Here is a 112907-nt window from a genome sequence, read left to right as displayed (position 1 = left end):
TCGAGACCACGGGCACGCCGAGCCTCTTGCCGATCACCTCGGCAATCAGCTTGAACGGCACGCCTTCCTCGGCGATGGCGTGATAGCGACGCGCGGATGCGCCTTGCTCGAGCGCAAGGCGGTAGACGCGCGCGGCATCGATGCGATGCGCGGCCGGCCAGCGGTTGTTGCCCTCGCCGATATAGGCGGCCACGCCTTTCTCGCGCGCGATCGCGATCAAGCGAGGGACGAAACCGTGGTCGCCTTCGCCATGGGTGGTGGGCGGCAGCCGGACGATGCCGGCGCGCACGCCTTGCTTCATCAGGTCCTCGGCAGTTGCTTCCGAGACGCGCGGAAAGTGGCGAGCTGCTGCATCGTCCTCGGTCGCGAGCCGCCCGGGTGCGAGCAGCGCAACGCCTGAGGTGACGATGAGCGGGCGCTCGGAGCCCTTGAGCTCTTCGCCGAGCGCCAGAATGGCGCGGCGGTCGAGCTCGCAATTCTCGGCGAATTTGGAGAAGTCGTGGTTGAAGCCGAGGTGCAGCACGCCGTCTGAGGCGGCCGCGCCGCTGCGCAAGGACGCGAGGTCCTCCAACGAGCCGCGACGGACCTTGGCACCCATTGCAGTGAGGGCGGCGGCGCCCGCGTCGGAGCGGGCGAGGCCAGTGACGCTGTGACCGGCCGCGATCAGGTCGGCAGCGACGGCGGAGCCTACGAAGCCGGTGGCGCCAGTGACGAATACATGCATGAGCAGGTCTCCAGTTGGTTGGAGCCAGCATCTGCGTTAGGATTATCCGGGTAAAGTAGTGATGTTATCAGGGTATAATAGCTAACGGGATGAGCGAGACCACCAGCGACAATCTGCTCGGGACCTATCTGAAGGACCGCCGTATCAGGCTCGACGCGGCCGCTTTCGGCTTTGGCGGCAGCCGAAGGCGTACCCCGGGGCTGCGGCGCGAGGAGGTGGCGCTGCGGGCCAATATCAGCCCGACCTGGTACACCTGGCTGGAGCAGGGCCGGGGCGGCGCGCCGTCAGCCGATGTGCTCGACCGGATCGCGCGTGCGCTGATGCTGACCGACGTCGAGCGCGAGCACCTGTTCCTGATCGGGCTCGGCCACCCGCCAGAGGTGCGCTACCAGGCAAGCGAAGGCGTCTCGCCACGTCTCCAGCGCGTGCTCGATGCGCTGGAGACGAGCCCCGCCATCATCAGGACGATGATCTGGGACGTCGTCGCCTGGAATCGCGCGGCGACCATCGTGCTGACCGACTATTCCTCGCTGTTGCCCAAACAGCGCAACATCCTGCGCCTGATCTTCTGCGAGCCGCGGGTGCGCGCTGCCCAATATGATTGGGACAAGGTCGCGCGCTTCGTGGTCGCTGCGTTCCGCGCGGATGCGGCGCGCGCAGGCGCGGTCTCGCATGTCGCCGAATTCGTCGACGAGATGTGCCGCGAGAGCCCCGAATTCGCAAAGCTATGGGCCGACAATGACGTCCGCTCTCATGGCGAGGGCGTCAAGCATCTGCGCCATCCCGTGCTCGGCCCGATCGCGTTCGAATATTCGGCTTTTGCGGTCGACGGCCGGCCCGATCTCGGCATGGTGGTTTACAACCCGGCGACGCCGGAAGACACCCGGCGCATCAAGGCCGTTTTGGCCGCGAGGTCGGACGGCTAGAACCGCTCCGGCCGGTACGGCGTCGGATCGATCGACGGCGTCTCGCCGTTCATCATCTCCGCGAGCAGGCGTCCGGTGGCGGGTCCCAGCGTAAAGCCCTGGTGGCCGTGGCCAAAATTCATCCAGAGGCCGGGATGTCGCGGGGCGCGCCCGAGCACCGGCACCATGTCAGGCGTGCAGGGGCGGGTGCCGAACCACGGCTCCGGTTCGGCGCGCTTGCCGACATCGATCAGCTCGCGCGCGGAGGCTTCGGCACTGGCAAGCTGCACCGGCGTTGCCTGCGCATCCGGGCCCGTCAGTTCCGCGCCTGTGGTGATGCGGATGCCCTTGGCCATCGGTCCCATGGCGTAGCCCTGGCCCTTGTCGACCAGCGGCAGATCGAGCGTGGCGCCGCCGGTGTAGTGCATGTGATAGCCGCGCTTGCGCACCAGCGGAATCCGGTAGCCGAACTTGTGCAAGAGATCCGGCGACCATGGCCCGAGCGTGACGACGGCGTTGGCGGCATCGATGCGGCCATTGTCGGTGTTGACGGACCATCCGGTCGCGGTCTGCTGAAGCGACTGCGCATCGCCGAGCACGATTTGACCGCCAAGGCGCTCGAACAGCTCGGCATAGGCGGTCACCAGGGCGCCGGGATCGGACACGGTCCAGGTATCGAGCCAGTGGATCGCGCCGGGAAGATCGTTGCGCAGGATCGGCTCGGCTTTTGTCAATTCGCTGCCCGAGAGCACGCGAAAATTGACACCGAACTCGCGGTGGTCTGCTTCCGCCTCCTTGATCGAGTGGTCGAGCGCCGCGGCATCGCGGAACACTGCGCGATACCCGGCGCGGCGGATCAGATTATCGGCATGGGCCTCGCGGATGAGGACATCGTGCTCGGGTGTCGCATAGGCGATCAGGCGAGCCCAGGCCGCGATCGCTTCGCGATGCCGCTTCGGCGCCGAATGCCACCAATAGCGAAGCAGCGGCTCGACGTGACGATGCAGCGAGGAAAGGCTGTAGCGCACGTCGTTGGTGCGGCCGGTCGCGATGTTCAGCAGTGACGCGAGGTCGCGCGGCATTGGATAGGGCCGCACGGCTTCGGCCTGGATCATGCCAGCATTGCCGTAGCTGGTTTCGCGGCCGGGCTCCCTGCGGTCAACCAGCGTAACCGTCCAGCCGCGCTGGCGCAGATGCACGGCAGCACCGACCCCCACCATGCCGCCGCCGAGAATGATTGCGCTTTGCATCGGCAAACTCCTGTCAGGCCGGCTTCGGCGTGAATTTGGGCTGCGCCGTGTTGATGGTCGCGGCGACGACGACCGACATCGCCGTCATCGCGACCAGGAAGCCGAAGGCCGCGTCGAATGATCCGGTGCCCGTCACGATGAAGCCCATGATGGCGGGGGCAACGAAGCCCGCGCTCTGGCCGCCGAGATTGACCATGCCGATGCCCGATCCGATCTGGTCGTCACGCAGCAGCTTGGTCGGAAGCGCAATCACGGAGGCCAGGACGAAGGATTTGAAGAAATAGACCACCGATTGATAGACGATCAAGGCGGTGATCGTCTCCGCCTTGTACATGGCGTAGAGGAAGATGCCTGTTAACGCGGAGCTGCCGATCAAGAGATATTTTTCGCGCTCGGCGAAGAACGTGGTCATCACCCAGCCGCCGATTGCGGTCGCGAATGTCGCCATCACGAACGGGATCGGCGCCACGACGCCGACGGTCTTGAGGTCGAGCCCGCGCTGCTGGAGCAGATAGAGCGGCATCCAGGAATCCAGGCCCTTGTTGACGCAGCTCAGGCCGAACCACACCACCATGAGCTGCCACAGCAGCGGATTCGCCATGAGCTCGCGCATCGGTGCGCGGGGCTTTGCCGTCACCGGTCCGACGCCGATAGCGCAAGGTGCGGAACGAAGACGAAATAGATCACCGCGAAGACGATGCCGGCGATGCCGATCGTATTGAAGGCGTGACGCCAGCCCAGCCAGACGATCAGCGGCGCCATGATCAGCGGTGCGACCATGCTGCCGGCATAATTCGACGACAGCAGCAGCGCCGACATTTTGGGCCGGCTGTCCTTCTTGAACAGCTCCGCGATGGCGCGGATGCTCGCCGGCGGAAAGCCGCCCTCGGCGATGCCGAAGATGAAGCGGATCGCGATCAGCGAGGTCAGCGACCAGGCAAGGCTCGTGAACGACGTGAACAGCGACCACATGACGATGGTGACAATGACGACGTATTTCGAGCCGAAGCGGTCGGAGAGCCATCCGCCGGGCACCTGCATCGCCGCGTAACCCAAGAAGAACGCGCTGATGACAATACCGAGATCGGCAGCCTGGAGATTGAAGTCCTTGCCGATCTGCGCCAGCGCCAGCGAAATCGCGGCGCGGTCGATGTAGGAGATGCAATAAGCGAGATAGAGCAGGACGAAGGCGACGATGCCGGTCTTGCGGTTCGACAATTCGTCCATGCTGATCTCCGAGATGCCGGCGAGCCGGCGTTGATGCCTGCTTGTTTGATCTATTCCCGGGCTATTCCCAGGTGAGGAAGCCGGGCGCGGCCGATAGCGGCGGCGCTGCGGCGAGCCGTGCGAGGTCGGGCAGGGGCCGGCACATTTGCGGATCGTTCGCGAATGCTGCCTCGATGCTGGCGGCGACCGAAAGCACGACGGCGTCGCCGCCGCGCGGACCGACGATCTGGAGGCCGAACGGCAGGCCGGCTTCATCAAGGCCGAGTGGAATGCTGATCGCGGGGTGGCCGGGGAGTGTCACGGCGTAGGCGAGCGCGAGCCAGTGGAAGTAGGACTTCGTCGCCACGCCGTCGATCTCGGCGGGATAGAGCTCCGACCATGGCCGCGGACTGAGGGTGATGGTCGGGCTGATCAGCACGTCGCAGGTTTCGAAGAAGCTTTGATAGGCGCGATAGATCCGCGTCTGGGTCGTCGCGGCGCGCCCGTGGTCCTCGAGCGTGTAGCCCAGGCCTTCCTCGACATTGGCGCGGACATTCGGGCCGAGCATCTCGGGCCGCTCTTTGTAGTTATTGCCATGCATCGCCAGGAACAGGCCGGCGCGCAGCACCGCGAAGGCATCGTCGGCGCCGGTGCAGTCGGGCGTCGCCTCGCGGCTCCCGGCGAACAACGGCGCGAGCTTGCTGACGCGATCGCGGAAGACGCGGCGGATGGCTTGCTCGGTCGGCGCAAAGCCGAAATCCTCGGTGAAGGCGAGACGCAGCTTGCCGAGTTCTGCAGGGCGCAGCGCGGCCCAGCGCTCAGCGCGTCCGCGCACGCGTTCGCCAGGCAGCGTGTAGGCGAGCGGATCACGTGAGTCGTCGCTCGCCATCACCGACAGCATCAGCGCGGTATCGGCGACATTGCGCGCCATCGGTCCGTCGGTCGACAGGTTGGACCAGCCGAAGGCGCGCTTCTCGCTTGCCACGAGACCGTAGGAGGGGCGCATCCCGACAACGCCGGAGAAGCCGGCCGGATTGCGCAAGGAGCCGCCAGTGTCGGAGCCCGAGGCAAGGGGTGCCATGCCGCAGGCGAGTGCGACCGCCGAGCCGCCGGAGGAGCCGGCCGCTGAGCGCATCGGATCGAACGGATTGCCGGTCGCGCCGAACACGGGATTGCGGGTGTTGCCGCCCGCGGCCCATTCCGGTGTGTTGGTCTTACCGAAGATGATGGCGCCGGCGGCACGCAAGCGCGCGACAGAGCCCTGGTCGGCGGCCGGCACGTTGTCGCGGAGCAGCGGGCTGCCGTAGGTCGAGCGCATCCCGGCGGTGTCTTGCGTGTCTTTGATCAGGACGGGGAGCCCGTGCATGGCGCCACGATCCTCGCCGCGCAGGATGGCCGCCTCGGCTTCCTTTGCCGCTGCGCGTGCGCCCGGCTCGTCCAGTGTGACAACGGCGTTGACGGCGGGATTGACGGCGGCGATGCGCGACAGACAGGCGTCGAGCAATTCGACAGGCGAGATCGCCTTCGCGGCCAGCAGGCGGCACAACTCAACGGCGCTGGTATCGCACAGGTCAGGCAAGGCCAATCCCTTTCAGATTATGAAAACGATTTAGCATATCGGAAAGTGGCGTCAGCGCACCAATATTCGTCAAATCCAGGTATTTAATGCACAAATCCTGGCCCGACTGCCCGGATGGTCGCCAAGGCTGTACGGGAGGAGTGTTTTGGCCGAAAAGATTAGGCGGATAGGTCAACAATTTCTCTCGCGCCGTGATAGGCTTGTTGCATGAGCGAGATCACGACATCAGAAGGCGCGAACTCCCAGCTCGGCCATTGTCTCAAGGCCGCCCGTCAGGCGCGCGGCCTGACCCTCAAGCAAGTGGCGGAGCGGACGGGCATGGCGCTCTCGACCCTTTCAAAGGTCGAGAACGGCCTGATGTCGCTGACCTACGACAAGCTGCTTCAGTTGACCTCGGGTCTGAAGATGGAGATCGCGGAGCTGTTCAATCCCGCGGTCGCGGCGCCCGCGCCGGGCCGGCCGGTCACCGCGCGCCGAAGCATCAGCCGGGCCGGGCAGGGCCAGCTGATCAACACGAAATTCTACACTTACACCTATCAATGCACCGACCTGATCGGCAAACGCATGGTGCCGATCGTCGCCGAAGTCCGCGCACGCTCGCTGGACGAATTCGGTCCGCTGCTTCGTCACGCCGGCGAAGAGTATTTCCTGGTGACGAGCGGACGCGTCGCCGTCCACACCGAGTTCTACGCGCCGGAGATCCTGGGCGAGGGCGACGGCATCTATCTCGACAGCACCATGGGCCACGCCTACCTCAACGCCGGCGAGGCAGAATCTGCCAAAGGCGTCTGCCTCTGCACCAGCGAGGCGCCCGATCTCTACGACCAGCTTCGCCAGATCGCATCGCGTGACGTGGCCTCGCTCGGCGATGACGAGCTGCCGCCGTAGCGAATTGACGAGGCATGAAAACGAAAACGCCCGGCTTTTTGGCCGGGCGTTTTGCATTAGGTGTTCGGCCTACTCGCCGCCGCCGAAACGGCGCGACCACCAGCCGGCGCGGCGCGGGGCCGCCGGCGTCTCGGCAGCCGCTTCCGGTGCGGGCTCCGGGACAGGCGCGGGCGGAGCAACCGGCTCCGGCGCTGAATCAACCGGGGTTGCCTGCTCGCTGCCCGACGACAGGAAGCTCACCTTCTCGCGGACTGTCGAGCGGCGACGTGCCGCCTTCTCATCGACGACGGGCTCTTCCTCGGCGACAGCAGCAGCGGGTGCGGCATGAGCCGACCCTTGGACCGGCGCTTCAACCGGCGCCTGGTGGAATTGAGGTTCGGGCTGAGACGTCTCGTGCTCGACCGGGGCGATCGGTTCCGAATGCGCAATCGGCGGAGCGGTCTCGCTGCCGGCGCTGTCGAAATCGGCCACCGCGTCGGCTGCCTCCGACGGAGGATTGCCGCCGAGCTCGTCCCCGATCGATCCGGCGAGACCGTCCTCGTTGCCGCCGCGCCGGCGGCGTCCACCCCGACGGCCACGCCGGCGACGGCGCTCGCCACTGCCCTGCTGCTCGCCGCGCGCGGCCTGCTCCTCGCCGTCCTCGCCATCCTGCTCGGACTCGCCATCCTCTTCGCCTTCGCCGGCGGCCAGAGCCGGCTCCGGAAGCGTCGTCGGGCTGTCCTCGCGAAGCTCACCGTCGCGCTGACCGCCGCGACCGCGCCGACGGCGGCGGCGCTTGCGGCGCTGGCCGTCCCCATCGGCCGCGGCTTCACCTGACGCCTGTTCCTCGCTGAGACCTTCAGTCTCGTCGGTCTCGACCTCGGATTCGGTCTCAAGGTCGAAACCGTCCTCCTCGTCATAGGCCTCTTCAGCCAGCGGCGGCGGGCTTGCGGCCGCCTGTGTGGCCAGCAGCGCCTTGGCGGCTTCCAGCGTATGCACCTGCTCGCCGCGGTCGATCACATAGGCTTGCGGGCCGCTGACGCTGGGATCGGCGATCACGGACAGCGTGACCTTGAAGCCGTTCTCGAGGTCGCGCAGATGGCCACGCTTGTGATTGAGCACATAGAGCGCGACGTCGGTGCGGGTGCGGACCACGAGATTGTGGGTCGCGCCCTTCATCAGGATCTCTTCGAGGCCGCGCAAGAGCTGCAGCGCCACCGAGGACACCGAACGCACGTGGCCGGTGCCGCCGCAATGCGGGCAGGGATCGGTCGAGCTCTCGAGCACGCTGGCGCGAATGCGCTGGCGCGACATCTCGAGCAGGCCGAAATGCGAGATGCGTCCGACCTGGATGCGCGCGCGGTCCTGCCGCAGGCAATCGGACAGCTTGCGCTCGACCGCACGGTTGTTGCGCTTCTCGTCCATGTCGATGAAGTCGATGACGATCAGGCCGGCGAGATCGCGCAGGCGAAGCTGGCGGGCGACCTCTTCGGCCGCTTCCAGATTGGTCTTGAGCGCGGTGTCCTCGATATGGTGCTCGCGCGTCGATCGTCCGGAATTGACGTCGATCGAGACCAGCGCCTCAGTCTGGTTGATCACGATGTAACCGCCCGAGCGCAGCTGCACCGTCGGCGAGAACATCGCATCGAGCTGGCTCTCGACGCCCATGCGCGAAAACAGCGGCTGGCCGTCGCGATATTGCCTGACCGCGCTGACATTGGCGGGCATCAGCATCTTCATGAAGTCGCGCGCTTCGCGATAGCCGGATTCCCCGGCGACCTGAATCTCGTCGATCTCCTTGTTGTAGAGATCGCGCAGCGAGCGCTTGATCAGCGAGCCTTCCTCGTAGACCAGGGTCGGGGCCTGCGACTTCAGCGTCAGGTCGCGCACCGTCTCCCACATCCGGATCAGGTACTCGAAGTCGCGCTTGATCTCGGGCTTGGTGCGCGCGGCACCTGCGGTGCGGAGGATGATGCCCATGCCCTCGGGCACGTCGAGATCCTGCACCACTTCCTTCAGGCGAGAACGATCCTGCGCACTGGTGATCTTGCGGCTGATGCCGCCGCCGCGCGCGGTGTTCGGCATCAAGACGGCATAGCGGCCGGCGAGCGAGAGGTAGGTCGTCAGCGCTGCGCCCTTGTTGCCGCGCTCTTCCTTGACCACCTGCACCAGCATCACCTGGCGGCGCTTGATGACTTCCTGGATCTTGTACTGGCGGCGCGGACGGAAGGTGCGCTCCGGAACCTCCTCGAGCACGTCGTCACCGCCGACCGACTCGACGTGTTCCTCTTCGGCTTCCTCGCCGTCTTCATCGTCCTCGTCGTCGTCTTCGCTAGCGTCCGCAGCCTCGGCATGCGGCGCCTCGACCGCTTCGCCGGCGGCGTAAACGGCATCGGCCGGCTCGGTGACCGAGGTCACGATCTCGGCAAACGCTTCGCCATGTCCTTCGACGGCGCGAGCTTCGTGAGACTCGGCAACGGTCTCGGCCGCAACGACGGGCTCGGCACCAACAGCCGCGACAGGCGCGGGCGTCTCGTCGGCGTGATGATCGTGCTCGTGATGATCATGCTCGTGGTCATGACCATGGTCGTCATCGTGCGCGTGCGCATGATCATGGTGGCCGTGATCATCGTGCTCATGATCGTCATGCCCGTGATCGTCGTGATCATGGTCATGATGGTCGTGGTCGTGACCCTCGTGGTACTCGCCGTGATGCTCGGCATCGGCGTGCAGGTGCTCGCCCTCATGCGCCGTGCCTTCGGCGTGCTCCTGATGGGGCTGGCCCTCGACCGGCTGGGCGGCGGGATCGCTACCTGCGTCGAGACCCTCGACAATGTCGCTGCGGACGCGCTCGCCGTGACCGCGGCGGCGGGCATTGCGGTGGCGCGAGCGGCGACGGCCGTGGGAGCGGTTCTCGCTCTCTTCCTCGGCTTCGCGATGGGCCTGCTCTTCGGCCTCGATCAGCGCCTGCCGGTCGGCGACCGGGATCTGGTAGTAGTCGGGATGGATTTCGCTGAAGGCGAGGAAGCCGTGGCGGTTGCCGCCATATTCGACGAAGGCGGCCTGGAGCGAGGGTTCGACCCTGGTGACCTTGGCGAGGTAAATGTTCCCGCGCAGTTGCTTGCGTTGCGCGGTCTCGAAGTCAAACTCTTCGACGCGATTGCCGCGGACCACGACGACCCGGGTCTCTTCCGGGTGGGTGGCATCGATCAACATCTTGTTGGGCATGTCTTAACTCTTGGCGGCGGCGGGCGCGGTTCACCGTGGGCGCGATCTGCGCTGCCGGGTGACGCGACGGTCCACCTGATTCGGGGGTGAGGGGAAGGCCGAAACGCCGTCTCTCGCGCCTTGCCGAATCGGAAGCCTCAGAACCGAAGCGGCGCGCGGGATTTTCACTCCGCAGCGTCGCGAAAGGTCCTTCAGAATTCGTCGGCACAGTCTGGCGCATCAAGCGTCGGCCCGTATGAAACGTTGGGCGGCGGGGCCGCCCCTAATCAGTTGCTGCTGGCCAGGCATGGCGCGTGCGCGCTCGCCCTGGATCAAGAACCGCCTCCTCTGGATTAAGGAGGTGGGTAACTGGCCGCGTCGCTGTCAAAACTGCCCCGGAAACAGTGTGGTAACCGGAAACCGTTCGCCGCCGGAGCTTGCCCTGGTCCGCCTCGCTGCCGCGCACCGCGCTGGTCGTTGAGGGGAACAGAAAAACGCTGGAATTCCCGAACCTTGGGAGCTCCGGCGCTGCACCGGGAGGCTGAATGCGACACAACCGGAAATCATTGGCCGTCAGCATTCCGTACATACGAGGAATGAGCCATCCGTGCAAGGGAGCGTCGCACGCCGGTCACAGTCCGGGAGTTTTGCGTTTCTGTCATTAAGGACTGATTAACCCTGTGGTTCTATTGCGTTAAAGAGGGCTGCTCGGAGGCACGGATTCGGTGGCGAGCCGCACAAATCAACGGGTTTTGCTAGGATTTGCGCTTCTATGCGCCTCAGCATTGCCATGCGCCGATTCCTCGCGCCTGAGCGCGGCGGAGGGCCCGTCGCAACCCTCTGCTGCGGCAGCAAATTTTCCTGTCGCCACAGCCGCGCGCCTAGCCGGTGACGGCAAGCAGACCCGCTTCATTCTCGACCTCGACCAGACCGTTACCTTCCGCACCACGACGCTTGCCGATCCTTATCGGGTGGTGGTCGACGTTCCCCAGGTCAATTTTCAGCTGGCTCCCGGAACAGGAGCCGGGCGAGGGCTGGTCAAGGCCTTTCGGTACGGGCTGGTCATGCCCGGCGGCTCCCGAATCGTGTTCGACCTGACCGGCCCCGCCAAGATCGCCAATTCCTACGTGCTCGACGCGGCCAACGGCCAGCCGGCCCGACTGGTGCTGGAGCTCGAGGAGGTGGATCGTGCGGCCTTCGTGCAGACTCCCCCTCCGGAGAATCATCCCGAGCTGCGACCGACAATTGCCGCCGTTCCGCCCACGACCGTTCCCGCCGCGCCAGAACCGGCGCAGCAGAAGCCGGCAGCGCCTTCAGATGGCCGCCCGGTGGTCGTGATCGATCCCGGCCATGGCGGCATCGACAACGGCACCCAGTCGAGCGGGGAGAGCGAGAAGAATCTGGTGCTGGCCTTTGGCCTCGCGCTACGCGACCGGTTGGAGAAATCAGGCAAGTACCGGGTGGTCATGACGCGGGACGACGACACCTTCATCCCGCTCAACGACCGGCCCAAGGTCGCCCGCAATCTGAACGCCGCGCTGTTCGTCTCGATCCACGCCGATGCGCTGCCGAAGGCCGAAGGCGATGCCCAGGGTGCCACCATTTACACTCTGTCGGACAAGGCCTCCGACGCCGAAGCGCAGCGGCTGGCCGATGCTGAAAATCGCGCTGACGCGATCGCCGGCTTCAACCTGGCGGAAGAGCCGACCGATGTCGCCGACATCCTGATCGACCTGACGCAGCGGGAAACCCGTACCTTTTCAAGCCGTTTTGCTCATCTGCTGATGGGCGAAATGAAGTCGACCATGCGGATGCACAAGCATCCCCTGAAGTCGGCCGGCTTCCGAGTGTTGAAGGCGCCCGACGTGCCCTCGGTGCTGGTCGAGATCGGCTATGTCTCCAACAAGGGCGATCTTGAGCACCTCGTCTCCGAGGGGTGGCGGTCCAAGGCTGCCGGCTCGATGGCCCAGGCGATCGACACGTTCCTGGCCAAGCGGATGGCGACCGCGGGGGCCGGGAATTAAGAAGGGAATGCCTGTTCCGTTGTTAAGCCCTAGTTTGGCCACAGCGGACGCCTTATAAAAACAACGCAGGGGGTTCCGGAATCGACGAGAATCCCGTTCGGCAAGCGTCTTTCGGTCCGGCATCAATGGTATTCAGTAGGCCGGTGAATTCGCGACGTGAGGACGGCGCCCGTTTGGGGTGCTTTGGGCTGATCCTGGGATTGAACGGATAAACACATAATGCGCTTGCTTGTGCGGTTCATGGGCTTCCTGTTTGCCGCGGGAACGGTGGTGTTCCTTGTCGGTGTCGGTGCCGTGGCAGGCCTGATCTGGCATTTCTCCAAGGACTTGCCCGACTACTCTCAGCTGCAGGATTACGAGCCGCCGGTGATGACCCGCGTCCACGCGGTCGACGGCTCGCTGCTCGGCGAATACGCCAAGGAGCGGCGCCTGTACCTGCCGATCCAGGCGGTGCCGAAGCTCGTGATCAACGCGTTCCTCGCCGCCGAAGACAAGAATTTCTACGAGCATGGCGGCATCGACTACACCGGCATGGCGCGCGCAGGCGTGCTGTACCTGCAGAATTTCGGCTCCAACCGCCGTCCGCAGGGTGCCTCCACGATCACCCAGCAGGTCGCCAAGAATTTCCTGCTGACCAACGAGGTCTCCTTCTCGCGCAAGATCAAGGAAGCCTTGCTCGCGATGCGCATCGAGAAGACCTATTCGAAGGACAAGATCCTCGAGCTGTATCTGAACGAAATCTATCTCGGCCTCGGCGCCTACGGCATCGCCGCCGCCTCGCTGGTGTATTTCGACAAGTCGGTGAATGAGCTCACCGTGGCGGAAGCTTCCTACCTCGCAGCGCTGCCGAAGATGCCGGCGACGCTGCATCCGGTTCGCAACCGCGATCGCGCCATCGAGCGTCGCAATTACGTGATCGACCGTCTCCAGGAGAACGGCTGGATCAAGCAGGCTGACGCCGACAAGGCGCGCAAGGAGCCGCTGGTCGTCACCAACCGTTCCAACGGTGCCCACACCTTCGCCGGCGAATATTTCGCCGAGGAGGTTCGTCGCGACATCTTCGAGCGCTACGGCGAGAAGAAGCTGTATGAGGGTGGCCTGTCGGTCCGCACCACGCTCGATCCGAAGATCCAGGTCATGGCGCGCAAGACCATGGTCGCCGGCCTCGTGAACTATGACGAGCAACAGGGCTATCGGGGCGCCATCAGCAAGCTCGATATTTCGGGCGATTGGGGCGTGAAGCTCGCGGAGATCAAGTCGCTCTCCGACATCTCGCCGTGGCGCATGGCGGTGGTGCTGGAAACCAGCGACCAGTCGGCGCGCATCGGCTTCCAGCCGAACCGCGAGCTCGGCGGCGCCGTCAGCAAGCAACGCGAGACCGGCCTCGTCACGCTTGACGGCGTGCGGTGGGCGAGGGCGACCCAGGGCAACTTCAAGGGCAAGACGCCGACATCAGTGGCGCAGGTGCTTCAGCCCGGCGACGTGATCTATGCAGATCCGCTCTACAGCAAGGAAGGACAACCGGTCGAAGGCCAGTATCGCCTGCGCCAGATTCCCGAAGTTTCGGGCGCGATGGTGGTGATGGACCCCTGGACCGGACGCGTCCTCGCGATGGTCGGCGGCTTCTCGTTCGACCAGAGTCAGTTCAACCGCGCCACGCAGGCCTACCGGCAGCCGGGTTCGTCGTTCAAGCCGATCGTCTATTCGGCAGCGCTCGACAACGGCTATACGCCTTCGACCGTCGTGCTCGACGCGCCGATCGAAATCGACCAGGGGCAGGGCGCAGGCGTATGGCGGCCTGAAAACTTCTCGGCGAACAAATATCAGGGACCTGTGACGTTGCGGAACGCGCTGCGGCAATCGCTCAACACGGTGACCGTGCGGCTCGCGCAGGACATCGGCATGCCCCTGATCGGCGAATATGCGCGCCGCTTCGGCGTCTATGACGAGCTGCCGAACTATCTCTCCTACGCACTCGGCGCCGGCGAGACCACGGCGATGCGCATGGTCACGGCCTATTCGATGATCGCCAATGGCGGGCGCCGCGTGAAGCCGACCTTGATCGACCGTATCCAGGACCGCTACGGCCACACCATCTTCAAGCACGACCAGCGCGAATGCCGAGGCTGCGATGCGCCGGGCGGCTGGAAGAACCAGCCCGAGCCGCAGCTGATCGACCGCCGCGAGCAGGTGCTCGATTCCATGACGGCCTATCAGATCACCGAGCTGATGGAAGGCGTGGTGCAGGCCGGCACCGCAACCGTCGTGAGGGAAGTCGGCAAGCCGATCGCCGGCAAGACCGGTACGACCAACGAGGCCAAGGACGCCTGGTTCGTCGGCTTCTCGCCTGACGTCGCGGTCGCCATCTACATGGGCTACGACAAGCCGCGTCCGCTCGGCAAAGGCAATGCCGCGACCGGCGGCCATCTCGCCGCGCCGATTGCGCGCGACTTCCTTAAGCTCGCGCTCGCTGACAAGCCCGCGGTTCCGTTCAAGGTGCCGGCCGGCATCAAGCTGATCCGTGTCGTCGCCAAGACCGGCATGCGCGCCGGTCCCGGCGAGAGCGGCGGAACCATCCTCGAGGCCTTCAAGCCCGGTACGGCGCCGCCGGACAATTACTCGGTCATCGGCGTTGCCGACGCCGACGGGCGCGGTGGCGTGCCGCCGCCGCAGCAGGCGCCGGATTCCGGCTTCTTCATGCGGCCGGGCACCGGCGGGCTGTACTAGGGCCCTGGGATAACAGCACTGAGTTGAAGCTCCGGCGGTTGCGCTTTGCAGCCGCCGCCGCTACATCCCCTTCAGCGCGATGAGTTATCGCGCTCTATTTCTTGTTTGCGCATGATCTTTTCGGGAAACCGCTGCACACTTTCCCGGATCATGCGCTAGCACGCGGGATTCCGCGAAATCAGAGAACGATATGCGCGCCGAAATCGAACGGTTGGTAGAAGAGATCAAGCAGTCAGTCGGGCTGCTGAGGAGGCATCTTTGACGTCGAGAAATCGACGGCGCGCCTCGCTGAGCTGAACAAGCTCGCAGAAGATCCCAACCTCTGGAACGATCCCCAGAAAGCACAGAAGCTGATGCAGGAGCGTACCTCGCTGGAGGACTCGCTCTCGGGCATCGGCAAGGTCGAGCAGGAGCTCGAAGACGATATCGGGATGATCGAGCTCGGCGAGGCCGAGGGCGATGACGGCGTCGTGGCCGAAGCTGAAGCTGCGCTCAAGAACCTGAAGAAGGAAGTGGCGCGACGCGAGCTCGAGGCGTTGCTCTCGGGCGAGGCCGACCGCTTCGATTCCTATCTCGAAGTCCATGCCGGCGCCGGCGGCACCGAGAGCCAGGACTGGGCGCAGATGCTTTTGCGCATGTACACGCGCTGGGCCGAGACGCACGGATTCAAGGTCGAATACCTCGAAGAGTCCGAAGGCGAAGAAGCCGGCATCAAGTCCGCGACCATCCAGGTCTCCGGTCACAATGCTTATGGCTGGCTGAAGACCGAAGCAGGTGTGCACCGCCTGGTGCGCATCTCGCCGTTCGACTCCAATGCGCGGCGCCACACCTCGTTCTCGAGCGTGCAGGTGTTTCCTGTCATCGACGACAGCATCAAGATCGACATCAAGGAATCCGACGTTCGTACCGACACCATGCGGTCGGGCGGCGCCGGTGGTCAGCACGTCAACAAGACCGAATCCGCGGTGCGCCTGACGCACATTCCGACCGGCGTCGCGGTGGTCTGCCAGGCGGGCCGCTCCCAGCACAAGAACCGGGCGCAGGCCTGGGACATGCTGCGTGCGCGCCTCTACGAGATCGAGCTGAAGAAGCGCGAGGAGAAGGCCGCCGCCGACCAGGCCGCCAAGACCGATATCGGCTGGGGCCACCAGATCCGCTCCTACGTGCTGCAGCCCTATCAGATGGTGAAGGATTTGCGCACCGGCGTGCAGACGTCCGACACGTCGGGCGTGCTCAACGGTGAGCTCGACGAGTTCATGGCCGCGACGCTCGCGCAGCGCGCCTTCGGCACCCCCGGCGCTGACATCGAGGACGTGGACTGATCATGACCCGCGTGGCCTTCATCGGGCTTGGACGGATGGGCCACGGCATGGCTGGCCGTTATCTCGATGCCGGTTTTACGGTGACGCTGTGGAATCGCAGCAAGTCAAAAGCCGAAGACCTGATCGCGCGCGGCGCAAAGTGGGCGACCTCGCCTGAGGATGCCGCGATCGACGCAGACGCCGTGGTGACCATGGTCGCCGACGACGAAGCCTCGCGCTCGGTCTGGCTCGGGCCCAACGGCGCCGCCAAGACCGCGAAGGCCGGCACCATCGCGATCGAGTGCTCCACCGTCTCCTATGACCATGCGCGCGAGATGGGGCGCGAGCTGAGCGCGCGTGGCCTGATCTACATCGATTGCCCCGTGACGGGATTGCCGGATGCGGCAGCGGCCGGAAAGCTGACACTGCTGGTTGGCGCCGAGGCGGCCGACCTCGGGCGCGCGCAGCCTTTCCTTGAACCGATCGGCTCGACCATCAGGCATTTCGGGGCGGTCGGCTCCGGCACGGTCTACAAGCTGATCAACAACCTCATGGGCGCAATCCAGATCGCCGGCCTTGCCGAGGGCCTCGCGATCGCGGAGCAGGCTGGGCTCGACATGAAGCTGGTGCTGGAGTCGATCCAGGCTGGCGTCGCCGCAAGCCCGCAAGTTCAGCGCCATTCCAAGCGCATGGTGGCCCGTGATTTCAGCGGCGCGACGTTCACGGCTGCGCTGCGGCACAAGGATGCCGCCTATGCCGTGAAGCTCGCCGAGAGCCTGCTGGCCGACAAGCCGCTGGTCTCGCGCGCCGCCGTCGAGTCTTACGCGCAGGCAAAGGCCGTGATGCCCGACGACGACGAAGGCAAGATGATTGAGCTGGTGTCGCGGCCGAAAAAGTCATCTTAACTGGAATTCGACTTAGCTGGAATTCGACATGGGGCAGGCTCGGTCGGAACGCGGTCTCGGCATTGCCCTCGTCGCTGCGGCGGCGATTGCCTGGAGCACGGCGCCGTTCTTCACGCGGCTGCTGCCGTTCGATCCCTGGACCATCTTGTTCTGGCGCGGCTTGTTCGGCGGCAGCCTGATCACCGTGCTTCTCGTCCCGATGCAGGGACCGGCTGCGCTCCGGCAATTGGTGGTGCCGGGACGCGGCGGCTTGCTCGTCGCGGCATTGTCCGCCACCGGCATGATCTCGTTCATTCCTGCGCTGCAGATGACCAACGTCATGAATGTCGCGGTGCTGATCGCGACGCAGCCGTTCGTCGCCGCCGCGCTGGCATGGCTGTGGCTGGGCGAAGCCGCAACCTGGCGTACCCTGATCGCGAGCCTCGTCGCCTTTGCCGGCGTGGTCATCACCGTCGGCGGCATCAGATCTGACGCCGATATCAGCGGTGTGGCCCTAAGCTGCTTGATGGTGCTCGCCATCTCGGCCATGACAGTCGTCGTGCGACGCCACAGGGAGACCTCGATGGTGGCGGCAGCAGCACTCTCGAATTTCATCGGCAGCCTCGTCAGCCTGCCGCTCGCCCATGACATCGCCCATATCGGCGGCCATAACCTGGCGATCCTCGCGATGTTCGGCTGCCTCCAGGTCGCGCTCGGCCTGACCTTCTATATGCTGGGCTCGCGCTTGCTGCCGTCGGGGCAGGCGTCATTGATCGCGACACTGGAAACGCCGTTAATGGCCTTCTGGATCTGGGTGGAATTTGGTGAGGTGCCGGCCGCACATGCGCTGATCGGCGGCGCACTGGTGATCGGGGCGGTGGTCGCCGATATCGCGGGGACCACGCGAAGGTGAGGAAGGGGCCCAGGCGCGAACTCCGTTACGCAGCGATGACGGTTATACGCTCGGAGGGCTGACTGCTTTCCGAGCGGTCACCTGTTGAATGAGAGCCTGCGTCTTAGTGGAGTACGTCTTAAGTTCTTGTTCTGTAAATTCTTTAGAGCTCAGGTAGTCATAGTGGTATCCCAATAGCATCTTAAGATTGTCGGTCCAGACGTCCTCTGTCTGCTTGAGCTCAAGCAACTCTTCGGTGGACCAAAGAAGATAGCCAACCAACCATTTATATCGCTCCAACTCATTGCCCTTGAGAGTTCCGTCGTTGCCTTGGGCTAGTTCGGGGTATTGAACTGCCAGCCTGAGATACTCTCGGAAGGTCGATTTTGCCGTTGTTTCTCTTTGGTTTTGCCGATTGAGTACCAGTTGTCGCCACGCGATCAGAAATGCGCTTAGCGCCACAAGCAGTGTGAAATCAGGGACGATTTGCGCCCAGTCTTTCGCAAATTCCCACATCTCTTTCCCAGCCTGAGAAAATACGACTTTTGCCGTCCAAGATGGTGCACGCGATAAATCGATGTTAGCTCAATCTATAGGGGTGTTCGCAAGGTGCATTCTTCGGAAATCGGGTGGTGATGAGCGCCACGTCGTACTAGCGACAACGTGGGTCATCGATAATGAGTTGCCATGTCCGCCAGTGATAGCCGGATCGACGCGCGAGACTGGTCGCTGCTTGCCGTGCTATCGATTCTCTGGGGTGGCTCGTTCTTTTTCAACGGCGCCGCGCTCCGCGAATTGCCGCCGCTGACGCTGGTGTTCCTGCGTGTCGTTCTCGGCGCGACCATGCTGGTGCCGTTTCTGCGAATGCAGGGGATCGGCTTTCCCAAAGGCGTCGCCGGCTGGACACCGTTCTTCGTCATTGGGCTGTTCAACAATGTCCTTCCGTTCTCGCTGATCGTGATTGGCCAGACCTTCATTCCAAGCGGACTGGCGTCGATCCTTAACGCCACCACCCCGCTGTTCACCGTGATGGTGATGGCCGCAGTGGGCGAAGAGGCGTTGCAGGCGCGGCGGGTGGCTGGCGTCGCGCTGGGACTCCTGGGCGTGATCATCCTGCGCGGCTGGGGGATCGAGACGCGGACCGGGCAGGGGCTCGGCATCCTGCTCTGCCTTGGCGGCGCGCTCAGCTACGGCTTTGCGGCGCTCGCCGCGCGGCGGCTCCTGAAGGACTCACCCCCGCTCGGCACCGCGACGTTTCAACTGATGGCGTCGACGGTGATGATGGCGATTGTTGCTGGTGCGGCGGAACAGCCATGGCGTCTGCCCGTGCCGGATGTGACGACCTGGCTCGCTGTGCTTGGCCTCGCTGCGCTATCGACCGCGCTCGCCTATATCATCTTCTTCCAGATTATTCGACGCTCGGGAGCGACCAATGTGATGTTGGTGACGTTGCTCATTCCGGTGACCGCGATCCTGCTGGGATGGCTGGTGCTGGGTGAGCCGATATCCATGCGTGAGATCGCCGGCGCGATCGTCATCGGCAGCGCTTTGCTCGTGATCGACGGACGGGTGCTGACAATGTTGCAGCGCGCTCGATAAGTTCCCAAGCGGCGTTTCACTTCACGGAAAATCCTGTCGCTTGCCAGCGGCCTGTCGCCTTGCGACACTCTCTTAAAACAAGAACGATAAGATGCAGGGAGAGACCAATGCCGGGTCGTCGCGAACACCTTACTGCCCTCGCGGTGCTTGCTGCCGCCGTGCTCGCCACCACCCCGGCCTCGGCGCAAAAGCAATACGACCCCGGCGCCAGCGATACCGAAATCAAGATCGGCAACATCATGCCCTACAGCGGGCCGGCGTCGTCCTATGGCGTGATCGGCAGGACCGAGGCGGCGTTCTTCAAGATGATCAACGATCAGGGCGGCATCAATGGCCGCAAGATCAATTTCATCAGCTATGACGATGCCTATTCGCCGCCGAAGGCGATCGAGCAGGCGCGCAAGCTGGTCGAGAGTGACGAGGTGCTGCTGATCTTCCAGGCGCTCGGTACGCCCTCGAACTCGGCGATCATGAAGTACATGAACGCCAAACGAGTGCCGCAGCTCTTCGTTGCCTCCGGCGGCACCAAGTTCGGCGATCCCAAGAACTTTCCGTGGACGATGGGTTTTCAGCCCAACTACCAGAGCGAGGGGCGGATCTACGCAAAATACATCCTCGACAAATTCCCGACCGGCAAGATTGCGGTGTTCTGGCAGAACGACGACGCCGGCAAGGACCAGTTCAAGGGCCTGAAGGACGGCCTTGGCGACAAGGCCAACATGATCATCGCCGACAAGTCCTACGAGGTCAGCGATCCCTCGATCGACTCGCAGATTGTCGCCCTGCACGATTCCGGCGCCGACATCTTCTTCTCATGGGCGGCGCCGAAGGGCTCGGCGCAGGCGATCCGCAAGGTGGGTGAGCTCGGCTGGAAACCCAAATTCTTCCTGGCCAATACAGCAACCTCCATCGCCTCGGTGCTCAAGCCCGCCGGGCTCGAATATTCCAAGGACATCATCTCGACCGCCTATCTGAAGGACCCGACCGATCCGACCTGGGACAAGGATCCGGCGGTGATCGCGTGGCGGGCGTTCATGGACAAGTATTATCCTGATGGCGACAAGGCCAACGCCAACAACCTCTATGGCTACGTGCAGGCCGAGGCGATGGCGCAGGTCCTGAAGCAGTGCGGCGACAATCTCACGCGCGACAACGTCATGAAGCAAGCGGCCAGCCTGAAGAATTTTCACACCGACCTGATGCTGCCCGGCATCGTGGTCAACACCTCGCCCGATGACTATTTCCCGATCGAGCAGATGCAGCTGATGCGCTTCAACGGGCAGGCCTGGGAGCTGTTCGGTGACGTCATCACCGGCGAGGTCGGTCACGAGCACAGCCAGTAATCAGGCCGGCCGGCGGATGCCACTAAGGGCCGACGCGCGGCACTTAGCCCGCGCTCAGCCGTACGCCGGCGCGCAAGAACTTCTGCGGGTCGACGGCTTCGCCGTCGATGCGGGTCTCGTAGTGCAGGTGCGGGCCGGTTGAACGACCGGTCGAGCCGACAAGGCCGATGACCTGGCCGATCCTCACGGTCTCGCCGACCTTGACGTTGATCTCGGAGAGATGGCCGTAGCGGGTCGACAGCCCGTTGCCGTGATCGACCTCGACCATGCGACCGTAACCACCGGACCAGCCGGCCGAGACCACCTTGCCGTTGGCGGTGACGCGCGCGGGATCGCCGGTCGCGGCGCGGAAGTCGAGACCGGTGTGCATCGCGGGCCGGCCGAGGAAGGGATCGCTGCGCACGCCGAAGCCGGAGGTAAACTCGACTTCGCCGACGACCGGTTTGCGATAGGGCACCTGCGCCAGCGTACGAGTGAGCCGGTCCATTTCGGCGCGCGTGACATTGATGCGATAGAGCTGCTTCTCGAAGGGGCCAGCGTTTGCCGTGAGCTTCACCGGCACGAAGGGGCCGCCCATCGGAGCGCGCGGCACCGCGGCCTCAAGGCTGGAAAGGTTCAGGCCGAGGTCGCTGACGACGCCGCGCATCCGCCGCATCCGCGAATCCATACCTTCCTCGACGGCGCTGAGCGCCGCGACCTGGCGGCGCTCCACCTGATCGAGCGAGTTCGTGAGCCGGACCAGGACATTGTCAAAGCCCTGGTTCTTGGCGAATTGATTGACCGGCGGGGCGATCACGGCGGGGGCGCGCGATTCCAGCCGCGCCTCACGGTCGGGCGGCGCCACGAAGATCACGGTATCGCTGATCGGCGACGGTTTTGGCGTGCCCTGGGTCGTCTGGTTCGCCTCGCCGCGCTGCGGCGCCGCGCGTGGGATCGATCCGGTCACGTCCGGCATGGCGCCAAGCGCCGTGGCCCGGGACTCCAGCGCCGTCTGGCGCTTCATGATCTGGTCGAGCTTCTGGTCGAACTGTTCCTGGTCGAGCAGTTGCCGGCTGGTGGTGCGGTCGACCTTGGCGCGCAGCTCGGCGATGCGGTCTTCATAGGCGTATTGCATCTCGGCCTGGCGGGCGATCAGCCGGGTCAGGACGTCGTCGCGAAAAGCGAAATAAGTGGCGGTCGCCGCCGACCAGAGCCCGAGCAGAACGACGGTGCCGACCACGATCCAGAACACCACGGGCCCAAGCCGGACCTGCTTGCCGTGATGCACGATGGTGTAGGCGTCGTCGGCCGCGGGCAGGGGAATCGCTGCAGCTACAGCGGCCGCAGGCCGGCGGTGGAAGGACCGTCCGTGGTCGTGCGAATGATGCTGGGGGTACTGCGAATATTGGGCAGAACTTTTCGACATCGGCACTCCCGCGCCGGTCGGAACGGTTCCTTGCGGCTTAATTGCCGCAGCAATCTGGGCTGGTCATGGTTAATTTTCCGGAAACGGGAACGCTCGATTTTAACGGGCTGGTTAAAGACTTCTTGCCGCAGCCAGCACATCGTCAGCATGGCCGTCGACCCGGACATTGCGCCAGATCCTGGCTACCTTGCCATCGGCGCCGATCAGCACCGTGGTACGAAGAATCCCGAGGAAGGTCTTGCCATACATGGATTTTTCGCCCCAGGCGCCATAGGCCGCCAGCATCTCATGCTGCTCGTCCGAGATCAGGGGGATGCCAAGGCCGTGCTTGTCGCGGAATTTCTCCTGGGCCTTTAACGGGTCGGCCGAAATCCCCAGCACCGTAGTGCCGGCGGCCGTGAAGTCGCTCTTGAGGCGGGTGAAGTCGATCGCCTCACGGGTGCAGCCCGGCGTGTCGGCGCGGGGGTAGAAGAACAGGACCAGCTTCTGGCCGGCATAGTCCGAGAGAGTGACCACATCGCCGCCGTCGCGGGGCAGGCGGAACGCGGGGGCCTTCTGGCCTTCGGCCAGAGCCGATTTGGCTCCCGACGTCGCAGCCGCAGGCCTGGAGGCCTTTTCAGAAGATTTTAACCGTTTCGATGCGGCCTTATGCGATGCTGGTTTTGCGCCTGTCTTGGTTGATTTGCCTGCCGATGCCGGCTGTGTTTTCGCGCTACGCGTTTGAGTCGTTGCCCGCGCTTTCACGGGCTTCTTTTTAGCGGTCAAACTGCCGGAGGGCGTTTTGGACGATTTCTTTCGGGATTTCTTGGACATACGCCTTCCTTTCGTCGCTTTCGGCGGGTCAACCAAAGCGGTATTGCAGCTCTCGTCCGGTGTGCCGGATTCGCGCCCTCGGCTGGGCAATTTTGGCGGCGACGGAGTATGGTTACAAGGAATTCCACGCACCACCCCACTGCTCGTTGAACGCGCTCCCGGGGCGAGATGACGAACAGCAGGAACATTAGAGGTATGGCGGCAATGCCGGGGCGGGGAGTGTCCATTCCCGTCGATGGCTGCGGTCCCGGCGGCGCTCAGTCCTATGATGGGCGCCTGTATCGAGAGGCAATGGCAAGGAATACGTCGCCCCAAGATCACACCCAGGATCACAATCGGGACTTCGATCGACACGCCGGCCGTCACGAGCAGCCGGAATGGGACGAGGCCGATTGGGATCGGGACCAGGAAGAGGAGGCGGGCCACCGCGCACGCCGCCTGTTGTCGCGTTCCAACTCGCGCTTTCGCGTCGGTGGCGATTTCTCGGCGTTGCGGCGAGCGCTGCCAAGCGGCCGCTGGCTGCGGCGGATGGCTATCCTTGTCGGCACCCTGATCGTCATCTTCGTCGGTTGCTTTGGTGCGCTGTGGTGGCGGCTTGGCGCAGGTCCGATCAATCTCGACATGGCGACGCCTTGGCTCGCCGCCGCCATCGAGGACAATATCGGCCACGGCAACACCGTGGAGGTTGGCGGCACCCAGATCGAGCGTGCGGGGCGGATCCGGATCGCCGTGCGCATCCGAGACATCATCGTTCGTGACCATGACCATGCCATCGTCGCCAGTGCGCCGAAGGCCGAGGTGAGACTGTCGGGAGCCGCTCTTCTCACCGGTCGCCTGCGCGCCGAAAGCCTGAACCTGGTCGATGCCGAACTTGCAATCCGGATCGCGCCCGATGGCACCGTCACGGTCTCTGCCGGCGACACGGCGAAGCCGCTGGCAACCGGCGTCGCGTCCAAGAAGGAAGCAGGGCTGCCGCCGACATTCCCGCGTAACGGCGTGCCGCCGCCGCCTTTCGGGATGGCACCCGCAACGCCGGACGCAACCCAGGCCGCGCCTCAACCGGCCGCGCAGAGCGGCATTCTTCAGGGCCTCGACTGGCTCGATAGCCTGAGCATGACCGGCCTCGACGGCCAGAACCTCAACGAGATCGGTCTCAAGAACGGCAATCTGATTGTCGACGACCAGCAGCGCGGCAGCAAATGGACGTTTGAGAACATCACGCTCAGCCTGCGCCGGCCAAGCCAGGGCGGTGTGGCGCTCAGCCTCGGCGAGGAGGGCGCGCACCCGTGGTCGCTGCGCGCCACGATCGGACCCAGCGAGAATGGAGTGCGGTCGGTCGACATTCGCGCCGACAAGGTCTCGACCTCGAACATCCTGCTCGCGTTGCGCGTCAAGGACCTGACCTATACGGCCGATTTGCCGCTGACCGGCGAGCTGAAAGGCGAGCTCGGCCGCGACGGCGTGCCGACATTCTTCCGCGGCAAGGTCACCATCGGCGCGGGCAACATCATCGACACCGACACGCCCGATTATCCGATGGCGATCGACTCGGCCGAGATCAATATCGAATGGGATGCCAATCGACGAGTGCTGGTCGCGCCGTTCAAGATCATTTCGGGCGCGAACCGTCTGACGCTGCTGGCCCATCTCGAGCCGCCCAACGGCACCGTGAACGACTGGCAGCTCGGCTTCAGCGGCGGTTCGATCCTGCTCGGCGGCATCGACAACGAGCCGCCGCTCGTCTTCAACCGCATCGCGATCGGCTTCCGCTTCGACACCGACCACAAGCGCATGCTGCTGACGCAGGCCGATATCTCCAACGGCGAGATTGGCGTCGCCGGCACCGGTGCGATCGACTATTCCGGGGAGCCACGCCTGACGCTCGGCTTTGCGGGAACGCCGATGTCGGCCTCCGCCTTGAAGCGGATGTGGCCGACGCTTGTGGTGCCGGAGTTACGGCAATGGGTGATCGAGCGGATCGAGCGCGGCACGCTCCAGCGCATTGAGGTCGGCGTCAACTCGCCGACGCGTAACCTTCCGCGCAAGGGGCCGCCGATTCCCGATGATGGCTTGTCGGTCAACATCGTGGCGAGCGGCGTTGCGGTTCGCCCCGTCGACGGCATGCCTGTCGTGCACGACGCCGATCTCAAGGCGCACGTGACCGGACGCACGGCCACGGTGAATATCGCCCAGGGCATTGCCGACACGCCCGCAGGCCGCAAGATCACGATTTCCGACTTCACCTTCGAAGTGCCTGATATGGCGCCAAAGCCGTCGCCGTCGCGGACGCGTTTCCGTGTCGAAGGTCCGGTGCCGGCGGCAGCCGAAATGCTGTCCAATGATCGGCTGAGCGATCTGTCGTCGACCGTCGTCGATCCCAACACCAGCAAGGGCACGTTCACGGCGAACATCCAGCTCGGCCTGCCGGTGAAGGGCGAGCTGACCAAGGCGGACACCGTCTACGCCGTCACCGCCGATCTCAACGGCTTCAGCGCCGAAAAGCTGGTGATGAACCAGAAGCTCGAGGCCAACAATCTCAAGGTCGTCGCCAACAACGGGGGTTACCAGGTCAAGGGCGACGTCAAGATCAACGGGCAGGCGGCCTCGCTGGACTATCGCAAGGCGACCGATGGCGATGCCGACGTCAAGCTGCAGACGACGCTGGATGATGCCAGCCGCGCCCGCCTGGGCTTTGACCTCAGTCCGGCCGTCAGCGGCTCGGTGCCGGTCAAGGTGTCGGGCAAGATTGCCGGCGGTCCGGACGCAACGACCAAGCTCGGCATCGAGGCCGACCTGACGTCGGTCAAGCTCGACAACATTCTTCCAGGCTGGGTCAAGCTGCCGGGCAAGGCGAGCAAGGCGACGTTCAAGGTGGTACCGACGGCGCAATCGACACGGCTCGAGGACATCGTCATCGAGGGCGGCGGCGCCTCGATCAAGGGCTCGCTCGAAGTCGATCCGAACGGCGACCTCATGAATGCGAACTTCCCGGTCTACTCGCCGTCAGACGGCGACAAGACGTCGCTCAAGGTGGAGCGCGGTCAGGACGGCGTGGTGCGTGGCACGATGCGCGGCGATGTGTTCGACGGCCGCGGCTTCCTGAAGTCGGCGATCTCAGGCAATTCCAAGGACGACAGCAAGAGCAAGCTCAAGAACGTCGACTTCGACATCGATGTGAAGCTTGGCACGGTCGCCGGATTCAACGGCGAGACGATGCGCAGCGTCGATGCCAAGATGTCGAAGCGCAGCGGGGCGATCAAGGCGTTCACGCTGAGCGGCAGGATCGGCCAAAACACCCCGGTGGCGGCGGACTTGCGCGGCGGGCGCGCGCAAGGCAGCCGCGAGGTGATCTATCTTCAGACCAATGATGCCGGATCGCTGCTGAAGTTCACCGACACGACCAACAAGGTCTTCGGCGGCCAGATGGTGGTTGCCATGGAGCCGCCGACGTCAGAGCCTACGGCCAGGGAAGGCCTGATCAATGTGCGCGACTTCGCGGTCAGGGGAATGGATCAGCTTGATCGCGTCGCGGCGGGTGCCCCTAATGGCGCGCAGAATGGCGTGACCTTCACGGCGCTGCGCGCGGAGTTCACGCGGCAGAGCGGCGCGCTCACGATCCGCGATGGCGTGGTCAAGGGACCGATGATCGGCGCCACCATCGAAGGCTCGGTCGACTTTCCCGGCAACCAGGTCTGCATGAGCGGCACCTTTGTGCCGATGTACGGCGTGAACAACATCTTCGGCCAGATTCCGTTGTTCGGCCTCTTCCTGGGTAACGGCGACAAAGAGGGATTGATTGGCGTGACCTACGAGGTTGTCGGTACGCCGGCGGCGCCGGTGATGCGCGTCAATCCGATCTCGGCGATGGCGCCGGGCCTGTTCCGCAAGATCTTCGAGTTCAACACCGGCAAGCAGAACTCGCCGATCGACGAGCTACCGTCGGCGCAGTCCGGCGACACGGGATCGGCAAGGCCGTTATCGAGCGGTTGCAGCCTGGCGCGGCAGCGCTAATCAGGCCGCGTGCCGGGACGTTCGCTTCGGAAAATCGACATTGGGGTATGGACGCCCGTGCCGGACCTGCAATGAACCGATTAGTTCACCGCCTCATCATGTCCGCGCTGCTTGCTGCGGCCCTCGTCCTGATCTGGAACGTGCTGGGCTCGCGTTGAACCGGCACCGGCGGAACGCCGGCGCCGGTCTGGTTGCGCGCGCGTCAGCGCCGCGCGAAAGCGCCGCCTGTTGCTTCGCTCTCCTTGCCCAACAGCGCATCGACGCTGACCACACCGCCGCCGGCGGCAGCGAGGTAGAGGCAAGCGAAGCAGAACAGGATCGCCGCGGTACCGCCGTTGAGCAGCGGCAGGAACACCGCCGGGCCCTCCTTCGAGATGTGAAAGACGTGACCGAGGAAATAGGCGAAGGCCATTTCACCGGAGAGGACGAAGGCCGAGAGGCGGGTGAACAGTCCGATCATCAATGCTGCGCCAAGCACGAGCTCAATCAGGCCGGCCGTCCAGATCAGCGGTGGCGGATTGGCGAACACGGCCACCTGCGGAATGTGGAAGAGCTTGGTCATGCCGTACTGGAACAACAGCAGTCCAGCGATGAAGCGAAACAGGCTCAAGAGAACCGGTTGATAGCGAGAGAGATAAGGAAAGTTCATTGGTTTGTGCCCTCCATCCAATGCTGCGACTAGGATCGCATTCGGTTCCGCCCTGCAAGCTGCGCCAGGTCAATTCGCGCTGACATTTTTGTCATGTCGGACAAAACACCGCAGGCTGTGGTTTCAGCCGCGAGTTGTCTGCATTTTTTAAGCGTCTACGCGCGGTGCCCGCCCGTAGTTCCCCGGTGACACGTAAGGGTGCAGGTTACCTCCGGGAGACCTAGCGCCGCAAGGCGGGCACAATCAGAAATGGAATCATCCCGAGGACAACGCTCGCAAGTGCGAAGACGAGCAGCGCATTGTAGCCGTGCGTGGCGTCGTGGATCAGACCGCCGCTCCAGGAGCCGAATGCCGAGCCGAGGCCGCTGCCGATCGAGATGGTGCCATAGATGGTGCCCACGCGCTTGCCCTGAAAGATCCGCATCGCGGTGGCGCTGATCAGGGGGCCACGCGAGCCCATCATGCTGCCGAAGCAGACGACGAAGCCGGTGAGCAGGAAGATGTTCGGCGAGTATTGCAATAGCCAGAGCAGGACGATGCCGAGGATCGAGATCGCGTAGCTCAAGAGCACCGAGGGCCGGCGCCCGATCAGGCCGTCGAGCGCGGAGACACCCAGCATGCCGAACACCAGCACGACGCCGGAGAAGCCCCAGGCGGTCGCGGCCTGCAGCGGCGGGAAGCCGGCGTCGATCAGATAGGCCACGATCTGGGCCGCGATCGCGTACATGCCGACGGCAGTGAAGAAGAAGGTCGAGAACAGCGCCCAGAAAGCGTGGTGGCGCATTGCGCCGAGGAGTGTCCAGCCGTTGTCGACGAAATCAGGGTCGGTCTTCTTGGTGACGTAAGGCGAGCCCGCCGCGAACAGCCGCCACGGCAACAGCAGCAGCGGCACCAACAGCCCCAATGCTGCAAAGCCGAACAGCTGGTACGTGTCGCGCCAGCCGATGTGATCGATCAGGAGCTGCGAGGCCGGCAACAGCGCCAGCACGCCGCCGCCCATCGCCGAATACACCACGGACATCGCGGTCGGCAGCCGTGGTCCAAACCAGCGGCCGAGCAGGATCGAGTTCGGCACGATGCCGATGAAGGCAACGCCAATGCCGACGCAGAGGCCGATCGAGACCTGGAACTGCCAGAGATGCTGGGCGTGCGCCGCGATCAGGAACGCCGCGCCGAGCAGCAACAGGCCGAGCGCATAGACGATGCGTGGTCCCGAATGATCGAACAGCCGTCCGACGAAGGGGGCGGTGAGGCCGCTGGCAAGCCAGGTGAGCGAATAGACCGAAACGATCTGTGCGCGATCCCAGCCAAAACTCTCCGAGATCGGCTTGAGGAATACCGTAAAACTGTCGCCGAGCCCGCGGCCGAGAACGGCCAGCGTGAAGCAGAGCGCGAGCACGGTGAGTGCGATGCGCACGGCGCCTTCCGGCATCGCCGCGGCGCCGTCCTTGCTCGCCTTCGCCGACGTTTCCTTGGGCGTGTTCTGATCCATTGCCCATCAGGGAGCGCGCATCCGCGCGCCCTGACAAGCATCAAAAGCTCATACGCCTATGCAGGCCTGATGAGGACGTGCTTCTTCTTGCCGAAGGACAGCTTGATCACGCCTTCAGGCGTCAGGTTGCCTGCCGACAGCGCCATCTTCTCGTCGGCGACTGCGACGTCGTTGACCCGCAGGCCACCACCCTTGATCTGGCGCCGTGCCTCGCCATTGGAGGCAACGAGGCCTGCCTTGACGAAGGCGTTGAGCACGCCGAGGCCGGCTTCCAATTCGCCGCGCGGAATTTCCACCGTCGGCAGGCTCTCGGCGAGTGCGCCTTCCTCAAAAGTGCGGCGCGCGGTTTCGGCCGCTTCGTTGGCGGCATCGCGTCCGTGCAGCAGCGCGGTCGCCTCCGTTGCGAGCACCTTCTTGGCCTCGTTGATCTCGGAGCCACCGAGCGCTTCGAGCTTTTTGATCTCGCTCATCGGCAGCGTCGTGAACAGCTTCAGGAATTTGCCGACGTCGGCATCCTCGGTGTTGCGCCAGTACTGCCAGAAATCATAGGGGCTGAACTGGTCGGCGTTGAGCCACACCGCGCCTTGCGCAGTCTTGCCCATCTTGGCGCCCGACGCAGTCGTCAGCAGCGGCGTCGTCAGCGCGAACAGTTGATGCGTGCCCATGCGGCGGCCGAGATCGACGCCCATGATGATGTTGCCCCACTGGTCCGAGCCGCCCATCTGCAGATGACAGCCGGTGCGCTTGGCGAGCTCGACGAAGTCGTAGGCCTGGCAGACCATGTAGTTGAACTCGATGAAGCTCATCTCGTGCTCGCGCTCGAGGCGCAGGCGCACGGAGTCCATCGTCAGCATGCGGTTGACCGAGAAGTGACGGCCGACGTCGCGCAGCATCTCGATCCAGTTCAGCTTGGTCAGCCACTCGGCGTTGTCGAGCATGATGGCGTCGCTTTTGCCATCGCCGTATTTCAGCACCTTCGCGAACACGCCACGGATCGATTCCTTGTTGGCCTCGATCTCGGCAACGGTGCGGATCGCGCGCGTCTCGTCCTTGCCGGAGGGATCGCCGACCATGGTGGTGCCGCCGCCCATCAGCGTGATCGGCTTGTTGCCGGACTCTTGGAGCCAGTGCAGCATCATCATGGTCAGGTAGTTGCCGATGTGCAGCGAGCGGGCGGTGCAATCGTAGCCGACATAGGCGGTCGCCTCGCCCTTGGCGGCGAGCGCGTCCAGCCCCTCGAAATCGGAGCATTGGTGGATGAATCCACGTTCCTGAAGCGTGTTGAGGAAATCCGATTTAAATGCAGTCATCTGTCGGCGTGCCTGACAATTCTTGGTTTACTGTTTTGGGAGCAATTTAAGGGTCTTCCGCTGGAACTCGATTGCTGCCCGCCACTTGGCGCTGTGGCATTATAAGATGTGTCCCTCTGGCACAAGATCGGCATGCCGGAGGGGATGTTTGAGGACGCTGATCCCATGATGTTGACGGCACTCGGTTTGATGAGCGGCACCTCGCTGGACGGGGTGGACGTCGCGCTGATCGAAACCGATGGAAAGCGGGTGCAGGCGTTCGGGCCCTCTGGCTACCGGCCCTACAACCAGGCGGAGCGCAATTTGCTGCGCCAAGCGCTGAGCGAGGCGGTGAACCTGGCGCAACGCGATGCCCGGCCGGGTATTCTGGGCCAGGCCGAGCGGGTGGTGACTCGCGCCCATGCAGAGGCTGTCGCCGCCTTCGTCGCCCAGAACCGGATGCGGCCTGAGGACATCGACATCGTCGGCTTCCACGGCCAGACCGTGCTGCACCGGCCGGAGCGACGGCTAACGGTCCAGATCGGCGATGCGCCGGCGCTGGCCAAGGCCATCCATATCCCTGTGATGTATGATTTCCGCGCCGCCGATGTCGAGGCCGGGGGGCAGGGCGCGCCGTTCGTGCCGGTCTACCACCGGGCGCTGGCGCAAGCGCTGGAGCGCGAGGGGCCGATCGTCGTGGTCAATATCGGCGGCGTCTCCAACATCACCTATATCGACGGCAACGACACGCTGATCGCCTGCGATACCGGGCCTGGCAACGCGCTGCTGGACGATTTCATGTACCGCATCATGAACCAGGCGTTCGATGCGGAAGGCAAGTTCGCAGCGCTCGGCAAGGCGGATGAAGACTGGATCGCGCGAGCGCTGGAGCTGCCGTTCTTCGCAAGTCCGCCGCCGAAATCGCTCGACCGCAACGATTTCGCGGCGTTGAAGCTCGGCGATGTGCTGCCTGCCGATGGCGCCGCGACACTCACCGCCTTCACCGCGGCCGCGATCGCGCGCGTCATTCCGCTGCTGCCGCGGCGGCCACGAAGCTGGATCGTCTGCGGCGGCGGCGCGCGCAACCTCACCATGCTGCGCATGTTGCGGGAGCGAGTGGGGACGGCCACCGTCGAGGCCGCCGAGGCGCTGGGCTGGGCCTCTGATGCGATCGAGGCGCAGGCCTTCGGCTTCCTCGCCGCGCGCGGCCTGAAGGGTCTGCCATTGTCGTATCCGGCTACCACGGGCGTACCGATGCCGATGACGGGCGGGGTGATCGCGCGGCCTTGAGATCACGGGTGATTGATGCAAACGCATCGATCTTGACGTGTTCATGCAAATGCATCTATATTGGATGCAGTTGCATCGAACTATTGGGATCACACCATGACGGCCTCACTGAAACTGATCAGCCACAAGCTTTGTCCCTATGTGCAGCGCGCGGTGATCGCGCTGAAGGAGAAGGGCGTGCCGTTCGACCGGATCAACATCGATCTCGCCGACAAGCCCGACTGGTTTCTGAAGATGTCGCCACTCGGCAAGGTGCCGGTGCTGGTGGTGACGACCGACAAGGGCGAGGTCGCGCTGTTCGAGAGCAACGTGATCTGCGAGTACATCGAGGAGACGCAAGGCGGTGCGAAGCTGCATCCGGTTGATCCGTTGAAGCGAGCCGAGCACCGCGCCTGGATGGAGTTCGGTTCAGCGATCCTCGGCGATCTCTGGGGGCTGGAGACCACGACAGATCCCGCCACATTCGAAAGCAAGCGCCAAGCGCTGTCGGCGAAATTTGCGCGCGTCGAGGCTGCGCTCGGCACGGGCCCATTCTTCGCCGGCGAGACGTTCAGCCTGGTCGACGCGGTGTTCGCGCCGATCTTCCGCTATTTCGATCTGTTCGACGAACTGACCGAGCACGGTATCTTCCGCGATGTGCCGAAGGCCCGGGCCTGGCGCACCGAGCTCGCGCAGCGCCCGAGCGTGCGAGCTGCCGTCAGTGCGGACTATCCGCAATTGCTGCGCGCCTTCCTCGTTCGCCACGACGCGCATCTGCTCAAGCTTGCGGCCTGAGCGCGGATCGTGCTGGTCCTGACGGGGATTGCCGCGCTGAAGCTGGCCTAGAGCTCCGCGGCCATCTTCGCCAGGGTGGCGATGGTGTTCATGTTGCGCGCGGTGCCGGTCTTGGCGGCGGGGATCACGAGTTTCGACGTTCCCATGCCGTCGCCGTAATGCACGTAGATCTCGCGGCGGCCGAGCTTGACCTCTTCGTCCTTCTGGCCGCGAATTCCGGCAAGTGTGTCCGCGGGCGGCGCCTTGTCGAGGAAGATCGCGACCGTGCGGTTGGGCGCCATTTTGGGAAACGGATTGGCGGCCAGAACCTCTGCCATCTCGGCAGCGCCGCGCACGAGCACGCCGACCGGCGCGCCGGCGTAGGCGTGCAAGCGTTTTTCCAGCGCTGACTTGACGGCGGATTCCGATTTGCGGCTGGTGAAAACCACATTGCCGCTGGCGATGTAGGTGCGCACGGCACCGAAGCCGAGCTCTTCGCACATCGCCTTGAGCTCGGTCATCGGCAGCTTGCCGGTGCCGCCGACATTGACCGCGCGCAGCAGGGCTACAAACGCGGTCATGTCATTCTTACTCTTACCGCACGTTGGCGAGGCGCATGTCGAGATAGGCCGTGATGGTCTCCATCAGCGGCTCGAGCTTGGCGTCGAAGAAGTGGTTGGCGCCGGGGATGACCTGCTGGTCGATCACGATGCCTTTCTGCGTCTTCAGCTTCTCGACCAGCGTATTGACGTCCTTCGGCGGCACTACCGCATCCTTCTCGCCATGCACGATCAGGCCCGACGACGGGCAGGGTGCAAGGAACGAGAAGTCGTAGAGATTGGCCGGCGGCGCGATCGAGATGAAGCCCTCGACCTCGGGACGGCGCATCAAAAGCTGCATGCCGATCCAGGCGCCGAAGGAGAAGCCGGCGACCCAGCAGGCGCGCGCCTCAGGATTGATGGTCTGCGCCCAGTCGAGCGCGGCCGCCGCATCCGACAATTCGCCGGTGCCGTGATCGAACGAGCCCTGGCTGCGGCCGACGCCGCGGAAGTTGAAGCGCAGCACGGAGAAGCCGCGATGAGCAAAGGCGTAGTAGCACTGGTACACGATCTGATGGTTCATCGTGCCGTGAAACTGCGGATGCGGATGCAGGATCATCGCGATCGGCGCGTTCTTCTGCTTGGCCGGGTGATAGCGGCCTTCGAGACGGCCAGCGGGGCCGGCAAAAATGACTTCAGGCATCGAGGATCTCTGGATTGACTTGCTGGAGACGTGACCCTTGGCAATCAACCGATTGTAGCCTCATCGGCAGATGCCGACGAAAGCGCGAATGGAAGGATGAGAAGGCGTGCGCCTCGCGGTGATGCGCAGACGGCGCGCGGTGACTTGACGGTGCGCGTTCTAACATAGGCTGCGGGGCAAAAAGCAAGCATCTTCGACATCTGCCAATCTGCTCAAGACCTTAGCGGGTCATGGCAGTACGACGTTCGGCATGGCCGGGATCGAGCAGAGGCTGGCGTTGAGGCGGCAACCGGTTGGAATCACGATCGTTTATCGGTTACCGGGCGATCCGGATGGTGATTCACTCAGGCGCGCCGCGGCCTCCGAGCGAGGCGACGACGGGCCGATAGCGGCGGCTGCCGCCGAGCGTCTTGCCGTTGTCGAAGGTGAGCTCGAAATCCCCTGACGGCTTGAAGTCCACGCCGCTGACACGGTCGAGATTGGCAAGCCGGGTGCGGTGAACGCGCACGATGGCGAAGCGGGCCAGCTCGCTTTCGGTCGCGGCAAGCGTCCCCCGGATCAGGTGCTGAGTGCCGTTGGCAAGGCTGTACTCGATGTAATTGCCGGCGGAGGCGACCCACAGGATGTCGCGCGGCGCGACACGAATCCGGCTGGTGCCGTCCCGGAGCCAGATCAGATTCGGGGACGGTTGCTCCAGCGAAGCGGCCGGATTGGATTGGGCTTCCCGCGCGGCCTTGCGCAGCTCACGGCGGCTGTCCATCAGCCAGAGCGTCGCCCCAATCAGCAATACGGTCACGGCGTCCTTGCGGAACTCGTAGAGGATTGATGCCAGCGAGAAATGGAAATCGTAGGTGCTGCCCGCGAGCCAGAGCATGAGCTTTCGTAAGCTGACCATGCCGGTGATGTGGAGGGCCGAGAAACCGAGCAGGGCGATCGCTGCGATTCCGATCCGCGTCGCCAGGGACGCGGTTCCCCGCATGCGCTGGACGGAGAGCATCAGGATCGGCACCAGCGCCAGAATGACAATGATGCTCGACATCTCCCAGAACAGGCGACGGCCGATATCGGCGCTGTCGCCGCGCCAGGCGGCGTCCTGTGCGCCGGAGAGCGCATTGACGATGCCGATGGCGAGGGCAATGGCGGCGATCGCAGCGAACGTCGTCCAGTCGCCGCTGATCCCGCGGCGCCAACCGCTCGTCCCTGGGGACGACGCCTCGTCCCCTCGCGTTCGGTTCTGATCCCAAAGCGCCTCGACGCGCTCCGTTTCCGGCGCATTTTGGCCGTCAGCCATGGCCCCAAATCCGCTGATATCGAGAGCCTAGGGAGCAGAGATCCATGTCAACACTACAGCAAGCATCAGGTTCGGAACGACGCATCGATCTGGACTGGGTGCGGATTTTAGCCTTCGGGCTTCTAATCTTCTACCACGTCGGCATGCTCTACGTGTCCTGGGGATTTCACATCAAGAGCGAGCACCGGCTGACCTTCCTCGAGCCGGCGATGCTGGTACTCAATCCCTGGCGGTTGTCGCTCTTGTTCCTCGTCTCCGGGGTCGCCAGCCGCTTCATGCTGGGCAAGCTCCGGCTCGTAGCGTTCGCCGGGGCGCGGTCGGTGCGGCTGCTGATCCCGCTGGTCTTCGGAATGCTCGTGATCGTGCCGCCGCAATCCTACCTGCAGATCGTCGAGGCGCTCGGATATCCCGCTGGTTTTGCCAACTACTATCTCTACCACTATCTGGCGTTCAGCGCGCAGTTCTGTCCGAACCCCTGCATCGTGCAGCCGACCTGGAACCACCTCTGGTTCGTGGTCTATCTCTGGGTCTACACGATGGCTCTGGCTGGCGTGCTGGCGCTGTGGCCGGCCGCCGCGGATTGGATCGGCGAGAAACTGGCGGCCGCGCTTGCTGGTCCGTGGCTGCTGGTGTTGCCGTGCCTGCTGTTTGTGGCCTGGCGGCTATTCTTGTCGCCAATCTTCCCCTCGACGCATGCCCTGTTCGGTGACTGGTACAACCACGCCGACTACGCGACCTCGTTCCTGATCGGCTTCCTGCTCGCGCGCGAGGGCGGCATCTGGCACGACATCGAGCGGCAACGGTGGACGGCGCTGGTGCTCGCAGCCGTCTGCTTCGCCGTCTTTGTTTTCGCTTACGCCGGCTTGTTTCCGCGATCGTCGATGCTCCGGTGGAGCGCCGGATCGGCCTATGGTTGCTACCAATGGGTTGCGATGGTCGCCGTGCTCGGCTTTGCGCGCCGCCATTTGACGGCCGATGGAGCCGCGCGCCGCTATCTGACGGACGCGATCTTTCCCTATTACATCGTCCATCAAACCGCGATCATCATGATCGCGCACGCGCTGCAAGGCAGCGGGCTGTCTGCGGCAAGCGAGGCCACCATCGTAATATCAGGCACCGCGCTCACCTGTGCGGTGACCTACGAGGTCGCGCGGCGGATCTTCTGGCTGCGTCCGTTGTTCGGTCTGCGCATGGAGCCGCGCTCTGTCGCCGGGATCGCGCAACAACTGCCGGCCTGATGCGCGGCAGCGCCCGATTGGCGAGCGGACAAAAGGTGCTAAGAGGGCGCCATGCCAAGCCGTGTCTATCTCGACTGGAATGCGACCACTCCGCTGCGTGCCGAAGCGCGCGCACCGATGCTGGCCGCTTACGAGCTGATCGGCAACCCGTCCTCGGTTCATGCCGAGGGGCGGGAGGCGCGGCGACTGGTCGAGGAGGCCCGGGCCGCGCTGGCCGGGGCCGTGGGCGCGCTGCCGCGGAATATCGTTTTCACCTCCGCTGGTACCGAGGCTAATGTGCTGGCGCTGTCGCCCGGCTTGCGGGGCCGATCGGGCCAGCCGGTGCGGCGGCTGCTGGTCTCTGCGGTGGAGCACGCCTCGGTGCTGGCAGGCGGGCGGTTTCCGGCAGAGAGCGTCAGCCAGATTAGGGTCACGCGCTCCGGCGTGGTCGATCTCGACCATCTCCGTGGACTGCTCGCCGACGGCCCGACGGCACTGGTCTCGATCATGGCAGCCAACAACGAGACCGGGGCGCTCCAGCCGGTGGCCGAGGCGGCAGGGCTGGTCCACGAGGCCGGCGGCCTCCTGCATGTCGATGCAATCCAGGCGCTCGGCAAAATTGCGTTCAATATTAACGCGGTAGGCGCGGACCTTGCGACCTTTTCTGCGCACAAGATCGGCGGCCCCAAGGGCGTCGGCGCGCTTGTCGTGGCCGAGGGGCTTGCCGGTTTGGAACCGGTGCTACGCGGCGGTGGGCAGGAACTCGGTCGGCGGGCGGGAACCGAGAACGTCGCGGGGATCGCTGGCTTCGGCGCGGCGGTGAAAGCTGCCCTTCAGGCTCTGCCTGAGGATGCGGAGCGCATGGCAAGCCTCAGGGATCGCTTGGAAAATGGCCTTCGCGGGATTGCCGGAGCGACTGTCTTCTCTGAAGATGTGATGAGGTTGCCAAATACCGTATTGTTCACCGCGCCCGGGCTGAAGGCCGAGACCGCCGTGATTGGATTCGACCTCGAAGGCATCGCCGTGTCCTCGGGGTCAGCCTGTTCCTCCGGCAAGGTCCAGCCGTCCCACGTGCTCTCGGCGATGGGGTACGATGCCACCGTAGCCCAGGGAGCGGTGCGCCTCAGTCTGGGCTGGTCCACGGAACCTGAGGACATCAATAGGGCGTTAGAGGCTTGGCGAAAGCTCGGTAATACCCTACTTAGAGCCTAAGCGACGAAACACGGCTCGAACGGTTCTAAGCCCGTGCTTTCGGCCAAAAAACATCGTAATACTCGTCCGAGTTTGATCCACCGCGGTCCTTGAAACCGCGAGCGGAGGATAGAATGCCAGCCGTCCAAGAGACGGTCGAGCGCGTCAAGCGCATCGACGTCGACCAGTATCGTTATGGGTTTGAGACCCAGATCGAGTCCGACAAGGCCCCCAAGGGGCTGTCAGAAGACACCGTCCGGTTCATCTCCGAGAAGAAGAACGAGCCCGCCTGGATGCTCCAGTGGCGGCTTGAGGCTTACAGGCGCTGGCTGACCATGACCGAGCCGACCTGGGCGCGCGTCGACTATCCCAAGATCGACTTTCAGGACCTTTATTACTATTCGGCGCCGAAGCCGAAGAAGTCGATCACCTCGCTCGACGAGATCGACCCGGAGATTCTGAAAACCTACGAGAAGCTCGGCATTCCCTTGCGGGAAGTCGCCATGCTCGAAGGCGTCGAGCCCAAGGTGGGCGAGGAAGACCCGGCCAAGCGCAAGATCGCGGTCGATGCGGTGTTCGATTCGGTCTCGGTCGCAACCACCTTCAAGGCGGAGCTGAAAAAGGCCGGCGTGATCTTCATGCCGATCTCGGAGGCGATCCGCGAGCATCCTGAATTGGTGCAGAAATATCTCGGCTCGGTGGTTCCGACCTCAGACAATTTCTATGCGACGCTGAACTCGGCGGTGTTCTCCGACGGCTCGTTCGTCTACGTGCCGCCGGGCGTGCGCTGCCCGATGGAACTGTCGACCTATTTCCGCATCAACGAGCGCAACACCGGCCAGTTCGAACGCACGCTGATCATCGCGGACAAGGGCTCCTACGTCTCCTATCTCGAAGGCTGCACCGCGCCGCAGCGCGATGAGAACCAGCTGCACGCGGCTGTCGTCGAACTCGTCGCGCACGACGACGCCGAGATCAAATATTCGACGGTGCAGAACTGGTATCCCGGCAATTCGGAAGGCAAGGGCGGCATCTACAATTTCGTCACCAAGCGTGGCGACTGTCGTGGCAACCGGTCCAAGATTTCCTGGACCCAGGTCGAGACCGGCTCCGCCATCACCTGGAAGTATCCGAGCTGCATTCTGCGCGGTGATAATTCCAGCGGCGAGTTCTACTCGATCGCGATCTCGAACGGCTTCCAGCAGGTCGATTCGGGCACCAAGATGATCCATCTCGGCAAGAACACGTCGAGCCGCATCATCTCGAAGGGCATCGCCGCCGGCAAATCGCAGAACACTTATCGTGGTCTTGTTACGGCTCACCGGAAAGCCACCGGTGCGCGCAACTTCACCGCGTGCGATTCGCTGCTGATCGGCGACAAATGCGGCGCGCACACCGTGCCGTACATCGAGGCCAAGAACTCGTCGGCAACGTTCGAGCACGAAGCGACGACCTCGAAGATCTCCGAGGACGTGCTGTTCTACTGCATCCAGCGCGGCCTTTCGCAGGAAGAGGCGGTCGGCCTCGTCGTCAACGGCTTCGTCAAGGACGTGCTGCAGCAGCTGCCGATGGAATTCGCGGTAGAAGCGCAGAAGCTGATCTCGATCTCGCTTGAAGGGTCGGTCGGCTAATTGCCGACCCTCGCGGCGCGCTTAGGCGCTCCAACATCATCTGATTAAACTGGATACCAAGATGGCTTTGCTTGAAGTGAAAGACCTCAAGGTTCGTGTCGAGGAACGTGAGATCCTCCACGGGCTGACGCTGACCGTGAACGAGGGCGAGGTGCACGCGATCATGGGGCCGAACGGCTCCGGCAAGTCGACGCTCTCGCACGTCATCGCCGGCAAGCCCGGCTACGAGGTCACCGACGGCCAGATCCTGTTCAAGGGCGAGGATCTCTTGGAGATGTCGCCGGACGAGCGCGCCGCCAAGGGCGTGTTCCTGGCGTTCCAGTATCCGGTAGAGATCCCGGGCGTCGCCACCATGACCTTCCTGCGCACCGCGCTGAACGCGCAGCGCAAGGCCCGTGGCGAGAGCGAGTATTCGACGCCGGACTTCCTGAAGAAAGTCCGCGAAGTCTCGAAGTCGCTGAACATCCCGCAGGACATGCTCAAGCGGGGCGTCAATGTCGGCTTCTCCGGCGGCGAGAAGAAGCGCAACGAGGTGCTGCAGATGGCGTTGTTCGAGCCGAGCCTCTGCATCCTCGACGAGATGGATTCGGGCCTCGATATCGACGCGCTGCGCATCGCAGCCGACGGTGTCAACGCGCTGCGTTCGCCGAAGCGCGCGATGGTCGTCATCACCCACTATCAGCGGCTACTCAACTACATCGTGCCCGACGTGGTGCACGTGATGTCGAAGGGTCGTGTCGTGAAGAGCGGCGGCAAGGAATTGGCGCTGGAGCTGGAAGCGTCCGGCTACGCCCAGTTCGAGGACGCCGCGTAAGGAATTTTGCGATGAACGTTGCTGTGGCAAAGACCGGGAACGGCCGCGCGGTGAGCGATCTCTTCGCCAGCGCCGAAGGCCGCTTGCCGGGTTCGCCCGATGTGATCGCGGTGCGCCGCGAGGCCTTCGAGACCTATGAACGTCTCGGCCTTCCGCACCGCCGGATCGAGGAATGGAAATATACCGACCTGCGCGCGCTGGTCGGCGAGGTGCTGCCGCTGGCAGCCGCGCCCGATGCCGCCGCGCTGAAGCGTGCCGCTGAGGCTGTGAAGGCCCATGCGATCGAAGGCGCCCGCAAGCTGGTGCTGGTCGATGGCGTGTTTGCGGCTGACCTGTCCGACTCCAAGGCGCTCACTGCTGAGGTGGGGTTCAGGACGCTCCGGGAGGCGCTGGAGAAGGATTCTGGTCTCCTGAAGACTTCATCCACTGATGCTGTGATCGCGCTCAACGCGGCGATGGCGACCGATGGCGTGGTCCTGTCGATCGCGGACGGCGCACAGCTCTCCGCACCGATCCAGATCCTCCACATCGCGACCGCCGCGTCCGCATCTAGTTTCACCCGTTCGCAGGTCGCGATCGGGAAGGGCGCCCGGGCCACCATCGTCGAGAGCTTCGTTTCGGCGGGCGCAAAGGCCTACCATGTCAATGACGCCGTGATTGTCGCGGTGGGTGACGGTGCCGACGTCGCGCATATCCGTCTGATGGACGACGCGGCCGATGCAGCGAACGTCTCCTCACACTTCGTCACCGTCGGCGCCAACGTCAAATTCAACTTCTTCAACATGACCACTGGTGCGGCCGTCAGCCGCCTGCAGGGTTTCATCACCCTGGCGGGCGAGGGCAGCGAGCTCTCGGCCAACGGCGTGAACCTGTTGCAGAAGACCGAGCACGGCGACACCACGCTGGTGGTCGACCATGCCGTCCCGAACTGCGTCAGCCGCGAGGTGTTCCGCGCCGTGCTCGACGATCGCGCCCATTCGGTGTTCCAGGGTCGCATCATCGTTCGTCCCGATGCGCAGAAGACCGACGGCAAGATGATGACCCGCGCGCTGCTGCTCTCGGACGAAGCCGAGGCCGACAACAAGCCTGAGCTCGAGATCTTTGCCGACGACGTTTCCTGCGGCCACGGCGCCACCGCCGGCGCGCTGGACGACAGTCTCTTGTTCTACCTGAAGGCCCGCGGCCTGCCCGAGAAGCAGGCCCAGGCGCTGCTGATCCAGGCGTTCGTCGGCGAGGCGATCGAGCAGATCGCCGACGATGTCTTGCGCGAGCACGTGATCGGCATCGCCGAGCGCTGGCTGGAGCGCCGGTCATGAGCACGCATCCCGCAGTCAAGAACGGCGCCTATGACGTCGCGCGCGTGCGGCAGGATTTTCCGGCGCTCGCCATGCAGGTCTACGGCAAGAAGCTGGTCTATCTCGACAACGCGGCGTCCGCGCAGAAGCCGAGCGCCGTGCTCGATCGCATGACGCAGGCTTATCAGTCCGAATATGCCAACGTTCATCGCGGGCTGCACTATCTCGCCAATGCCGCGACCGAAGCCTATGAGGGCGGTCGCACCAAGGTGGCGCAGTTCATCAACGCGCCGCGAACAGAAGAGGTGATCTTCACCCGCAACGCGACGGAAGCGATCAATCTGGTCGCCTCGTCCTGGGGCGGGCCGAACATCGGAGAAGGCGACGAGATCGTCATCTCGATCATGGAGCACCACTCCAACATTGTTCCCTGGCATTTCCTCAGGGAGCGCCAGGGTGCCGTGATCAAATGGGCGCCTGTTGACGACGAGGGCAATTTCCTCATCGACGAATTCGAGAAGCTTCTGACGCCCAAGACCAAGCTCGTCGCGATCACGCAGATGTCGAATGCGCTCGGCACCATCGTGCCGGTCAAGGACGTCGTGAAGATCGCGCACGCCCGCGGCATCCCGGTGCTGGTCGACGGCAGCCAGGGCGCGGTGCATCTGCCGGTCGACGTCCAGGACATCGGCTGCGATTTCTACGTCTTCACCGGCCACAAGGTGTATGGCCCGACCGGCATCGGCGTGCTCTGGGCCAAGTACGACCACCTCGTCGCGATGCGTCCCTTTAACGGCGGCGGCGAGATGATCCGCGAGGTCTCGCGCGAGATCGTCACCTATGGCGATCCCCCACACAAGTTCGAGGCAGGCACGCCGGCGATCGTCGAGGCCGTGGGCCTTGGCGCGGCCATCGACTATGTCAATTCGATCGGCAAGGAGCGCATCGCCGCGCACGAGACCGACCTCACCGCCTATGCCCAGGAGCGCTTGCGCGAGATCAACTCGCTGCGGCTGATCGGCACGGCGCGGGGCAAGGGCCCGGTGATTTCCTTCGAGCTCAAGGGCGCACATGCCCACGACGTCGCCACCGTGATCGACCGTCAGGGCATCGCGGTGCGCGCCGGCACCCATTGCGTCATGCCGCTTTTAGAGCGGTTCAACGTGACGGCCACCTGCCGGGCCTCGTTCGGCATGTACAATACGCGGGAAGAAGTCGATCATCTGGCACAGGCGCTGCTCAAGGCGCGGGATTTGTTCGCATGAGTGACACGGCCGAAATCAAAGCCAACCCGATGGAGACGCATTCGGCGCTGCCGCCGGAGGAGACCGAGCGTCTCACCCGCGAGATCATCGCCGGCCTCAAGACGGTGTTCGACCCGGAAATTCCGGCCGACATCTATGAGCTCGGCCTGATCTACAAAGTCGAGATCAAGGACGATCGCTCCGTCGACGTGCAGATGACGCTGACGACGCCGAACTGCCCGGCCGCGGGCGAACTGCCGACCATGGTCGAGAACGCGGTCGCCAGCGTTCCCGGTGTCGGCGTGGTCGACGTCAAGGTGGTCTGGGAGCCGGCCTGGACGCCGGAACGCATGAGCGACGAAGCCCGCCTCGTGCTCAACATGTGGTGACGCGTACTCTCGACATTGAATTTGCACTCCAAGGGACCACATCTCTGACATGACACAGGTCACACCAGCATCCACTCCGAAGCCGCGGCGCCCGCGCCCGCAGGTGATGCGGCTGACGGACACGGCTGCCCAGCGCATCACCGAGCTGACCCAGCGCGCCGACTCCGAGATCGTGGGTCTGCGCGTTGGCGTGAAGAACGGCGGCTGCGCCGGCCAGTCCTACACGGTCGAATACGCCCACGAGATCCGCCCGACCGACGAGGTCGTCGAGGACAAGGGCGTCAAGATCCTGGTCGATCCCAAGGCCGTGCTGTTCCTGCTCGGCACCGAGATGGACTACAGGGCCGACAAGATGCAGGCCCAGTTCGTCTTCAACAACCCCAACCAGATCTCCGCCTGCGGCTGCGGTGAGTCGGTCGAACTGCGCCCGGCCAAGATCGACGGGTAAGCCCTTCCCAATGCTCTGTGCCGGCCGCGCTGCCGCGCCCTTGCGCTGCTGCGTAGAGCCGGGACCCACGCTATAGTCACCGGTGCAATGTGACTGGGCCCCGGCTCGGCAGCGCCATAGCGCGTCGAAGACGCGCGTAAACGCGCTTATGGCACGCTGCGCTGCGTCCGGGGCACGAGGGTGGCGCCATGGACCGTGAATTCCTGATCGACCTGTTCGCCGATTTCGGTCCTGTCACCATCCGAAAAATGTTTTCCGGCCACGGCATCTCCGTCGATGGCGTCAACTTCGCGCTCGCCTTGCGCGCTGGCCTGTTCTTCCGCGCAGACGAGGTGACCATCCCGGACTTTGAGGCGGAAGGCTCAAAACCATTCCAGTACTCCACCCGCGCAAAGACCGTGCTGGTGAACTCCTACTGGGAGCTGCCGGCACGGCTGTTCGACGATTCCGAGGAGCTGGCGCAATGGGCGAGGGCGGCGCTTGCGGCCGCCCAGCGCGCGAAGGTGAAGAAGCGGCCGAAGAAGAAAGCGGCGGCGAAGAAGACGGCAAGCAAGCCGGCAAAGAAGACCGCGCCGAAGAAGAGATCGACCAAGAAGGTAACCAAGAGAGCGGTGCGGTAGTGTGGGCAAAGCGACTTGTCCGCCGCAGCTCGAAGAGCGAAGGCGGAAGCGTGCCCACGTTAGGATTATGACCGCGTGAGATCGTGGGCACGGCGCAAGAGCGCCTTTGCCCACCCTGCGAGACCTCAATCCGCGGCCTTGGTCAGCCCGACCCGCATATCCTTGGCCACGAACACGCAGGTGCCATCGGCGATCACACGCCCATCCGCAATTCCGAGCACCAGCTTGCCGCGGCGGACCATGCGCATGGCGACCTCGTAGCGCACCGATCGCGCCGCCGGTGTGATCTCGCCCGTGGCCTCGACCTCGCCGACGCCGATGGCGCGGCCCTTGCCCGGTGAACCCGACCAGCCGAGCCAGTAGCCGATCATCTGCCACATGGCGTCGAGCCCGAGCGTGGGCGGCATGATCGCATCGCCGCGATAGTGGCAGTCGAAGAACCAGTGGTCCGGCACAATGTCGAGCTCGCTGACGATATGGCCCTTGCCGTATTCGCCCCCATCCAGGCTGATCTCGGTGATGCGGTCCATCATCAGCATCGGCGGGGCCGGCAATTGCGCGTTGCCCGGGCCGAAGTAACCGCCTTCGCTCGATCTCAGCAACTCGTCCTTGGTGTAGGACGGTTGCGGCGTGTGAAAATCATGAGGATTGGGCAAGTGACAAGTCCTCGCGGTCGACTGCATTGAGGTCGCGAGGAAGATGTCGTTCGTCAGGTTGGAATGTCAAGCGGAGCCGGATCTCGCCGCCCGCTGACCTTCTCATGCCACCCGGTTGTGCGTCTCGACCGCGAATTCCGGATCGACTTCGCAGATCACGCGATTGCGGCCGTTGCGCTTGGCGGCGTAAAGGCAGGCGTCCGCGCGCTCGATCAGCGCATCGGTGTCGTCGCCCTGCTTCAGCAGGGAGACGCCGACTGAAATGGTCACGCGGCCGAGGATTTCGCCGGTCGACTTCTTCTTCAATTCCTTCGCCATCACGGCGCGGCGGATATGATCGGCGACCGTAAGCGCCTGGCGCAGTGCCGTGTTGGGCAGCACCACCGCAAATTCCTCGCCGCCGTAGCGCGCGGTGATATCCTGGCCCTTGATCGTCTGCTTCAACGACAGGCCGACCAGCCGGAGCACCTGGTCGCCGGTGAGATGGCCGTAGGAATCGTTGAACGATTTGAAGTGGTCGATGTCGAACAGCAGCAGCGACAGCGGCTCGCCGCTCGCAAGTGCGCTCTGCACCGCCATGCCGATCATGCGGTCGAAATATTTGCGGTTGCCGAGACCCGTCAGCGGATCGGTGAGGCTTTCGGCGCGGATCGCTTCCAGGCTCTGTTGGAGATTGCTGATCTCGTTCTTGGAAAGCGTCAGCCGGTCTTCCAGCGCCTTGTTGGTCTCGCGCATTTCGCCGGTCGAACGCAGCAGCGTTTCGACGATCGTCTTGATCTGCTCGCGGCTGTTGGCCGAGGATAGTTGCGCCGTCGCGCCCGTCAGGCTGGCGTCGTAGGAGCCGGTCATGCCGAGCGCGTCGCTCAGCACCGTCATCACGTCGTCGATCTCGCCGATGACGCGCGCCCCGACCTTGTCGATGCGGTCGGTCGTTTTGATGTGGGAGAGATAAGTGTCGTAGATTTGCTCGAGATCGATTTCGGTCAGCTTGCCGTTGCGGGCCAGCGTCTCGTTGATGATCTTGTTGAGCGGCGCGTTATAGCCGGTCGCGTAGACGTACCAGATCTCGTAATTGCGGGGAATTGCAGTCTGCTTCAGCGATCGGATCTGACCGAGCGCCACCTCGGCGAACGCCATCGTGCGTTCGTGTTCATCGAGCACTTTGACCACAGAACATACCCCACAGCGGTCGGTGCGCCCATCGACCGCAGCAATGCTTAAATTATGTTCGTAGGCTAACGGACGATGATGAACGGTCGGTAAACGTTCGGCCGTTCAACTCACGCGTGTATCGCGGTGTCAGGCTCCGGCGGGAGAGCGGACCGGCCGCAGCAGGAATGCCGGGAGATGCGAGTGATCGCCGGGCTCGGTGTCGGCTTCCCGCTGCCGACGGGGCTCGGGGCGGCCGATCGACGGCACGTGGGAATTGTTGGCCTGTTGGCGCGAGCCGTGGCGGGCCTCGGACGATGGACGCGCTTCGCGCTGTGGCCTTGCCTCGCGAGCAGGCCGCGCTTCGCGCGCGGGCCGAGCTTCGGCACCAGGTCTTGTATCCGACGAAGGCGTCGCCTCGGAGGACTGTCGCGCCTCGCGCGGCTCGTGGCTGCGCTCACGGTCGCGACCGCGCTGCGGCTTGCCGCGTCCGCCGCGGGAACGTTCACGATCACGTCCGCGCGCTTCGCGCGGACGGTCGCTCTTCTCACCCGAATCCGCATGCACCTCATAGTCGCCTTCGGCGCGGGGAATGCTCTGGCCGATCAGCTTTTCGATCGCAACCATCGACTTCTGGTCGAGCGGGGTCACGATCGAGATCGCGGTGCCGGTGCGGCCGGCACGGCCGGTGCGGCCGACGCGATGGACGTAATCGTCGGGATGGTGGGGGACGTCGAAATTGAAGACGTGGCTGACCTCGGGAATGTCGAGGCCGCGGGCGGCGACGTCGGAGGCGACCAGCAGCGGCAGTTCACCCTTGCGGAACTGTTCAAGCGCCGCCATGCGGGCCGGCTGATCCATGTCGCCATGCAGGGCGCCGACGCTGAAGCCGTGCTTCTGAAGCGATTTGTGAACGACCGCGACTTCCCGCTTGCGATTGCAGAAGATGATCGCGTTCTTGAGATCCTTGGCCTCGCGCAACAGGCGGCGAAGCAATTCGCGTTTCTCATGCGCCTCGCGCCCGGCCGGTACCTGGGACTGCGTGACCGTGACAGCGGTGGTGGCCGGCTTGGAAACTTCGACCTTCTGCGGATTGTGCAGGAAGGTTTCGGTGATGCGCCGGATTTCCGGCGGCATGGTCGCGGTGAAGAACAGGGTCTGCCGCGTGAAGGGGACCAGCTTGCAGATGCGCTCGATGTCAGGGATGAAGCCCATGTCCAGCATGCGGTCGGCTTCGTCGATCACGAGCAGCTCGACGCCGGTGAGCAGCAGGCCGCCCCGCTCGGTATGGTCGAGCAGGCGGCCCGGGGTGGCGATCAGCACGTCGACGCCGCGCGTCAGCTTGGCATCCTGGTCGCCGAAGGAGACGCCGCCAATCAGGAGGGCGACGTTGAGTTTCTGGCCGGCGCCGTAGCGGTCGAAGTTTTCCTTCACCTGCGCCGCGAGCTCGCGGGTCGGCTCCAGGATCAGCGTGCGCGGCATGCGCGCGCGGGCGCGGCCCTTTTCGAGGATGGTGAGCATCGGCAGCACGAAGGCCGCGGTCTTGCCGGTGCCGGTCTGGGCGATGCCGAGCACGTCCTTGCGTGCAAGGACGTGGGGGATCGCCTGTTCCTGGATGGGGGTCGGGGTGGTGTAACCGGTGGCCGCCACTGCGGCGAGGACTTTTTCGGAGAGTCCGAGATTTGAAAAGGACATTGAGCCTCTGGTCGAAACCGCCGTTCGGAATCGAGGGTAATAAGGCTGGTCGCGTTCCACCCCGAAACGGCGCGCTCTCAAAGAAGCTGGGGGTGCTGACTCACGCGAACAAAGCGCCAAGCTCAGGAATCGGTTTTCGATCTGAGCCGCGTCGCTCCGGAACATAGGGCGGAATCGGCCAAAGTCAATGGAGCAGGCGCGGGAAGGTCCTAAAAACCCTGAGGTTTTTGCCCAAATCACGGGCGGGGCTCGGCTTTTCGGCTGCAGTGGCCACGCGGGTGGTTAACGCCCCCCTGCGACCTGGGCACGAAAATCACCGGGCGCCATGCCATAGGCGGCGTTGAAGACCCGGTAATAGGTCGCAAGGCTCTCGAAACCGCAGGCGGTGGCGATGTCGGCGATCAGCCGCTGCGGCGCTTCGCTTATCAGGTGGCGGCTTCTCTTGAGCCGCTCCTCCGTGACGGTCTGGGAGAAGCTGCGCTCGGCAACCTCGAACAGCATGTGCAGATGGCGCACGGAGACGCCGAGCAGGTCGGCCACCCGTGCCGGCGCCAGATCCGGGTCCTGCAAATGGCGCGCGATCAGACGCCGCGCCAGCGACAGGCGGGCGGTCCGCAGCGCAGCCTGTCCGCGCCGGCTGCCCGGCCTGACGATGCCGCGCTCGATCAGCGCCAGATGCCCGAGCGCCTGCACCAGTGGGACGGCGCCCGGCGAGCCTTCGGTCGCGGCCGCCTCGCCGAGATCGGCAAAGCAGGCGTCGAGCAGGGGCGCCAGCGTGGCATCGTTGAACGTCTTGGGCGCAAGCTCGCGCATGCGCCTGTCCTGTGTCGCAAGGCCGCTGACCGGGATCTTCAGGATGCGCAGATGAAAGCCGGCTTCGCCCAGCGGCCGCGTGCGGTAGGGCAGGTCGGTATGGCTGGTGGCAAAGCTGCCATTGCCAATGGCGAAATCGCTCGAGCGCATGCCGCCGAACCAGCCGCCGCCGCCCAGCTGCTGGTAGACGCAGATGCTGTCACCCGGCGCGTAGCTGATGTCGGATGGGCTCCGTTCGACCGCATAGGGGGAGGCCTTCAGCTCGACCAGGCCGCCAGTGCCGACCTGGGTCAGCGAGAACGCCCCGTAAAACCCTGTGCGCTGTTCGCGCTCGAGCTCAGCGGTGACCCCGAACAGTCCCTTGGCGCGGACCTCGCGCCAATAGTCGAAACGGTCATGAGGTTCGACTTCGTCGGTACACCAGCGATACACGGCAGCCCCTCGCTTGCGCGCAATTGCCCTAGAAAAAGCAGATTCCAGCGGAATCTGCCATAGGCCAGATGATGGAACCACGGGGACCATCAGGTTGAACCGGCATTGCGGCTGGACCGACTATCACATCAACGGCGTAAGGTTTCCGCAGGGAGCCAATGGGAAGCCGTTTTGCAACGGGATATCACGATGACGCGTCGGGTCTTCAGAATTCTGGCCGCGCTGGGCCTGGCAGCGAGCCTCAGCGGCATCGCAAGCGTTGCGCATGCCGAAAAGCGCGTCGCGCTCGTGATCGGCAACAACGACTACAAGAACGTGCCGAAGCTCGTGAAGGCCGTCAATGACGCCCGCACCATGGGCGACACGCTGAAGCAGCTCGGCTTCCAGGTGATGGTCGCTGAAAACCAGAACCGTCAGCAATTCACGGAGACGCTGCTTGCCTTCGACCGGGTGATCGAGCCCGGCGATACCGCGTTCTTCTTCTATGCCGGCCATGGCTTCGAGATCGCGGGCCAGAACTATCTGCTGCCGACCGACGTGCCGGCGGCGACTGAAGGCCAGGAAGAGCTGGTGCGCGATGCCTCCATTCTGGCCGATCGTGTCGTCGAGCGTCTCCAGAACAAGAAGGCGCGCACCTCGATCCTGGTGTTCGACGCCTGCCGCAACAATCCGTTCGAACGTTCAGGCACGCGTGCGGTCGCCGGCGGTGGTGGCCTCGCGCCGATGACCCAGCTTCCCGAAGGTGTGTTCTCGGTGTTCTCAGCGGGTCCGCGCCAGACCGCGCTCGATCGTCTCTCCAACGACGATGCCAATCCCAATTCGGTGTTCACGCGCACGTTCGCCAAGGAGTTGCTCCAGCCTGGCGAGAATCTCGTGCAGGTCGCACAGCACACGCGCCGTCTGGTCAGCGAGATGGCCGATACCGTCAGGCACAAGCAGGTGCCCGTCTATTTCGACCAGATGGTCGATGACGTCTTCCTCAGTGGCGCCGTGAAGGATGCGGCCGCCGCAGCGGCTCGGCCCGCCGATCCGCCGCAGCAAAAGGTCGCCGCGTTGCCGCCGGTGTCTGTGCCGCGCGTGCCGAAGGAGGAAAGCACCAATGCGCCGATCGCGAGCTTCTCGCGCCACAATGGCGGCTGGAGCGTGACGTTCTCCTTCGCAGATCCCACGATCGGAATTTCATGGCGCATGGCCGGCAAGGGCGATTTCCGTGAGACCGGCTTCATGGACACGCTTGATCCGCGCACCCGCAAGCGGATGCCGAACCCCTCGATCGAGCTGCCGGTGGATGCCCAGGCCGGCACCATCGAGGTCCGCTACGTCGACGCCTCCGGCGACATGCAGGGCCCGTTTCCGATCAAGTTCGATCCGGAAGCAGCTCTGATCCGCGACCAGCGCAAGATCCTCGACATGACCGCCACAAGTTGGCTGTCATTCCGCCAGTTCAACGGGCTGCTGGTCTATTATTCCCATCTGGTCTCGTATCGCTGCGCGATCCGCGAGGCGCGCATCGGCATCGACACGGCGGTGCCGGATAAGGTGCTGAAACTGCCGGCTTGCGATCTCCGCGATCCCTCTGCGATCACGGCCGGCATGCTGCTCTATGAGAAGCTGCCGCCAGCAACGCAGTTCATGTCGGTCGAATTGACCTATCGTGACGGCAGCGTGTCGGAGGTCAAGACTTTCCGGACGGCGAACCGCAGCAATAATTGAGCTGATTCCTGCGATCAAATTGAGCCTTTCGCATGGGCGGGCGTTACAATCCCGTTGTGGATCGCAGCGCCGGGAGTCCGCACGATGGACGCAAGTACGCCCCAACAATTTCCTTCTCGCTCCATGAAGGTCCGCTGCTGCATCGTCGGCGGCGGTCCTGCGGGCATGATGCTCGGCTATCTGCTGGGACGCGCCGGCATCGATGTCGTGGTGCTGGAGAAGCATGCTGATTTCTTCCGCGACTTTCGCGGCGACACCGTGCATCCCTCGACGCTTCAGGTGATGGACGAGCTCGGCCTCATCGACGGCTTTCTCAAGCTGCCGCATCAGCGCTTGCAAAAGATGGACGGCCTGTTCGGCGGCACCAAGGTGCGGATCGCCGATCTCAGCCGGCTGAAAACGAAATACCCTTTCATCGCCTTCATGCCGCAATGGGATTTTCTCAATTTCCTGCGCGAGGCCGGCAAGCGTTTCTCCTCGCTCGACGTGCTGATGAGCACGGAGGCGGTCGACCTGATCCGCCGCGGCGATACCATCGCGGGCGTGCGCGCGAGCACGCCCGACGGCACCCTCGACATCGAGGCCGATCTCACCATCGCCTGCGACGGCCGCCACTCGACGGTGCGCGAGCGCGCAGGCCTTGCCGTCGAGGAGATCGGTGCGCCGATGGACGTGCTCTGGTTCCGCGCGGGCCGCAGGCCGGACGAGACCGAGAACCTGTTTGCGCGCATCGAGCCCGGCAAGATGATGGTCACCTTCGACCGCGGCGATTACTGGCAATGCGCCTATGTCATCGCCAAGGGACAATATGATGCGGTGAAGGCGAGGGGACTACAGGCGCTGCTCGACGATGTCGCGCGCATGGCGCCGGTGCTCAAGCACGGCATCGCCGACGTCAAGAGTTTCGACGACGTGAAGTTGCTGACGGTCGCGATCAACCGTCTGAGCCACTGGACGCGACCCGGACTGCTTTGTATCGGCGACGCCGCGCATGCGATGTCGCCGGTCGGCGGCGTCGGCGTCAATTTGGCCGTGCAGGATGCGGTCGCGACCGCGAACCTGCTGGCCGAGAAGCTGATGCGCGGCTGTCCATCCGAAGATGAGCTCGATGCCGTGAGGCATCGCCGCGAATTCCCGGTGAAGATGACCCAGGCGATGCAGGTGGTCGTGCAGAACAACATCGTCAGCAGCGCGCTGAAAGGCGGCAATCAACCGTTCAAGGTGCCGCTGATCCTGCGCCTGATCTCCGCTTTGCCCTGGCTCCAGGGCATTCCCGCGCGTTTCATCGCCATCGGCGTGCGGCCCGAGCACGTGCATTCGCCGGCATCCTGACGCAGTGATTTGGTAGGGATAACGCCGCGTTAAATTGCGGCGCCCGCGTTGCGCGCCTGCAACAGCGCCCGGGGATTCAAAGACTGCCAAATGCCAATCCGGCGCCTTAACTTTGTTGATTCAAATTTGAGTAAGAACTGCGTGTGAGCGTGCGCCCATCAAAGGACACGGGGTGTACCATGCGTAACAAATTGATTGCTGCCTTCGCCTGCACGACTGCTCTGGTTTCGACCGGCGCTGCTTCCGCCGCCGATCTCGCCGCGCGTCCTTACACCAAGGCACCTGCCTACATCGAGCCGCTGTTCAACTGGACCGGCTTCTACGTCGGTGGCCACATCGGTGGCGCCTGGACCAACGAGCAGTTCATCAACAACGGGACCGGCGCGCCGTTCGGCGATCTGACGCCGGGCCAGGGCTATCGTCAGCGCGGCGCCGGCATCATGGGCGGCGCCCAGATCGGCTACAACTGGCAGGCCAACAACTACGTGTTCGGCATGGAGGGCACGATCTCCGGTCTCGACAACAAGGGCACCGTCGTGAACAACGCGTTCGGTGCGGGCGATGACGTCTTCACCTGGCGTACGAACGTTCTCGCGACCGTCGTCGGCCGTGCCGGCTTCGCCGTTCAGAACAACCTTTTCTACGTCAAGGGCGGCTATGCCGGCGTGAACAACCGTCTCAACGTCAGCGACACCGTCGGCGTGGCGCAAGGCTCGGGCGGGCAGACCCACTGGGCCAACGGCTGGACCGTCGGCGCCGGCTGGGAATACGGCATCACCCGCAACTGGATCGTCGGCCTCGAGTACAATTATGCGGCCTTCGGCAGCCAGACCTATCAGCTCGGCGGCCTGTCCGGAAACTACACCTTCGACGCCAAGCCGCGCGACATCCAGTGGGCGGTCGTCCGCGCCAGCTACAAGTTCGACGCGCCTGTGATTGCGCGCTACTGAGCAACAAACGACCAATCAAAGAAAAGATCACGACGAAATTAAAAGCCCCGGCTTCGACCGGGGCTTCTTTTTTGCGTGCAGCCGCGACGGCGCCTCAGGCCATGACCGAGAAGCCACCGTCGACGGGGATCGCTGTGCCCGTGACGAAGTTCGATGCCGGCGAGGCGAGGAACACGGCGATGCCGGCGAAGTCGTCGATGTCACCCCAGCGCCCTGCAGGGGTGCGTGCCAGGACGCGCTCGTGCAGGCCCGAGACCTGCTTGCGCGCGCCGCGGGTGAGATCGGTGTCGATCCAGCCCGGCAGGATCGCATTGACCTGGATGTTGTCGGGCGCCCACGCGTTGGCGCACGCGCGCGTGTACTGCACGATGCCGCCTTTGCTCGCCGCATAGGCCGTCGCGAAGCTGGCGCCGAAGATCGACATCATCGAGCCGATATTGATCACCTTGCCGTTGCCCGATGCCTTCAGCGCCGGATAGGCGAGCTTCGAGCAGACGAAGGCGCTGGTGAGGTTGGTGCCGATCACCTTGTTCCACTCGTCGAGCTCGAGTTCGTGCGGCGGCTTGCGGATGCTCATTCCGGCATTGTTGATCAGGATGTCGATGCGGCCGAGCTCCCTGGCGACGCGGTCGATCATCGCCGCGACCGCGTCCTTGTCGGTGACATCGGTGGTGACTGAGATCGCCTTCACGCCGCGCGCTTTGAGATCGGCGACGGCCGCGGCCGATTTGGCTTCGTTGCGTCCGACCACGGCGATATCGGCGCCGGCGTCGGCGAGCCCATGGGCAAGGCCGAGCCCAATGCCGCCATTGCCTCCTGTGACGATCGCGACCTTGCCGCGAAGATCGAACCGGTTGGCTGTCATGCTTTCACTTCCTGGTTTCTTTTATTGGTTGCTCTGCCAGATCAGGACCAGCCCAAATCCGGCCATGGCAGCGCCATAGCCGGCCCATTGCAACTGGTTGATCATGAAGCTCGATCGCGGCCAGGCGACGGTGCCCGTGCCCTGTCCAATCCAGAGCAGCCCGACGGCGAGAGCAAACAGGCCTGCTACAAGCAGAAATCTGCGCATGCATTCCTCCCCATCGGCCTGATTCTGTCGTGACCCGCGGCAGGAACGATCACCGCTGGTCACGAAAACTTCCCGCCAGACTAGCCGTAGCTTCAGTTCAGATACAATGGCTGCGGAGGCAAGGCCGCAGAGGAGAATGCATGTCCGTGCGCAAGCTGATCTCCAGACGCAAGGTGATCTTGGGTGCAGCTGCTGCGGCCATGCTTGTCGCGGCTTATGTGGGTATTCCGCGCCAAGCGGATCTCCGGGCGTTCGATCCGGGCGAGATGGCACGGCTCGAGACTGCGATGTGGCGCGACTATTACGACAAGCGTTATGCCGCGCTGTTTTACCATCTCTATGCCTCGACGCGGACGCAGTTCGGCTTTTCCCCGTTCAGGAGCCTGCATATTGCGTTCAGTGCCGCCGAGGCAGCCAAGGCGTTCCAGCCGACGCACTCTCGGCAGGAGGCTGATAAGGCCCTGCCGGCCCTCGTGGGCTACTATCGCGATTTCGCAGCGGCCGCGCCCGTGGCGTTTGACGTCGAAGAGGCGGCTCGTCTCGAGCTCGACTGGTGGCAGGCGCGCCGCGAGGCGGTCGGCCCGCAGGACTATGGTTTGACGATCGCACGTGTGGCAGCGCTGACCTATGGCAAGAGCGCCGACGACGCAGGGATCAGGCAGTTCGGGATCGTTCGGGCGGAAGCGATGGCGTTCCGTGATGCCAAGGCCGAGGCCATCACCGAGGCCGATTGGGCCACCGTCGAAACCAAGCTTGCCGGCGCCTACCAGTCGCTGAAGGCGAGCGTTGCGCGTTAGAAGGGCCTCATAACGAAAAAGCCCCGGCGAAGCCGGGGCTTTGACGTCTAAACTTTCGTTCAGCTCAGTACTTTTAAGCTCAGTACGTTCTAAGCTCAGTACTTGGCGACGACCGGACCGGTCCAGTTGAAGCGATAGACCAGCGAGGTCGAGATCGTCTGGTTCCAGCTGTTGGCGCGGATGCTGTTCACGCCGGTCGGCAGGTTGGTTGCGTCGACGATTTCATCGCGGGTCTTGGCATCGTAGAAGGCCGAGCGGTATTCGGTCTTCATGAACCAGCCGGGCGAGGAGATGCCGAAGATGTTCAGGCTGTTCTCAACGCCGCCGCCGACGAACCAGCCGTTACGGTTGTAGCCGTTGAGGTGGAGGCCGGTCGGGCCGCCAGCCAGGTTGGTGAAGCTGGTGCTGCCGAAGTGGGCGCCCGAGTAACCGCCGTTGACGTAGGACAGAACGTTCGGAGCGACCAGCCAGCCGAGGCGCACGCCGGCGGCCCAGGAGTCTTCCAGCTTCTGCTTGCCGGTGAGGCCGAGGAGCGGATCCTGCACGGTGCCGCTGATGCTGCCGAACTGACCGTCAGCGAACACGCCAGCGACCCAGGTGCTGTTGAACTGCCAGTCGTAGCCGAGACCGACGGTGCCGAACCAGCCCGAACCACCCTGACGCTGGGTGATCGTGAGCGGAGTGCCGGTCGTGGTCGAGACGATGCTCTGGTCGGAGTTCGAGAGGCCGCCGCCGCCGCCGCCGAAGATGTAGAAGCCGGTCCAGTTGGCAACCGGAGCAACCATCGGGGCCTTCACGTAGGGACGGGCAACCAGGTCGGCAGCTGAAGCCGAACCGGTCATTGCCGCAATCGCGGTCAGAGCGAGTGCAATCTTCTTCATGATGAAATCCCCAACCTTGGTTCGTAGCAGGCGCGAGCGCACTGAAGTCCGTGTGATCTGATGCCCGGACTATAGACGGTTCTCGCCGAAATGCTGTTGCAGCGCAGGCACAGTCGCCGGAAAACGCCCCGCGCCCCCGGTTCCAAGGCGTCCTTGCAGGAATCTAAAAAGCTAAGTGAATTCATTATGTTGTAGGGATCTCCGGCTTTTCCTTTTTGGAAAGTTTTCGTTAGGAATTCGCCTTTGTCCGAAATGGAGGCAATTCTGCCTCGGCCGTGGGGAGGCTTGGGCCCCGTGAGTCGCTGGCCGAGTCGCACGCCTGAGAGGCGGATCGCCATGGAATCAATCACCGGGAAGGCCAAGTGTACTGCCCCGAAAATGAAAAGCCCCGGCCTTCGGCCGGGGCTTTTGAACGGGAATCGCAGGATCAGACGTCGAGCAGCTCGTCGCTGGCGAACTCGGCCTTGTCGGAGATGAAGGCAAAGCGCGCTTCGGCCTTGGTCCCCATCAGGCGCTCCACCGAATCTGCCGTGGTGTCGCGGTCGTCGGGCAGCAGGACCACCTTGAGCAACGTCCGCTTGCTCGGATCCATGGTGGTTTCCTTGAGCTGCGCCGGCATCATCTCGCCCAGGCCTTTGAAGCGATTCACCTCGACCTTGGCGTTGGCGTTGAACGTGCTCTTGATCAGCTCGTCCTTGTGCTTGTCGTCGCGCGCGTAGACCGACTTGGTGCCGTGGGTGAGCTTGTAAAGCGGCGGCACCGCGAGGAAGAGGTGCCCTTCGTCGATCAGCTTCGGCATCTGCCTGTAGAAGAAGGTGATCAGCAGCGAGGCGATGTGGGCGCCGTCGACGTCGGCGTCGGTCATGATGATGATGCGCTGATAGCGCAGATCCTCTTCCCGATAGTGCAGAAGTTGTCCGCAGCCGATCGCTTGCACGAGATCGGAGAGCTGGGCGTTCGCGGTGAGCTTGTCCTTGCCGGCGGAAGCCACGTTGAGGATTTTTCCGCGCAAGGGCAGTACGGCTTGCGTCTTTCGGTCGCGCGCCTGCTTGGCGCTGCCGCCGGCCGAGTCGCCCTCGACGATAAAGAGCTCGGAGCCATCGGTGCCCGCGTCGGTGCAGTCGGCGAGCTTGCCGGGCAGGCGCAGCTTCTTGCCGGCCGTCTTGCGCGCCGTTTCCTTTTCCTGGCGGCGGCGCAGCCGCTCCTCGGCGCGGTCGATCACGAAGTCGAGCAGCCGGTTGGCCATGTTCGGATTGCCCGACAGCCAATGGTCGAACGGATCCTTCATCGCCTGTTCGACGATGCGCTGCGCTTCGGCGGTGGCGAGACGATCCTTGGTCTGGCCTTGGAATTCAGGCTCGCGCACGAACACCGAGAGCATCACGGCGGCGCCCACCATCACATCTTCCGAGGTGATGGACGAGGCGCGCTTGCCCTGGCCGACGCGTTCGGCGTGGTCCTTCAGTCCGCGCAGCAGCGCTGAGCGTAAGCCCGATTCATGCGTGCCGCCATCGGGCGTCGGCACTGTGTTGGTGTAGGACGACAGGAAGCCGTCGGCATCCGCGGTCCAGGCCACGGCCCATTCGCAGGCGCCATGCGCGCCGTTGCGGCCCGACTTGCCCGAGAAGATATCCGGGTGCACCAGCGTGTCGGCGTGGATCGCCGCCGCCAGATAATCCTTGAGACCTCCGGGGAAATGGAAGGTTGCTTCCGCCGGCACGTCCTCGACGCCCTTGAGCAACTCGGGCGCGCAGTTCCAGCGGATCTCGACACCCCCGAACAGATAGGCCTTCGAGCGCGTCATCTTGAACAGGCGCTGCGGCTTGAACGCGGCCTTGGCGCCGAAGATGTCGGTATCCGGCTTGAAGCGAACGCGCGTGCCGCGGCGGTTGTTGACCTTGCCGAGATCCTCGAGCTTGCCCTTGGGATGGCCGCGCTCGAACGACATGCGATAGAGCTTCTGGCTGCGTGCGACCTCGACCTCGAGGCGCGAGGAGAGGGCATTCACCACGGAGATGCCGACGCCATGCAGACCGCCCGAGGTCTCGTAGACCTTGCTGTCGAACTTGCCGCCCGAATGCAGCGTGCACATGATGACTTCGAGCGCCGACTTCTTCGGGAACTTCGGATGCGGATCGATCGGAATGCCGCGGCCGTTGTCGGTGACGGTGAGGAACCCGTCAGCGGAGAGCTCGACGCCGATGAAGGTTGCGTGCCCCGCCAGCGCCTCGTCCATTGAGTTGTCGATGACCTCGGCGAACAAATGATGCAGCGCCTTTTCGTCGGTGCCGCCGATATACATGCCTGGCCGGCGCCGCACCGGCTCCAGGCCCTCGAGCACCTCGATGTCGGCGGCCGTGTAATCGGCCTCACCGCCGCTCGCGCGCGGAGCGGCCTTCGCGGCGCTTGCGCGCCCCTTCGGCTCATTACCCTCGAACAAATCGTCTTTATCTTTCGTTTTCAACTGCTTGGACATATATCTTGATGCGTTCTGAGGGCCGCGCAGGCGGCGAATCGGTTAAGGGCGACTATGCCACTTCTGGGATCGAAAGGTTACCACGGGGGCGTGTGGGCGCTGTGGGTGGGAGCTAATGCCGGCGAATTTACGCCGCAAGCTAACCAAGTCCCGGCAATTTGACGGCCTGGCCGGCCTGGGCCCGGCTTTGTGACTTGATGTCACACAAGCCCTTGGCTTACCAGTCTTTTCCATCTGGCAGGACGAGGCGGGGCGGGAAGGCTAATCTGGAATGGAGCAGTTTGCGCACGCACTGGCCGATTTCGTGCGCCTTCATCAGGCCTGGGCTGCTCCGATCGTGTTCCTGCTGGCGTTCGGGGAATCGCTGGCTTTCATCTCGCTTCTGATCCCGGCCTGGGGGGCGCTGGTCGCCATCGGTGCGTTGATCGGGGCGAGCGGCATCAGCTTCTATCCGATCTGGATTGCCGGCGCGTTCGGCGCGGCGCTCGGCGACTGGGTCTCCTACTGGTTCGGCTATCGCTACAAGGAACACGTCGCGCAGATGTGGCCGCTCTCGCGCTATCCGGACATCCTGCCGAGGGGCGAGGCTTTCGTACGCAGCTGGGGCGTTCCCAGCATCTTCATCGGCCGCTTCTTCGGGCCCTTGCGCGCCTCCGTGCCGCTCGCGGCGGGCATTTTCGAAATGCCGTACTGGAGTTTCCAGGCGGCCAATTTCGTCTCGGCTCTGGTCTGGGCCGCGGCGCTGCTGTTGTTCGGCGATGTCATCGCCAGGATCATGGAATGGATCTGGCGCGTCATCTGACGCCGTGAACCTTGACGGGAACTGCATCTGGCCTTATAGCCGCGCGCCATGATCAACGCCGCGACCATCCTGTTCGCCCGTCGCCGCCGCCGCAGCTTTGCGGTTTGGGCGGTCGATCGCGTTTGAGATCATCGTCTTTGCCGCTGGACCCGATCCGCGGCATTCTCTCTCCTGTCAGCGCGATCTGATCCGGCGGCCCCCGAGGAGGCCCAGCAGGAGACCACGATGTACACGCCACCCTTTTTCAAGCCGGATCGCACCGCAAGCCTGAAATTTGCAGGCGAGCGCGGTTTCGGCACGATGTGCGCCTTCGATGGCCACAAACCGATCGCCTCGCCGCTGCCGTTCTATTTGACCTATGCGGCCGACGGCACGCCGCAGGCCGCCTTTCATGTCGCCCGTCACAATCCGCTGGTAAAGCTTGCGGACGGCGCGACGTCGTGGCTGCTCGCGATCAATGGTCCGGATGCCTATGTCTCGCCGGATTGGTACGTCTCGCCGGATCAGGTGCCGACCTGGCTCTACCAGTCGGTTCATCTGAGCGGTCCGGTGCGATTGCTGTTGGATGGTGAGCTCTCGGTTCAAATCGATACGCTCAGCGAAAAGTTCGAGAACTGGCTGTTACCGAAGAAGCCGTGGACCTCGGGCAAGATGACGGCAGGTCGGCTCGAGGCGATGAAGAAGGGGATCGTGGGTTTGGTCATGACGGTTGAGGAGGTCGAAGGCAGCTTCAAGCTCAACCAGCACAAATCGGACGCCGACTATGTGGCGATCGCCAATGCGCTTGGCGCGCAAGCCCACGCCGACGCGAGAGAGATCGCGCAACTGATGCAGGACGCAAGGCCCGAGGCTTTCGCGAACGAAACCAAAATGCTCGAAAGGACCGCACCATGAGCCTCACGGATACCACCAAAGCTCCGATCTCTGGCGCGGCCAAGAAGCCTGCCACCATCTTCGTCGACGGCGGCTCCGGCACCACCGGGCTCGGCATCAATGAGCGGCTGAAGCTCCAGGACGATGTCGTGGTGAAGACGATCGCCGACGACAAGCGCAAGGACCCTGCGGCCAAGAAGGCGCTGATGGAGGAGGTGGATCTCGTCATCCTCTGCCTGCCTGACGATGCCGCCAGGGAGACGGTCGCTCTGATCGACAGCATGGGCGGCTCGGGGCCGAAGGTACTGGACGCCTCGACCGCGTACCGGGTCGCGCCTGACTGGGCTTACGGTTTTCCGGAGCTGGCGCCGGACCAAGCCGGCAAGATCAAGGCTGCGAAGAAAGTCTCCAATCCCGGCTGCTATCCGACCGGCGGCATCGCGCTGCTGCGGCCGATCGTCGATGCCGGCCTGTTGCCGCCTGACTATCCCATCAGCGTCAACGCCGTGAGCGGCTATTCCGGCGGCGGCAAGTCGATGATCGCGAGCTTCGAAGACGGCAGCGCGCCGTCCTTCGAGCTCTACGGCCTCGGATTCGAGCACAAGCATCTGCCGGAGCTGCAGCGCTATTCGAACCTGACGCGGCGGCCGATCTTCATTCCCTCGGTCGGCAATTACCGGCAGGGCATGCTGGTCTCGATCCCGCTGCAGCTCGATACGCTGCCGGGCAAGCCCAGCGGTGCCGACCTGCAGGCCGCGCTCGCGAAGCGCTATGCCGGCTCGAAATACGTCAAGGCGATGCCGCTCCAGAACGAGGCGAGCAAGGGCGGCCGGCTCGAGCCGGAGGCTCTCAATGAGACAAACATGCTCGAGCTCTACGTCTTCGCCAGCGACAAGTACCACCAGGCGGTGCTGGTCGCGCGGCTGGACAATCTCGGCAAGGGCGCCTCGGGTGCTGCCGTGCAGAACATGCGGCTGATGCTGGGCCTGCCGGAGGAGTAGGGGCGCCTGCCCCGGATGCAGCGCAGCGCTTCTTGGCCTTGCGCTGCAGAGCCGGAGTTCCGACGCTCACTGCAAGACGATGTCAGCCGGAATTGGTTGGATGGCGTCGGCGTCCAGCGAACCGCGACGCTGCTCGCTCAGAACACCTTGAAGATCGCCAGCGCGAGCACGGCCTGTGCCAGGAAGCCGACGGTGAAGGCGAGGGTGCGGAACACTGGAATGCCCAGCGCGTAGACGATCAGATGCGCAACGCGCGCCCAGAAATAGACGACGCAGGCGAGCACCGTCCATTTCGAGGAATAGTCAATCGCGTTCAGGATCAGCACCAGCGGCGCGAACAGCACGAGGTTCTCGACCGCATTGTCGTGCGCGAACATCAAGCGGTTGGCCCATTCGGCTTGCGGCTTGTCGCCGCGTGCGGGGTTGGCCATGGCGCCGCTGAGCCCGCGAACCTGGCAGCGGTTGATGGTGTAGGGAATCCAGAGGATCCCGGTCAGGATCACCGTACAGGTCAGCCAGAACAATTCACGCGTCATAACCCGGTCCCCTCCAAATTCGATGCCGCGAGCTTATACGAAAACGCGCGGCCCTGCGCTATGCGCGAACCCTGACATAGCTGCCGGGCGCATCCTCGATCGGCGGCAGCGCTTCGCTTCCGACGCTGCGCGCCGGCACTTCCTCCGGATCGAGCCCGCCCAGCCATTCGCGCCAATCCGGCCACCACGAGCCCTTGTGCTCCACCGCGCCCTTCATCCACTCGGCGACGCTGACGTTCTTGATGTTGTCGTTGGTCCAGTACTGGTACTTGTTCGAGGCTGGCGGATTGACAACGCCGGCGATGTGGCCCGAGCCTGATAGTACGTACTTCACGGGCCCGCCAAAGAATTGCGAGCCATACAGCACCGATTCCGCCGGCGCGATGTGGTCCTCGCGCGTGGCGAGGTTGTAGACCGGCACCTTGACCTTGGAGAGATCGAGCAGGGTGTTGTCGAGCACCATGGTGCCGGTCGACAACCGGTTCTCCAGATAGCAGTTGCGCAGATAGTAGGAATGGTTGGCCTGCGTCATCCGCGTTGCGTCGGAATTCCAGTGCAACAGGTCGAACGCGCTCGGCTGCTGGCCCTTGAGGTAGTTGCTGACGACGTAGGACCAGATCAGGTCGTTGGAGCGCAGCATGTTGAAGGCCATCGCCATCTTGGAGCCTTCGAGCACACCGGAGGCCTTCATGTCCTGCTCGAGCGCCGCGATCTGGTCTTCGTCCACGAACACGAGCAAATCGCCGGCATGGGTGAAGTCGACCTGGGCCGCGAAAAACGTCGCCGAGGTCACGCGCTGGCGCCGCTTCTCGGCAAGCCAGGCCAGCGTGGTCGCGAGCATGGTGCCGCCGACGCAATAGCCGGCCGTGTGCACCTTCATCTCGCCGGTGACCTTCTCGATCACGTCCATTGCCGTGAGCGGGCCTTCCTTCATGTAATCTTCCCAGCTCTTGGCGCCGAGCTTCTTGTCGGGATTGACCCATGAGATCACGAACACGGTGATGCCCTGATCGACGCACCACTTGATGTAGGATTTCTCCGGCTTGAGATCGAGAATGTAGAACTTGTTGATCCAGGGCGGCACGATCAGCAGCGGCGTGCGCAGCACCTTCTCCGTGGTCGGCGCATACTGGATCAGCTGCATCATCTCGTTCTGGTAGATCACCTTGCCCGGAGTCGTCGCCATGTTGACGCCGACGACGAGGTTGTCCGGGTTGGACTGGCGGATCTTCAGCATGCCCTTGCCGGCGGCGATGTCTTCCGCCAGCATGGTCAGGCCGCGCGCGAGGTTCTCGCCGCTGCTGGCGACGGTCTCGCGCAGCACCTCCGGATTGGTCAGCACGAAGTTCGACGGCGAGATCGCGTTGGTGACCTGCTGCACGTAGAACTCGGCCTTGCGGCGGGTCGCCGGATCAAGCTCGGCATCGCGTACCAGCTCCTGGGCAAATTTGCTGGTGAGCAGATAGAGCTGCATGACGAAATCGAAGAACTGGTTCGATTTCCATTCCGGATCGGCGAAGCGCTTGTCGCGCGGCGAGGGCGCGATCGCGGCCTGTGCCTCCTGGCCGGCCATCCGCCGCGCCGCCGAGCCCCAGAGATCGAGATAGTCCTTGGCGAGCTTGGTCTGGAGGTCGGACGCACGCGACTGGTCCGACAGCCAGTATTCGGCGACCGATGTGAAGGTCTTGACGACCTCAGCGAGCTCGGCCGGCGGACGGTCCTGCACCTCGCCGCTCTCGCGCGGCTTGAGATACGCGGCGAGCGCCTTGCCGCCGCTCTCCATCGCCCGCGCGACATTCATCGCGAAGGCTTCCGCATCAAACTTCGTTTCAGACTTTGTCCCGGATTTGGGCGTGTCGGTTGTGGCGATACTCATAAGGACGACAGTAACGATTCATTCCGTATTCGTCACCGCGAAGCTCGCTGGTTTCGCGCGAAACAGGCGCGAAGATGTGCTGCACTGCGACAGGGCTTCTTGCTTTTGTCACAATCGCAGTGCACGTTTTGTGCCGTGGGCCTTGGATGATTTCTCGCTCGTACCATTTGTGGGCAGCAATGGTTTGAGCTTGAGCGGATTGTTGGTTAAGTTGCCGGCAGCCGTGCGTTGGGACGTGTAGGGGAATTCCCAAGTGTTGGCGTTATGGGACCTGCAAAAGTCGCGGCTTGTAGGCTGCGCGCTGCTCATGGCAGCGTTCGCCCTGGGCGGTTGTTCGAGCCAGCTCGCGGACATGTCCGCGGCCGACACGGCTGCTCACCCCAAGGAGCCCGGCGCCTATTTGCCGGTGCACGATTTGCCACCTGACCGTGATCAGGCAATCATCCCGCCGGACCAACGCGCCAAGATCGAGGCCGAGCTTGCAGCTGCGCGCGACCGCCAGGCCGTCGCCGCCAAGGATGCCAAATAGGGCTACGAAAATAGCGGCAGCCAAGTCAGCGGCGCAAAACAAAGTCAGGGCCGGCGAACGGGAGCGGGACGGCCATCGCGCGGCGCAACGTAATCTCTGGCGCCTCCGCCACTCCGTGCTAAAAGACTTCAATTCAGCCGAGAGTCAGGGCGAAGGAGTTCAGTCCTTGTCGCCGAGAATTGCTCCAAGTGTTTGATTTTGAGTGATTTTCGAGTGTCGGGCGATGTCTCCTCGAAGGGACGGACATTGCCCCTCGATTCTGTCCTGACCGGTTGCCCGGAGCCCCAAGAACCTATGTCTGGACCCATGGAAGAGTTTTACCGCATCCGCCGCCTACCGCCCTACGTGTTCGAGCAGGTCAACCGGGCCAAGGCGGCCGCGCGGAATGCCGGCGCCGACATCATCGATCTCGGCATGGGCAATCCGGATCTGCCGGCCCCGCCACACGTGCTGGAGAAGCTCAAGGAGACGCTGGGCAAGCCGCGCACCGACCGCTACTCGGCCTCCCGCGGCATCCCCGGCCTGCGCCGGGCCCAGGCTGCGTATTACGAGCGCCGCTTCGGCGTGAAGCTTAATCCCGACACCCAGGTGGTGGCGACGCTAGGCTCCAAGGAAGGCTTTGCCAACGTGGCGCAGGCCATCACTGCGCCCGGCGACGTCATCCTCTGCCCGAACCCGAGCTATCCGATTCATGCCTTCGGCTTTTTGATGGCGGGCGGCGTGATCCGCTCGGTGCCCTCGGAGCCGACGCCGCAATTCTTCGAGGCGGTGGAGCGCGCGATCGTGCATTCGATTCCGAAGCCGCTCGCGCTCGTGGTCTGCTATCCCTCGAACCCGACCGCCTATGTCGCGAGCCTCGATTTCTACAAGGACCTCGTGGCGTTTGCGAAGAAGCACGAGATCCTGATCCTGTCGGATCTCGCTTACGCCGAGGTCTATTTCGACGAGAGCAATCCGCCGCCCTCGGTGCTCCAGGTGCCCGGCGCGATCGACGTCACCGTCGAGTTCACCTCGATGTCGAAGACCTATTCGATGGCTGGCTGGCGCATGGGCTTTGCGGTCGGCAATGACCGCGTCATCGCAGCGCTCGCCCGCGTCAAATCCTATCTCGACTACGGCGCCTTCACGCCCGTGCAGGTCGCCGCAACCGCGGCGCTGAACGGTCCTGATGATTGCATCAAGGAGATGCGCGACACCTATCGCAAGCGCCGCGACGCGCTGGTGGAATCATTCGGCCGGGCGGGGTGGGAAATTCCGCCGCCGGAAGCTTCGATGTTCGCCTGGGTGCCGCTTCCGGAGGCTTTCCGCAGCGTCGGCAGCATGCAGTTCGCAACCCTGATGGTGGAGAAATCAGGCGTCGCGGTCTCGCCCGGCGTCGGCTTCGGCGAGCATGGTGAAGGATATGTCCGCATCGCCATGGTGGAAAACGAGCAACGGATCAGGCAGGCCGCGCGCGGAGTGCGCCGCTTCCTTGAAAGCGGCATCGAAACGTTGCACAACGTCGTTCCACTCGCCACCAGGCGCTAATTCTCTTCTGCAGGTTCACCGAAGCATCATGGTTGCACCCCTGAAAGTGGGCATAGCGGGGCTCGGCACCGTGGGTGCCGAAGTTGTCCGTTTGATCGAAACGCAGGCGCGCGTGCTTGCGGGCCGCAGCGGCCGCGGCATTCGCGTCGTCGCCGTCACCGCGCGCTCGAAGGCCAAGAAGCGCGGCATTGACCTGCGCGGCGTCGAATGGGTGAAGGATCCGCTTGCCCTCGCCACGCATCCGGAGGTCGACTGCTTCGTCGAGCTGATGGGTGGCGCCGGCGATCCCGCGCTCTCGGCGGTCGAAGCCGCGCTGAGCGCCGGCAAATCTGTTGTCACGGCGAACAAGGCGCTGCTCGCCAAGCACGGGATCAAGCTGGCAAAGGCCGCTGAAAAGCATGGCGGTGCGCTGAACTACGAGGCAGCGGTCGGCGCGGCGATCCCCGTCATCAAGACATTACGTGAAGGTCTTGCCGGAACCGGCATCAACCGCGTCTACGGCATCCTCAACGGCACCTGCAATTACATCCTGACGCGGATGGAGCAGGAGGGCCTGTCGTTCGCCGAGTGCCTCAAGGATGCGCAGCGGCTCGGCTATGCCGAAGCCAACCCGTCCTTCGACGTCGATGGCCACGACACCGCGCAGAAGCTTGCGATCCTCGCCAGCCTCGCTTTCGGCACGAAAGTTGCTCAAAGCGCGGTGTATGTCGAAGGTATCTCCTCCATCGCACCGGAAGATCTTCGCGCGGCCGCTGATCTCGGCTACCGCGTCAAGCTGCTCGGCGTTGCCGTTCGCACCGCCAAGGGCATCGAGCAGCGCGTGCATCCGACCATGGTTCCCAAGACATCCTCGATCGCGCAGGTGATGGGTGTCACCAATGCGGTCACGATCGATGGCGAGGGTATTCCGCCGATCACGCTGGTCGGCCCCGGTGCAGGCGGTGCTGCGACCGCATCCGCTGTCGTTGCCGATATCGCCGACGTCGCGCGCGGCATTCGCGCCAACCCGTTCGGCCGGCCGATCGCGCAGCTTCGCGACACCAAGAAGGCGCCGATGGAGCGGCACGAAGGCGGCTACTACATCCGCCTGCTGGCGCGCGATTTTCCGGGCACCGCGGCTGCAATCGCGACCCGGCTCGCAGAGCAGAAGATTTCGATCGAGTCGATCGTGCAGCGTCATCCCAATGGCGGCGCTGCGCCGGCCGACGGCAAGGCGGTCCCCGTGCCCGTCATTCTGATCACCTACGCCACGCATGAGGACGCCGTGCGCCGCGCGCTTTCCGCCGTGCAGAAGGACAAGGTGATCAGCGGGCGGCCGCAGGTCATACGGATAGAGAAGAACTGACACGGTTCGAACGAACTGTGGGTGTTACGAGTTGATGCGGACGGAGATTTCCGTCTCAAACGTTTCGAAGGAGTTAGCCGATGTCGACCCATATTTCAGTGCCGCCGCAAGCATTGCTCGAGCGCATTCTCACGCTGGAGATCGTGCGCGTGACGGAGCGGGCGGCGGTGTCGTCGGCGCGGCTGCGCGGGCACGGGCAGGAGAAGGCCGCCGATCAGGCCGCCGTCGACGCGATGCGCCGCGAGCTCAACAAGCTGCCGATCCAGGGCACCATCGTGATCGGCGAGGGCGAGCGCGACGAAGCGCCGATGCTCTTCATCGGCGAGAAGGTCGGCGTGAATGCCGGCCCCGAGGTCGATATCGCGGTCGACCCGCTCGAAGGCACCACGCTGTGCGCCAAGAACATGCCGGGCTCGATCGCCACCATGGCGATGGCCGACGGCGGCACGCTGCTGCACGCGCCCGACGTCTACATGCAGAAGCTCGCGATCGGTCCGGGCTACGACAAGGGTGTCGTCGAGCTCGACGCATCGCCGGCCGAAAACGTCCGCCGTCTCGCCAAGGCCAAGGGCGTCAAGCCTGAGGGCATCACTGTGCTCGTGCTCGACCGTCCCCGTCATGCCAGCATCATCGAGAGCGTGCGCTCGACCGGCGCTGCCGTCCGCCTCATCACCGACGGCGACGTTGCCGGCGTGATCCACACCGCCGACCCTGACAACACCGGCGTCGACATGTATCTCGGCACTGGCGGCGCGCCGGAAGGCGTGCTCGCGGCCGTGGCGCTACGCTGCATCGGTGGCCAGATGCAGTGCCGGCTGATCCTCGATTCCGGTGAGAAGATCGAGCGCGCCGCCAAGATGGGCGTCAACGATCCCAAGATGATCTACGGCATCGAGGACATGGCGCGCGGCGACTGCTTGTTCGCCGCCACCGGCGTCACGACCGGTTCACTGCTGTCGGGCGTCAAATTCCGCAAGGACGGCGTAATCGAGACCGAGACGGTGGTGATGCGCTCCGTCACGGGCACCGTGCGCTACATCAAGGCCGAACACCGCGAGCTCGCGAAGTTCCATTTGGACTAGGTGCCTCCGTCATTCCGGGGCGACGGGACCGCGCGAAGCGCGCGGCCCGGAGAACCCGGAATCTCGCGCCACAACTTCTGGATTCCGGGTTCGCGCTCTGCGCGCCCCGGAACGACAACAAGAATAATCAGGGGAAGCGCCCATGTCCGATCTCTCCGCCGTCAAAGCCCTGATCTTCGACGTGTTCGGTACCGTCGTGGACTGGCGCACCAGCCTGATCACCGACTTCATGTGGTGGGGGAAGGGCCGCGGCATCAACGCCGACTGGACCGCGCTCGTCGATGGCTGGCGCGGCATGTATGTCGCCTCGATGCAGGACGTACGTGAGCATCCCGAGCGCGGTTATGTCATGCTCGACGATCTGCATCGCCGCTCGCTGGAAAAGCTGGTCGAGAAGTTCGCGATCAAGGGCCTCACCGATACCGATCTCGATCATCTCACCAAGGGCTGGCACCGCCTCAATCCCTGGCCCGACAGCGTCGCCGGCCTGACACGGCTGAAGACCAAATTCGTGATCGCGCCGCTGTCGAACGGCAACGTCGCATTGCTCACCAACATGGCGAAGTTCGCAGGCCTGCCCTGGGACCTCATCATGTCGGCCGAGCTGTTCGAGCACTACAAGCCCGATCCCGAAACCTATCTCGGCGCCGCAAAGCTTCTCGGCCTCAAGCCCGAGCAGGTGATGATGGTCGCCGCCCACAATGGCGATCTCGCCGCTGCGCAGAAGTACGGTCTCAAGACCGCGTTCGTCGCGCGGCCGACTGAGTACGGGCCGTTGCAGAAGGTCGATTTCGACGCGACTGGCAATTGGGACATCATCGCGAAGGATTTTGGCGGCATCGCCGACAAGCTCGGCTGCTAACGAGCGCTCAAATTCTCCCGAACGCCACCGTTGCCTTGTCGTAGCTGCCGTCCCCCATCGTACCGTCCTTGAAGATCCCGTGCTTCTCGATCCAGTCGAACGACTGCTCGTAGATTTCGCGCGTATAGGGTTCGAACACGATGCGCTCGCCCGGGCCCCAGCGCCTGGTGTCCATGGCTGCGTGGAAGCGGTCCGGGAATTCATTCTTGTAGTAGTGCGTGAACAGCTCAGGACGCAGGTCGATGTCGCGCTGAGCCTTCCTCAGCGCGCGGAAGTAGCGCTTGATGTCTTCGGGCGCCGGATCGCCATTGATCATGGACGCGATCATGAACGTCGTATCGATGATCTTGCGATAGCCGAGCTGCTCCGCGAAATAATAGGGGCCGTTGAATAAAGAGGCTGCCTCGCTCTTGCCTTCGAACAGCAGCTCCATCCGCCGGAAGAGCATGCCGTCCTCGAAGGTGAGATTGATCTGGCCGGGCGCAAGATACGGCTCGAGCGCCTGGATCGTCGAATAATGGCTGCCTGACTGGAAGCCGACCGAGATCGGTACACCGGCGAGATCGGCGGGTGTGCGGATCGTCGAATCCGCGGGAACGAAGATGCCTGAAGGTGCGACCGAATAGACGTCGGCGTAGAGCTTGGCGTGACCGTTCGAGGCGGCGACGTTGACGGTCCAGTGGCAGGCGCAGCTGACGTCGGCCTTGCGGCCCTTCTCGATGCTCTGGAAGGCACCTTCATTGACCTTGTTGTGGTGCTGGCCCTCGGTCGAGCGGATCAGCTCGCGGAACTCGTAATCGAGCCCTTCATCGCGGAAGTAGCCCTTCTCCTCGGCCACCCATTCCTGCAGGCGGAAGTGAGACTCGATCACGAATTTGGTCATGGCGTCCTCCGTGTCGGCTGCGGTCTTTCGACCGTTCGATTGACGACAGGATAGCAAAGCGCGAAGCTCAATCCATGGCCGCCAGGGAATGTTTCACATGCCAACAATGGAATCTTCCGGGATCGACTTCCGCGACTTGCGCGTGCTCGACGCCTTGATCCGCGAGGGCAGCATCACGCGCGCGGCCGTGAGCCTCGAGACGACGCAGCCCGCGATCAGCAAGCTGCTGGCGCGCCTGCGGCTGCGTTTCGACGATCCCCTGTTCGTGCGGCGCGGCAGCGGCGTGCAGCCGACGGCACGTACCGTCGAGATGGCTGAGCAAATCCGCGCCCTGCTCGAGATGGCGGATCGGCTCTGGCAGGAGCGGCTGCCGTTCGATCCCGCGAAATCCGAGAAGACCTTCAGTCTGCTTCTGACCGACGTCGGCATGGTGCGGTTCCTGCCGCCTTTGGTCGCGCGTCTTTCCGAACTCGCGCCGCATGTCCAGGTGCGCGCAATCCCGCTCGATTCCCGGCACTTTGCCGTCAAGCTGGCGTCGGGAGAGGCGGACCTTGCTCTCGGCGCCTTGCCGCGCGCGGCCGGGCATCTTCGCTCGCAGCGGCTCTATTCCGACGGCTACGCAAGCGTCGTGCGGCGCGGCCATCCGAGGCCGTCGGCGGCGCGCACGCGGCGGGGATTCCTCGACGAGAACCATATCCTGATCACCGCGTCCGAGACCGGGCATGCGGCCCATCTCGAAACGCAGCGCGTGCTGACGCGCGCAATCGCGCGCACAAATATCCTGTTGCAGGTGCCGAGCTTCATTGCCGGTGCGATCGTCGCCTCGCAAACCGACGGGGTTGCGACCTTGCCCGCCAACCTTGCCGCGATCCTCGCCGAACCGCTCGGGATGACCGTGTTCAAGACGCCGGTCGCATTGCCGCGGATCGAGATCGCCCAATACTGGCACGAGCGCTACCATCGCGATCCCGCCCACCGCTGGCTGCGGTCGGTCACGCTCGGTCTGTTCGGCAACCGCGCCTAGCAGGCGAGGGAGGCCGCCTCACGCAATCTTCAGCGTGGGCTCGCTCGATTCCGTTTCCGCAAAGCCCGCCTGCAAGACCTCTTCGCGCTTGTGGCGCAGATGCGCGCGCAAGATGTGCGAGAGGCCGGCGCCGTCGCGGCGCTGGAGTGCGTTCAGGATGGCTTCGTGCTCGCTGACGGCGAGGGCCCAGCGCTGTGGCGTCATCGGCGTGACGTAGCGGGCGCGGCGGATGCGCGCGGTCACCGATGCGTAGAGCCCCGCAAGCACGGGATTGCCGGCGGCGTTGACGATCCCCTCGTGGATGGCGCGGTTGCCGCGATAATACTGGATCAGATCGCCTTCGCGATAATGCTGCACCATGGCGGCGTGCGCCGCGGCAATGTCCGCAATCTCGCGATCAGTGATGCGCTCGCAGGCGAGCTCGCCCGCCAGCGCCTCGAGGCCCTGGCAGACCTCGAAGAGGTCGCGCATGTCCTTGTCGGTCAGCTTTGCCGCGCGCGAGCCGCGATGCGGCAGCAGCTGAACGAGGCCCTCGGCCGCCAGCACCTTGAGCGCTTCGCGCAGCGGCGTGCGCGAGATCTCCAGCCGTTCGCACAGCTCGCGCTCTGGAATCCGCGCGCCCGGCGGGATCTCGCCGTCGAGCAGAATGTCGCGGATGCGGCCAACGACCTCCTCATGCAGCATGGGACATCTCTATTTTTGAATTCAAAAATGATCCAATAGACGAAAGTTAGGTAATTATATCTTGAAAATCACAACTTTTGCATTCAAAAATGCAAAAACAGATGGGATCGAGGAAATGGACCAAGCCGTAGCGGCGGACGACCTCGTTTTTGAATGCAGGGACGGGATCGGACTGATCACGTTCAACCGCCCGCAGGCGCGCAACGCCTTCACCTTCGCCATGTATGAGCGGCTCGCGGCGATTTGCGAGCAGGCCAATGACGACAGGTCCATCAAGGTGCTCGTGCTGCGCGGGGCCGGCGACAAGGCCTTCGCCTCAGGCACCGACATCAACCAGTTCCGCGAGTTCAAAACGCCGCAGGACTCGATCGACTACGAGAACCGGATCGATCGGGTGCTCACCACGCTCGAACAATGCCGGGTGCCCACCATCGCCGCGATCAACGGCTTCTGCACCGGCGGCGGGGCGGGCATTGCCGCCGCCTGCGACCTGCGCATCGGCACATCGAGCACCAAGATCGGCTTTCCCATTGCCCGGACGCTCGGCAATTGCCTCTCGATGTCCAATGTCAGCCGTCTCACTGCGCTGATCGGGGCGGCGCGGGTCAAGGATCTGATCTTCACAGCGCGGCTGGTCGATGCAGCCGAGGCAGCAGGAATCGGGCTGCTTGGTGAGGTCGTCGAGGACCTTGCGGCGCTCGACAAGCGCGCCGACGAGGTCGCGCGCCTCGTTGCCAGCCATGCGCCGCTGACGCTGAACGCGACCAAGCAGGCGGTCGCCCGCCTGCAACGGCGGCTGACGCGGGACGAAGGCGAAGACCTCATCCTGATGTGCTACACGAGCCAGGATTTTCGCGAAGGGCTCGATGCTTTCCTCAGCAAGCGCGCCCCGCAGTGGCGCGGACAATAGGACGCCCCGATGCAAAGCGATCGTTCGCAATCCGCCTCACGCCGCTCCGGCCCGCTTGCCGGCCTCAAGGTTATCGATCTCACCCACGTCATGGCGGGGCCGACCTGCACCTTGATGCTCGCCGACATGGGCGCCGACGTCATCAAGATCGAGAAATGGCCGAACGGCGACGACACCCGCCATTCGGTGCCGCCCAAAATTGGTGACCAGGCCGCTTCGTTCCTGATGATGAACCGCAACAAGCGGGGCATCGTGCTGGATCTCAAGACCGATGGCGGCAAGGAGGTGTTGCGGCGCTTGATCGCAGACGCCGACGTGCTGGTCGAGAATTTTGCGCCGGGCGCGATGGAACGGCTGGGTTTCGGCTACGAAGAGCTGCACAAGCAGTTTCCATCTCTGATCTATTGCTCCCTGTCTGGTTTCGGTCGCACCGGCCCTTACAAACACCGCCGCGGTTTTGACCTTGTCGCGCAGGCCATGAGCGGCATCATGAGCTTCACCGGCGAACGTCCCGATGGCCCGCCGGTAAAATGCGGCCCGCCGCTATCAGACATCACCGCCGGCCTGCTCGCTAGCATGGGCATCCTCGCCGCCTATACGCATCGCCTGAAGACCGGGGAGGGGCAGTGGGTCGAGACGTCGCTCTATGAGGCCGCGCTGGTGCAGACCTATTGGCAATCGACCATTGCGCTCGCCGCCGGCACCGCGCCGCGCGCGATGGGTTCGGCCCATCCGCTCAATGCGCCATATCAGGCGTTCGAGGCGTCCGACGGCTGGCTCGTGGTCGGCGGCGCCAACAAGAAGCACTGGCTGCTGATGCTGGAAGCGCTCGGCGCGAGCGAACTCGCCGCCGATTCGCGCTTCGTCACTGGCGCCGACCGCATGGCGAATTTGAAAGAGCTCGAAGCTGTCCTGAGTGAACGTTTCCGGACGCAGACGCGCGCGCACTGGCTCGCGGCGCTGGACGAGAAGGGCGTGCCTTGCGGCCCTGTGCACAACATGCTCGAGGCTTTGAGCGATCCGCAGACGCTGGCGCGCGAGATGGTCGTAGAGGTCGAGCATTCCACGCTTGGCCCGGTCAAGACGATCGGGCTGCCGGTCAAATTCTCGGAGACCCCGGGCAAGGTCGCATCAGGCGCGCCTGTCTATGGCGAACATACGCGCGAGGTGCTGGCCGAGCACGGCTTCGACCAGGCGCAAATCGAAGCGCTCGAGCAAGAAGGTGCAATCGTCTCGGCCGCAGGGGAGCGCGAAGAACGCGTCGCCTGAGCGGACGTCGAGACGATTGATCTAGCAAACAGAAAAAATCAGTTGGAGGAAATCATGCGTGGGACGTCTCTCTTCCTGTTGTCCGTCAGCGTAGCCGTGCTCGCAGGCCCGATGCCTGCGTTCGCGGCGTGGCAGCCGCAGAAGCCGATCGAGTTCGTGGCGACCGCCGGTCCCGGAGGCGGCACCGACAATCTCGCCCGCGCGGTGCAAAACATCATCACCAAGTACAAGCTGACGGATCAACCAATCGTCGTCGTCAACAAGGGGGGCGGCAGCGGCGCCGAAGGCTATGTCTACGGCAAGGCCTCCGCCGGCGATCCCTACAAGGTGATCTTCGGCACCTCGAACGCCTGGCAGCAGCCGCTCGTCTCCAAGGTCGCCTTCAACTACACGGACCTCACCCCGATCGCGGCGATGGCGCAGGACGAGTTCCTGCTCTGGGTGAAACAGGACGCGCCCTACAAAACCGCCGGCGACTATCTGAAGGCGGCTGCGTCAGGCGACTTCAAGATGGGCGGCGCGCAGTCCAAGGACACCGACGAGGTGCTGACGCGCATGATCGAGAAGACCGGGCACGTCAAGCTTACCTATATTCCCTTCAAGAGCGGCGCCGAGGCTGCCGTGCAGCTCGCTGGCGGGCATCTCGATTCCCACGTCAACAATCCAAGTGAGAGCTTGGGGCAGTGGCGCGGCGGCACGCAGCGTCCGCTCTGCGTGTTCAGCCCGAAGCACCTGCCGGAAGGTCCAAAGATCACGGCCACCGAAGGCTGGGGCGACGTTCCGACCTGCGTCGAGCAGGGACTTGACATCAAGCAATATGAGCAGCCGCGGACGGTCTGGCTGCCCGGCAAGGTCACGCCGGAGCAGGCTGCCTACTATGTCGACCTCATGAAGAAGGTGCAGGCGACAGCGGAATGGAAGGACTACATCGAGAAGACCTCCCAGGTCGACACGTTCCTGACCGGTGCCGAGTTCGACAAGTTCATCAAGGAGGATCTCGAGCACGTGAAACAGGTGGCAAGCGAGCAGGGCTGGCTGGTCAAGTGAGGATCAGGAGCCTTCCATGATCTCACGCCGCGCCCTCGAACTTGCGACCGCCATCCTCACCGGCAGCTTTGGCGTCGCTGTGGCGGTCCAGAGCCTGGACAACGGCATCGGCTGGTCGACCGAGGGTGTCGAGTCAGGCACATTTCCGTTCCTGACTGGCATCATCATCGTCGCCGGCAGTCTCTACAATCTGACGCGCGGCGTGATGCCGGCGGCTTCGCTGGCGAGCGTTCCCGTTGCCATCACGTCGATCGAGCTGCGACGACTGGCGGGCCTGTTCGTGCCGGCGGCAATCTTCGTCGCCGCCATCCCGCTGCTCGGGATGTATGTCGCATCGGCGGCCTATGTTCTCGCGGTGCTCGCAATCCCGCGGCATCGATCTGTCTTGCTATCGGCGGTGACGGCGGCGGCCACGGCGCTCGCGCTCTATGTCGTGTTCGAGCGCATGTTCCAGGTGTCGCTGCCGCACGGCGCGCTCGCCGCGGCGCTGGGGTTCTGAGGGGAGCGCGATGGATAATCTCTCGGAGCTCCTCCACGGCTTCACCATCGCGGTTACCGTGCCGCATCTGGCCTTGATGGTCGTCGGCGTTCTGCTCGGCATTCTCGTCGGCGTGTTGCCAGGGCTCGGCGCGCCGAACGGGGTATCGCTGCTGCTGCCGCTGACCTTTGGCATGCAGCCGGTCTCGGCGATCATCCTGCTCTCCAGCATGTATTGGGGCGCGCTGTTCGGGGGATCCGTGACCTCGATCCTGTTCAACATCCCCGGCGAGCCGTCGTCGGTCGCCACCACGTTCGATGGCTATCCGATGGCGCGCGACGGAAGGCCAACCACGGCGCTGGCCACCGCCTTCGGCTCGGCCGCGTTCGGTGCGCTTGTTGGCGTCATCCTGATTACCTTCCTGGCGTCATGGGTCGCGCAGGTCGCCCTCGCGTTTGGTCCGGCGGAATATTTCGCGGTCTATTTCCTGGCCTTTGCCAGCTTTGTCGGCATGGGCGGCGCGGCGCCGATCAAGACCGTCGTCGCGCTCGCGATCGGCTTTGCGATCGCCGCCATCGGCATCGACACCGTCTCCGGCAGCGTCCGTCTCACCATGGGCATCGACGAACTCGTCAAGGGCGTGAATTTCGTCGTCGCGGTGATGGGCCTGTTCGGCATTGGCGAGCTGCTGGTCGCGGTCGAGGAGGAGTTTCACGCCCGTGCGGTTTCCTCGAAGATCGACTGGCTGGAGGTGTTCCGTGCGGTCGGCCGCCTGCCACGCCACAGCGTTGCGTTGCTGCGGAGCGCGGCGATCGGCTGCTGGATGGGGATCACTCCGGGCGGCCCGACCGCGGCCTCCTTCATGAGCTACGGTATCGGCCGCCGCTTCTCGCGCCGCGGCCGTTACTTCGGCACCGGCGAGGTCGAAGGCATCATCTCGCCCGAGACGGCCGATCACGCCGCGGGCACCAGCGCGCTGTTGCCGATGCTTTCGCTCGGCATTCCCGGCTCGGCGACTGCGGCGGTCATGATGGGCGGGCTGATGATCTGGGGCCTCAATCCAGGTCCCATGCTGTTCGTGGACCAGAAAGACTTCGTCTGGGGCCTGATTGCCTCGATGTATGTCGGCAACATCGTCGCGGTCGCGCTGGTGCTGCTGACCGTGCCCGTGTTCGCCGCCCTGATGCGGATTCCCTTCGTGGTCATCGCGCCGCTGATCGTGATCATCTGCGTCGTCGGCGCCTATTCGGTTTCGAATTCCTATCTCGACGTGGTGATGATGCTGGGCTTCGGCGTCGTCGGCTATCTCTTCAAGAAGCTGTTCTATCCCTTGGCGCCGCTGGTGCTCGCCATCGTCATCGGCGACAAGGCCGAGGATGCGTTCCGACAGTCGATGCTGATGTCCAAGGGATCCCTCGGCATCTTCTTCGCCAACAAGCTGGTGACGTGCCTCGTGATCGCCGGGATCGCATTGCTGTTGTTGCCGCTGGCGTTGCAGCTGTTCGCGCGCATTTTCCGCAAGCCCGCCAGCATCGAAACGACGACCCAGGAAAAGGTGATCATATGACCGGAAAGCCGCTGATTGCGCTGGCGATGGGAGATCCTGCCGGCATCAGTCCGGAGCTGACGGCAAAACTCGTTACGCAGGATGATATCCGCGCACGGTGCCGGCTCGTGGTCATCGGCGACCGCCGCGTGTTCGACGCGGGCGCGAAGGTCGCAGGTGTCGCGCCTGAACTGACGGCGGTGGAGCAGGGCGCCGATTTCGATGAGCTCACAGGCGATACGCTATTCCTCGATCTCGGCCACCTCGAACCCGCGCGGATCGAGCGCGGCGTGGCGAGCCTTGCGGGCGGCCAGTTTGCGCTGGCCAATTACAAGCGGGCGCTCGAATTTGGCAGGGATGGCCGGGTCGATGCCGTTTGCTTCACGCCCTTCAACAAGGCGGCGATGCGGCTCGCGCGCTCGGAGTATGACGACGAGATCGCCTTCTCCGCGGAGGTGGTGGGCTTGCGGACGCCGGCCAGCGAATTCAACGTGCTGGGCGAGCTCTGGAATGCACGCGTGACCTCGCACATTCCGCTCAAGGACGTCGCCGCAAAACTGTCGAGCGAGCGCATCCAGCGCGCGCTGAAACTGACCGATACCTGCATGCGCAATGCCGGGTTCGCGCGGCCGCGCATTGCGGTCGCGGGCCTCAATCCGCACGCCGGCGACGGCGGCAATTTCGGCCGAGAGGAAATCGATGTCATTGCGCCGGTGGTGGAAGCCGGCCAGCGCGACGGCATTGCCGTGGACGGGCCGTTTCCGGCCGACACCGTGTTCCTGCGCGCCAAGGCAGGCGCCTTCGATGCGGTGCTGACGATGTATCACGACCAGGGCCAGATCGCGATGAAGCTGATGGGGTTCGATCGTGGCGTCACCTTGCTCGGCGGCTTCCCGTTTCCGATCTGCACGCCCGCACACGGCACCGCCTACGACATCGCAGGCCAGGGCGTCGCATCGATAGGCGCCAGCCGCGCCGCGGTACTGCTCGCGGCGGAGATGGCTGGGCGGCGCGCCGCCTGACCGGCACTCGCGGTTCAGGAAAAACTGGAAACTTCCGCCGTCGAGCCGAGTTGCCAATCCGACGAACGAATCCCGTCGGAGCTGGAACATGCCAGCAATGAAGGTTGCTCTTGCCGTTGCATTCTCCGCCCTTGTGGCCCCACCGGCGCTCGCCGCGGCAATGGACGCGGCCGCCATCGCGTCCGCCGAACCTTCGAAGAAGACCCTGTCGAACGAGAAGCCGACCCCGGCCGGGGTGCGTCTTCAGGTCCTGCTGGACCGGGCGCACTTCTCTCCCGGCGAGATCGACGGCAGATTCGGCGAGAATGCCAGGAAGGCGCTTCGCGCCTATGCCGAAGCGCGGCAAGTGCCTGCTTCGGATCAGGTGACGGATGACGTCTGGAAGGCGCTCCAGGCGGACGCGCGGTCGCCGATGACGACCTACACCATCACCGACAAGGACGTCTCAGGCCCGTTCCTGCGCAGGCTTCCGTCGAAGATGGAAGACATGAAGGACATTCCGAAGCTCGGCTACACCAGTCCGCGCGAGGAGCTGGCCGAGAGGTTTCACATGAGCGAGCAGCTGCTGGCGGCGCTCAATCCGGGGCGTCACTTCGATCGCGCCGGCGAGACCATCGCCGTGGTCGACGCAGGCGAGGGCGCTACGCCTGCCAAGGCCGACAGGGTCGAGATCGACAAGGTCAGGCAAACCGTAAAACTGTTCGACAAGTCGAATGCGCTGATCGGGTTCTATCCGGCGAGTGTCGGCAGCGAGGACAAGCCGTCGCCGTCAGGCTCGCTGAAGGTCACCGAGATCGATCCAAACCCGACCTATCGCTACAATCCCGCCTATCATTTCAAGGGCGTTCATTCCCGAAAACCCTTCAAGATCATGCCCGGGCCGAACAATCCGGTCGGCACGATGTGGATCAATCTGTCCGCCGACGGCTACGGCATCCACGGCACGCCGTCGCCGCAAAATATCTCCAAGGGACAATCGCATGGCTGCGTACGCCTGACCAACTGGGATGCCGAACGGGTAGCTGCCAGCGTCGCCAAGGGAACGCCTGTGGTGTTCACGGAAGGCGTTTACCCGACCGCTGCCAGGTAAACCCTCAGGTCACGCCTCCGCGCTCGTCCCCTGGGCAGCGTTGCGAAACCGCGTCGCATGAAATTGTGCGACGCTGTCTCTGGGATAGTCGTGCAGGAAACCGGAGAGCCGGACCAGGGTAGTCTCCGCCGGGCCATCCTGTGCGATCGAGGCAAAGACCTCGTCCCAGTGTCTGCACATCGCGATCTCGCTCGCGTCGGCCTGCGCCAGTTCGCCGCGCAGTTCGCTGACCTCGATCGGCTCGGCAAACCCTTTCGGGGTGATGCTGTCGACGCTGCGGAAAAGGAACGCATGGCCGACGCGTTCGCGTACGGCGGCGCTGACCAGCACATGCGTACCGTAGTTCTTGTTGAGGCCCTCGAGCCGCGAGGCCAGGTTCACGGTGGCGCCGAGCGCAGTGTAGTTCATGCGGTCGCTGGAGCCGACATTGCCGACCACGGCGTCGCCGACATTCAGGCCGTACCGGGTGTCGTAAGGCGGCCAGCTCTCATGCCGGAACTGCTTGTTGAGCGCCTCGTTCGCGGCAAGGCACGCCAGAACGGCGCGGCAGGCGTTGATGGTATGGTCAGGATCGTCAGCCGGCGCATTCCAGAGCGCCATCACGGCATCGCCGATATATTTGTCGACCGTGCCCCGGTGCCGCATGATCTCGTCCGAGAGGACCGCAAAATAGCGCGAGGTGTAGATCATCACCTGCGACGGGTCGGCCCGCTCGGTCTTTGCGGTGAAGTCGGCGACGTCGGTGAACAGCACTGTGACCTCGCGCCTGGTGCCGCCGAGGCGGAGCGAGGCGCCGGTCTCGATCAGCTGCCGTACGATCGGGCGCGGGATGAAGCTGGCAAAACTGCTGACCACGCTGCGCATGGTGAAGACCGAGCGGCCGAGTTCCTCGATCTCGGCGATGGCGGAGCGAATGCGGGGCCGCTCCGCGAGGTCGAAGCGCTGGATCGCGTCGGTCTCCTGGACAAGCTTGCGCAGCGGCTCGGCCATGCGCGATCCCAGCCAGAATGCAAACGGCAGCGTGGCGCCGACGAAGGCGAGCGCCAGCGCGAACAGGGTACGGCGCTCGTTGATGATCCGGGCATAAAACTCGTCGAGCGGCGCGATGATCGCGAGCCGGACATTGGCCGAGCCGGTGGTGTCGAGCCGGTGGACCGCCGCGATATAGGTGCGGCCGGCCTGATCGTCGAAGAACTGCTGGGCCGGCCCGCCGTCGCGCCAGGAGCGGATGATCGGAACCAGCCCCGGCAGCTTCAGCGCGCCGACCTGCGGCAGGTCGTCCTGTCGTTCGGGAATCTCCGTCATGAGACGGGTCATCTCGGGATGGCCGACGATGCGGTCGGCATCGTTGAACAGGAACGCTTGCCCGGATTGCCCGAGCTTCTGTTCCGCCAGCATCGCCTCGAACCGGTTAAGCAGGACGTCGCCGGCGACGACGCCGTGGCGGCCTTCCTTCAAGGGCGTGCGCAGCGTGTAGCCGGGCTCGCCCGTGGCGTAGAACACGTAAGGCCCTGTCAGCAGCGTCTTGTCGTTCTTGAACGCCTCGACATACCAGGGCCGTTGCCGCGGGTCGTAGCCGGTGGGGCCGGGGACCTCCGCGACCTCGATCAGGTTCTCCGACAGATATTGCGTGACCGGCGCTGCTCCCGCCGTCCGCGCGACCACGACCAGCCGGAACGCTGCGTCCTGATCGACCTTCAATCCCGTTCTGAACGCTGGCCTGGCGCGGTCGATCACGTCCATCTCGATGAACGATCCGTCCTCATAGCCGACATAGAGATTGAACAGCTGCGGATTGTTGCGCAGCATCGCCGCCATCAGGGCGTAGAGCCGCGTATTGTCGGCGATCTCTGCCCCCTGAATCGCCGGCAGGCCAGAGAGGATGTCGAGATTGTCGCGTACGGTCTTGAACCGCTCGTCGACATGGTCAGCACCGAGCTGCGCCACCTTCTCGATGAAGCCGCGCGCCGCCGTCCGCGTGATCGATGTCACCCGCGCGAAGCTGAGATAGACCAGGGTCAAGCCGACAAGCAGCACCACGCCCACGAACACCGTGATGATCGATGTCTGGAAGCCGATGCTGAATTGCCGCTTTGTCGGTTCTCCGGTCATCGGAGCTGCGCTAGCGCCTCCGCCAGTATTTTCGAGTTGGTGTTGTTCTCCAACTCGCTGCTCATGCAACACTCCCTATGTTGCAGCAGATCCTTCTTGTTCGCGGTGAATGACGAGGGGCGTGCGCGCGACACAACGGAAGCCGACATGGCTGGTCGAGGTGTCGACCGGTTCGGCGTGGCGCGCGGCGGGGCGATAGCGGCGGCAATAGTTCGGTGCGCAGAGATGCGAGCCGCCCTTGAGAACCTTGCGGGGAATCCTGATGTCGGGGAGGCGAGGGTCGTAGCTTGCATCCTCGCGGCCCCCGCGAGGGTTTTGCGGAATGCAGCAGGGCTTTGCGGCATCGGCTGAGTGCCGGGCCGACCACCAGTCCGAAGTCCATTCCCAGACGTTGCCGATCATGTCGTAGAGGCCGTTGCCGTTGGGCGGGAAGGCCATGACCGGCGAGGTACGCTCGTACCCATCCTCGCCGAGATTCCGGACAGGGAAGTTGCCCTGCCAGATGTTGGCCATGTGCTTGCCGCCGGGCATAAGGGCATCGCCCCAGGCAAACTCTTCCCCCTCGAGCCCGCCGCGCGCAGCGAATTCCCATTCGGCTTCCGTCGGCAGCTCCTTGCCTGCCCAGCGCGCATAAGCGGCGGCATCGCTAAAGGAGACATGCACGACCGGATGGTCGTCGAGGCCTTTGATGTTGCTGCCGGGGCCGTAGGGGTGGCGCCAGTTCGCGCCTCGCACGAACGACCACCACTGGCTCCAGTCGGTGAGATCGGTGATGCGGGGCAGCGGCGAGAACACCAGCGATCCCGCGTAGAGCATCTCCTTCAGCGCTCCGGGATAGTCCTTCGCGTCAGGAATGATCTGGGCCTCAGTGACATGGCCTGTTGCGTCGATGAACTGCTTGAACTGCCTGTTGGTAACAGGCGTCCGATCGATCCAGAAGCCGTCGACGAAGACGCGATGGCTCGGCGCTTCCTCTGGGTAATGATGGTCGGATCCCATGCGAAACGTTCCGCCGGGGATGAAGACCATCTCGCCGGTCTTCGCGTCATCCGGCAACCACTCGCAGTGAGTCAGATCCGCCCGCAGCATCGTTGGAAACTCCAATACGCGTATTCCAGCTGACGCTACGGCGCGGACTTCAGCAGACGACGGCACGTTCCCGGGCATGTTGGACACATTGTCTGGTCCTCCTCTTTTTTGGCGCTCGGGAAGGGACGACGCATCATTGCGTCAACATCTCTTTCCTTTGCGCGCACGCTTTTGGGCACACGGCACGTCATTGCCGCGTGCACTCTGCCATCCGCAAAGCGCGTTCGATCGATATCGCTGAGGTTGCAAAAGGTATCCGAAGATTGACCGGCTGTGATGTGCAAATTGTGCCAGGACGCGCAAGCGAGGCGAGGCTTAATCAAGTCATGCTGCAAATCCGGGCAATTGCGGCACTCCGCAAGCAATTGTCTCGCCGGGATTCCCTAGCGTTTGACTCAAAATGCCAAGGCAGATTGTCGCATCCACCTCGCCTTGCGGTGGTATTGTACTGTCGGTTGCCGCAGAATTGTCGCGCTTCCATAACAGGGTACAGCCATGGGGCAATTCCTTCTGGTTGATTCGAAAAGGCTGGACGGTTTTGAAGGCCTTCACCAGGCCGTCCACGGCTCTCATGTCGACGTGATGCAGCTCGGCCGCGGGCGTTTGCGCGGGACATTGTCCCATGTCGGCATCGACGATTTCTCGCTCAGCATCGGCACCTTCAACGTCGGCATGCGCACGCAACGTGTCTCCAGCGATGACAAGTTGATCATCGGAATGCTGCTGTCGGCCGAAGAGCGCGTCGCGCATTGGTCGTTCGACATGCAGCTCAACGACGTGCTGGTGATCCCGCCGCTGCTGGAGCATGACGGGGTTTTTCACGGCGCATCTGCTTATGCCGCCATGCGGTTCGATCTTGGCGAGGTGACTTCGCTATTCGGCGGTGAAGCGCGGTTGAGCGATCCCGACACCTGGCGCAGCCGCGGCCATTTCCGGGCGGATATCGAGACCGGCGCGATTGCCTCGCGCCGCCTGGTCCGGATCATGTCGCATTTGCGCACGCACAGCGGCGGCCTGACGCCCTCCACGGCCGATTTCTGGAAACGATCGATCGTCGAATGTATGGCGGCGAATGTCATGTCGGCGCTGCCGCCCGACGACGAGGGTTGGCTGCCGTCGGCAAGGCGGCTGATCCGTCGGGTCGAAGAGCATCTCGACGCGGCCGGCAACCGCCCGGTGCATGTGGCGGAGATCTGCGCTGCGCTCGGCGTATCGCGGCGTACCCTGCACCGCGCCTTTCAGGAGGTTTTCGGCCTGGGCCCGGTCAGCTTCCTCCGCCACAAGCGGCTTTGCGCGGTTCATTCCATCCTGCGCGACAGCGCGCCCGGTTCGGTCACCGTGGCTGCCGTCGCGATGGGGCAGGGCTTTTATGAGCTCGGCCGGTTCGCGCAATATTACCTGGCAATGTTCGGGGAGCGCCCGTCGCAGACGCTCGGCGGGGTGACATTGCTGGCTGAAGGGGACGACATCGCAAGGGCCGAACTCGGGTAACTCTGCGACCCTGATGGGCCGCAGCCGCGGCCATGTTTCCCTGCAGATCTGGGCAGTGGTCGACGGCACCAAAGCCCAGGTGCGCGTCACGACGGCCCGCGTGTCCCAAGGCGTTCGACGAGGCGGATCAAATAGCCGTCGGGATCCTGCACGAGAAACTCGCGCTGCCCAACCTCGAGGTCGCCGGCGCGATACCAAGCTTCATTTGGCGGCTCGTAGAGCGGCCATTTCGCACCGTCGAGCGCTTTCAGGATCAGATCGATGCGGTCGACGACCATCTGTAAATTAATGCCGCGACCGAATGGGCGCTGCATCTCGGCGGTTTCCCAGCGGCCGTTCAATTCGCACAGCATCACCTGGAGGCGCCCCCTGACGAGATAGGCAAATCGGGCATCGGGACGGTCATAGGCAATCGCAAAGCCGAGCAGGTCGCGCCAGAACGACAGGCTGGCCTCGATGTTCGAAACGCTGAGCTCAGGCACGAGATCGGCAAAGCCGTCGGGCGGTGCGTGTCCCGTGCTCGGGGAGGTGGCGCGGGCAACGGGGTCGGACAGGAGTGGTGTGGGCATTGCGGCGTCGCCTGATCTGTTGAATCGTTAGTGAGGGCAGTTATCGCAGCGCAGTGATGCGGAGGCCAGCCGCCAAATGATGCGGGCAGACGTTGAGATTACCCGCGGAAACCTCGAACGTTCGTAGGACCGTCCGGCTAGAACAAGATTCCCAACAATTTCTTCACCAGCTCCTCCAGGGGAATCATCGTCAGCAAGAGCGGGAGCACCGGCAAAGCCGTTACGATGGCCAGCTGCAAGATTGTTTCCTTGGTGAAGGGGACAACACGCATTGTCCGCACCACCTCCAGGCTATTGCCCAGATCGGCGAGTGATTGAATATCGCTACTGCCGACCAATGGTTCGTTCGATGGTGTTCCGTGCATCCATTTCGCGTCAAACTCGCGCACGTAGCGCTCGGCCAGCGTGCCATACTCCCGAAGACCCTGCCGCTTGGCGTGAGCAAGTTGGGAGGCGAAAACCAGCAGGGGGCCAAGCGTGACGCACTCGAGAAAGACGACAAGCGACAGGATTTCAAGCACGAAGTCAGACAGTCTGGCGTCGAGGTGATAGATGCGGTTGCCGAGAACACCGGCAAGCAGAACGCCATGGGCCAGCAGGAGCGGGATAAACGCGTAAAGGATGTCCGACAGAAAGCCCAGGCCCGCGACGCGATCCGGGTGTGTCGGCATCAGGCTCAATTCAATGCGCGAGACCTGCCAGAGGAAGCGCGCCCAGATGAACATTCGGAAGTACCAGCGGCACAGCAGGAACTGGAAGATCGGGAGGCTTACGTAGCTGAACCACATTCCGGCGAGTGAAAGCTGCGCGCCGCCAACGGCCGGTTTCGCGTACCAAGTGACCGTGTCGAGTGCGATGTAATGTCGCCAGATGACAAGGATTCCGACGATGTACACGAATAGGAATAGCAGCACCTCAGCGAGCATGGAGTTGCGGAGTCGAACGACCGACTCGATCGCCGAGTCGAACCGCGACATTTGATTTTCCGGTATCAAGTTGCGCTCCAGGAATTGCTTCACAATGAAGCGCATGCGCCGGTGCACGATAATCTCGGCCTCCAGGAGGAGTGGAATGGCGAGCAGGAAGCGGGTGTAGACCTCCACGTCGAACAGGAACGGAACCGGCACGCGGCCGTGAAGTGCGTCTCCCTCGAAGAGCGAAAGGGCGAGAAGCGGAAGCCAGCAAAACAGCGAGATCACCAAAGTGCGCCGTGGCGCAAATTCCAGCTTGTTGCCGGTCAAATGGGCCCGACGCAGGAGCCGGAAGACCGGACCTCCGAGGATCAGCGAGAAGTCTTGCGAATGGTCCGTGAGGAAACCGCTGCCTGGATGCGATCGATGAGGCATCATTGGCTCACTGTTGATGGATGGGGCGCTCGGTCGCTGACGGCAAAGGAGTCACGCAGCCTGACTGTTGAAAGCCACCGAAGCAAAGCAGCGTCCACGGACGTCGATCGGCGGCTTACAAGCATCCCCGATGCCGGGCTTGACGACTGCCGGCACTCGTGTGGGTACGTTGTCGCGGGCGTGAGATCTGGTCAACGTGACGGGCAGTCTATCGCTCTTGGTTGCGCGAAGAACAATCTGACGCGTGTCTGTCTGGTCCATACCCGGACTCCAAAGGGCATTCTGGTAAGCCGCGACCGAGCTGGTAATCCCCACCAGGTACGTAAGGGAGTGCAATGTGAGTGTCTTGATGAGCATGACCATTCCTCCCATTGGCCTTGCAGAGATCTAAGCGGCTCTCGCCCCGGTCGAGCCAAGCAGCCTCCGCCACGAAATCAGGCGTCGAGCCGCGAAAGCCGGGTTCGATCGAGCACCTCGAGCCGTCGCTGGGTTGTTCCGTCAAATCGCAAGATATCGTCGTCTCGCAAGATCGACAGGGCGCGCGAGACGGTTTCGAGGGTAAGTCCGAGGTAGTCTGCAATGTCGCGACGCGTCATCGGCAGGTCCATGACTCGCGGATGTGCCAGCCGGTCGTCCATTTCGAGCAGGAATGCAGCGACCTTCTCCAACGATGTCTTCCGCCCCAGAAGCAGCATGTGGTTTTCGGCGTGCTGAAGATTTTGGGTGACGAAGCCGATGAGGTGCTTTGGCCCGGCGCCTTGGTTTGGCATCGCTCCCAGAAGATTGCTTCGCGTCATGATGCGCACATCGGTTTCGACGATAGCTTCGGCGGTAAAGCGGTGCGTTTCGTTGTTCTCGAAACCGAACATGTCGCCGGACAAATGAAACGCGTTGATTTGGCGCCGACCGTCCGGGAGCAGCTTGTAGGTACGCACGGCTCCGGAGTTGATCTGGTAAACGTATTCTGCGTCCTCGCCCTCGCCGAAAATCTCGCTGCCTCTGCGATACCTGAATTCACTGCAGAGCGCGCGATTGCCAGCAACGGCAGCCAGATGACCGTCGATCGGACGGCGCTGCGCCGTATTGATTCTAACCAGCATGGGCCGACCTCCCGTGATTTTCGGGAATAATTGGCAGCGGGAACCGTGCCGGCTTTGATCGAGCGCAAATTCGCCGCGACCTACGTAATTGTCCGGAGCCACGATGTCCGAAGGGGCAGCTGCTGGGAATGCCCGAGGGAGCCCGCCGTGTGGCCAGGCGGGCGCGTTCACGGCTCGAGGGAAAAGCGGGTCTCAGACCTCGCGACCATCGCAGGTCGGCGGTGTTTTGCCCGACGTGTCAACAACGAGCTCAAGCTCCGTGCAAGCAGCACTCTCGCTACTGTGCATGGGGTTGTTTTCACGATTTGGATTGGGGAGCCGTGCCGGCCGGCTCCAGCCTCACGCCCCGCAGACGATCACGCCGTACCAGCCGAGGCCGCGATAGGTCTCGTAGCCCGGCGTCGCGTGGAAGGCGACCATCGCGCCTGTCCGGTCTTGGTAGAAGCCGGAGCGCTCGCCGTTGAGCGACAGCGAGATGCGCTCGCTCAGAATGCCCTGGCCGTCGGAGGCGGCGATGACGCGGAAATGCGAGTCGACCAGCAGTACGCGGGCCTTGTCGCTGTCGCCGACGCGCACGCCCTGCACGATCGCGCGCGCCTGCGGCTCCCAATCGAAATGGATGGCGAGCACGCCGATCGGCGCGCCGTGAGCCTCTCCGCCGGCGCGGACGCTGGCGCAGTAGGTTGCGACCTGGGCGTTGCCGAGCAGCGGCTGGTTCTCGACGTCGCCGGCGACATAGTCGTCGCCGGAGCGCAGGGTCTTCGCCTCGCGAAACCATTTGGTGTGGGCGACGTTCTGGCCGACGACGCGAAAGCGATCCGCGCGGCCATTGGCGATGACATTGCCGTCGAGGTCGCACAGCCAGAGGTCGAGGTAAACGGTGTAGGCGCCGAGAATGACGCCCAGGCGCTGCGTGGCATGGCTGACCGCGGCCGGAGCGGGCGAGGCGGCGCAATCGACCACGGCAGAATCGGTCGCCCACCAGCGCACGTCGCAGGTGCGCTCATAAAGGTTGCGGTCGATCAGCTCGATCGCGTTCAGGGATAAGTCCATCATGCGCTCGCCGCGCGAGCGCTGGCTCATGCGCTCGATCGAGGCGACGAGATCGCCGGTGCGTTTGGTCAGCTGGGTCTCGAGTTCGCGGGCGATGGTCTCGACCTGCTGGCCAACGCCGCGCACCTCCTGCGCCACCACCGCAAAGCCCGCGCCTTGCGCGCCGGCCCGCGAGCTTTCGATCAGCGCGTTCAGCGCCAGCATCTTCATCTGGTTGGTGATCTGCTGGATCGACTTGGTCTTGTCGACCGCGATCTGGTTGACCTCCGCCGTCAGGCGGTTGATCAGCGCGGAAATGTCGGAATCGTCGTTAGCGGGCTCAGTGGTAACAGGCTTGGATTTCAAACCCAGCGCAACAGACATCGGGGGCTTCCCTTGGCAATGACGTCTGACCTGCAATGACCCGGAACTAAAAATTACAGATCGAATGAGACTCGTTTTCGAAGATTCCTGCTAACGCTCACTTAATTTGCTGTCCGCGTGACTGCTCAAATGGTAGTCAACTCGCTCAGCATTTCGGCAATCCACCGCTTTGTGGGCTGCTGACGTTGCAAAATGCCAGGGATTCCCGGTGAATCCCGCGATCGGAAGCGGCCGTCGCGCCGCTGTTTGTACCGGACCACTTGAACCACGAATCATGACGCCTCCCGCCACCGCTTTGCCCGTTGAAATGCCCCAGGCGTTCCTGGGTGTGGTGCGCTCGCTCACTGACAAGCTCTGGCGCGACCGGCTGGACGCAAGAGGTGCGGCCAAGGCGCTTGCCATCGTGCAGCAGCACCAATTGCCGGAACTGCTGGCGCGGGTGCTGGCCGGCCGCGGCGTCGACATCGATGCCGTCCCTGATTTCCTCGATCCGACCATTCGAAAACTTATGCCGGATCCGTTCACGGTGACGGAGATGGAGGCGGCCGCGAAGCGCATCGCCGATGCCGCCGCGAAGGGCGAGGCGGTCGCCATCTTCGGCGATTACGACGTCGACGGTGCGACCTCTGCAGCGCTGCTGGCCTGGCACCTGCGCCATTGCGGGCTCGACCCGCTGATCCATATTCCCGATCGCATCTTTGAGGGTTATGGCCCCAACGTCGAAGCCGTTCGAGGCCTCGCGGCCAAGGGCGCCACGCTGCTCGTCACGGTGGATTGCGGCACCACCAGCATCGAGCCGCTCGCTGAAGCGAAACGGCTGGGCATGTCTGTGGTGGTGATCGATCATCATCAGGCCGGCACGGAGCTGCCGGAGGTCGACGCGCTGGTCAATCCGAACCGGCTCGACGATCTCTCGGGCCTTGGCCATCTCGCCGCTGTCGGCCTCGTGCTGGTGACGCTGGTTGCGGTGAACAGAGAACTGCGGCAGCGCGGCTTCTGGAAGGCGGAGATGCCCGAGCCCGATTTGCTCGGCATGCTGCATCACGTCGCGCTGGGCACCGTCGCGGATGTGGCTCCGTTGATCGGGCTGAACCGCGCCTTCGTCGCAAAAGGGCTGATCGCGATGCGGCGGCGCGACCATGTCGGCCACACCGCGCTGATGGACGTGGCGCGGCTCAACGGCCCGCCGGAGGCCTGGCACTTAGGCTTCATGCTGGGCCCGCGCGTCAATGCCGGCGGGCGGATCGGCCGCGCCGATCTCGGTGTCCGGTTGCTGCTCGAAGGCGACAGCGTCGAGGCCGCGCGGATCGCCGCCGAGCTCGACCGCCTCAACAGCGAGCGTCGCGTCATCGAGCAGGCCGCCGAAGCGCAGGCCGAAGCCGAAGCGCTCGCCTCGATCGGGCTGGAAGACAAGCTCGCCGTCATCGTCACCGCGTCCGAAGGCTGGCATCCCGGTGTGGTCGGCCTCGTTGCCTCCCGTTTGAAGGAGAAGTTCTCGCGGCCCGCCTTTGCGATCGCGCTGGAGCCCGGCGGCATCGGCACGGGTTCGGGCCGCTCGATTGCCGGCGTCGATCTGGGCAAGGCGGTGCGGCAGGCCGTGGCCGACGGCATTCTGCTGAAAGGCGGCGGTCACGCGATGGCCGCGGGCGTGACGCTCCGCAAGGAGAAGCTCGCCGAATTCCGTGCCTATCTCGAAAACGCACTGGCACAGGACGTCGCCGAAGCGCGCCACGTCAACGAGCTCTATATCGATGGCGCGGTCTCGGCGCGCGCGGTGACGACGGAGCTTGCGACCACGCTTAATCGTGCCGGACCGTTCGGTAGTGGCAATCCCGAGCCGGTGCTGGCGTTGCCGGCGCATCAGCTCGTCTTTGCCGAGGAGGTTGGGCAGGCGCATTTGAGACTGCGTTTCAAGTCCGGCGATGGCGCCATCGTCAACGGCATCGCGTTCCGTTCGGTCGGGCAAAAGCTAGGGCATGCGCTTCTCGCCAATCGCGGCCAGCAACTGCACGTCGCAGGATCATTGTCAGTCGATCGCTACCAGGGCGCCGAGCGCGTGCAATTCCGCGTCATCGATGTCGCACTTCCGGACCAGGGGCCATCCGTGATTAGGTAACGCATGGTCAGGAAAAGTGCGAAGCGGTTTTACGGCGAGATCATGCGCAAAAAATAAATCGCCTCAAACAATAAACGTCAAACAACAAAATGGGAGTGAACATGGTAGGGCAGGTTGAGGGCAAGGTCGCACTGGTGACGGGTGGCGCCTCAGGTATTGGCGAGGCCATCGTCGAGCTGTTTGCCCGCGAAGGCGCAACTGTCGTCATCACCGACATCGATGAGTTGCACGGCCCTGAACTCGCCACGCGAGTGACAAAGGCCGGCGGCAAGGCGATCTTCTTGGAGCAGGACGTCACCAACGAAGAGCGCTGGATCGAGATCACAGCCGAGATCGCCAAGCGCTTCGGCCGGCTTGATATCATGGTCTCAAACGCCGGCATCGGCATTGCCGTGCCGTCGATTACCGACATGACGCTCGCCGACTGGCGCAAGCAGAACGCGATCAACCTCGACGGCGTGTTTCTTTCCGTGAAGCATTGCCTGCCCTTGATGCGCAAGCATGGCGGCGGCTCGATCGTCATGATGTCCTCGCTCGCGGGTCTGCGCGGTGCGCCGGGCCTCTCGGCTTATTCGGCGACCAAGGGCGGTGTCCGGCTATTCGCCAAATCGATTGCGATGGAGTGCGCGGCGGCCGGTGACGACATCCGCGTCAATTCGGTCCATCCCGGGATCATCGACACGCCAATCTGGGGCAAGATCCCGACTGGAGCGACCGGTGCCGGCCAGAATGCACCGATCGATCCGGAGGAGCGCGCGAAGGTCGCGACCCCGCTCGGCCGCGCCGGACAGGCCGCGGAGATCGCCTCCGGCGTGCTGTATCTGGCGTCAGATGCCTCGCGCTACGTCACCGGCAGCGAGCTCGTGATTGATGGTGGCATGAATGCCGGCGGGGTGCCGCGGCGGGCGTGAGACGTGCAGGGCAGAGTGGCGGCTGCAGGGGCTGACGCGCAGGCGTGGGCCCTGTAAAACGCTGTCCTCTCCTGCCCGAAAGAGGTCTCCTTCGCCATGGCGCACAGCCTTCACGCCTCCTCACCAGCGCCCGTTCGTTCGAACCGGCCGGACCTCGCCACCGATGCGATCCGCACTGCGCGCGAGGATCTCGCCGCCTGCTTCCGTATGGCCGCGCGCAACGGTTTTGAGGAAGGCATCTGCAATCACTTCTCGGCCGTAGTGCCCGGCCATGACGACCTCTTTCTGGTCAATCCTTACGGCTACGCCTTCCGCGAGCTGACCGCGTCAAAGCTGCTGATCTGCGATTTCCACGGCCACGTGCTCGATGGCGACGGCGAGCCGGAGGCAACCGCGTTCTACATCCACGCCGAGATGCACAAGCGCCTGCCGCGCGCCAAGGTCGCCTTCCACACCCATATGCCCTACGCCACGGCACTGTCGATGACCGAGGGAGATCCCTTGATCTGGGCCGGCCAGACAGCGCTGAAATTCTACGGCCGCACGGCGGTTGATCGCGACTACAACGGACTCGCCCTCGACAACAGTGAAGGTGCGCGTATCGCGTCGGCGGTGGGCGATGCCGATATCGTCTTCATGAAGCATCACGGCGTGATGGTGCTGGCGCCGACGATCGCAGAAGCCTGGGACGATCTCTACTACCTCGAGCGCGCTGCGGAGGTGCAGGTGCTGGCGATGTCGACCGGGCGAAAGGTGCTGCCGGTCGATCCCGTGATCGCGGCCGCGACCTACAAGCAAATGCGAGAGGGCGATTCCGAATCTGCGCGCCTGCATCTGGCCGCGATCCGCCGCCAGCTCGACGCGGAAGAGCCGCAGTACCGGCACTGAGGTCGGCTACGATCCCTGCCGCAGCTTCGCCAGCACCTTCAGCCCTCCGTAACCATCGGCGGGTGCGATGCCGGCACGCTGCTGAAAATCCTTGATCGCCTTCATCGTGTCGTTGCCGACACGCCCGTCGGTGCCGCCGGTATCAAAGCCGGCCTTGGTGAGCCGCGTCTGCATCTCCTGAACTTCGGCAAGCGTCAGCACGCGCTCGGAGCCGGGGAAGGGTTGGATGAAGGGCGGCGCGCCGAGACAGCGGTCGCCGAGATGGCAGATCGCGAGCGCATAATTCATCGAGGGATTGTAGCTCTTCACCGCATAGAAGTTCGGTCCCAGCAGGAACGTCGGCCCGCCCGCAACCGGCGTCCACATCTGCGCGGACACATTCGGCTGCGGGAACGCCTGGCCGTCGGCGCGGGTGACTCCGGCTGCCTGCCAGGCTGCATAGGTGCGGCTGCCGCTCATTTCGCCAGGGGAGCGCACCTCGTAGCCCCAATGCTCGCCGCGGCGCCATTTGCCCCTATTGACAAGATATTTTGCCGTCGATCCCAGCGCGTCGTCGGGTTTGCCGAACGGGGAGACCTTGCCGTCGCCGTCATAGTCGATGCCGACATTGAGCCAGACCTCCGGCATCCATTGCGAATTCCCCATCGCGCCGGCCCAGGAGCCGCGCATCTCCTCGGGCGTGCTCCAGCCCTTGTCGACGATGCGCAGCGCATTGATCAGCTCGGCCTCCCAATAGGCCTTTCGTCGCGGCTCGTTCCAGGCAAGCGCGGCGAGCGAGGGAAACACAGGCGTCATGTGATTCTGCTGCACCAGCGGATCACCGTAAGCGGATTCCACGCCCCACAGCGCCAGCAATGTGCCGCGCTCGACGCCGAAATCTCGTTCGATGCGCGCGAACAGCGCTTCGTTGTTTTTCAGTGCGATCTTGCCGTTGATAATGCGCCAGTCGGAGACACGGCGGTTGATGTATTGCCAGACCTGCTCGTGAAACTCCGGCTGGTTGCGCATCTGCTTGAACACGCTCATATCAGGCTCGACCCGCGCCATCGCGCGCTGCCAGGTCGCGGCCGAAATGCCTTTCGCCATGGCGCGTGCACGAAAGCCTTCGCGCCATTCGTCGAAGCCTGGCGGCGACGCAAGCGCCTGCGTCGGCGAGGTGAGCACCGCCGCTGCGCCAAGCGTGGATTGAATCAGGGCGCGGCGGGTGATGCGATTGTCCGAGGAATCAGCTTGTATCATGGGAGCATTGTAGCCGGAATCATGCAGCCGTGGGGCGGTTCCTGGAACAAGGAGCGTCTCATCCATCCCGCATGTTCCGTCAGGAACAAAGTGTCGCACGTCCGCATTCTCTTCAGACAACACTGAGGAGGACAAGATGCGGAAATATCTGTTTGCGGCGGCCATGGTTACGGCAATTGCGGCTCCGGCGTTCGCGGATGAGGTCGGCGTTCACGTCGGTCCTGTCGGCGCCGGCGTGACGGTCGGCGAGTCCCATGAGTATCGTGATCGCGATCGCGACCGTACCACCGTGATCAAGGAGCGCGAGCCCGCCGAGCGTAAGACGGTGATCAAGAAAGAAGACGAGTTCGGCAATCGCAGCAAGACCGTGATTCATCACGACGATTGACGGATTAGGGCCCCGGCCGATCGCCGGGGCCCGCCTTTTTCAACGAGATTTTGGGATGGGATGAAGATACACGCGCATGCGGAAAGCCATGTCGTCGAACTCGACGACGGATCGTGCTGGCAGATTTTTCCTGGCGATCTTGCGGCGACGCTGAGCTGGAAACCTGAAACCGAGCTGCACCTGGCGCCCAGCGGCGACCGGGTGAGTTCGCATGTGCTGGTCAACGGCACGGACCAGAGCCGCGTCCGCGTGATCGCCGCAGGCGAAGACTGGCCTCACGGTGAGGTTAAGAACATATTGAAGGGCGGATAGATCTTCAAGGTGACGGCGCCGCGGGCGGCGATTTCGGCGGGTGCGATGGTGGCGGCGACGGAGGAGGCGGCGACTAGCCCCGCCTAGTCCTCTTGCAATTCCGTCGCGACGTTGGCGAGCCATCGGCGAATGCTTGCCTCCGCCTTGGCATCGAGGCCATTGGCCAGACGCTTCTCCAATCCAATCACACGCTCCCTGCAAGTCCTGAGGAGTGTCGATCCGCGCGGTGTCAGCGTCCATTGCTGGATGCGGCCATGCACGGGGTGCGGCGTCATCGCAATCGCGCCGTCGCGCTCGAGGTTGCGGATGATCACGCCCACGGTCTGCGGGGTCAGGAAGGTGAGGCGGGCGACGTCGGCTCCTGACAGGCCCGGATAGGCGTTCAGCATGGTCAACACGGCGAATTGCGGCGAGGTCACGCCGAGATCGGCCAATGTGCGTTCCATCTTCAGCCGGACGGCCGCGTGGGCTTGGCGCAGCAGATAGCCGAGATAACCCTGCTCGCCACGCTTGCCCTCGCCGGGAGCGGGTACGCGCACCGCAGCCTCCTCGCTCGATGCCCTTTGCTCCAATTTCGATTTCGTGATGCCGGTCGGCTTGCGCATAATATAAGAGCTCTTATAAGATGTAAGTAGTCTTACAATATCACGAGGTGAACCGCAATGTCGCACGCGCGCAGCGAATACGAGGATTTCAAACGGATCGCGCCCGATGCGTATGATCTGGTGTTGGCACTCGGTCAGGTCGCGGCCAAGGCCGGGCTCGACAAGCAACTGCTCGAGCTGGTCAAGCTGCGTGCCTCGCAGATCAACGGATGCGCCTTCTGCGTACAGCATCATGTTCTTCTCTCGGAACGGCTCGGGGTGCCCGCCGACAAGCTGCATCTCGTTGCGGTCTGGCGCGAGGCTCCGATCTACTCGGCGCGCGAGCGTGCGGCACTGGCATGGGCCGAGGCACTGACTTTGCTGCCCGACCGCTTCGGCGACGAGGTCTATGACGAGGTGCGGCGCGAATTCTCCGAGACCGAGCTGATGTACCTGACGTCGGCAATTGCCTCGATCAATGTCTGGAACCGTTTTGGCGCGGCCTTCCGCTGGACGCCACCGAAGCGGCAGGTCGCCGCCAATGCAACGGCATCCTGATTAAGACGAGGGGAGATGATCATGACGGCTATGAATCTGGCGGCCGCGCCACGTCAATCGCGCTCGATGGCGCTCGCCGTCGTCGGCGGACTTGCTTGCGCATTCGCGATCGGCAAGGTGCTGCCGGTGACGATGGACACCGTGTCGGGCGCGCTCGCACCGCTGTGCGCGACCGCTGCAGAAAGCTCGCCGCTCGATAAAGTCGAACCGATCGGCTCCTATGCGCTGCCCAACGTTCCGGGCAAGCGCGTGACCATCGTCCGCGTGTTCTACGGCCCGGGCGGGTTTTCGCGGCCGCATCGCCACGCCGGCTCGGTGACCGCCTACATCACCAAGGGCGAGATCCGCTCCCAGCTTGGTGGCGGTCCGGTCGAGACGTTCGGTGTCGGCCAGTCCTTCTTCGAGCCGCCAGGCGCAACGCATCTGGTCTCCGCCAATGCCAGCACCACGGAGCCGGCCGAACTGATCGCCGTATTCGTGGCGGATGAGGGCGCGCAGCTCACGACGTATCTGGATTAGCTGGCCTGTCGCATCCCTTATGTCGCTTCGCTCGTCCGGGATGCGATCGACGTGGCCGGTCAGTTCTCTTCGCTGCTCGACCCCTCACGCGGATCAGGCTTGATGACATCTTCGGGCAGCGCGTGCGCGACCGGTTGCGGGGTGCCGGCGATCTCCGTGCCGATCTCGCGCCCGCGGGCGCGGATCAGGCGCTCGTAGGCCGAGACCAGCGTGATGTAGGGGCTGACCCAGATCCAGCCGTCGCGGGTGAACACCTGGACGTCGAAATGCAGGTGCATCGACGTGCCTGCGGGATGATCGAGATAGTTCGAGATCACGCCGATCTTCTCGCCCTCGGTGACGACGCGGCCATTGAGCACTCCGTCGGCATTCAACGCCTGCGGATTCATGTGCATGTAGCGAAAGCGGATGTGTTCGGTGCGGCTGTTGACTTCGAGCGTCGCTGCCTGGTCCTTGGAGGCCCGGATCACCATGGCGTCGCGCACGGCAACGACGCCGCGTTGCTTGGGATCGCAGGGCTCGCGGGCATCACCGGTCGAGGGGCAGTCGGCGGCGCGGATGTCCTCGCCCTGGTGGCCGAAGCCGCCGCCGCATTGCCAGACCTCGAAGCTGCGGGACTCGCAGAAATTGTCGCGCCAGGGATAGGCGGTCGGGCCGTCATCCTTGTCGCGCTTGGCGTAGGATTGCGAATGCACGAAGGCCGGCGCCTTCTCGAGCGGGAAGCGGATCTGCGCATAGGCCATCGCATCGGGATGGCCGCCCTGTTTGCGATAGCCGGTGTTCGGGATGATGTCGCCGCTGGGCCGGTAGCCGAAATCTGCCGAACGCGCGGCCGGACGATCGATCACATATGAGGCGACGTCCATCAGCGGCCGCATGCGTTGACCGCCTGCGACATGCAGCGCCTTCAGGAAGCGCTCGGCGACCGGGTAGGCCTCCTTGCACGCGAGCCGCCGTGGTTTTGCGACGCTGTCCAGGCACTGGATCGACACCACATAGGCCACGCCAAACCGCGTGAACGCATAGCGCACATAGCCTTCGCGGATGAACTTGCGCAGATCCGGATAGATCGAGGCGAGCGGCTTGACTGGCTCGCCCTTGCCGCCGGCGGGATCGGCGATGTCGTAGACGAGGGCCGATCCCGTGATCTGAATTTCGACCGGCTTTGCGAACACGCGGGTCGGCATGCCGTCGCCGGCGCCGGGCTCGAGTGAGAACGTTGCGCTGTAACCGGCAGGGCCGGCGTCGAACATGTCGACGGGATTGAAATCGGCCTGGTAGCGCGAGAGCGCTGATGTGGTGGGAGGACCGTTGCGTTGCGCCTCCCGATAGGCGGCAGCATCGAACGGCAGCAGCACGGGAACCGAGCTGCGGGCAATGCCTACGAAGAATTGCGAAGAGACCGCGTTGAGCTGCACCAGCGCCGGCATTCCGCGTGGATCAAACCGCGGGACCGAACGGCGGGGCACGAAGATGAAATCGCCTGCGATCTGTGGGCGGCTATTGATCTCGGTGCGGAGCTGGTCCAGCGCTGCGCGCCAATCGACGCGCAGGGCTGTGAGGGAAGGGCTGCGGATCTCGTCCGCAGCGACGGGCGAGGCGGTGAGGAGTGCGAGCGACGCCAGGAGCAGCGAGACGAAGCGGAAACTCTTCCCAACCACTGTCTCGCCCCCCGGCGGCACTTGCCCTGATCCTCGATCCCTTGGCTCAGTCCTTGGCCTAGTCCTTGGCACGCTCGGAGTAGGAGCCGTCTTCGGTCATCACGACGATGCGGGTGCCGACCGAGATGTGCGGCGGCACGGTGGTGCGGATGCCGTTGGACAGCACCGCCGGCTTGTAGGACGACGAGGCGGTCTGGCCCTTGGTCACCGGCTCGGTGTCGACCACTTCCAGCGTCACGCGCTGCGGCAGCGCGAGCGAGACCACGTTGACGTCGTGGGTCGACAGCTTGACGGTCATGTCTGGTTGAAGATACGCGGCCGCGTCGCCGACCACGTCCTTGGAGACCTGGACCTGGTCGTAGGTCTCGGGGTTCATGAAGTGGAAGCCGTCGCCATCTTCGTACAGGAACGTGAAGTTGCGCTCTTCGATGGTGGCCTTTTCGACCTGGTCAGTGGTCTTGTAACGCTCGGAGATCTTTACCCCGTCCGAGATTCGGCGCATTTCGATCTGACTGACCGGCGTGCCCTTGCCAGGATGGATGTTCTCGGCGCTCACGACGACATAGAGCTTGCCGTCTTGCTCGATCACGTTGCCCTTGCGAATAGAACTGGCGATGACTCTCAAAGCTATATTTCCTGCTTGCTTGGCCCGGCTCAGGCCAGGACGTGGTCAAATCGATGGGGGACTTGGGGCCTCAAATCAGACCTCGGCGCCCGTTTCGGGCCGCAACATACTGATTTTGCCGTTGGATGCCAGCACTTTGCTGCCCCAGGGGACGGTCGGGTAATGGCTGGGGACAAGCCGATATCGCCGTTCTGGACCCCCTCACGGCACCTCGACCGGCGGCCCTTCCTCCAGGCCAAGGCGGCCATTACCGGGGCTGTCAGGGGCTTTTTCACCGAGCAGGGCTTTGTCGAGGTCGAAACCTCCGTTCTCCAGGTCTCCCCGGGCAACGAGACGCATCTGCATGCCCCCCGGACTGAGATCGTCCGGCCCGATGGCACCCGGGCCAGCAGATATTTGCGGACTTCGCCCGAATTCGCCTGCAAGAAGCTGCTGGCGGCCGGCGAGGAGCGGATTTTCGAGTTCGCCCGGGTTTTCCGTGACCGCGAGCGCGGCGATCTGCATCTTCCCGAATTCACCATGCTGGAATGGTACCGGGCGGGGGCCCCTTATGATGCCATCATGGCCGATACGGTCGTTGTCATCGCTCACGCCGCACAGGCGACCGGAATCGGGACCTTCGCCTTCCGGAACCGGACCGCCGACCCCTTCGCGGAGCCGGAGCTGCTGACCGTTGCCGGCGCGTTCGAGCGCTTCGCTGGGGTCGACCTGCTGTCGACAATCTCGGGCACCAGCGGTAAGCGGTCCGCGCTCGCCGCGGCGGCCGCTGGCAAGGTCCGGGTCGCCGAGGACGACACCTGGTCGGACATCTTCAGCAAGGTCCTGGTCGAACATGTCGAGCCGCATCTGGGGCAGGGGCGTTTGACCATTCTGTTCGAATACCCATCTCCCGAGGCGGCGCTGGCGCGGGTGAAGACAGACGACCCACGGGTCGCAGAACGGTTCGAGGTCTACGCCTGCGGCGTCGAGCTCGCCAACGGCTTTGGCGAATTGACCGACGCCGAAGAACAGCGCAAGCGCTTCGCGGAGTCCATGGCGGAGAAGCAGCGCCGCTACGGCGAGGCCTATCCGCTGGACGAGGATTTTCTGGCCGCGGTTGCTACAATGCCAGAAGCCAGCGGCGTCGCGCTCGGCTTCGACCGGCTGGTGATGCTGGCAAGCGGTGCAACACGGATTGATCAGGTGGTGTGGACACCGCCTGCGGATGAGAGATGACGAAGACCAATATTGCACGAACATTGCGCGAGCCGTCCGAGCTCGTGGCTGCGGACCTTGCTCCTGCCACTGCGCTGCCCGCGCTGGAACGCGTTGCCGCCCGTTATGCGGTCGCGATCACGCCGGCGCTGGTCGAGCTGATCGACAGCTCCGATCCCGATGACCCGATCGCGCGCCAGTTCGTTCCGACCGCCGCGGAGCTTGAGATGCAGCCGGGCGAGAATGCCGATCCGATCGGCGATCACCCGCATTCGCCCGTATCAGGCATCGTGCACCGTTATCCCGATCGCGTGCTGTTCAAGCTCGTCCATGTCTGCGCGGTCTATTGCCGCTTCTGCTTCCGCCGCGAGATGGTCGGTCCCGGCAAGGAAAACGCGCTCTCGGACAACGCCTATCGCGCCGCGATCGACTACATCCGTGCGCACAGCGAGATCTGGGAGGTGATCCTGACCGGCGGCGACCCCCTGATGCTGTCGCCGCGTCGCATGAGCGAGATCATGGCCGATCTCGCTGCAATCGATCACGTCAAGGTCATCCGCCTTCACACCCGCGTGCCCGTGGCCGACCCCGCGCGTGTCAGCGAGGACATGGTCGCAGCGCTCAAGGTCGAGGGTGCGACCACCTGGGTCGCGCTGCATGCCAACCATGCACGCGAGCTCACCGATACGGCCCGCGAGGCCTGCGCACGGCTGGTCGATGCCGGGATTCCCATGGTGAGCCAGTCCGTGCTTTTGCGCGGCGTCAATGACAACATCGCCGCTTTGTCGGATTTGATGCGTGCTTTCGTCGAATGCCGGATCAAGCCCTATTACCTGCATCACGGCGATCTCGCGCCGGGCACCGTACATCTGCGCACCACGCTTGCGACCGGGCAGGATCTGATGCGGCAGTTGCGCGGGCGAGTGTCAGGCCTGTGCCAACCGGATTATGTCATCGACATTCCGGGAGGCGCCGGCAAGTCGCCGATCGGACCGAATTATGTGTTGGCGGCGCAAAATACCGCAGTCGATGCGGGTGATGCCGTAACGGAAACGCGCTATCGTATCGTCGACTATTGCGGCGACGTTCATCTTTATCCGCCTGAGACGTGAGCGGTCGGGGAACGCCGGTTTGAGGAATGGAGGAACGGATATGAAGAAGATCATGCTCGTAGCGTCGCTCGTGGTCTTGCTTGGTGGAGCGGCGGTCGCGCAGTCCGGCACCAAGGGATCATCGTCGTCAGGCGGCGCCACGTCGGGAACGCTGCCTTCCGCGCCCGTCGGTCATCGTCAGCCGCGTGCCGGCGACGTGCCAAGCGAGAAAAATCTGAACGACCCGAACAATCCCGTGAACAAGGAAGACGCTCTGCTCGACAAGAAAATCAAGAGCATCTGCCGCGGCTGCTAATAGCAAGAGCGGGCAGGGCGCGCACAGCATCGCCCCACCCGCTTTTTGCCCTGATTACGCGGAGCGCTCGTGCAGTCCGGCGCGCGCGGTGTTGCGGCGGATTTCGACTGCATCAGCGAGCTGCTCGAGCACGGTAGCCGTAGTCGCCCAATCAATGCACCCGTCGGTGATGCTCTGGCCGTAAGTCAGCGGCTTGCCTGGTACCACATCCTGACGGCCCGCGACGAGATTGCTCTCGATCATCACGCCCATGATACGATTCTCGCCTCCGGAGATCTGTCCGGCAATGTCGGCCATGACCAGCGGCTGGTTTTCCGGCTTCTTGCTCGAATTGGCGTGGCTGGCATCCACCATCACCAATGGCGCGACGCCGGATTTTGAAAGCTCGTTGCAGGCCGCCGCGACGCTTGCCGGGTCGTAGTTCGGCTTGGCTCCGCCGCGCAGGATGATGTGGCAGTCCTCGTTGCCCGCGGTCGAGGCGATCGCGGAACGGCCGAGCTTCGTCACCGCCATGAAGTGATGCGGATGCGAGGCCGACTTCACCGCGTCCGCGGCGATCCGCACGTTGCCGTCGGTGCCGTTCTTGAAGCCGACCGGGCAGGACAGCCCCGAAGCGAGTTCGCGATGGATCTGGCTCTCGGTGGTGCGTGCGCCGATCGCGGCCCACGAGACGAGGTCGGCGATGTACTGCGGCGTCGTCATGTCGAGGAATTCGGCCCCGGCGGGCAGGCCGAGATTGTTGATGGCGGAGAGCACGTTGCGCGCGAGCCGCAGGCCCTTGTTGATGTCGAAGCTGCCATCGAGATCCGGGTCGTTGATCAGGCCCTTCCAGCCCACGGTGGTGCGCGGCTTCTCGAAATAGACCCGCATCACGATCTCGAGCTGGTCGGCGAGGTCCTCGCGCAAAGCGGCGAGACGCTCGGCGTACTCAAGCGCGGCCTTGGGATCGTGCACCGAGCAGGGGCCGACGACGACCAGCAGCCGGTCGTCATGGCCGTTGAGGATGGCGTGAATGGCGTTGCGAGCCGCCATTACCACACGGGTTGCCGTGAGGGTGCGCGGGACTTCCCGCATCACGTCCTCAGGCGTGCTCAGCTCTTTCAGTTCGCGGATACGAAGATCGTCGGTCGTGCTCAGCACGGCGGGCTCCTGTTTGTTTCGAGAACCTGCCGGCCAATAAAAAAGCCGCCAGGTCTGGCGGCTGTTCGGACTTTTGCTTCAATAACTTAGATTGAGCGCGATCCTCCTGCCGCCAGCAAGCTGTCGTAGCTAAAGTACCAAAAAAAGCTGGTGGCGACGGTGATCATGGTTGGTCATATAGCGTGCCGCCAGCGGGTTGTCACCCCCCATCGGCGCACGCGTGCGCGATGTGCCTCAACTGTTGCTTTTGCGCGCCGCCAGCGCCATGCCGATCAGGGTGGCGCCGCCGAACAAAAGGTTGATGCCGACGAGCACGCCGATGGCCCATTGCGATGAGCTCGGCAGGCCCGTGATCACCATGAACGCGATCGCGATGTCGACAAGGCCCGAGATCAGCAGCCACGACCAGCGGCCGCTCAGCTCGCGGCGATGCTCCAGCGCGTACATAATAGTGGTGACGCCCTCGGCGAGGAAATAGGCGCCGAGTACGATGGTCAGCGTCAGCACGGCTTGCATCGGGCGCGCCAGCAGCAGCATGCCGGCGAGGACGGCGAGGGCCGCCGAGATCAACGACCACCAGAAGCCCGGCGTCGCGCGCGCCCAATAGGTCACGATTAATCCGCCGATGCCGCTGATGAGGAACATCCAGCCGAGGAAGATCGTGATGGCGAGGCTCGCGAGCGGCGGCAGGATCAGCGCGGCAATGCCGAGGACGGCGAGCAAAATGCCTTCGAACAGAAAAGCCTTCCAATGCGCCTTCACCGCCTGACTCATCGCGGATTGCAGCCGTGAATATTCCTCAGGCGATGTCATTGGCAAGCTCCAGATCGAAAGATGCGCGCTTAATCTAGTACGCGCACACCGCGCTTGCCATGCGGTGGATCAACCGCCGCCGTGCGCTGACGAAAAACCGTTGCCAGTTGTGCGGATGCGGTTGCGGCCGAGCACGTAGATCGCGGTCGTAACGACCAACAACGCAAGTCCCAGCAGAATCGAGACGAAGCCGATCGGGATCAGGGCTAGCGTCAAATTGCGCTCGGGGTTGATGAGCCAGTGGTGGATCGAGGTCAGCACGAAGGCGAGGCCAAGGAAGCCGACGCCGCCGCCGGCGAGCCACAGCGCCCACATCCGGCGTAGCTGGCTGAGACGTTCCCGCGCGATATCGGTGCGGGGCGCATGATGGCGGGCGACGCGCCGCACCAGTCGCATGGCGAATGCAATCGAGCTGAAGCCGACCAGCAGGCTCACGCCGCCGAGCCACATTCGCAAGTTAGGATCGAGGTCCGGCATGCGCTGGAGCGTGAGCAGCGGGAAGTCGAACGCCGAATGCAGTGCCAGCGGGCCGGCGAAGATCAGCAGGCGGCTGGAGAGGCGGGCCCAGTCGCGGTGATGGCGGTTCGCGCCTAGCGCCGTGCCGGCGCGCGCGATCGTCAGATACGCGCCGGCGATGATGCCGAGCGCGCCGTGGAACGGCACGGTGAGCACGCTGCGTAGCGCCGCTAGTGATCGCCACATCTCGGCATGTTGCACCAGATAAGCGAGGTTTTCGTAGGCTGCGAAGCCGAGCCCGACAGCGGCGCCGTAGACCACGGTATCCATGGGATTGGCGAAGGTCCGCCGCTTGGTCGAGGACACCAGCACGATCGCGATCACCTTCACGGCCTCCTCGGGCAGCGCGACGCCGAAGACCGAGTGCATGGTGAGCGCCGCCCAGGGATTATCGGGCGCGGCAACCATCTTGGCGAAGGGAGCCCGGGCGAGGCCGAGAAGCGAAATGCTGGCTGCGCCGAGCAGGAATGCCGTCCAGACCTGAGCGGGCGGTCCGGGACGTTCCTCGGCGGCAATCACAAGCCACAGCATCAGCAGTGCCGGGGCGATGGCGGCCGTTCCGATGACGGTGGGTAAAGCTTCAATCAGGTACATCGGCGTCGAAAATAGGTTCCCTTGGCCGGCTTATCCACTCGCAGCAGTGCGACCATCTGTCATGCGCCGGCTGTCAGGTCGCTTAACAAGCTCGACAGCTGGCGTTCATCAGGACCCCTACGTGTAGAATACCAGCGCGATCAATTGCATGACACGACCGCCCTGCCGTCGATGGTAACAAGTCCCGCGTCTGCCCTTGGACCGGAATTGCTAAGTTAGATCAAGATGGTGCGCCAGTTTCTTCGATTTACGATGCACGTCTGCGGGCAGCGAGTCCAGGGGTGGGGACGAACCTCCCCCGGACAACGCTCGGCCGACCTGAGGACCTAGTCACGCTTGGTTGGGCGTTGGCGCGGCGGTGACGCAATTCGGCGGGTTCGGATCTGCTCCAACTCCCAGAGGGCACGTACGAGGCACGTGCCAAGGCAGGAGACCAAAAGGAACAGCAGGAAGGCTTGGTCGACGGCTGGGATCTGCATCATGACAATCATTAAGCAATGCGCATGCCATGGGTTCCCGTTCTCGCCTGTGCTAGGACGCATAGGCGGCAAGGCCCGCGCTTCCGACGCTCAATGCGTGGTGAATGGCAATGGGGCGTCGGGCGCAACATCGAAAGCGCCGAGACGGAATTCCCCGGCGATGCTCTCGTCCGGCTCGGATGCGTGTGCGAGCAGGGTGAATGCGGCTCGCGGGTATTGCTTCCAGATATCCAGATCGCCGGCCGTGATCGTCAACCAGCCGAACGTGTACATGTACCGTCCGGGCTCGGTGACCCGGCCGACCCGGTCCCAAGTAATCTTGTCAACCGTGATCCTGTCGACTGCCATCCGGTCCCCCGATCGCAAGTCTTCAAATGACGTCCGGCACGCCGGACCGTCAAAGGCTGATCCTGCATTGGGGCCGGGTTAGGGCAGCGATTGATGGGCAAGGATCGCAGGAGACTGAGCCCACGGCGTTAAGCTGGCTGCAGCACGGCCTGGCGAACGAGCAAACGGACGAGGTCGTCGCGCTCCTGCTTCTCGGCGAACTTCACCGCAAAGCCATTGTCGAACTTGCGGATGACGCGACCGACGCAGGCCCCGACGGCAAGCGGGGTTCCGATCGGCGGGTCGTATTCGCAGGAGATCGCGACGCCGGCGGTGGAGACGTCGATGATGAAACAGGAATGGCTGCTGCCGTCGGCGAGCGTCAGGATAGTGTGGGAGGCCTGCGGTACGAAACGCGCATCGCGCCGCAGCTCCTTGATGCTATCGTCCCTCTGCTTTTTCTCGAGCCAGGTCAGCTTTTCCGACATCCAGGCGCGACGCGCCCGCGTCATGTCGAGCTCCATCAGGAAGCCCGACTTGAGCGTCGCGCTGATGGTGCACTGGAATTCGCCGAAATCCTGGAAGTAGGAGGTCACGCGCTCGCCGATCTTGCCGACGACCGGCACGTCCACGATCATGCGGAACGGCGAGACGCGCTTGGTGCGGCAGGCGAAGTTTCGCAGCTTGCCCTCGCAATCGTACCAGCGATGCAGCGAATAGCTGCCGCTCACGCTCACTTCCACTGCTCGCTGCCTGAGGAATTCTGCGACGGACATAAGCGCCAGATTGTGTTTCGGATTGTTTCCGTAATTCCACGGTAGCAATCAAATTCTAAGCAAATGATACCGGAGCTCAGGAGCAGGGGTAAATTTCTGGTAAATGGGCGCGCCGATTGTGTGCCGGGGGTGGCGGCAAAACGTCCCGGTTATAGGGCGCGTGCATCACAACGGCGTCATCGCGACCGCTCCGGCCATTTTGGCCTCCCGCGGATCGGACGAGGTCTTCAAACAGTGCCGAGCAGCACCACCAGCAGCAGCGCACCGATGGCGATCACGAATTTGATGGTCGTAAAAGTCAGGCTGTCGACCCCGATCTCCCATCCGAGTCGTAGCCGTGCACGTCGCATCGCAAGCGATCCGAGCGCTTCGACCACGGAGAGCGCAAGGGCCATGCCGGCGATGTAGGCCCACGACTGCGACGGCGGCAGGAGCGGCGCAAGCCAGACGGGGGCGGAAGTTCGCAAGCACGCGAGCAGGGCGATCCATCCGATCCACGACGCGAACCCTTTGATGAGGTCGGGCCCAACCGTATCGGGCTCGAACCGGACGCCGACCGCCGCGAAGGCGCTTTCGATGCGCTCGTCGTCGGCCAAGAACAGAAACGCGCCGAGATAGAGAGGAATGCGCGACATGCAAAGAATGGCGATCGCGCCGAACAGGACGATATAGCCGAAGAGATCACCGAGGATGTCCAGGCCGCTCTTTCGTGCCGACACCGGTGCGGCGGCGGGCTGATGCTGGGGCATCGATCTGGCGCGCGCCATGTGCTCCAGCATCTTGGCGCGCCGGTCCGGTGAATATGCTGCCGTGCGGTGCATCCAGGTGGGAGGCGCGCTCGTCGTCGACGCGATGCCGGACTGGTCGTTCGTGGTGGATTTGGGCTGCTCCATGCGCCGAACCAGATCTTTCAGTCCGTGACACCATCGCGGCGGGCGAGGCGGTTTCCTTCCGACATTGGTCGAAGGTGAGGGGCAGGGAGGTTCATGCCGGAACGCGATCTATCTATCGCCGGGCGGGGCAAAGCTGCCCGTCGACGTTCTAGCCGGGACCTCTCTCAAAGCCCTGATGCCAGACACATCCAGCAAGCCCTCGTCGACCATCTTCCTGTTGATCTCGCCCTCCAGTTGCGCTTGTGTACTGCGAGGTCTGGGGGACCATATTGATGCCTATTTTCACGGCCGCTGCGTTTTTTGCAGCAGCGTTTGATTTTGCAGTTGGTTTCAGTTCGAGCAGGCTCAACCGGGCCTTGCAATGGACATGACCGTAGCGTCCGGCTGCCTGTCGCCGCGAAAAGCGGGCATTCTCGATCACGCTGGGCGCGTCGCCACGGATCGCGTGGCGTGGCGCGAGAAAAACAGCTTTTTCCACCGCGAGGACGAGCGTTATCTCCGGTTTCTGATTCCGGCCGGGAGTCGCGTCGGCGATTTCGACCTGATCTTCGGCGCATCGAAGCTCAATCTGAAGTCGGTGGATCTGCCGATCCGCTACGTAGCACGCACCTGTGGCGAGACCCGGATCTCGAAGTTTCGACACGGCTGGATGTTGCTGAAGATGGTGGCTTTCGCCTTCCTCAAGATCAAGGCGATCTAGGTCGCGGACAATGTCAAACGATTGCTGCTTCCCTGACGCCCGCCTGAGCGGGAGGATCAGAACCTTGCTGATCCTCATCGTCCCCGCATTGTATCTGGCGGCGACGTTGCTCTATTCGGCCTGGCAGGCGGTGTGGGGCGTCCAGGTCGATCCGGAGTCGGCCTACACCATGAACGGGCTCGTGGCCGCCGCCGGATATGGCTCGTTGAAGTTCGATCATCCGGGAACGACCACGACACTTCTCGTCGAGTTGATCGTCAGAGGCTGGGCCTTGCTCGCCCGGGCCGACGATATCGTCGAATTCGGGCTCAAGCACTACGATGCGATCACCTATGCGGCGCGGACATGCGAGGCGCTGGTTCTCACCGGTGCGTTGCTGGCCGGTGGGCTGATCGTCGGCCGGACCACGCGCAGCGCCATTGCTGCGATGCTGTTTCAGGCCGGCGCGTTCGTCCATTCCGATGCGTTCCACTATCAGACGGTGCTCGCGCCCGAGAGCCTCATGGTCGCCATCGCCCTGTTCGGCATGGCGATCGTGGTCAAGGCGACGCTCGACGAGCATCCGCCGGAGACGCGCCTCGGTGTCGCGTCCGGATTGATTTTTGCGCTCGGGTTCGCAACCAAATATCTCTATCTCCCGCAGGCGCTGTTTGCCGTGTGCCTGCTCAGAAATCGGCGCGCTTTCGTCGCCGCCTTGATCACCGGGGCGATCGGCTTCGTTGCCTTCAGTCTGATCTTCAATCCGGGAACGATCACGCGCGGTTTCGGGTGGCTTGTGCAAATCGCGACCCACAAGGGCACTTACGGCGAAGGCGAGCCCGGCTTCATCGACTTCAAGACCTTCTGGTCCAACATGCGCGAGATCGCGGCATCGGCGCCGTTCGTGACTGGCGTCTACGTTGCTGCCGCGGTGGTGGCGCTGGCGTCGTGGATCAAGAACCGGGCCTGGCGGGAGCCGGTCAACCTGTCACTCGGTGCCGCCGTGCTGATCTTTGCCGCCCATCTGGTGGCAACGTCGAAGCACTTTGCGCTGCACTACATGATGGCGTCCTGGGTCCTGACCGGCGGCGTGCTCGTCCTGGTCGTGGTGCAGATCAGACGTCTGCTCCCGGCCATCCCGTCGGCCGCGCTGAGCCTCGTCGCCGGCGGCCTGTGTGTTGCCATGGGTGCGACAACACTGATCGACGCGCGCGCTACGGCGCTGCAATCATCCGCCCTGAACGCGATCGGGGCCAGGCTCTCGAAGGCCGTGGTCACGGCCGGACCCGCCTGCGCCAACGTTTCCGGCATGTTCACGCGCGCGCCGGAGAACAACGACATGAACCACGGCTGGGACATGACGCTGCGGCCGTGGGGCGACCAGCCGATGCGGGAGCGGTTCTCCAAAGCCTATGCCGGAGCCTTCACGGTCCCGCTGCTGGACCACAACACCTACACCCACGTCCTGAAGAACGACTTTCGTCCCTACAGCTATGAAAGGCTGGCGGCTGACTATCCCTGCCTGATTGTCCGCTCGGCGGTGGAGCTCGATGCCGAGAATTCGATCGGGCTATTGGCCCTGAAGCCGGACCATTGCGTGATCGAGGGGATCCACGTCTATACGGTCGGGCTCGCCTGCGCCAAGGTGCAGGGCGAGTTCGCGGCCGGGCGGTGAGGGGGAAGCCTGGTTGCGTGGCGCTCCCTAGCGGAATCGAACCGCTCTCTCCACCGTGAAAGGGTGGCGTCCTAACCGATAGACGAAGGGAGCAAACGCAAGGCCACGCCGCAGAATGGCGACAGGCCCGCTGGCCGGCCGAGTCGTGCCCGGCGGCTTGCAGCGGGCGAACGTATAGTGGCCTTTGCGGCCGTGGGCAAGCCGTTCCGGCAGGCTCTTTGGGCCCCGGTGGATAGCCGCCCCGGGCTCGTTCGGAACGTGATTGCAACGGTTTCTTAGGGTTCCCTGGGCTAGCGCTGAGGGCGGGAGATCTTTTAGCCGATGCCTCAGCCCAAGAAGCGCGCAGCCCGCAAGCTGCTGTCGCAGCACGCCTGGATCACGCTCGACGGCGGATTCGCGGCGCGGCATTGCCTGGTCCAGGACATCTCGGCCTCGGGGGCCAGGATCACGCTGGACGAGGATGCCAGCCAGCTTCCGGGCGTGATCCGGATGGCCTTCGCGCGGGATGCGCGGACCGGGCGGAGCTGCCAGGTGGTCTGGCGCCGCGGCAAGTCGGCGGGCATCAGGTTCCTCTGAACTGCCGCTGCGGCCGTCCGGATGGCGCCCGGTAGCCTGCCACGCTACAAGGGCCGCATGCGTACCCTTCTCATGCTCGTCTCGCTCGCGATGACCACCGCCGCCGCGGCCGAGACCCTGCGCCTGCCGCCCACCGAGCCATCCAGCAAGACCCTGCCGCTCAAGGGCTCCAGTGGGACGGCGAAGGCCAACGCCTGCGCCGCCTATGGCCGGGGCTTCACCATGGTCGAGGGGACCTGCGTGAAGATCGGCGGGACGGTCAGCGTCGACACCGTGGTCAGGCACTGAGGCCTGGATGTCACCGGATCTGGTGCGGCTCGATCTTCTTGTTCCCGCGCTGATGTATTGCGCGCTGCTGTGGTGGGTCGGCCGCGGGCTCTCATGGCCCGCAAGGCTGGCGACCGCGGTGGTGACCCTGGCGCTGATCGCCATCGTCGTGCTCGTCGAGCGTGTCAGGCGTTAGGCCTTTCAAACCAAAACGCGAAAACAACCCCATGCACAGTAGACGCCGCGCGGGGGCCATTTTGCGCCCGGACGGCGATTCAGCGCGCGCTCTCCGTAGCTTAAGCCGCGCCGGCGGCTCACGACATCGGCGGGGCCACATGCTCGGCAAACCCGGGCCGCTTGCCGAGCCCGGCGAGCCACCGCGTCAGGTTCGGCTGTGCCGGTCGGGTGATGCCCTCGACGCCGAGCCAGCGCCGCGCATAGGCGCCGATGGCGATGTCGGCGAGCGTGAACGCATCGCCCTCCATGAACGGCCGCGAGGCCAGATGGTGGTCGGCGATCGCCCAGACCTCGGCGGCGGCATCGGCATCCTTCTGCGCCTTGACCATGTCGCGCTCGGCCGGCGGCGTGCGCACGATGCCCCAGAACACGGGGCGGTCGACCGGCTGCACCATCGACAGCGTCCAGTCGAGCCAGCGGTCGACGCCGGCGCGCCGCTTCGGCGCCTCCGGATAGATTGGCGTGCCGCGCCCATGCGCCATGCAGAGATAGCGCATGATCGAATTGGATTCCCACAGCGCGAAGTCGCCCTCGACCAGCGTCGGCACCCGCGCATTCGGATTCATGGCGAGATAGCCGGGCTCGCGGGTCTTGCCGTAAGCCATGCCGGCATCGATCCGCTGATAGGGCAGCTCGAGCTCCGTCAGGCACCACAGCACCTTCTGCACGTTGACCGAATTGGCGCGGCCCCAGATCGTCAGCTTTGTGTCCGGCATCGAGCGTCTCCCGCGGCGTTCCCTTTTGTTTGAGCATGATCTTTTCGGAAAACCGCTTCACACTTTTCCGGGATCATGCTCTGCCGCGGGTGATAGCGGAATTTCGCGCGAGCAGCGACGGGCATTGCCGCGCGCCTCTCATGCAAAAAGCTCCGCTCGGGGGAGCGAAGCTTTCCTTGCAGGCCAGCCGAATGCGCGACATCAGCAAAATGCGTTTGCGCTTGAGACAAACGCAAAATGCGTTTGCTCAGGAATCAATGGCCGAAGAACAGCCACAGCAGAATGATCACCGGGATAGGCACGCCCAGCATCCACAACAATAAACCGCGTCCCATTGTTTCCTCCTCCAATTGCATTGTCCTGGAGTGAACGCGGGGGAACGACGGTGGTTCCTGCCGATAGCGCCTACCAATGGCCGGTATTCGGCATCGACGCCCACGGCTCGGCCGGCGCCTTCGGCTCGCCCTTCTGCAACAGCTCGATCGAGTGCAGATCGGGCGAGCGGACGAAGGCCATGTTGCCGTCGCGCGGCGGCCGGTTGATGGTGACGCCGGCCTTCTGCAGCTTCTCGCAGGTGGCGTAGATGTCGTCGACCTCATAGGCGAGATGGCCGAAGAAGCGGTCCTCGCCATACTTCTCCTCGTCCCAATTATAGGTGAGCTCGACCAGCGGCGCGCCACGCGTCTGCGGCTGCTTCTTCAGCGCCTCGAGATCGTCCGACGAGCACAGGAACACGAGCGTGAATCGCCCCTTGTCGTTCTCGATCCGCCGCACCTCCTTCAGCCCCAGCGCATCCTGGTAAAACTTCAGCGCGACATCGAGATTGCGCACGCGCAGCATGGTGTGGAGATAACGCATGGTTGTTGCTCCCTTTGGGTCGGAGGGTTTTGCTTTGGGCCGGGATGGCGGGGGAGAGATAGCAGGAAAGTGGGGGGAGGGGCAGGGGGCGGGGGGAAATGTGTGCGAAGGCGAGGCTGTGAGGCAAATCGGCGAAGTGTGGGTCAGCGTGTCAGTAACGAATTTACCGCACTCAATTTTGGTGCCCGTGCACTGGCGAGCAATTCGGTGCACTCAGCGCACTTCCGCCTTGACCGTCCCTGCTCGCGGGGTCAACCTGTGGTTTTACGCATTCAGGGGAGGCTATGTCCGATCCGCTGCAAACATCGAGAAGTGCTTTTCTGCGGAAGCTAAGTGAGGAAATTGGAAGTCATCGCCGTCGGCGCACGTTCGATGCTGGCTTGCACCAATTTCTGGTCATCGGGGCTGCTATTGCGGGGTTCGCGGCCCTGGCCTTAGGACTGATCGCGAAAAATAGTCCGGAACATGCGACCTGGGCCGCGTGGGCCGGAGCCACAGGGGCTCTCACGAGTGTGGCGACGATCCTTTTGCAACAGCTTCATTGCGTCAAAGCGGTGAACTGGCACGATCGTATGGCAGTCGAGCTGGATGTGATCCGGGACAAATTTCTTTTCAAACACAATTCTGCGCCTAGCGAGGCCGAACTTGCAGAGTTGGTCGAGGAGGTTGCAGAACTCAAAATGCGAATGCTTGACGCCTGGGAGCGTATCGTAAGTACAGGTCTATCAGCGTTTGGGCGCATCAAGAGACCCCCAAAAGGGCAGCGCGAAACGTAGATCTGGAAACTACGGAATTACGAAATTGCGATGACGGTGCACTCAATTCACAATGGCTGTTAGGCGGCCGCATTGCGATGGCGTGTGGAGTTTAGTGCACTGTCACTGTAATCACCCTGTAATCACCGGCTCATTGATTAATGGACTCAGCAAAGGAAGGTGCGCGAATATGGCGGTAGACCCGAATATGGCGACAGACCCGAATACGCCGATGATCGTGAAAGACAGTTTGACTCTCACTATTGGGCTGGGCGTCGCAGTGTGGGGCGCGCTGAATGTCGGCTTCACAGTCGCCAAAATGGTGAACGAACGACGAGATGCGGTCATAATTGGAAAGATTGATAAGGTAGATCTTTCGGTCGAGCATAAACAGCTCATCTTGAGAGCTGACTGGCTACCGATGATTTTCGTCGCGGTTCTTCTCAGCCTACTAACAATTGCCCTTGCGGGTCTTGTGCCGCAGGTTACCCCCACAGGCTGGTTCACTGAGTTTTGGAAGAACGTTTGGCAGTCCGTCCTAGCGATAATATTCATTGCCGCTGCATTCGGCTGGGGCATCCTCGGCACCATGGAATATGAGCTACTGAAACAATGCGCGGCGAAGCACCCTCCTGCGGCCCAGCCTGATACAGCATGTCCCGCATGCCTTGCCTTGCTTAAAGAAGCCAAATGAGATGGGAAAGCTCGTAGGATCGGTTGAGCTCTTGCGAAACCCATCACTGTCGCCGTAATCCCCAAGCTGTCCGATGAGTAAAGAATTACGGTGCTCCTCCCGACGTGCACTAGTCGGCAGTCATCGTAAGTGAATTTAGTGCGCGTCACCGTAATTAGGATGAGGAGAGCGAGAGCGGCGTGAGGTTAGTGCCTCGTGAAGAACTCGTCCGCTTCGAGCCTCAGCGCGGTCAACCGACGCTCGAAGAGCTGAATTCTCCCGCATAGCTCGTTTTTGGCATTGTTGAGATATCTTAAGGTCTCGCGAAATGTAGTCCGATGTTGCTGATGCAAGCGCTTCAAGGACGCAACTTCGCCTTGCCGCTCCGCCAATGCGGTCGGTTCCCATTCCTCTGGATTTCCGACTGTCTGGAATTACGGTGACAGTGCACTCAATTGCTTTCGCCGAGCACTATTCGAAGTCGCTGCAAGGCCAATTGAGTGCACTGTCACCGTAATTCGGGGCACTCCGCTGGGGTCTGGCTGTAGTCGGTGGGATTGGGTTTGAGTGCTGGCACTGGTTCAGTGCATAGCAAGCAAGACCAGCCAACCAATCCAGCTCAATAAGCCAAGAACGGTACCGGTAAATGCTAACACACGAGAGGTACGACTTTCGAGCAATCGATCAATGCGGTTTGCCAGCGACCGGCCTGCCGTCTTCAGTTTACCCCGAAGGGCAAGATCGATGACATGTCGAAAAAAGTGGACCTTGGTGTTCGTGGACTCGTTCATGCGAATAAACTCGCGCCGAGTGAAGCACTCAGCCTCCTCCCCGCCTTCAAGGAAGCCTTTCGGCATGTCGCCTTGGAGCAGCATCAAGTTTTGAAGTTGCTTGTGTGGCGCGTAGTTGTGGCCGTACCGCGCGCGCAGGATGTCGTTCAAGTTTAACCGCACTTCGACCGGAATGTTGGGCGCATCGAGCCCGGTGAGCTTTCGATAACGATGCTCAAGGTGCTCGAAGCCGAATAGTTGGCCTCTCATGTTCCAGTGGATCCAGTACATGAGGCGTCGGTCGCGGGCGAACTTGTAAAACCTCGAAAGGAGATCCATCTCGATCTCGTCAAGGTTGGCGTCAACCTGGTCCTTCGGGATATTCAGAAGGTCGGCCGACAGATGGAATGCGAAGCTTTGGGTTTGCGCCGTGGGGTAGTGCATGACCACGATCGAGGTGATCCGCGGCGAGTGGCCTTCCAGGTTCTCATCGAAGAGCATTTCCGACGAATAGTGTATGATGAAGTACTGCGCCGGGTTCTTCCGGATTGCCTTGAAAAACGATCTTGCGTCCACTGCTGATTCCGCTCGATGTCGCCCACCATTCCGGAATAATCTCGCCCACCGTTCCGATTTGATGTCGCCCACCATTCCGAGATGATCTCGCCCACCATTCCGGGATGATGTCGCCCGG

General features: G+C 63.6%; 107 protein-coding genes, 1 tRNA gene and 1 pseudogene (1 of these 109 running past the window's edge). 62 read left to right on the top strand and 47 right to left on the bottom strand.

Features of this window, described 5'->3' with window-relative positions:
• On the bottom strand, nucleotides 1-724 hold the 5' portion of the coding sequence (locus L6639_RS00535) for an SDR family oxidoreductase (protein WP_237858040.1). Its footprint begins 161 nt before the window's first position; the window shows 724 of its 885 coding nt (coding positions 1-724); the start codon lies at nucleotides 722-724; its stop codon lies beyond the left edge, outside the window.
• A gap of 89 nt (nucleotides 725-813) precedes the next feature.
• On the opposite strand from L6639_RS00535, the gene L6639_RS00530 reads away from it, so the two are divergent.
• Entirely contained in the window at nucleotides 814-1650 is an 837-nt protein-coding gene (locus L6639_RS00530; RefSeq protein WP_237858038.1) for a helix-turn-helix transcriptional regulator, read from the top strand.
• On the opposite strand, the gene L6639_RS00525 is transcribed toward L6639_RS00530, so the two are convergent.
• From L6639_RS00525 to L6639_RS00515, 4 genes are all read right to left on the bottom strand, one after another.
• Nucleotides 1647-2879, bottom strand: coding sequence for an NAD(P)/FAD-dependent oxidoreductase (locus tag L6639_RS00525; protein WP_237858036.1), 1233 nt, complete (start codon nucleotides 2877-2879; stop codon nucleotides 1647-1649). The genes L6639_RS00530 and L6639_RS00525 overlap by 4 nt on opposite strands.
• Nucleotides 2880-2892: 13 nt before the next feature.
• Nucleotides 2893-3516, bottom strand: a complete 624-nt coding sequence (locus L6639_RS43020; RefSeq protein WP_338076514.1) for an MFS transporter — start codon at nucleotides 3514-3516, stop codon at nucleotides 2893-2895.
• On the bottom strand, nucleotides 3513-4106 hold the full coding sequence (locus L6639_RS43015) for an MFS transporter (RefSeq protein WP_276576220.1): 594 nt from the start codon (nucleotides 4104-4106) through the stop codon (nucleotides 3513-3515). Before L6639_RS43015 ends, L6639_RS43020 begins: the two co-directional genes overlap by 4 nt.
• 61 nt (nucleotides 4107-4167) lie before the next feature.
• Entirely contained in the window at nucleotides 4168-5664 is a 1497-nt protein-coding gene (locus L6639_RS00515; protein WP_237858034.1) for an amidase, read from the bottom strand.
• A gap of 207 nt (nucleotides 5665-5871) precedes the next feature.
• Here L6639_RS00515 and L6639_RS00510 point away from each other — a divergent pair, with 207 nt between their 5' ends.
• Complete coding sequence (locus tag L6639_RS00510; protein ID WP_237858033.1) at nucleotides 5872-6552, top strand: helix-turn-helix domain-containing protein; 681 nt, start codon at nucleotides 5872-5874, stop codon at nucleotides 6550-6552.
• Between the two features lie 69 nt (nucleotides 6553-6621).
• Here L6639_RS00510 and L6639_RS00505 read toward each other — a convergent pair whose 3' ends face one another.
• Nucleotides 6622-8949, bottom strand: coding sequence for an Rne/Rng family ribonuclease (locus tag L6639_RS00505; RefSeq protein WP_338076513.1), 2328 nt, complete (start codon nucleotides 8947-8949; stop codon nucleotides 6622-6624).
• Between L6639_RS00505 and L6639_RS43220 the strand changes: the two genes are divergently transcribed.
• From L6639_RS43220 to L6639_RS00480, 6 genes are all read left to right on the top strand, one after another.
• Nucleotides 8884-9849 (top strand): hypothetical protein, encoded by a 966-nt coding sequence (locus tag L6639_RS43220; RefSeq protein WP_338076512.1) that lies wholly within the window; start codon nucleotides 8884-8886, stop codon nucleotides 9847-9849. The genes L6639_RS00505 and L6639_RS43220 overlap by 66 nt on opposite strands.
• Nucleotides 9850-10463: 614 nt before the next feature.
• Nucleotides 10464-11762, top strand: a complete 1299-nt coding sequence (locus L6639_RS00500) for an N-acetylmuramoyl-L-alanine amidase (RefSeq protein WP_237858031.1) — start codon at nucleotides 10464-10466, stop codon at nucleotides 11760-11762.
• A 219-nt stretch (nucleotides 11763-11981) separates the two neighbouring features.
• Nucleotides 11982-14489, top strand: a complete 2508-nt coding sequence (locus L6639_RS00495) for a penicillin-binding protein 1A (RefSeq protein ID WP_237858030.1) — start codon at nucleotides 11982-11984, stop codon at nucleotides 14487-14489.
• Nucleotides 14490-14679: 190 nt separating this feature from the next.
• Nucleotides 14680-15811, top strand: a protein-coding gene (gene prfB, locus L6639_RS00490) for a peptide chain release factor 2 (RefSeq protein WP_237858029.1) whose coding sequence is annotated in 2 segments (ribosomal slippage) — nucleotides 14680-14748 and nucleotides 14750-15811 — 1131 coding nt in all. Because the reading frame shifts where the segments join, the coding sequence is not laid out codon by codon here.
• Nucleotides 15812-15813: 2 nt separating this feature from the next.
• Nucleotides 15814-16695 (top strand): NAD(P)-dependent oxidoreductase, encoded by an 882-nt coding sequence (locus tag L6639_RS00485; RefSeq protein ID WP_237858028.1) that lies wholly within the window; start codon nucleotides 15814-15816, stop codon nucleotides 16693-16695.
• Between the two features lie 28 nt (nucleotides 16696-16723).
• Nucleotides 16724-17587 carry a DMT family transporter gene (locus tag L6639_RS00480; RefSeq protein ID WP_237858027.1) on the top strand — a complete coding sequence of 288 codons (864 nt, stop codon included), beginning with the start codon at nucleotides 16724-16726 and terminating at the stop codon, nucleotides 17585-17587.
• Nucleotides 17588-17629: 42 nt separating this feature from the next.
• Here L6639_RS00480 and L6639_RS00475 read toward each other — a convergent pair whose 3' ends face one another.
• Nucleotides 17630-18082, bottom strand: a complete 453-nt coding sequence (locus tag L6639_RS00475; RefSeq protein ID WP_237858026.1) for a hypothetical protein — start codon at nucleotides 18080-18082, stop codon at nucleotides 17630-17632.
• A gap of 171 nt (nucleotides 18083-18253) precedes the next feature.
• Between L6639_RS00475 and L6639_RS00470 the strand changes: the two genes are divergently transcribed.
• Together L6639_RS00470 and L6639_RS00465 are read left to right on the top strand one after the other, a co-directional pair.
• The gene (locus L6639_RS00470; RefSeq protein ID WP_237858025.1) at nucleotides 18254-19165 is read left to right on the top strand and encodes a DMT family transporter; all 912 of its coding nucleotides are present in this window, start codon (nucleotides 18254-18256) and stop codon (nucleotides 19163-19165) included.
• A gap of 107 nt (nucleotides 19166-19272) precedes the next feature.
• The gene (locus L6639_RS00465; RefSeq protein WP_237858024.1) at nucleotides 19273-20508 is read left to right on the top strand and encodes an ABC transporter substrate-binding protein; all 1236 of its coding nucleotides are present in this window, start codon (nucleotides 19273-19275) and stop codon (nucleotides 20506-20508) included.
• 43 nt (nucleotides 20509-20551) lie between these two features.
• On the opposite strand, the gene L6639_RS00460 is transcribed toward L6639_RS00465, so the two are convergent.
• Nucleotides 20552-21913 carry a M23 family metallopeptidase gene (locus tag L6639_RS00460; RefSeq protein WP_237858023.1) on the bottom strand — a complete coding sequence of 454 codons (1362 nt, stop codon included), beginning with the start codon at nucleotides 21911-21913 and terminating at the stop codon, nucleotides 20552-20554.
• Between the two features lie 111 nt (nucleotides 21914-22024).
• Nucleotides 22025-22726, bottom strand: a complete 702-nt coding sequence (locus L6639_RS00455) for a peroxiredoxin (RefSeq protein WP_237858022.1) — start codon at nucleotides 22724-22726, stop codon at nucleotides 22025-22027.
• A gap of 204 nt (nucleotides 22727-22930) precedes the next feature.
• Between L6639_RS00455 and L6639_RS00450 the strand changes: the two genes are divergently transcribed.
• Nucleotides 22931-26737: a YhdP family protein gene (locus tag L6639_RS00450; RefSeq protein ID WP_237859370.1), complete on the top strand. Its 3807-nt coding sequence runs from the start codon at nucleotides 22931-22933 to the stop codon at nucleotides 26735-26737.
• Nucleotides 26738-26939: 202 nt separating this feature from the next.
• Here the strand turns inward: L6639_RS00450 and L6639_RS00445 are convergent, their stop codons facing one another.
• The 3 genes from L6639_RS00445 to tyrS all read right to left on the bottom strand — a co-directional run bounded on the left by L6639_RS00445 (nucleotide 26940) and on the right by tyrS (nucleotide 30188).
• Nucleotides 26940-27386, bottom strand: coding sequence for a DoxX family protein (locus L6639_RS00445; protein WP_237858021.1), 447 nt, complete (start codon nucleotides 27384-27386; stop codon nucleotides 26940-26942).
• Between the two features lie 220 nt (nucleotides 27387-27606).
• A complete protein-coding gene (locus tag L6639_RS00440; RefSeq protein ID WP_237858020.1) occupies nucleotides 27607-28878 on the bottom strand; it encodes an MFS transporter in 1272 nt (423 codons plus the stop codon).
• Nucleotides 28879-28934: 56 nt separating this feature from the next.
• Nucleotides 28935-30188, bottom strand: coding sequence for a tyrosine--tRNA ligase (gene tyrS / locus L6639_RS00435; RefSeq protein WP_237858019.1), 1254 nt, complete (start codon nucleotides 30186-30188; stop codon nucleotides 28935-28937).
• A 165-nt stretch (nucleotides 30189-30353) separates the two neighbouring features.
• On the opposite strand from tyrS, the gene L6639_RS00430 reads away from it, so the two are divergent.
• On the top strand, nucleotides 30354-31457 hold the full coding sequence (locus L6639_RS00430; protein ID WP_237858018.1) for an anhydro-N-acetylmuramic acid kinase: 1104 nt from the start codon (nucleotides 30354-30356) through the stop codon (nucleotides 31455-31457).
• A gap of 96 nt (nucleotides 31458-31553) precedes the next feature.
• Nucleotides 31554-32231, top strand: coding sequence for a glutathione S-transferase family protein (locus tag L6639_RS00425; protein ID WP_237858017.1), 678 nt, complete (start codon nucleotides 31554-31556; stop codon nucleotides 32229-32231).
• A 47-nt stretch (nucleotides 32232-32278) separates the two neighbouring features.
• Here L6639_RS00425 and L6639_RS00420 read toward each other — a convergent pair whose 3' ends face one another.
• The 3 genes from L6639_RS00420 to L6639_RS00410 form a co-directional block, all read right to left on the bottom strand.
• A complete protein-coding gene (locus L6639_RS00420) occupies nucleotides 32279-32791 on the bottom strand; it encodes a DUF1697 domain-containing protein (protein ID WP_237858016.1) in 513 nt (170 codons plus the stop codon).
• A gap of 13 nt (nucleotides 32792-32804) precedes the next feature.
• Nucleotides 32805-33452: an alpha/beta hydrolase gene (locus tag L6639_RS00415; protein WP_008143006.1), complete on the bottom strand. Its 648-nt coding sequence runs from the start codon at nucleotides 33450-33452 to the stop codon at nucleotides 32805-32807.
• 340 nt (nucleotides 33453-33792) lie between these two features.
• On the bottom strand, nucleotides 33793-34743 hold the full coding sequence (locus L6639_RS00410) for a LytTR family DNA-binding domain-containing protein (protein ID WP_237858015.1): 951 nt from the start codon (nucleotides 34741-34743) through the stop codon (nucleotides 33793-33795).
• Nucleotides 34744-34787: 44 nt separating this feature from the next.
• Between L6639_RS00410 and L6639_RS00405 the strand changes: the two genes are divergently transcribed.
• The 9 genes from L6639_RS00405 (at nucleotide 34788) to L6639_RS00365 (ending at nucleotide 43592) form a co-directional block, all read left to right on the top strand.
• Nucleotides 34788-35981 carry an acyltransferase family protein gene (locus L6639_RS00405; protein ID WP_237858014.1) on the top strand — a complete coding sequence of 398 codons (1194 nt, stop codon included), beginning with the start codon at nucleotides 34788-34790 and terminating at the stop codon, nucleotides 35979-35981.
• Between the two features lie 51 nt (nucleotides 35982-36032).
• Complete coding sequence (locus L6639_RS00400) at nucleotides 36033-37172, top strand: cysteine desulfurase family protein (RefSeq protein WP_237858013.1); 1140 nt, start codon at nucleotides 36033-36035, stop codon at nucleotides 37170-37172.
• Between the two features lie 113 nt (nucleotides 37173-37285).
• Nucleotides 37286-38782, top strand: coding sequence for a Fe-S cluster assembly protein SufB (gene sufB / locus L6639_RS00395; protein WP_237858012.1), 1497 nt, complete (start codon nucleotides 37286-37288; stop codon nucleotides 38780-38782).
• A 61-nt stretch (nucleotides 38783-38843) separates the two neighbouring features.
• Nucleotides 38844-39596 (top strand): Fe-S cluster assembly ATPase SufC, encoded by a 753-nt coding sequence (gene sufC, locus L6639_RS00390; protein ID WP_237858011.1) that lies wholly within the window; start codon nucleotides 38844-38846, stop codon nucleotides 39594-39596.
• An 11-nt stretch (nucleotides 39597-39607) separates the two neighbouring features.
• Complete coding sequence (gene sufD, locus L6639_RS00385; protein WP_237858010.1) at nucleotides 39608-40912, top strand: Fe-S cluster assembly protein SufD; 1305 nt, start codon at nucleotides 39608-39610, stop codon at nucleotides 40910-40912.
• Nucleotides 40909-42156 carry a cysteine desulfurase gene (locus tag L6639_RS00380; protein ID WP_237858009.1) on the top strand — a complete coding sequence of 416 codons (1248 nt, stop codon included), beginning with the start codon at nucleotides 40909-40911 and terminating at the stop codon, nucleotides 42154-42156. The genes sufD and L6639_RS00380 overlap by 4 nt, the downstream gene beginning before the upstream one ends.
• On the top strand, nucleotides 42153-42524 hold the full coding sequence (locus L6639_RS00375; RefSeq protein WP_092229105.1) for an SUF system Fe-S cluster assembly protein: 372 nt from the start codon (nucleotides 42153-42155) through the stop codon (nucleotides 42522-42524). The genes L6639_RS00380 and L6639_RS00375 overlap by 4 nt, the downstream gene beginning before the upstream one ends.
• A gap of 49 nt (nucleotides 42525-42573) precedes the next feature.
• A complete protein-coding gene (locus L6639_RS00370) occupies nucleotides 42574-42972 on the top strand; it encodes a HesB/IscA family protein (RefSeq protein WP_237858008.1) in 399 nt (132 codons plus the stop codon).
• Nucleotides 42973-43160: 188 nt separating this feature from the next.
• The gene (locus tag L6639_RS00365) at nucleotides 43161-43592 is read left to right on the top strand and encodes a TfoX/Sxy family protein (protein WP_237858007.1); all 432 of its coding nucleotides are present in this window, start codon (nucleotides 43161-43163) and stop codon (nucleotides 43590-43592) included.
• A 125-nt stretch (nucleotides 43593-43717) separates the two neighbouring features.
• Here L6639_RS00365 and fabA read toward each other — a convergent pair whose 3' ends face one another.
• From fabA to L6639_RS00345, 4 genes are all read right to left on the bottom strand, one after another.
• Nucleotides 43718-44248: a bifunctional 3-hydroxydecanoyl-ACP dehydratase/trans-2-decenoyl-ACP isomerase gene (gene fabA / locus L6639_RS00360; protein ID WP_237858006.1), complete on the bottom strand. Its 531-nt coding sequence runs from the start codon at nucleotides 44246-44248 to the stop codon at nucleotides 43718-43720.
• Nucleotides 44249-44350: 102 nt separating this feature from the next.
• Complete coding sequence (locus L6639_RS00355) at nucleotides 44351-45418, bottom strand: GGDEF domain-containing protein (RefSeq protein WP_237858005.1); 1068 nt, start codon at nucleotides 45416-45418, stop codon at nucleotides 44351-44353.
• 129 nt (nucleotides 45419-45547) lie between these two features.
• Nucleotides 45548-47092, bottom strand: a complete 1545-nt coding sequence (locus L6639_RS00350) for a DEAD/DEAH box helicase (RefSeq protein ID WP_237858004.1) — start codon at nucleotides 47090-47092, stop codon at nucleotides 45548-45550.
• A 282-nt stretch (nucleotides 47093-47374) separates the two neighbouring features.
• Complete coding sequence (locus tag L6639_RS00345) at nucleotides 47375-48337, bottom strand: helix-turn-helix transcriptional regulator (protein ID WP_237858003.1); 963 nt, start codon at nucleotides 48335-48337, stop codon at nucleotides 47375-47377.
• Between the two features lie 189 nt (nucleotides 48338-48526).
• On the opposite strand from L6639_RS00345, the gene L6639_RS00340 reads away from it, so the two are divergent.
• The 3 genes from L6639_RS00340 (at nucleotide 48527) to L6639_RS00330 (ending at nucleotide 52332) form a co-directional block, all read left to right on the top strand.
• The gene (locus L6639_RS00340; protein ID WP_237858002.1) at nucleotides 48527-50050 is read left to right on the top strand and encodes a caspase family protein; all 1524 of its coding nucleotides are present in this window, start codon (nucleotides 48527-48529) and stop codon (nucleotides 50048-50050) included.
• Nucleotides 50051-50134: 84 nt separating this feature from the next.
• The gene (locus L6639_RS00335) at nucleotides 50135-51382 is read left to right on the top strand and encodes an FAD-dependent oxidoreductase (protein ID WP_237858001.1); all 1248 of its coding nucleotides are present in this window, start codon (nucleotides 50135-50137) and stop codon (nucleotides 51380-51382) included.
• Between the two features lie 179 nt (nucleotides 51383-51561).
• Entirely contained in the window at nucleotides 51562-52332 is a 771-nt protein-coding gene (locus L6639_RS00330) for an outer membrane protein (protein WP_237858000.1), read from the top strand.
• Nucleotides 52333-52426: 94 nt separating this feature from the next.
• Here the strand turns inward: L6639_RS00330 and L6639_RS00325 are convergent, their stop codons facing one another.
• Complete coding sequence (locus L6639_RS00325; RefSeq protein WP_237857999.1) at nucleotides 52427-53197, bottom strand: SDR family NAD(P)-dependent oxidoreductase; 771 nt, start codon at nucleotides 53195-53197, stop codon at nucleotides 52427-52429.
• Nucleotides 53198-53218: 21 nt separating this feature from the next.
• On the bottom strand, nucleotides 53219-53404 hold the full coding sequence (locus L6639_RS00320; protein WP_092301591.1) for a hypothetical protein: 186 nt from the start codon (nucleotides 53402-53404) through the stop codon (nucleotides 53219-53221).
• Nucleotides 53405-53544: 140 nt separating this feature from the next.
• Here L6639_RS00320 and L6639_RS00315 point away from each other — a divergent pair, with 140 nt between their 5' ends.
• Entirely contained in the window at nucleotides 53545-54201 is a 657-nt protein-coding gene (locus L6639_RS00315; RefSeq protein WP_237857998.1) for a hypothetical protein, read from the top strand.
• Nucleotides 54202-54296: 95 nt separating this feature from the next.
• Here the strand turns inward: L6639_RS00315 and L6639_RS00310 are convergent, their stop codons facing one another.
• Both L6639_RS00310 and parE read right to left on the bottom strand, forming a co-directional pair.
• The gene (locus L6639_RS00310) at nucleotides 54297-55082 is read right to left on the bottom strand and encodes an outer membrane protein (RefSeq protein ID WP_237857997.1); all 786 of its coding nucleotides are present in this window, start codon (nucleotides 55080-55082) and stop codon (nucleotides 54297-54299) included.
• A gap of 427 nt (nucleotides 55083-55509) precedes the next feature.
• The gene (gene parE / locus L6639_RS00305) at nucleotides 55510-57558 is read right to left on the bottom strand and encodes a DNA topoisomerase IV subunit B (protein ID WP_237857996.1); all 2049 of its coding nucleotides are present in this window, start codon (nucleotides 57556-57558) and stop codon (nucleotides 55510-55512) included.
• A 271-nt stretch (nucleotides 57559-57829) separates the two neighbouring features.
• Here parE and L6639_RS00300 point away from each other — a divergent pair, with 271 nt between their 5' ends.
• The 3 genes from L6639_RS00300 (at nucleotide 57830) to argC (ending at nucleotide 60234) form a co-directional block, all read left to right on the top strand.
• Nucleotides 57830-58360, top strand: coding sequence for a DedA family protein (locus L6639_RS00300; RefSeq protein ID WP_237857995.1), 531 nt, complete (start codon nucleotides 57830-57832; stop codon nucleotides 58358-58360).
• Nucleotides 58361-58585: 225 nt separating this feature from the next.
• A complete protein-coding gene (locus L6639_RS00295) occupies nucleotides 58586-59254 on the top strand; it encodes an FMN-binding negative transcriptional regulator (protein ID WP_237857994.1) in 669 nt (222 codons plus the stop codon).
• A complete protein-coding gene (gene argC, locus L6639_RS00290; protein WP_237857993.1) occupies nucleotides 59251-60234 on the top strand; it encodes an N-acetyl-gamma-glutamyl-phosphate reductase in 984 nt (327 codons plus the stop codon). The genes L6639_RS00295 and argC overlap by 4 nt, the downstream gene beginning before the upstream one ends.
• A gap of 137 nt (nucleotides 60235-60371) precedes the next feature.
• On the opposite strand, the gene L6639_RS00285 is transcribed toward argC, so the two are convergent.
• Both L6639_RS00285 and L6639_RS00280 read right to left on the bottom strand, forming a co-directional pair.
• Nucleotides 60372-60770, bottom strand: coding sequence for an MAPEG family protein (locus L6639_RS00285; protein WP_128952007.1), 399 nt, complete (start codon nucleotides 60768-60770; stop codon nucleotides 60372-60374).
• 58 nt (nucleotides 60771-60828) lie between these two features.
• The gene (locus tag L6639_RS00280) at nucleotides 60829-62646 is read right to left on the bottom strand and encodes a PHA/PHB synthase family protein (RefSeq protein ID WP_237857992.1); all 1818 of its coding nucleotides are present in this window, start codon (nucleotides 62644-62646) and stop codon (nucleotides 60829-60831) included.
• Here L6639_RS00280 and L6639_RS00275 point away from each other — a divergent pair.
• The 6 genes from L6639_RS00275 (at nucleotide 62537) to L6639_RS00250 (ending at nucleotide 67991) form a co-directional block, all read left to right on the top strand.
• Nucleotides 62537-62887, top strand: a complete 351-nt coding sequence (locus L6639_RS00275; RefSeq protein WP_237859478.1) for a hypothetical protein — start codon at nucleotides 62537-62539, stop codon at nucleotides 62885-62887. The two genes, L6639_RS00280 and L6639_RS00275, sit on opposite strands and share 110 nt — an antisense overlap.
• Before the next feature lie 12 nt (nucleotides 62888-62899).
• The gene (locus L6639_RS00270) at nucleotides 62900-63175 is read left to right on the top strand and encodes a hypothetical protein (protein WP_237857991.1); all 276 of its coding nucleotides are present in this window, start codon (nucleotides 62900-62902) and stop codon (nucleotides 63173-63175) included.
• A 306-nt stretch (nucleotides 63176-63481) separates the two neighbouring features.
• Nucleotides 63482-64702: an LL-diaminopimelate aminotransferase gene (locus L6639_RS00265; RefSeq protein ID WP_237859368.1), complete on the top strand. Its 1221-nt coding sequence runs from the start codon at nucleotides 63482-63484 to the stop codon at nucleotides 64700-64702.
• Nucleotides 64703-64730: 28 nt separating this feature from the next.
• On the top strand, nucleotides 64731-66047 hold the full coding sequence (locus L6639_RS00260; protein WP_237857990.1) for a homoserine dehydrogenase: 1317 nt from the start codon (nucleotides 64731-64733) through the stop codon (nucleotides 66045-66047).
• Between the two features lie 80 nt (nucleotides 66048-66127).
• On the top strand, nucleotides 66128-67129 hold the full coding sequence (glpX, locus tag L6639_RS00255; RefSeq protein WP_128952004.1) for a class II fructose-bisphosphatase: 1002 nt from the start codon (nucleotides 66128-66130) through the stop codon (nucleotides 67127-67129).
• Nucleotides 67130-67271: 142 nt separating this feature from the next.
• On the top strand, nucleotides 67272-67991 hold the full coding sequence (locus L6639_RS00250) for a haloacid dehalogenase type II (protein WP_237857989.1): 720 nt from the start codon (nucleotides 67272-67274) through the stop codon (nucleotides 67989-67991).
• Nucleotides 67992-67998: 7 nt separating this feature from the next.
• On the opposite strand, the gene L6639_RS00245 is transcribed toward L6639_RS00250, so the two are convergent.
• On the bottom strand, nucleotides 67999-68874 hold the full coding sequence (locus L6639_RS00245) for an ABC transporter substrate-binding protein (RefSeq protein WP_237857988.1): 876 nt from the start codon (nucleotides 68872-68874) through the stop codon (nucleotides 67999-68001).
• Nucleotides 68875-68971: 97 nt separating this feature from the next.
• On the opposite strand from L6639_RS00245, the gene L6639_RS00240 reads away from it, so the two are divergent.
• Nucleotides 68972-69898, top strand: a complete 927-nt coding sequence (locus L6639_RS00240) for a LysR family transcriptional regulator (RefSeq protein WP_237857987.1) — start codon at nucleotides 68972-68974, stop codon at nucleotides 69896-69898.
• 18 nt (nucleotides 69899-69916) lie between these two features.
• Here L6639_RS00240 and L6639_RS00235 read toward each other — a convergent pair whose 3' ends face one another.
• A complete protein-coding gene (locus L6639_RS00235) occupies nucleotides 69917-70582 on the bottom strand; it encodes a GntR family transcriptional regulator (protein WP_237857986.1) in 666 nt (221 codons plus the stop codon).
• A 115-nt stretch (nucleotides 70583-70697) separates the two neighbouring features.
• Between L6639_RS00235 and L6639_RS00230 the strand changes: the two genes are divergently transcribed.
• The 7 genes from L6639_RS00230 to L6639_RS00200 all read left to right on the top strand — a co-directional run bounded on the left by L6639_RS00230 (nucleotide 70698) and on the right by L6639_RS00200 (nucleotide 77944).
• Nucleotides 70698-71492 (top strand): enoyl-CoA hydratase/isomerase family protein, encoded by a 795-nt coding sequence (locus L6639_RS00230; protein ID WP_237857985.1) that lies wholly within the window; start codon nucleotides 70698-70700, stop codon nucleotides 71490-71492.
• A gap of 9 nt (nucleotides 71493-71501) precedes the next feature.
• Nucleotides 71502-72761 carry a CaiB/BaiF CoA transferase family protein gene (locus L6639_RS00225; protein WP_237857984.1) on the top strand — a complete coding sequence of 420 codons (1260 nt, stop codon included), beginning with the start codon at nucleotides 71502-71504 and terminating at the stop codon, nucleotides 72759-72761.
• Nucleotides 72762-72815: 54 nt separating this feature from the next.
• Nucleotides 72816-73808: a Bug family tripartite tricarboxylate transporter substrate binding protein gene (locus tag L6639_RS00220; RefSeq protein WP_237857983.1), complete on the top strand. Its 993-nt coding sequence runs from the start codon at nucleotides 72816-72818 to the stop codon at nucleotides 73806-73808.
• A gap of 16 nt (nucleotides 73809-73824) precedes the next feature.
• A complete protein-coding gene (locus L6639_RS00215) occupies nucleotides 73825-74307 on the top strand; it encodes a tripartite tricarboxylate transporter TctB family protein (protein ID WP_237857982.1) in 483 nt (160 codons plus the stop codon).
• A gap of 10 nt (nucleotides 74308-74317) precedes the next feature.
• Nucleotides 74318-75853, top strand: coding sequence for a tripartite tricarboxylate transporter permease (locus L6639_RS00210; protein WP_237857981.1), 1536 nt, complete (start codon nucleotides 74318-74320; stop codon nucleotides 75851-75853).
• Nucleotides 75850-76854, top strand: a complete 1005-nt coding sequence (locus L6639_RS00205; RefSeq protein ID WP_237857980.1) for a 4-hydroxythreonine-4-phosphate dehydrogenase PdxA — start codon at nucleotides 75850-75852, stop codon at nucleotides 76852-76854. The genes L6639_RS00210 and L6639_RS00205 overlap by 4 nt, the downstream gene beginning before the upstream one ends.
• Before the next feature lie 88 nt (nucleotides 76855-76942).
• Nucleotides 76943-77944 carry a L,D-transpeptidase family protein gene (locus L6639_RS00200; protein ID WP_237857979.1) on the top strand — a complete coding sequence of 334 codons (1002 nt, stop codon included), beginning with the start codon at nucleotides 76943-76945 and terminating at the stop codon, nucleotides 77942-77944.
• A gap of 9 nt (nucleotides 77945-77953) precedes the next feature.
• Here the strand turns inward: L6639_RS00200 and L6639_RS00195 are convergent, their stop codons facing one another.
• Both L6639_RS00195 and L6639_RS00190 read right to left on the bottom strand, forming a co-directional pair.
• Entirely contained in the window at nucleotides 77954-80056 is a 2103-nt protein-coding gene (locus tag L6639_RS00195; protein WP_237857978.1) for an adenylate/guanylate cyclase domain-containing protein, read from the bottom strand.
• A 75-nt stretch (nucleotides 80057-80131) separates the two neighbouring features.
• Nucleotides 80132-81145 (bottom strand): formylglycine-generating enzyme family protein, encoded by a 1014-nt coding sequence (locus L6639_RS00190; RefSeq protein WP_237857977.1) that lies wholly within the window; start codon nucleotides 81143-81145, stop codon nucleotides 80132-80134.
• 495 nt (nucleotides 81146-81640) lie between these two features.
• Here L6639_RS00190 and L6639_RS00185 point away from each other — a divergent pair, with 495 nt between their 5' ends.
• A complete protein-coding gene (locus tag L6639_RS00185; RefSeq protein ID WP_237857976.1) occupies nucleotides 81641-82636 on the top strand; it encodes a helix-turn-helix domain-containing protein in 996 nt (331 codons plus the stop codon).
• Between the two features lie 86 nt (nucleotides 82637-82722).
• Here the strand turns inward: L6639_RS00185 and L6639_RS00180 are convergent, their stop codons facing one another.
• The 4 genes from L6639_RS00180 to L6639_RS00165 form a co-directional block, all read right to left on the bottom strand.
• Nucleotides 82723-83205, bottom strand: a complete 483-nt coding sequence (locus tag L6639_RS00180; protein ID WP_237857975.1) for a bleomycin resistance protein — start codon at nucleotides 83203-83205, stop codon at nucleotides 82723-82725.
• Nucleotides 83206-83342: 137 nt separating this feature from the next.
• Nucleotides 83343-84551, bottom strand: a complete 1209-nt coding sequence (locus tag L6639_RS00175; RefSeq protein WP_237857974.1) for a hypothetical protein — start codon at nucleotides 84549-84551, stop codon at nucleotides 83343-83345.
• A 434-nt stretch (nucleotides 84552-84985) separates the two neighbouring features.
• Nucleotides 84986-85651, bottom strand: coding sequence for a helix-turn-helix domain-containing protein (locus L6639_RS00170; protein ID WP_237859365.1), 666 nt, complete (start codon nucleotides 85649-85651; stop codon nucleotides 84986-84988).
• A 339-nt stretch (nucleotides 85652-85990) separates the two neighbouring features.
• Entirely contained in the window at nucleotides 85991-87067 is a 1077-nt protein-coding gene (locus L6639_RS00165) for a methyl-accepting chemotaxis protein (protein ID WP_237857973.1), read from the bottom strand.
• A 274-nt stretch (nucleotides 87068-87341) separates the two neighbouring features.
• Here L6639_RS00165 and recJ point away from each other — a divergent pair, with 274 nt between their 5' ends.
• The 3 genes from recJ to L6639_RS00150 all read left to right on the top strand — a co-directional run bounded on the left by recJ (nucleotide 87342) and on the right by L6639_RS00150 (nucleotide 90982).
• The gene (gene recJ / locus L6639_RS00160) at nucleotides 87342-89183 is read left to right on the top strand and encodes a single-stranded-DNA-specific exonuclease RecJ (protein WP_237857972.1); all 1842 of its coding nucleotides are present in this window, start codon (nucleotides 87342-87344) and stop codon (nucleotides 89181-89183) included.
• Between the two features lie 101 nt (nucleotides 89184-89284).
• The gene (locus L6639_RS00155) at nucleotides 89285-90094 is read left to right on the top strand and encodes an SDR family NAD(P)-dependent oxidoreductase (protein WP_237857967.1); all 810 of its coding nucleotides are present in this window, start codon (nucleotides 89285-89287) and stop codon (nucleotides 90092-90094) included.
• Nucleotides 90095-90190: 96 nt separating this feature from the next.
• Nucleotides 90191-90982, top strand: coding sequence for an aldolase (locus tag L6639_RS00150; protein WP_237857965.1), 792 nt, complete (start codon nucleotides 90191-90193; stop codon nucleotides 90980-90982).
• A gap of 6 nt (nucleotides 90983-90988) precedes the next feature.
• Here the strand turns inward: L6639_RS00150 and L6639_RS00145 are convergent, their stop codons facing one another.
• Complete coding sequence (locus L6639_RS00145; protein WP_237857963.1) at nucleotides 90989-92221, bottom strand: lytic murein transglycosylase; 1233 nt, start codon at nucleotides 92219-92221, stop codon at nucleotides 90989-90991.
• A 136-nt stretch (nucleotides 92222-92357) separates the two neighbouring features.
• Between L6639_RS00145 and L6639_RS00140 the strand changes: the two genes are divergently transcribed.
• Together L6639_RS00140 and L6639_RS00135 are read left to right on the top strand one after the other, a co-directional pair.
• Entirely contained in the window at nucleotides 92358-92609 is a 252-nt protein-coding gene (locus L6639_RS00140) for a hypothetical protein (protein WP_237857962.1), read from the top strand.
• Between the two features lie 60 nt (nucleotides 92610-92669).
• Nucleotides 92670-92921 carry a hypothetical protein gene (locus L6639_RS00135; protein WP_237857960.1) on the top strand — a complete coding sequence of 84 codons (252 nt, stop codon included), beginning with the start codon at nucleotides 92670-92672 and terminating at the stop codon, nucleotides 92919-92921.
• 83 nt (nucleotides 92922-93004) lie between these two features.
• Here L6639_RS00135 and L6639_RS00130 read toward each other — a convergent pair whose 3' ends face one another.
• Complete coding sequence (locus L6639_RS00130) at nucleotides 93005-93526, bottom strand: MarR family winged helix-turn-helix transcriptional regulator (RefSeq protein WP_249798021.1); 522 nt, start codon at nucleotides 93524-93526, stop codon at nucleotides 93005-93007.
• 57 nt (nucleotides 93527-93583) lie between these two features.
• Here L6639_RS00130 and L6639_RS00125 point away from each other — a divergent pair, with 57 nt between their 5' ends.
• Together L6639_RS00125 and L6639_RS00120 are read left to right on the top strand one after the other, a co-directional pair.
• Nucleotides 93584-94063 (top strand): carboxymuconolactone decarboxylase family protein, encoded by a 480-nt coding sequence (locus L6639_RS00125; protein WP_237857959.1) that lies wholly within the window; start codon nucleotides 93584-93586, stop codon nucleotides 94061-94063.
• Between the two features lie 21 nt (nucleotides 94064-94084).
• Nucleotides 94085-94582 carry a cupin domain-containing protein gene (locus tag L6639_RS00120; protein ID WP_237857956.1) on the top strand — a complete coding sequence of 166 codons (498 nt, stop codon included), beginning with the start codon at nucleotides 94085-94087 and terminating at the stop codon, nucleotides 94580-94582.
• 59 nt (nucleotides 94583-94641) lie between these two features.
• Here the strand turns inward: L6639_RS00120 and L6639_RS00115 are convergent, their stop codons facing one another.
• Together L6639_RS00115 and efp are read right to left on the bottom strand one after the other, a co-directional pair.
• Nucleotides 94642-96264: a M23 family peptidase gene (locus L6639_RS00115; protein ID WP_237857950.1), complete on the bottom strand. Its 1623-nt coding sequence runs from the start codon at nucleotides 96262-96264 to the stop codon at nucleotides 94642-94644.
• Between the two features lie 37 nt (nucleotides 96265-96301).
• Nucleotides 96302-96868: an elongation factor P gene (efp, locus tag L6639_RS00110; protein ID WP_237857942.1), complete on the bottom strand. Its 567-nt coding sequence runs from the start codon at nucleotides 96866-96868 to the stop codon at nucleotides 96302-96304.
• Between the two features lie 162 nt (nucleotides 96869-97030).
• Here efp and epmA point away from each other — a divergent pair, with 162 nt between their 5' ends.
• Genes epmA through L6639_RS00095 form a run of 3 tightly spaced genes read left to right on the top strand, consistent with a single transcriptional unit; the run spans nucleotide 97031 to nucleotide 99469 of the window.
• The gene (gene epmA / locus L6639_RS00105; RefSeq protein WP_237857940.1) at nucleotides 97031-98083 is read left to right on the top strand and encodes an EF-P lysine aminoacylase EpmA; all 1053 of its coding nucleotides are present in this window, start codon (nucleotides 97031-97033) and stop codon (nucleotides 98081-98083) included.
• On the top strand, nucleotides 98080-99174 hold the full coding sequence (locus tag L6639_RS00100) for a lysine-2,3-aminomutase-like protein (RefSeq protein WP_237857938.1): 1095 nt from the start codon (nucleotides 98080-98082) through the stop codon (nucleotides 99172-99174). The genes epmA and L6639_RS00100 overlap by 4 nt, the downstream gene beginning before the upstream one ends.
• Before the next feature lie 40 nt (nucleotides 99175-99214).
• Complete coding sequence (locus L6639_RS00095; RefSeq protein ID WP_237857932.1) at nucleotides 99215-99469, top strand: hypothetical protein; 255 nt, start codon at nucleotides 99215-99217, stop codon at nucleotides 99467-99469.
• A gap of 54 nt (nucleotides 99470-99523) precedes the next feature.
• On the opposite strand, the gene L6639_RS00090 is transcribed toward L6639_RS00095, so the two are convergent.
• From L6639_RS00090 to L6639_RS00065, 6 genes are all read right to left on the bottom strand, one after another.
• Nucleotides 99524-100609, bottom strand: coding sequence for a 3-deoxy-7-phosphoheptulonate synthase (locus tag L6639_RS00090; protein ID WP_338076511.1), 1086 nt, complete (start codon nucleotides 100607-100609; stop codon nucleotides 99524-99526).
• 234 nt (nucleotides 100610-100843) lie between these two features.
• Nucleotides 100844-101422, bottom strand: coding sequence for an HdeD family acid-resistance protein (locus L6639_RS00085; protein ID WP_237857930.1), 579 nt, complete (start codon nucleotides 101420-101422; stop codon nucleotides 100844-100846).
• Between the two features lie 69 nt (nucleotides 101423-101491).
• Nucleotides 101492-102532, bottom strand: a complete 1041-nt coding sequence (locus tag L6639_RS00080) for a PrsW family glutamic-type intramembrane protease (protein ID WP_237857928.1) — start codon at nucleotides 102530-102532, stop codon at nucleotides 101492-101494.
• Between the two features lie 569 nt (nucleotides 102533-103101).
• Nucleotides 103102-103359 (bottom strand): hypothetical protein, encoded by a 258-nt coding sequence (locus tag L6639_RS00075; RefSeq protein ID WP_237857926.1) that lies wholly within the window; start codon nucleotides 103357-103359, stop codon nucleotides 103102-103104.
• Nucleotides 103360-103487: 128 nt separating this feature from the next.
• Complete coding sequence (locus tag L6639_RS00070; protein WP_237857918.1) at nucleotides 103488-104114, bottom strand: PilZ domain-containing protein; 627 nt, start codon at nucleotides 104112-104114, stop codon at nucleotides 103488-103490.
• A gap of 227 nt (nucleotides 104115-104341) precedes the next feature.
• Nucleotides 104342-105007: a hypothetical protein gene (locus tag L6639_RS00065; protein ID WP_237857916.1), complete on the bottom strand. Its 666-nt coding sequence runs from the start codon at nucleotides 105005-105007 to the stop codon at nucleotides 104342-104344.
• Between the two features lie 529 nt (nucleotides 105008-105536).
• Between L6639_RS00065 and L6639_RS00060 the strand changes: the two are divergent.
• Together L6639_RS00060 and L6639_RS00055 are read left to right on the top strand one after the other, a co-directional pair.
• Nucleotides 105537-105707 (top strand): annotated as a pseudogene (locus L6639_RS00060) (glycosyl transferase); the annotation flags it as partial.
• Between the two features lie 64 nt (nucleotides 105708-105771).
• Entirely contained in the window at nucleotides 105772-107361 is a 1590-nt protein-coding gene (locus tag L6639_RS00055; protein WP_237857914.1) for a hypothetical protein, read from the top strand.
• Between the two features lie 18 nt (nucleotides 107362-107379).
• Here L6639_RS00055 and L6639_RS00050 read toward each other — a convergent pair.
• Nucleotides 107380-107454: transfer RNA gene (locus tag L6639_RS00050), tRNA-Glu, on the bottom strand.
• Between the two features lie 228 nt (nucleotides 107455-107682).
• Between L6639_RS00050 and L6639_RS00045 the strand changes: the two genes are divergently transcribed.
• The 3 genes from L6639_RS00045 to L6639_RS00035 are packed head-to-tail and all read left to right on the top strand — an operon-like array spanning nucleotide 107683 to nucleotide 108400.
• A complete protein-coding gene (locus tag L6639_RS00045) occupies nucleotides 107683-107937 on the top strand; it encodes a PilZ domain-containing protein (protein WP_128951962.1) in 255 nt (84 codons plus the stop codon).
• 57 nt (nucleotides 107938-107994) lie between these two features.
• Entirely contained in the window at nucleotides 107995-108225 is a 231-nt protein-coding gene (locus L6639_RS00040; protein WP_237857912.1) for a hypothetical protein, read from the top strand.
• Between the two features lie 7 nt (nucleotides 108226-108232).
• Nucleotides 108233-108400 (top strand): hypothetical protein, encoded by a 168-nt coding sequence (locus L6639_RS00035; RefSeq protein ID WP_237857911.1) that lies wholly within the window; start codon nucleotides 108233-108235, stop codon nucleotides 108398-108400.
• A 118-nt stretch (nucleotides 108401-108518) separates the two neighbouring features.
• Here the strand turns inward: L6639_RS00035 and L6639_RS00030 are convergent, their stop codons facing one another.
• Nucleotides 108519-109157, bottom strand: coding sequence for a glutathione S-transferase family protein (locus L6639_RS00030; protein ID WP_237857909.1), 639 nt, complete (start codon nucleotides 109155-109157; stop codon nucleotides 108519-108521).
• Between the two features lie 29 nt (nucleotides 109158-109186).
• Between L6639_RS00030 and L6639_RS00025 the strand changes: the two genes are divergently transcribed.
• Nucleotides 109187-109480 (top strand): hypothetical protein, encoded by a 294-nt coding sequence (locus tag L6639_RS00025; protein ID WP_237857907.1) that lies wholly within the window; start codon nucleotides 109187-109189, stop codon nucleotides 109478-109480.
• 82 nt (nucleotides 109481-109562) lie between these two features.
• Here the strand turns inward: L6639_RS00025 and L6639_RS00020 are convergent, their stop codons facing one another.
• Nucleotides 109563-110015, bottom strand: a complete 453-nt coding sequence (locus L6639_RS00020) for a VOC family protein (RefSeq protein WP_237857904.1) — start codon at nucleotides 110013-110015, stop codon at nucleotides 109563-109565.
• Nucleotides 110016-110299: 284 nt separating this feature from the next.
• On the opposite strand from L6639_RS00020, the gene L6639_RS00015 reads away from it, so the two are divergent.
• Complete coding sequence (locus L6639_RS00015) at nucleotides 110300-110791, top strand: hypothetical protein (RefSeq protein WP_237857897.1); 492 nt, start codon at nucleotides 110300-110302, stop codon at nucleotides 110789-110791.
• A 169-nt stretch (nucleotides 110792-110960) separates the two neighbouring features.
• Nucleotides 110961-111464 carry a hypothetical protein gene (locus L6639_RS00010; RefSeq protein WP_237857891.1) on the top strand — a complete coding sequence of 168 codons (504 nt, stop codon included), beginning with the start codon at nucleotides 110961-110963 and terminating at the stop codon, nucleotides 111462-111464.
• Nucleotides 111465-112024: 560 nt separating this feature from the next.
• Here L6639_RS00010 and L6639_RS00005 read toward each other — a convergent pair.
• Nucleotides 112025-112907, bottom strand: an 883-nt coding sequence (locus L6639_RS00005) for a hypothetical protein (protein ID WP_237857889.1), incomplete at its 5' end; no start/stop codon positions are given.

Source organism: Bradyrhizobium zhengyangense, assembly GCF_022012555.1.
Classification (GTDB): domain Bacteria; phylum Pseudomonadota; class Alphaproteobacteria; order Rhizobiales; family Xanthobacteraceae; genus Bradyrhizobium; species Bradyrhizobium zhengyangense.
Note: the sequence above shows the minus strand (reverse complement) of the source record. Positions and strands in the feature narration are given on the sequence as shown.

Excerpts from the sequence above, each read along its gene's own strand:
- L6639_RS00430 (WP_237858018.1), top strand. The coding sequence starts at position 30,354 with ATGATGTTGACGGCACTCGGTTTGATGAGCGGCACCTCGCTGGACGGG.
- L6639_RS00225 (WP_237857984.1), top strand. The coding sequence starts at position 71,502 with ATGCAAAGCGATCGTTCGCAATCCGCCTCACGCCGCTCCGGCCCGCTT.
- L6639_RS00085 (WP_237857930.1), bottom strand. The coding sequence starts at position 101,422 with ATGACATCGCCTGAGGAATATTCACGGCTGCAATCCGCGATGAGTCAG.
- L6639_RS00080 (WP_237857928.1), bottom strand. The coding sequence starts at position 102,532 with ATGTACCTGATTGAAGCTTTACCCACCGTCATCGGAACGGCCGCCATC.
- L6639_RS00280 (WP_237857992.1), bottom strand. The coding sequence starts at position 62,646 with ATGAGTATCGCCACAACCGACACGCCCAAATCCGGGACAAAGTCTGAA.
- L6639_RS00230 (WP_237857985.1), top strand. The coding sequence starts at position 70,698 with ATGGACCAAGCCGTAGCGGCGGACGACCTCGTTTTTGAATGCAGGGAC.
- recJ (WP_237857972.1), top strand. The coding sequence starts at position 87,342 with ATGACGCCTCCCGCCACCGCTTTGCCCGTTGAAATGCCCCAGGCGTTC.
- L6639_RS00145 (WP_237857963.1), bottom strand. The coding sequence starts at position 92,221 with ATGATACAAGCTGATTCCTCGGACAATCGCATCACCCGCCGCGCCCTG.
- L6639_RS00040 (WP_237857912.1), top strand. The coding sequence starts at position 107,995 with ATGCGTACCCTTCTCATGCTCGTCTCGCTCGCGATGACCACCGCCGCC.
- L6639_RS00045 (WP_128951962.1), top strand. The coding sequence starts at position 107,683 with ATGCCTCAGCCCAAGAAGCGCGCAGCCCGCAAGCTGCTGTCGCAGCAC.
- L6639_RS00295 (WP_237857994.1), top strand. The coding sequence starts at position 58,586 with ATGTACACGCCACCCTTTTTCAAGCCGGATCGCACCGCAAGCCTGAAA.
- epmA (WP_237857940.1), top strand. The coding sequence starts at position 97,031 with ATGGCTGGGGACAAGCCGATATCGCCGTTCTGGACCCCCTCACGGCAC.
- L6639_RS00450 (WP_237859370.1), top strand. The coding sequence starts at position 22,931 with ATGCCGGGGCGGGGAGTGTCCATTCCCGTCGATGGCTGCGGTCCCGGC.
- argC (WP_237857993.1), top strand. The coding sequence starts at position 59,251 with ATGAGCCTCACGGATACCACCAAAGCTCCGATCTCTGGCGCGGCCAAG.
- L6639_RS00070 (WP_237857918.1), bottom strand. The coding sequence starts at position 104,114 with ATGTCCGTCGCAGAATTCCTCAGGCAGCGAGCAGTGGAAGTGAGCGTG.
- L6639_RS00170 (WP_237859365.1), bottom strand. The coding sequence starts at position 85,651 with ATGCTGGTTAGAATCAATACGGCGCAGCGCCGTCCGATCGACGGTCAT.
- L6639_RS00405 (WP_237858014.1), top strand. The coding sequence starts at position 34,788 with ATGTCAACACTACAGCAAGCATCAGGTTCGGAACGACGCATCGATCTG.
- L6639_RS00190 (WP_237857977.1), bottom strand. The coding sequence starts at position 81,145 with ATGCTGCGGGCGGATCTGACTCACTGCGAGTGGTTGCCGGATGACGCG.
- L6639_RS00235 (WP_237857986.1), bottom strand. The coding sequence starts at position 70,582 with ATGCTGCATGAGGAGGTCGTTGGCCGCATCCGCGACATTCTGCTCGAC.
- L6639_RS00300 (WP_237857995.1), top strand. The coding sequence starts at position 57,830 with ATGGAGCAGTTTGCGCACGCACTGGCCGATTTCGTGCGCCTTCATCAG.
- L6639_RS00120 (WP_237857956.1), top strand. The coding sequence starts at position 94,085 with ATGACGGCTATGAATCTGGCGGCCGCGCCACGTCAATCGCGCTCGATG.
- L6639_RS00440 (WP_237858020.1), bottom strand. The coding sequence starts at position 28,878 with ATGGATCAGAACACGCCCAAGGAAACGTCGGCGAAGGCGAGCAAGGAC.
- L6639_RS00420 (WP_237858016.1), bottom strand. The coding sequence starts at position 32,791 with ATGACCGCGTTTGTAGCCCTGCTGCGCGCGGTCAATGTCGGCGGCACC.
- L6639_RS00470 (WP_237858025.1), top strand. The coding sequence starts at position 18,254 with ATGTCCGCCAGTGATAGCCGGATCGACGCGCGAGACTGGTCGCTGCTT.
- L6639_RS00165 (WP_237857973.1), bottom strand. The coding sequence starts at position 87,067 with ATGTCTGTTGCGCTGGGTTTGAAATCCAAGCCTGTTACCACTGAGCCC.
- L6639_RS00240 (WP_237857987.1), top strand. The coding sequence starts at position 68,972 with ATGCCAACAATGGAATCTTCCGGGATCGACTTCCGCGACTTGCGCGTG.
- L6639_RS00525 (WP_237858036.1), bottom strand. The coding sequence starts at position 2,879 with ATGCAAAGCGCAATCATTCTCGGCGGCGGCATGGTGGGGGTCGGTGCT.
- L6639_RS00460 (WP_237858023.1), bottom strand. The coding sequence starts at position 21,913 with ATGTCGAAAAGTTCTGCCCAATATTCGCAGTACCCCCAGCATCATTCG.
- L6639_RS43015 (WP_276576220.1), bottom strand. The coding sequence starts at position 4,106 with ATGGACGAATTGTCGAACCGCAAGACCGGCATCGTCGCCTTCGTCCTG.
- glpX (WP_128952004.1), top strand. The coding sequence starts at position 66,128 with ATGTCGACCCATATTTCAGTGCCGCCGCAAGCATTGCTCGAGCGCATT.
- L6639_RS43220 (WP_338076512.1), top strand. The coding sequence starts at position 8,884 with ATGCGGCGCCTCGACCGCTTCGCCGGCGGCGTAAACGGCATCGGCCGG.
- L6639_RS00020 (WP_237857904.1), bottom strand. The coding sequence starts at position 110,015 with ATGCGTTATCTCCACACCATGCTGCGCGTGCGCAATCTCGATGTCGCG.
- L6639_RS00335 (WP_237858001.1), top strand. The coding sequence starts at position 50,135 with ATGGACGCAAGTACGCCCCAACAATTTCCTTCTCGCTCCATGAAGGTC.
- sufD (WP_237858010.1), top strand. The coding sequence starts at position 39,608 with ATGAACGTTGCTGTGGCAAAGACCGGGAACGGCCGCGCGGTGAGCGAT.
- L6639_RS00075 (WP_237857926.1), bottom strand. The coding sequence starts at position 103,359 with ATGGCAGTCGACAGGATCACGGTTGACAAGATTACTTGGGACCGGGTC.
- sufB (WP_237858012.1), top strand. The coding sequence starts at position 37,286 with ATGCCAGCCGTCCAAGAGACGGTCGAGCGCGTCAAGCGCATCGACGTC.
- L6639_RS00465 (WP_237858024.1), top strand. The coding sequence starts at position 19,273 with ATGCCGGGTCGTCGCGAACACCTTACTGCCCTCGCGGTGCTTGCTGCC.
- L6639_RS00475 (WP_237858026.1), bottom strand. The coding sequence starts at position 18,082 with ATGTGGGAATTTGCGAAAGACTGGGCGCAAATCGTCCCTGATTTCACA.
- L6639_RS00245 (WP_237857988.1), bottom strand. The coding sequence starts at position 68,874 with ATGACCAAATTCGTGATCGAGTCTCACTTCCGCCTGCAGGAATGGGTG.
- L6639_RS00400 (WP_237858013.1), top strand. The coding sequence starts at position 36,033 with ATGCCAAGCCGTGTCTATCTCGACTGGAATGCGACCACTCCGCTGCGT.
- L6639_RS00135 (WP_237857960.1), top strand. The coding sequence starts at position 92,670 with ATGAAGATACACGCGCATGCGGAAAGCCATGTCGTCGAACTCGACGAC.
- L6639_RS00035 (WP_237857911.1), top strand. The coding sequence starts at position 108,233 with ATGTCACCGGATCTGGTGCGGCTCGATCTTCTTGTTCCCGCGCTGATG.
- L6639_RS00340 (WP_237858002.1), top strand. The coding sequence starts at position 48,527 with ATGACGCGTCGGGTCTTCAGAATTCTGGCCGCGCTGGGCCTGGCAGCG.
- L6639_RS00095 (WP_237857932.1), top strand. The coding sequence starts at position 99,215 with ATGAAGAAGATCATGCTCGTAGCGTCGCTCGTGGTCTTGCTTGGTGGA.
- L6639_RS00410 (WP_237858015.1), bottom strand. The coding sequence starts at position 34,743 with ATGGCTGACGGCCAAAATGCGCCGGAAACGGAGCGCGTCGAGGCGCTT.
- L6639_RS00130 (WP_249798021.1), bottom strand. The coding sequence starts at position 93,526 with ATGCGCAAGCCGACCGGCATCACGAAATCGAAATTGGAGCAAAGGGCA.
- L6639_RS00365 (WP_237858007.1), top strand. The coding sequence starts at position 43,161 with ATGGACCGTGAATTCCTGATCGACCTGTTCGCCGATTTCGGTCCTGTC.
- L6639_RS00510 (WP_237858033.1), top strand. The coding sequence starts at position 5,872 with ATGAGCGAGATCACGACATCAGAAGGCGCGAACTCCCAGCTCGGCCAT.
- L6639_RS00315 (WP_237857998.1), top strand. The coding sequence starts at position 53,545 with ATGTCCGTGCGCAAGCTGATCTCCAGACGCAAGGTGATCTTGGGTGCA.
- L6639_RS00320 (WP_092301591.1), bottom strand. The coding sequence starts at position 53,404 with ATGCGCAGATTTCTGCTTGTAGCAGGCCTGTTTGCTCTCGCCGTCGGG.
- L6639_RS00350 (WP_237858004.1), bottom strand. The coding sequence starts at position 47,092 with ATGTCCTTTTCAAATCTCGGACTCTCCGAAAAAGTCCTCGCCGCAGTG.
- L6639_RS00530 (WP_237858038.1), top strand. The coding sequence starts at position 814 with ATGAGCGAGACCACCAGCGACAATCTGCTCGGGACCTATCTGAAGGAC.
- L6639_RS00260 (WP_237857990.1), top strand. The coding sequence starts at position 64,731 with ATGGTTGCACCCCTGAAAGTGGGCATAGCGGGGCTCGGCACCGTGGGT.
- L6639_RS00100 (WP_237857938.1), top strand. The coding sequence starts at position 98,080 with ATGACGAAGACCAATATTGCACGAACATTGCGCGAGCCGTCCGAGCTC.
- L6639_RS00065 (WP_237857916.1), bottom strand. The coding sequence starts at position 105,007 with ATGGAGCAGCCCAAATCCACCACGAACGACCAGTCCGGCATCGCGTCG.
- L6639_RS00480 (WP_237858027.1), top strand. The coding sequence starts at position 16,724 with ATGGGGCAGGCTCGGTCGGAACGCGGTCTCGGCATTGCCCTCGTCGCT.
- tyrS (WP_237858019.1), bottom strand. The coding sequence starts at position 30,188 with ATGACTGCATTTAAATCGGATTTCCTCAACACGCTTCAGGAACGTGGA.
- L6639_RS00425 (WP_237858017.1), top strand. The coding sequence starts at position 31,554 with ATGACGGCCTCACTGAAACTGATCAGCCACAAGCTTTGTCCCTATGTG.
- L6639_RS00150 (WP_237857965.1), top strand. The coding sequence starts at position 90,191 with ATGGCGCACAGCCTTCACGCCTCCTCACCAGCGCCCGTTCGTTCGAAC.
- L6639_RS00415 (WP_008143006.1), bottom strand. The coding sequence starts at position 33,452 with ATGCCTGAAGTCATTTTTGCCGGCCCCGCTGGCCGTCTCGAAGGCCGC.
- L6639_RS00495 (WP_237858030.1), top strand. The coding sequence starts at position 11,982 with ATGCGCTTGCTTGTGCGGTTCATGGGCTTCCTGTTTGCCGCGGGAACG.
- L6639_RS00015 (WP_237857897.1), top strand. The coding sequence starts at position 110,300 with ATGTCCGATCCGCTGCAAACATCGAGAAGTGCTTTTCTGCGGAAGCTA.
- L6639_RS00310 (WP_237857997.1), bottom strand. The coding sequence starts at position 55,082 with ATGAAGAAGATTGCACTCGCTCTGACCGCGATTGCGGCAATGACCGGT.
- L6639_RS00180 (WP_237857975.1), bottom strand. The coding sequence starts at position 83,205 with ATGCCCACACCACTCCTGTCCGACCCCGTTGCCCGCGCCACCTCCCCG.
- L6639_RS00140 (WP_237857962.1), top strand. The coding sequence starts at position 92,358 with ATGCGGAAATATCTGTTTGCGGCGGCCATGGTTACGGCAATTGCGGCT.
- L6639_RS00445 (WP_237858021.1), bottom strand. The coding sequence starts at position 27,386 with ATGAACTTTCCTTATCTCTCTCGCTATCAACCGGTTCTCTTGAGCCTG.
- L6639_RS00375 (WP_092229105.1), top strand. The coding sequence starts at position 42,153 with ATGAGTGACACGGCCGAAATCAAAGCCAACCCGATGGAGACGCATTCG.
- L6639_RS00010 (WP_237857891.1), top strand. The coding sequence starts at position 110,961 with ATGGCGGTAGACCCGAATATGGCGACAGACCCGAATACGCCGATGATC.
- L6639_RS00155 (WP_237857967.1), top strand. The coding sequence starts at position 89,285 with ATGGTAGGGCAGGTTGAGGGCAAGGTCGCACTGGTGACGGGTGGCGCC.
- L6639_RS00030 (WP_237857909.1), bottom strand. The coding sequence starts at position 109,157 with ATGCCGGACACAAAGCTGACGATCTGGGGCCGCGCCAATTCGGTCAAC.
- L6639_RS00330 (WP_237858000.1), top strand. The coding sequence starts at position 51,562 with ATGCGTAACAAATTGATTGCTGCCTTCGCCTGCACGACTGCTCTGGTT.
- L6639_RS00215 (WP_237857982.1), top strand. The coding sequence starts at position 73,825 with ATGATCTCACGCCGCGCCCTCGAACTTGCGACCGCCATCCTCACCGGC.
- L6639_RS00325 (WP_237857999.1), bottom strand. The coding sequence starts at position 53,197 with ATGACAGCCAACCGGTTCGATCTTCGCGGCAAGGTCGCGATCGTCACA.
- L6639_RS00250 (WP_237857989.1), top strand. The coding sequence starts at position 67,272 with ATGTCCGATCTCTCCGCCGTCAAAGCCCTGATCTTCGACGTGTTCGGT.
- L6639_RS00195 (WP_237857978.1), bottom strand. The coding sequence starts at position 80,056 with ATGACCGGAGAACCGACAAAGCGGCAATTCAGCATCGGCTTCCAGACA.
- parE (WP_237857996.1), bottom strand. The coding sequence starts at position 57,558 with ATGTCCAAGCAGTTGAAAACGAAAGATAAAGACGATTTGTTCGAGGGT.
- L6639_RS00455 (WP_237858022.1), bottom strand. The coding sequence starts at position 22,726 with ATGTCCAAGAAATCCCGAAAGAAATCGTCCAAAACGCCCTCCGGCAGT.
- L6639_RS00380 (WP_237858009.1), top strand. The coding sequence starts at position 40,909 with ATGAGCACGCATCCCGCAGTCAAGAACGGCGCCTATGACGTCGCGCGC.
- L6639_RS00175 (WP_237857974.1), bottom strand. The coding sequence starts at position 84,551 with ATGCCTCATCGATCGCATCCAGGCAGCGGTTTCCTCACGGACCATTCG.
- L6639_RS00370 (WP_237858008.1), top strand. The coding sequence starts at position 42,574 with ATGACACAGGTCACACCAGCATCCACTCCGAAGCCGCGGCGCCCGCGC.
- L6639_RS00265 (WP_237859368.1), top strand. The coding sequence starts at position 63,482 with ATGGAAGAGTTTTACCGCATCCGCCGCCTACCGCCCTACGTGTTCGAG.
- L6639_RS00220 (WP_237857983.1), top strand. The coding sequence starts at position 72,816 with ATGCGTGGGACGTCTCTCTTCCTGTTGTCCGTCAGCGTAGCCGTGCTC.
- L6639_RS00200 (WP_237857979.1), top strand. The coding sequence starts at position 76,943 with ATGCCAGCAATGAAGGTTGCTCTTGCCGTTGCATTCTCCGCCCTTGTG.
- L6639_RS00485 (WP_237858028.1), top strand. The coding sequence starts at position 15,814 with ATGACCCGCGTGGCCTTCATCGGGCTTGGACGGATGGGCCACGGCATG.
- L6639_RS00210 (WP_237857981.1), top strand. The coding sequence starts at position 74,318 with ATGGATAATCTCTCGGAGCTCCTCCACGGCTTCACCATCGCGGTTACC.
- L6639_RS00125 (WP_237857959.1), top strand. The coding sequence starts at position 93,584 with ATGTCGCACGCGCGCAGCGAATACGAGGATTTCAAACGGATCGCGCCC.
- L6639_RS00205 (WP_237857980.1), top strand. The coding sequence starts at position 75,850 with ATGACCGGAAAGCCGCTGATTGCGCTGGCGATGGGAGATCCTGCCGGC.
- sufC (WP_237858011.1), top strand. The coding sequence starts at position 38,844 with ATGGCTTTGCTTGAAGTGAAAGACCTCAAGGTTCGTGTCGAGGAACGT.
- L6639_RS00185 (WP_237857976.1), top strand. The coding sequence starts at position 81,641 with ATGGGGCAATTCCTTCTGGTTGATTCGAAAAGGCTGGACGGTTTTGAA.
- L6639_RS00285 (WP_128952007.1), bottom strand. The coding sequence starts at position 60,770 with ATGACGCGTGAATTGTTCTGGCTGACCTGTACGGTGATCCTGACCGGG.